Raw genomic sequence first — 88,174 nt, forward strand, 5'->3', positions numbered from 1 at the left:
GTTTGGAGATAATTTGAGAAAATAAACTTATGTTTGCCATGGGAAGAGGGTTAGTTTTTTTGTGCACCTCAAAGTTAATTGAGTTAAAAAACTTCTCTTCCTTTTTTAATCGTTTAGGACGCTATTGGTATTGAATAAATCATTGGGATTCCATAAGGTATTGATTCCCCAATTTATGCGCTGCCTCCCTAAGCGAAAAGTCCATTTTTTTTCTTTCCAATCCACATAAAACCGCTCCACATTGGTATGAAAAATTACATCAGGTTCATTAATCCAAGCCACTTGAAGGTTGAGGTTTTCGCTTGTATTTCTCAATCTACTAGCATAATTGGGAATGAGATGTAAGCTATTCCCTGTAAAAACTCTATTTCTTAACTCCAAGGAAAACTGGAGATTTTCCTTGGGTCTCCACTTAAATCGCAATCGATTATGAATCAATTGATTGGAATTGTTGGAATGGTTAATTGGGTCAAATTGTATGTTTTGTAGTGCTTTTATATAACCAGTGATACTCCAGTTTTTAGTGGTAGTAGTACTATCCTGGCCCAATAGAGGGGAAATAAAACATAAACAGAAAAAGACGCTAAGCCATTTCATGCAGGTAAAATTTGGCTGGCTGTATCCGAAACGATTCGCCCATCGACCAAGGTAATCACTCGCTTGGCTCTGTCAATCACACGTTGATCATGCGTAGAAAATAGGAAAGTCATATGTTCCTCTTGGTTTAATTTATACATGATATCCAATAAATTATTGGCTGATTGCGAATCTAAATTGGCTGTTGGTTCATCCGCTAAAATGAATTTAGGCTTAGAGGCCAAAGCCCTAGCGACCGCCACTCGTTGCTGCTGCCCACCCGATAGTTGCGAAGGCCTACTTTCCAGCTTATCAGATAATCCGATTTGATCAAACAAAACGTGTATTCTTTGTTCTCTTTTTCCCAGATCAATACCCTGCAGCTGCATGATGAATTCTACATTTTCTTTGGCTGTAAGCACCGGTATTAAATTGAATGATTGAAAGACAAAACCAATGTTTTTAAGTCGGAAATCAATTAATTCATTCGGACTCATCCGAGTAATGTCTTCGCCATTAATGGTGATGCTACCTTCATCAGGTAGGTCTAAACCCCCAATCAGGTTTAGTAAGGTTGTTTTCCCTGAACCCGATGGACCCACTAATGCGGTAAACTCCCCCTTTTCTACATGTAAATGCACGTTATTAACGGCATAAACGGGGATATTCTCCTTATTGTAAATTTTGGAGATATTATGTGCATCGATGACCGTATTATCCATATGTTTATTTTCTTAGTGCTTCTACAGGCTGTAATTGTAAGGCTTTTATGGCAGGGTAAAGACAGGAAATAAATGCTGTAATCAAGACGAATATAATAGTGCCTGCAATTTTATCTGTTGGAAACTCGGGGTAAATCGTCGTACTAAATCCAAAACTTCGCATCATTTCTTCCCCCATACTTTCCCAGTTTAATCCGTATTTGTGTAAGTAAGTGCTCAATAGCCAAGCGCTTGAGTATCCAATTGGGACACCTCCAATGGTCAGAAATGTTGTTTCTAATAATACCAAAGAAAACAATTGGAGCTTATTCATGCCCAAAGCCATCATCATTCCTATTTCTCGAGTACGTTCTAGAATGGCCATCAACATGGTGTTGATGATGCCAAATGCCAAGGCAAATAAAATAATGCCAATGATAATATAGGAGGTAATATCCACGGCACTAACCATTAAGTCTGTTTCTGGAGATAGTTCTTGCCACGTTTCTATTTCTAGCTTTTTAAATTGGTTTTGCAGTTTTTGTTGAGTAGTTAAGGTTAACTCATCTTGATGAAGTAGTATGACAATTTCATGTGATTCACCCGCTATGCCTAACATATCATTGAGGTCATCTTGTTGTACAAAGACATTTCTTTCATCCCACATGGAATTGGAAGATTGAAAAATCCCAGCAATCCTATAGGCCCCAGAAACCATGTTGCCTTCCTGATCAGTACAGGTAAGAACTATTTTATTACCAACTTCCAGTTTCATTTTTTTGGCTAATTTCTTGCCAATCAGGAGTTGATTTTTTTTCTGATTTTGAAAACCACTTCCTGCAATTAGTTTGTTTTTTAAGGCAGAGACCACGTTTTCCTGTTCTGGATTAATACCATTCATTTGAATTCCTGAACTTCCTGTTGTACTAGCCAACATTCCTTGGGCAATACTTCGCGTGGCAAATGCTTTTACCTGAGGAGTTTGCTTAATCTGTTGGATTAAAGATGGGAGTTGTTGAAGATATAAACTAGGTTCATACTCTTTTTTAAACTCGTTTTCATGAATTTGGAGATGTCCTACTTCGGTATAAATCAGGGATTTAATTCGATCGCGCATCATACCTTTGTATAATGCCTGTACCATGATACCTGCAAATAAACCTAAAGCAACGGATAAAATGATCACGAAGCTTCGTGATTTGTTGCGCCAAATGTTTCGCCAAGCCATGATTAGGATCATCATTTTTTCATGGATTCTACAGGGTTCAAACGAATAACTTTTATAACAGGGTACATGGATAAAATCAATCCAATCATTAGGACTACAATTCCTTGATTGATAAAGTGATGGTAATCCGTGGAAGTGGGGAATACTGCGTCAAAACCAAATCTTTCATAGGCTTTGGCTCCTTCTCCATAAATTCGAATGGGGAATTTATGTAAATAAAATACCAAAGGAATACTAGCCAAAATTCCTAAAATACATCCTACAATTACGGTGAATAGAGATTCAAAAAGTAATAGTATGGATAACTTACTTTTTTTCATTCCAATAGCCACTAACATGCCTAATTCATAGCGTCTTTCTGCCATCATGATGAGGAGTGTACCAAAGATGCCAAAGGAAATTAAGAGATAAAGAAAAGCTTGTACATATTTCATATTGGCGGAGTCCGTCTCAATATGCTGTTTGATATCTGGCATCATTTCTTCCCAAGTCATGACTTCGTAGGACTTACCTAAATTTTGCTGTAGTGAAGATTGAATAGCCATTAAATCATCCGTGTCTTGAAGCGATAAAACATAGGAAGTAATCATTTGAGGAGCGCTATATAAGTCTTGGGCCAATGCTAAAGGCATGACAATGGTTTTGTCGTTTAATTCTGGCGAACCCAATTTAATAACTCCTTGAATGGGGTATTTTCCTGCTGCGGTAGAGCCATGGTATCCTTGTCCAAACAGCACTAGCGTATCCCCTACATGGTTTTTTAAGCGTTTTAATAGTCCTTCCGATACAAGAATTCCACGGTCATTAGATCCTAAATAGCGCCCTTTCACTATTTTTTCCTGTAAATGGGTGATGCTTTGTTCTTGTACTGGGTTAATCCCAAGGACCAAACAGCCCTTGCTTAGTTCACCAGTAGAGGCTAAGGCAAAGGACTCTAAACGAGGAGAAATATCTTTTACTTGTGAATGACTTCGTATTTTACGCTGAATTTCAGGGTCTTCTTCAAAACAATTATCCAATAATTGTTCATCCCAATATCCAGCTTGATGTACTTGGATATAGCCCGAATAATAGCCAACCATATCTTTAATGAGGTTGTCGAAAATGCCCGTTTTTAGGCTACTCATTAAGATGGACAATAGCACAGCAAAAAATATAGCCGCCATGGTAATCATGGTGCGGTTGGCATTGCGCCATAAGTTTTTCCAGGCTAATTGTACAATCCACATGTTAATTGAACTGTTTCATTTTCTCAATGGAAAAGAAGTTGTCATCTATTTCCCGATTAAACTGTATGCTTTTGTAAAAAATCTCGGTCTTATGATTTTTCTTATTGGCAGGAATCATTTCGAGGTGGGTGGGGATTAATCTTCCATCCATCATTTTGATGTCATCCGCTTTCATTACATTAACCAATGAGCCTTCTTCATCATAAAACTCCGTATATAATTCGAGATAATCATTTTTGTCGATGGTAACATGTAGTTTCCCCCAAACTACAGCCGTGCTTGCTTTAGGGATGAGCTCGATTTTATAGCAAGGTCTACTTCCAATGGTCGTATCTTTTAGCAATCGGTGCTGATAATCATCGACTACGGAAGCTTCCTTAACTAAATCGTCGTTGGTAAAATCTGTTCCCATCCAACTATTCGTCATCATGGAAGGTGGAAGTTTGATGCTTCTTTCCAAAGCTGGCATCCAGTTCCAAACTTCTTTTTTGCGTTTTAAGAAAACGATACCTTTTTCTTTAGCCGGAGAAAGAACCAATATCATGGCTAATTGTGTGCCTTTAGACCAAGTTTTAACAGACATTTCTCTAGACCAAGTTGGCCTAGTGGTTTTGAACAACATTTCTGCTTGGGATGATTTCCCGCGCATTTTATCGTTTGCTTTTTTAATGATTTCACTGGCACTTTGTGCATCCAGAATCTGACAAGCGCTAAGAGCAAGGAATAGAAATAGATATTTCATACATGCCTATTTTTAAACAATTTACTGGATTATGTCTGTAAATGAGTCATTCCATAGAAATGTTGATGGAAATCATACGAATCTATCAGCTTTGCTGAATGATGCAAAGTGCTAAAGAAATAGATACACGCAAATCAAACTTATCAAGGCCGGTAAAGCCTGTTTGAAAAAGATAGCTCGACTATACAAGGCGCCAAAAAGTCCAGCCACCGACACGCAGCCTAAGAAAAATAGGGCCATGTTTTTCGACCAAATAGGGTCGGAGATACATAATGACCAAATTAATCCAGCCGCTAAAAAACCATTGTATAAACCTTGATTAGCGGCCAATCCCTTGGTAGGCTTAAACAATTCAGGGGCCAATGCCCCTTTGAATGTTTTTTTGCCCAATGTTTCCCAGGCAAACATCTCTAAATACAAGATGTACACATGCTCTAGGGCAACCAGCCCAATTAACACTTTGCTGATAATTTCCATTTTGGCTTATTTAAATATGCTTTTTCCTTTGGTCAATTTCTCTATTTCAGCTACAGTTCTTGGAGAACCTGCGGAAAGGTTGATAGGTGTATTTTGAGTCACCAAAATATCATCTTCAATTCTTACACCAATATCCCACCATTTTTTATCGCAATTGCTTCCTGCTGGAATATAAATACCTGGTTCTACTGTCAACACCACGCCTGCTTCCAAGACTCTAGGTCCCATATCATGCACATCCAATCCCAAATGATGGGAGGTATCATGAGGAAAATATTTTCTAGCCTCTTTTTCATTGGCAGCAATGCCCAACTTGATTAAGCCCGCATTAACCACGGCTCTTGAGGCCGCATCTACACCTGAAAATGGCAAGCCTGCTTTGCAAGCAGCAATACCTGCATCTTGAGCTTGAAGCACGATTTCATAGATGAGTTTTTGAGCCTCACTGAATTTACCATTGGCAGGAACCGTTCTGGTGACATCGGCACTATATCCGTGATACTCAGCCGCACAATCACTCAGTAATAATTCACCAGATTGGATTTCTTTTTGATTGGTGATATAATGTAGCACACAAGCATTGCCAGCGGCACCATTGATGCTGGGGTAGCCAGTATATTCAGAACCTTGGTTTTTAAAGTGGTATTCCATAATGGCCTGAGCTTGAAATTCTTTCATTCCTGGTTTAATGGCCCGCATGACATCATTATGACCTAGTACACTGATTTCGGCGGCTTTTTTAATTAAGGCAATTTCTTCTGCTTGTTTGATTCCTCTTAATTTACTCATGATTAGCATTGTGGACCGTTGGGATATCGGTTTGTGCTGAGCAACCACTAAGCTGTCGACTAGGTTAGCCATACGGGTTAAAGGCTCCTCTCTTCTTTCATATTTACCAAAAATCCCTTCATTTCGATATAGCGAATAGACGGAATCAATTTGGGCAAAAGGTAGGGTAGTGGCGTTTAGTTTATCGTTAGTGAAGACATTGTCCATCTTACTTTTTTCCTTGTATCCATCCACTCCTAAAATCTTACCTGTCCAAAGTTCTTTCAATGGATCACGATTTTGTAGGAAAATAAATTCTGTTCCTGTTTTTCCTAATAGGGTAACGGGTTTTTTAAACAGGAATAAAACAGCATTGGGTTCATCTAAACCTGTTAGGTAGTAGAAGTTTTTGCTTTGTGCATATTGATAGGTTATGTCATTATTGCGCACACGTACTTGAGAAGCAAAAAAGACAGCCATACCCTTGTCAGAAATTTTTTCTTTCAATGCAGCTCTTCTGCTAGCATGGAATTCCGGACTCAAATAATCATTGGGATATAGCTGGGGAGATTGTGCTAAAATTAAGCAAGGACTCACTAAGGCAAATACCAAGAAACAGAATTGGGAGGTCTTCATATTTTGTTGATAAGTGGATGTTCTATAAATAAAAGTATCAAGTTTCCTTCAATTTTTTGTTGCCTAATTCAAAATTTCCCAAATTCATTTACTTATAGATTTAACCTAAAGGTGAATTATTTATGAAGCTGGATTGCTTTTAGCTTTAAAGGAATTGATTAAGTGTTTTAGTCGAATATGTAAATTCTCTTCGTGGTTGATTGCTTCATTTTCAATGGATTTTGCCCAATTCATAAAATCAGAAGAATGCTGACTTTTTTTGCCTGTTTGTGTACTTATTGGGATTAATTTCGTTCGCATGATCGCTTTTAGATGACTTTGACTTTTATTCATCATGATGGTTTCTAAAAATAGAAGCTCAGAATCCGCGTAAAGCAGACTTGATTGAATGCAAACAACTTCATTGTATAAAGCGGGTTTGATATAAGCTATTTCATGTCCTCCCACAACCCAACCTAGGCCCTTGCTAAAGTATGAAGTCAAATCAACCTCGTAAAAGTCTCTTAAATGATCTTCACGAGCATTCATGAAATAATCAAGATATCTTGAATTATTTAAGTGCCCCAATAAATCACAATCATTAAATCGAATAATATAGGTACTGCTAGGTGTCTTAGTCATGTCATTGTTAGTTTATGTATTGGCCCCGATCATTTCAATTGTTTTTCCATCATGCCAGTATAAGATTGATCGATTTAGGCTTTTATATGTGGGTATTTTAAGCGTAAGTCTTCAAATGCCTTTTCGTAATGTGGAAGTTTCAGAGAATGTGATGTTGCTTCTCTTATTACATAGGTAAGAAGGGAGTCGATTTCTGATAGATTTCCTTTCGCCAAATCAAGTTGGAAAGAGGACTTGACTGTTGGGTTGAATTTCCCGAGTAGTTCAACATTGTTTTTGATGGTATTTTCATCCAAAGGAATATGTTTTGCTTGGGCTAATTGGATCAATTCAGTTGTAAGTTGAATGAATAGTTTTTGGTGACTTTCATTTTCAAGTATTTGAGAAAATGTCTGCTGAGTTAATGCAGAAACTATGGCTATTGGAGACACAAACAGGAATTTTTTCCACAGAATTTTCTGAATGTTTTGTGTGAATTTCGTGTCTATTCCAGCATCTTGAAGCAATTTTTCAAAATATTCCCCCTGTTTACTTGCCTGTTTATTCGTGCCAAAAAACAACTTAGTAGGTCCAGGTTTGTGTTCAATTATACCAGCTTGTTGGATGTTGGAAGCAATGAATATACATCCTTCCAATAAGGTAATTCCTTTAGGCAGTAAATCGGCTACAGTTGCTTGGCCATTGACCGTGTTTTGAGTTGTGATTATAACAGCATTAGGTCGTAGACACCTGGCATATTCTTTTAAGATCGAGGTGGTCGAATAGCTTTTGGTGCAGATAAGTAAGGCATCTATCTGACCAATGATAGCTGGGTCATGTGAATTAATGCTTGGGACACAAACATACGTTTGATCTCCAGAATGCAGGGTAAGTCCTTGTTGGTCAATAACCTTTTGGTTTTCTCCTCGTGAAATAAATAGGATTTCAATGTTTTCGCTATTTTGATAATGGTAGGCTAATTTCCCACCTATGTAACCACCAATACCACCTATTCCTGCTATGGCAATTCTTGTTTTTTGATTTGTATTCATGGGTTTTATGGTGTCTTGTGTAGTAATTGGCTTATTGCAGCTAAATGGTGGTCGTCATGATCTGCCACAAATAATAAATGATCTTGTAGGTTCATCGGTATTTTTAATCTAGGATGTAGAGCAGATTGCAACAGATTTTCAGGTTGTAGCGTTTGAAGCATTTGTATAGTTTCAAGTCGATATCTTTTAAAAGAGTCTACTAATTCATGGATGGAAGTTGCATTGTGATTGGCTGAATGTGTTTGAGAATTGTCTAAATCGGTATACCTCAATTGGGTCTGGCCGCTCAAGATGTCCTCAATTCTTCCTTGCCAGAGTGGTTCCAGATCAATCAAGTGTCCAATGTTTTCTTTGATACTCCAAGAGTTACCTTCCGACTGCGTAAGTATTTTTTCAGACGCTCCTATAAGTTTATCCGTTAAGCGAATCGAAGTTCCACTTAGTCGTTCTAGTATGGATGGGAAAATTTGCTGAGTATTTCCAAATTGAAAATGTCTCTCAAACCATTTTTCTTGTTGCATGGTCGTTTATTTTTTTAGCTCAAGTTCTAATAAGGCAACTTGTAAGTTGTGGTGTTGAATGGGCAATTCGGAACTATTAGAAGTGGTGTAATCTCCCATATGATTGAAACCGAATTTTTTGTAATAGTCGATTATGTTTGTATTGGCAGCCCAAGTGTCCATTCGGATGTAGCCCAACTGTTTTTCTTGTGCATTCTTTTGTGCCCAATTGATTACTTTTTCTACTTGCTTTTGACCTTTAAATGCAGGATTGACCACAATTCGATGTAAGTAAATAGCGTCTCCTTTTTCTCTTTCCCTCCATATTTGTTCATCTGCATAGCAGACACTAAAAATGCAAATGATAGTATCGTCTTGAATGATTTTATATTGGAGTTGATTTTCTATTTCCCATTGAATGAAGTTTTTGTCGTAGGTAGTCCAGCCTACATATTTGTTTTTATTTATGTAGTGAATAGCTTCTTCAAAAAACCAATAAATAAGCTCTAGGTCATCGATTGTTGTATTTTCTATTTGATAATTACTTGAAGGAGCCTGTTGGAGGTATTCTTCTGTAAAATGAATTCTACTCTTTTCAGTTGCGAATTTTTGGGTATTATACTGCCCTGAATTCCCTTTCGGAATGGATAAGGATTCCCATTGTTCATTGCGAAGCATTTTACCCATGAATACGATTTGGCCAATATGGTAAGGATAATGAGCTAGCTGGCGATTAATGGCTTCTGTAACCGTATGACCTTGGTTTCTAATATAAATGATTTTCGATAAGTCCTCATCAGTTAGCTTACTTAAGGTTGTCAATAGACAATCCCAACCCGCATTCCAGCTAGCCATGAGCTGCTCCTTATCTTGGATGGTGTGATTGAATTCATTATCTCTATTTCTTCCTTCCTTTTCTCCATCTGATAGTAAGAAGTCGGTCCAGCGGGAAAGCATATTCCCACTGAGGTGTTGAATAATGATAGCTATGCTATTGCTTTCCGTATTGTATTGCCAAAATAGATCAGGTTCATTGACTTGTTCTATGGTCTTTTCCGCGAGCATTTTGTAATATTCAAATTGCTTGATTACACTAGATAAATAGTTTGGGTCCATGTTCTTCTATAGTTAATGTGAGACAAAAGAAATGAGAATTAAAGAATGCCAGAATCTATTAGGTTGAGGTAATTGAACTCCGGAGTTTTAACACCCGCATCTAATCTGATTTGCTTGACTTCTGGTGAGTTGAAAAATGACTTGGCTTTTTCTACATCTTCCCAATGTGAAAAATGAACAACCTTGTTTGGCTCATGGTGGAATTGTAATACTTGAAACGAAATTTCCCCAGCTTCTTTTCGAATGCTTACTGCTTGGTCAAATTGCTTTTTCCATGTTGAGTAATCGGCTACTTCATGGATAATAAGGACATAGTTCATAAGATCATTTTTATACCGTTTGGTATATTTTTAATTAAATTTTTTACACTTTTAAGTTACGGATCAATTTTTCTAGGAAGTCCATCGATTCATACAAAGCATTGAGGTTACCAGTTACTTTAGTTTGCATAAAACTACCTTGGATCAAAGAGGTAAGCACTGATATAAATTCTTGAACTTGAAGATCAGCTTTGATTTCACCAGTTGATATTCCTTTATTAATCAAGAATTCTAATGATTTTCTCCAATAGGAAAAAGCAGCAGTGGCCTTACTTCTCAACTGAGGATGCGTGTCATCTGCCTCCGTTGAAGTATTCGTAATGGGACAACCTGCAGCTAGGAAAGGTAATTTTAGAAAGTTTCTATATGTTTGAGGGTAAACTAATAATTTGCCAATCATGGAGGGTTGAGTTTCCATTTGACTTTTTATGTAGAGATTAACCCGCATAAAATTGTAATCAAAAGCTGCCAAAGCTACTTCGTCTTTATTGTCAAAATTCCCATAAATACTCCCCTTCGTTAAACCTGTGGCAAATGTTAAATCATTGATAGACGTACCTGCATATCCCTTTGTATTGAATATGGGGGCTGTTTTTTCAATAATGAATTGTTTAGTTCTCGCTGCTTTCGACATGTTTTATTGGCTATCGGATGTAAATGTAATAAAATATACCAATTGGTATAAATATTATTTTGTTTTTTTCATCATGTATTTGACAGGAATATTCATTCTATTTTCAACATGATCTTTTTATTTAATGAATAAAATTCCTCCAACTAAATACAGCAGGTTTTTCATGAAGTAGTTTAGATCATTTGAGAGACTTTGTTCATTATTTTTCTCTATTTATTGCTTAGCTTCAACCCTGAATTTCTAAAAATCAATTTTTTGTGAGATGAAACTAAAAAAATACCTAATATTCTTTGGATTTTGCTTTTTAGTAAGCACGACCATTTTTGCTCAATCTTCCGAAAAATTAGTAGCAGGAATATCCTTGGAGCGTTTACAGCGCTATGACACCTTTTTGCAAAAAGAAATAGATAATCATTTGATCCCTGGAGCCGTTAGTTTCATTATGAAAGATGGCAAAGTAATCGAGCATCGTGCTTTGGGGTATAGTAATGCTGTAGATAAAGTCCCAATGAAGACAGACGATCTTTTTTATATGCAATCCATGACCAAGCCCATCATTACCGTGGCTTTTATGATGCTGTATGAAGAAGGACATTTTTTATTGACTGATCCTGTTTCCAAATACATCCCTGAATTTAAAAATATGCGGGTGGCTAAAGACGTGAACCAAGGGGCTAATGGAGAAACAGATAGTTTGACTAGTCAAATTACCATTGCCCAAATCCTAAGTCATACTTCTGGCATGACCCACGGATTGGCAACTACGGCCTTGGATAGAGATTTTAGAATGAAATATTATGGCTTGCCCTTTCCCAAGAACATTCAAGAGTTGGTCATCAAGGCTACAAAAGTTCCTTTGGTAGGTCAACCAGGAAAACAGTGGAATTACAGTGCCAGTCCTGATGTATTGTCGGCCTTAATCGAGAAGTTTTCTGGCATGAGCACTGCTGATTTTCTGCAAGAAAGACTGTTTAAACCTCTAGGTATGATGAATACGGGGTATAATTTAACGGCTGCTCAAGCTGCTAGAGTGGTGAAAGTACATCGTAATTTACCAGATGGTTCTTTGATTTTGACTACCAATCAGCCTAAAACATCAGGCAATGTCATTTGGTTTGGAACGCATAGCCTGTTTTCCACAGCCAAAGATTATATGGAGTTTTGCCAAATGTTATTGAATGAGGGCAAATGGAAAAGTAAACAATACCTAAGTAAAAAGACCTTGGAATTGATGGTATCTAACCACGTGGGTGATATGTATGAAAAACGCATTCCAGACCGTAAAGGAGAAGGTTTTGGTTTGGGATTTGCCATATTAGAAAGCGTATCGGGTAGTCAAGTCCTGGGAGATAAAGGATTGTATTTTTGGTCAGGAGCTAATAATACCCACTTTTTTATCAACCCTAAGGAGAAGTTAATCGCTATCATGTTAACCCAAAAGGACCCACATACCATTTATTACCATACCAAAATGCGCCAATTAATCCATCAAGCAATTGTGGATTAATCAGTCTTTCTAGGTAATTTAATCCTGAGTTAATTAAAATTAAATCCATATGCCAAAGCCCACAAGCCTTGGCATATTCATGTAAACCTATTCTATGAAACATCTCATTATCCTATTAATGCTAGGAGTCATTCCTGCATGGGCTCAAAATGCAAAAATCGTTCGAGGGCCCTACTTACAAAACTTCACGAGTACTTCAGGCGTGATCCGATGGAGGACAGATGTACCTACCGACAGTCGGGTGTATTATGGTAAAGCATTACCTAAAAATACCCAATCTGTTTATGACGCACATTTGACTACGGAACATGAAATAAAAATTACGAGATTAATTCCCAATCAGACTTATTTTTATTCCATTGCTAGCCCTCAAGTGTTAGCTCATCAATTTGTCAAGACTTTACCTAAACTGGGTAGCAATCAAGCCATACGAATTTGGGCCTTAGGGGATTTTGGTACGGGTTCTAAAAATCAGTTGTTGGTTCGAGATGCAGTCAAAAATTTTGTCAAACAAAAGCCCATCGATGCTTGGATTTGGTTAGGAGATAATGCCTACGGGAGTGGGAAAGATGTAGAATATCAGAAAAATGTGTTTGAGGTATATCAAGATGATTTTTTTTCGAATACCAAATTATGGCCTAATCCAGGCAATCATGATTATAAGGACAATCCTGATTCCAAGAAACTGGCGTATTATCAAAACTTCACCATGCCTATGAATGGAGAGGCAGGAGGGCTTAAGTCGGGGACAGAAGCCTATTATTCCTTTAACCTAGGTAATGTACACTTCGTTTCTGTTAATTCGGAGGAAACATCGGAAGATGGGACTAGTATAATTGATAGTACGGGTCAACAAGCGCAGTGGCTCAAACGGGATTTGGCAGCGAATAAATTACCTTGGACCATCGTCTATTTTCATGAACCTCCTTATTCAAAAGGGTCGCATGACACGGATACGGATGAGGAGATGACCAAGGTTCGTCAACAAATCGTGCCCATATTTGATCGGTATCGGGTGGATTTGGTACTGGCTGGACATAGTCATTCCTATGAAAGGACTAAGCCAATTCGAGGGCATTTGGGGCAGAATGACAGTTTTGAAGCACATAAACACGTGCTTGCTAAGGAAATTAAACCTAATCATTATGTAGTTGACAAATCCTCAGCCCAAGGGACAATTTATATCGTGGCAGGTTCGGGAGGACAATTGGGAAAGAGTCAAGCCAGCTTTCCTTTAAAATCCTCCGCATTTTCTACCGTGGCTCTAGGAGGATCACTCATCTTAGATGTTGAGGGTAAAAGATTAGTTGGACAATGGCTAGGATCTGATGGAAAAGTTCATGATGAATTCAGTATTCACAAGTAAAGCAGACTTTTTTTTGCAAAAAAATAGTTTTTTTTCTCGGTGAGAATATCAATTTAACACTGATTGGTTGATTTAGAGGAATTGCCCTAGGATGGATAATGATAGTTAGCTCAAAATGCTTTGGTATTTTGCCTGTACAAAACTGAATTATTCATGGTTAACCGTAAATATTTTTTTGCTTTACTTGCTCCATTTATGCTGAGCGGGAGTGTTCATGCCCAAGATGCATTGAAGGCAGAATTTAAAACTCCTCCGAATACGGCTAAACCTCGGGTTTGGTGGCATTGGATGAATGGAAACATCACCAAAGAAGGTATTCAGAAGGATTTGGAGTGGATGGAAAAAACGGGGATCGGTGGCTTTCAGAATTTTGATGCTAGCTTAATGACGCCAGTAGTGGTGAAGGATAAGCTAGGTTTTATGAATCCTGGCTGGAAGGAGGCTTTTAAATTTACAGCCGATTTAGCTAAGAAAAAGAATTTAGAAATGGCCATTGCGGGCTCTCCAGGGTGGAGTGTGACCGGGGGACCCTGGGTAAAACCTTCCGATGCCATGAAAAAATACGTGTGGTCGGAGACGCGCATCAGTGGAGGAAAGTTATTTTCCGCTAAGATTCCTGCTCCTTCAACCGTGACAGGACCGATGCAAAATACGCCCGTGGAGGCAGGCGGATTTGGCGGTCCAGCACCTGGTCCTGCTCCTGTGGTACCTGAGTATTATCAAGATTTTGCCCTAATAGCCTACCCTTTGTCTAAACAGGATAAAGCCATGGGAAGTATGAATGCTATCTTGACTAGCAGCGGAGGCATATTTACTATAGCTCAATTGACCGATGGTGATTTGCATAATTTTGGCATGTTACCTCCTAAAAATGTGGGTGATGACACGTGGATTCAATACGAGTTTCCAGAAGCTCAAGAAATTGCCGCTGTAACTCTTGCCAATGAAGGCTATGGAGAATTAGCCGTTTTTAGAGGAGGACCAGAAAATCGTTTCCTTCAATATAGTACAGATGGAATTACTTTTAAGCAAATTGTAGCTATTCCAGGCACTATTACTGCCCAAACCACTTTATCATTCAGTCCAGTAAAGGCGAAATTTGTTCGCTTAGTCTATAAAATATTGGCGCCAGCACCTAGTATGATGGCAATGTTTGGAGGCAGTCAAGACAATACACCTAAAGGAACTCAAGTTTCTGAGTTTGTGGTACACTTTAGTCCAAAAGTTCACTTGTTTGAAGGAAAGGCTGGTTTTCAGCCTTGGGTAGAGACACCTGAAATAATACGTTATAATCCTGCTGGACCTAGTACAAATCAAGTGATTGATTTAACTAGTCAAATGAAAGCAGATGGTACCTTAAACTGGAATGCCCCTTCGGGAGATTGGGTTATTTATCGTTTTGGATATTCTTTGACAGGTAAAAAGAATCACCCAGCATCTCCTGAAGCTACTGGTTTGGAGGTAGATAAAATAGACCGGGAAGCGGTAAGTCGTTATTTGAATAATTATTTAGATCAGTATAAAGACGCTACAGGAGCTGACTTAATGGGAAGGCAGGGCTTGACGCACATGGTATTGGATAGTTATGAAGCGGGTCATATGACTTGGACACCAGCCATGTTTGAGGTATTTAAAGCCAAGCGAGGATATGACATGAAGCCTTGGTTACCCGTTTTAGTGGGTCAAATTGTTCGAGATTTAAAGTCCAGTGAGAAGTTTTTATGGGATTTTAGAAAGACCATCGGGGAGATGATTGTCGAAAATCATTATGAGTTAATTGGTGAGATTTTGGCACAGCGGGGAATGAAGCGCTATACGGAATCGCATGAATCTGGGCGTATCTTTTTAGCTGATGGTATGGATGTGAAAAAGAAAGCAGATATACCTATGTCGGCTATGTGGCAGCCAGGAGCTCTTGTTCCAGGCGCGGATGAAGAGATTAGAAGTAGGGCTGATATTCGAGAGTCGGCATCGGTAGCCCATATTTATGGTCAAAATATCGTGGCAGCTGAGTCTATGACCACGGTAGGGAATCCTTTTAAACCACATCCTGGTACTTTGAAGAGAACGGCCGACGTAGAAATGGCATCAGGCTTGAATCGATTTGTTATCCATACTTCGGTACACCAACCACTGGATAATTTATTTCCTGGGTTCACATTAGGGCCATTTGGACAATGGTTCACTCGACAAGAGACTTGGGCAGATCAGGCTCGTGTTTGGGGGGATTATTTGGGAAGAAGCTCATATATGTTACAGCAAGGTAAGTTTGTTGCAGACATCTTGTATTACTATGGGGAGAATACCAACATTACGTCCAATTTCACTAAATCCTTACCCGATGTGCCTGCAGGCTACGAGTATGATTTTGTGAATGCCACCGCTTTGAAAAATGTTATTTCTTCCAGCAATAAGAAATTGACGAACCCCCATGGTGGTCAATATTCTATTTTAGTTTTAGATCCAACTGCCAAACAAATGACTTTGTCTGTGTTGAATAGGATATTACAATTAGCGATTGATGGTGTACCTGTAGCAGGTCAAGCGCCAGAATACACACCAAGCTTAGTAGATAATGAACAAGAGTTTATAGGTCAATTGTCCCAATTAAAAAAAATACCCAATGTGCATTTTGGGAAGAATGTGAAAGAGGTTTTGGCTCTATTAAAGGTTTCAGAAGACGTTCAGATATCGAATCAAAAAGCGGAGATTTTGTGTGTTCACCGTGCTTTGGCTGACAAGCAGATTTACTGGTTGAATAGTCGTTCCAATGAACCTAACTCTGCTCAAATTTCTTTCCGTGTCAGTGGTAAAGTTCCATCTATTTGGAATCCAGAAACAGGAGAGGTATCCAAAGTAGGTTATGAAATCAAAGGTGGTCGAACCATTTTGAACCTAGATTTTAGTCCTTGGGATGCGTATTTTGTGGTTTTTGAAGGAAAGGCTACCGCATTGAAGGTATCCTATAGCAAGCCGCAAGTGGTAAAAACTCAAAAGGTAGATGGGCCTTGGAAAGTTCAATTCCAAAAGGATAGAAGTGCTCCAGCGGAGATTACATTGAATTCCTTGATATCATTGAATAAGCATGAAAATGAAGGAGTTAAATATTTTTCTGGGGCGGCTACTTATAGCAATAAGTATGAATTGTTGAGCATCGCTAGAGGAGAAAGTATTCAGCTCGATTTAGGGGATGTGAAAAATTTAGCTGAAGTATATGTCAATGGAAACAAAGTGGCGACACTTTGGAAAAAGCCATTTGTGGTGGATATCACCTCACCATTAAAAATGGGTAAAAATACGATTGAAATAAAGGTAATTAACTCTTGGGTAAACCGCTTAGTAGGAGATGCACAGCCGGGGGCTAATAAGATTACATTTACTTCTTTCCCTTTGATTCGTCCCAATAGTCAAACCGAGGAATCGGGTCTATTAGGGCCTGTTAAAGTATTGATTTACAAATAAAATGATAAATGGTTGCTTAAAAATCCCCGGTCTTTCCGGGGATTTTTTTTGCTCTTTTCTTGAATTACAAGGCTATATTCAAAGACGTTGTTTTTTGACTTTGAACCACGATGGCACTAATTTGTTTTTCTACTGTCACTATGCCAGTGGCATTTTCAGAGACTACGATTAAATCATAGCTTCCTGCAGCCAAAAATGCTAAGGTATACGCTCCCGTAGAACTTACTTTGGTGCTTGAAATGGCATTCGCAAAACGAACATTTTCGCCCGTTGGTTCATTGCTTTCACTTGTGGTGTATTTATCTTTTTCATACGTATAAACCACATATTTTTTATCCGTAGCCAAATTGCTTACTAATCCTGAGATCGTCCCCGATTGATTATTTACAGCAATTTTAATTGTTGGATTTAAAATATAAGTGCTTCCAGATCCTGTTACGACAATGGATTTTCTCAAGTCGAAGTCGGCCGTAACTTCCACCACCCCATTGATGGGTACTGAAAAGTTTCCGTTCGCTTTATAACCTGATGACGCGCCACTAGGTACAAATAGAGGCATTTTTTCACCAGTGTTGAGTTCGACATAACATCCCGGATTGGCAGGATTGTTGGTCCCCTTGGTAGGAGCATCTAATTTAAATCGTAATCCCGTATAGTTTCCTGATTTTAAGGTATAGTTACCTAGTAGAGATGTTTTTCCATTTTGCAAATCTAGAATATTCACTACTTGTGGACTGGTAAAATCAGTAGCCGTTTCCCAAGAACCACCACTATTTTGGTATTCTAATCCGGTGAAGGTAACGTACACGGCTTTGACATTGTTGGCGTCAATCGGAGCATCCGTAACGCTAAGGGCAAGCTTTCCTGTGCCATTCGTGAGTTCGTCACTTTTGCACGAAACAAACAAGGTAGAAATGATTAAAAGTGCTGAGAGATGATTAGAGAGTTTCATTATTTTATATGGTTTTAAAATTTCAATGTTAACGTAATATTAGATGTTAAATTTCATTAAAAAATGCTATATTGTTCCAAATAACGCATTTTTGAAGCCACATTTGGGCTTTTTGTCATCCTAATTGTTTTAGTCAAAGTCATGATGAGTTCACTAGTCGTTTTGCTCCTATTTTTGGCAATAATCGCATTTCTTTATTCATCGGTCGGTCATGGTGGGGCAAGCGGATATTTGGCCGTCATGGCATTTATGGGGGTGGCTCCTGCCATCATGAAGCCTTCTGCCTTGGTAATGAATCTAGCCGTGTCGCTGTTTTCATTTATTGGATTCTATCGGGCGGGACATTTTAAGATTCAATTATTTTTGCCTTTTGCTTTGGCCTCTGTACCCATGGCTTATTTAGGTGGCATGATGACTCTTTCTGATTCGATTTATAAGAAGATTTTAGCATTGTGTATTTTAATATCCATTTTTCGATTAATCTTTCAATTTCGACAAGAAAAAGAAGAAATTAGGCCGATTTCCATGTCGGCAGGACTTGTTTCAGGAGGAGCCATTGGTTTACTTTCAGGAATGATCGGAATCGGAGGAGGTATTGTGTTGAGTCCATTGATGCTATTGATGCGTTGGGCCACCTTAAAGCAAACGGCAGCTGTTTCTGCCTTATTCATATTTGTCAATTCCTTATCAGGTTTATATGGCCAAATCCAAAAGGGAGGAATTCAAGTGACAGATAATTTTCAGTGGGCAGTAGCGGCGACCGTCCTAGGAGGACTATTGGGTTCTTATTATGGAAGCCAAAAGTTCAATGTACCCACTTTGCGCTATCTCTTAGCTATCGGTCTTGTTATAGCTAGTGCTAAATTAATATTTACGTAGTTTTGACCAATGATTGTCAAAATTAAATACCACCTGATTCCTTTATCTGGATCTTTCCATTTGTCATATTTCTACAATTTTGGAATGATTTCTCCGTTGAAAAGACGTATTTAGCTATTTCAACAAAAGTATAAACCTTATGGCCCATATTAAAATCACCCAAAGCGATGTTCTGTCTGATAATTGGTACGTTTTGAGAAAAATTACTTACGAGTTTACTAATGCTGATGGCACAGTACAAGTACATCAAAGGGAAGCCTATGATCGAGGGAATGGGGCAACCATTTTATTGTACAATAGGGAAGAAGGAACCGTTATTTTAACCAGACAATTTCGTTTACCTACTTATGTTAATGGAAACCCAGATGGCATGATGATTGAAGCTTGTGCGGGTTTATTAGATCAAGATAACCCAGAAGATTGTATTCGTCGTGAAACTGAGGAGGAGACAGGTTATAAGATTACAGAAATACAAAAGGCTTTTGAAGCCTATATGTCACCAGGCTCTGTCACTGAGATCTTGTATTTCTTTATTGCAGCTTATTCTAACTCCATGAAAGTGAGTGATGGGGGAGGAGTAGAGCATGAACAAGAAAATATTGAAGTATTGGAAATCCCCATCCAACAAGCCATGCAGATGATTGAGTCAGGAGAGATTAAAGATGCCAAAACCATCATGCTTTTGCAGTATATCAGGCTTCAAGGGATTTTATAATGGATAAATGGCTAAAAGAGAAAACGTAGCATTCAAATCCGCCACTTTATCTATTCCTCAAATAGAAAATGTATATTAGTATCTAGTTACAAGGTGTTTGGGCCTTAGGGCTATCGGTCTTATATGGTGAATTATCGCAATTTTTTATGTTTTCTTTGGGTTTTTGTTTCGCTGACGCTTGGGCTAAAGGCTCAAACGGAATACAACTGGTTAAGTAGACCTCATGCTGTAAAAAGTTTGGATAGTCTGCTGCATCAGGCTCCTAGAATCGCCTTGAAAACAGAATTTTATCCTCACGGTTTTTTAGATTCTTTGCTACAATCACCAACAAAATCGTGGCTACAGACTGATTCTTTGGTGATTGAAAAGAAAATACAAAATCTGGCTCAAGCCTTTTTTGAGGACCTTAGTTTTGGAAATCCCCGCCCGGCATTTAAATTTCAAGGTTATGTATTCGAATTGAGAAAGAATGAAGTCAGTATGTTGATTGATTCCTATTTGAAGAAACAATCAATTGTAAATTTAGTTAATCATCTAAATAATTCTTCTTCAGAAGTTAGATCCCTGCTCAGTATACTTCAATCAAGTCAAGATAGTCTTGTGCCCAACCCATCAAAAATAGCTCAATTGACCTTGTCGGCCAATCATTATCGCTGGTTACATCATATTAGGAAGAATGTATTATTGACCGTGGTTAATATCCCTGCGGCTCAGCTGAAAGTATATCAGGGAAATCAAGTAGCCTTGAAGATGAAAGTGGTTTTGGGTAGACCTGCCCGGCCTACTCGGGTATTAACAGCCCAAATTAAAAACCTGATTATCAATCCCAATTGGTATGTTCCTCGTAGTATCGCCACGGAGGAATTGTTGCCTGAGATACAAAAGAATATCCGATATTTTTATGCCAGTCATTTGGATTTATTAGATAAAAACAATCAGGTAGTCGATGCAAAAACGGTCGATTGGAAAGCCTTGAGCAAGAATTATTTTCCATATACATTCCGACAAAAGACGGGAGTTTGGAATACCTTGGGGATATTGAAAATCCCTTTTGATAATCCTTACCGATTATACTTACACGATACATCAGAGAAGAAATTATTTGCTTCATCCAATAGGTTTTATAGTCATGGATGTATTCGATTGGAAGATCCCATTCGATATGGCAAATTGCTTTTAGGGCCGAATTCTCGCGCCATGGATACTTTGAAGATAGAAGGTCCCTATTATAATATTCCTTCCAAATGGATCAAAGTCAGTAAAGTAGCCCCGCTGATTATTTGGTATAACCTGATTGATTTTGACGAGAAAGGTGAAGTGGTTTATTTGGAAAATATTTATAAATAGTTGTTAGTTATTAGAATGTAGAATTTTTCAATAGTAAATCTCGTAGGTCAGCTCCAGCGAATTTTACCTTTGCTGTACGACAAAAAAGAAGTTTTTTTAAAAAAAGATATGCCTTGTTAATTGAAAAGACAAAAATGGGGATTAAATGATGTTTTCCCTTGATTAAGAAATTGAAGGAACTAATTCTAACAAAAATCATTCTACTGGTTAAAAGCTCTCTTAGGATTTTCTTTTTTTATAAAAAAAGAAACAAAAAAAACAGAGGGAATACGGTTAATCCAAATACGAATTCCGCCTTGCGGAACCGATTGTCACTCCGCTTCGCTCAAGCTCCGTTCCAATCTTTCGTTGGGATTAACCTAATAATGAAGAATGAAGAATGTCTTGTCCTGAATGACGTTGACCGTTTTGTCTATTTTACGATTCTACATTCTTCATTCCAGAAACTAATTCCCAATAACGAACAACTATACTTTATAATACTGCTCCCAACCTTTTCTTGGGGCGGCACCTTTTAGTAAAGAATTAGCTAATGCATTGTTGGTAATCTGTTGGGTTTTTGGATCAAAAATCAATTTGGTATTTAATTTCTGTGCCATACAACCCAAAGAGAAAACTTGACTTAATGGTCCAGCAATGGCAAATGGAGAACGAGTTTCCTCTTGTCCCATGCAGGATTTTAGGAAATTGGCATAATGGTTAGAAGGACTTTTAGGTACTTCTGGTAATTTGGAAGCCATATCCTTGGCTTGTTCTGGTGGGATAATGGATAAAGTACTACCATGTGATCCTCCTTTGAAGGTCAAGTCTTTGGAGTAAATGATTTTCCCTGGATTCAGTTTAGCCGGTTGTATCTTTCCATTACTAGCTGGCGGGATATTGGGATCTAATTCTGTTACGCCATATCCCTGAGGTACAGGTGGGATATTGTTAACGCCATCGTACCAAGTAATATCTACCGGGGGCATATTGCCTCTTTCGGGAAACTTAAATAAAATCGTGGAAGATTGGGGATAGAAATAAGGATTATGTCCATCTGCTCTCAACATGTTGATTTCCGTGGGTAAGCCTAGGTCTAAAAATTGGTGAGCGGTATCAATAATATGTGCGCCCCAATCACCTAAGGCACCTAATCCATAATCAAACCAGCAACGCCATTGACCGTTGACAAAATCTTTGTTATAATCGTGGGGTTGGGTTACGCCCATCCAAATATCCCAGTCTAAGGTGCTTGGGATAGCTTCTGCAGAAGGGAAACTCTTGATTTGAGTATTCCATCCATGCCAGCGACGAGCGGAGTTCATATGAGCAGTAATGGCAGTAACATCCTTGATGATACCTGCATCTTTGTATGCTTTAAATTGAAAGTAATTGGCTTCCGAGTGACCTTGGTTACCCATTTGTGTCACCAATTTGGAATGCTTCTTAGCGGCTTTCATCATCAACTCAACCTCGTTGAATGTTCTGGCCATTGGTTTTTCTACATACACATGTTTTCCTAATCCTAGGGCCATCATGGTAATGGCAAAGTGGGCATGATCAGGTACACCAATGGCTACCGCATCAATTTGATTCCCCATTTTGTCGAACATCGTGCGGAAGTCCTGAAATCTCGGAACATCAGGGAATTTTTTTAGAACCTCTAGGGTTTGGGGAGCACCCATGTCCACATCACAAAAAGCCACAAAATTGGCTAAGCCAGTTTTATGAAATGACATGACATCAGAACCACCTTGGTTCCCTATTCCGATACAGGCTAAATTGACTTTATCTCCTGCTTTTTTTGTAGGGATAAAAGATGAATGCTTTTCTGAATTGGTCCAAATATAAGGGAATGCAGAGGCTGCGGCTATTAATCCTGTATTTTTCAGGAAGGTTCTACGGTCTTGATTTGCTTTCATAATGGCTTAGTTTGTCCAAATATATCATTTATTGATCAATACCCATGCGGTATTATCGGGATTGATTTGTATTTACCTTTTCAAGCAAATTAATGATTGAATCTACTCATTTTCAAATTTTAAATACCGAATTAGCCGAATATAGAGTTGAGGAAAAGGGTATTCATTTTAAAAATAGACTAATAGATTAGAAATTCTTCTTTGAATAATTTGAGGTTATTACGTATATATTATACCGTGTAATAAATCATAGGTGAAAATCAAGGTAAATAGTGAATTTTTATTGACCGAAAATTTGAACTTTTCGTTACACATTTAATGTGTATTTAATGATTATTTATAGGAATAATAGGATTTGTTTTATATAATTGACCATTAACTAATCCTAAAATAACCAGTAAAATGGTCAAACTATGCAAAAAAAAATACTCATGTCGTATCGACAATTGAGCATGAGAAGTGCGTTACCAATATTGGGTATAGCACTAACATGCTTCAGTATGTTGCCAGCGCAAGCGGCCCTAACAGAAAGAGTAGGAAGGCTAAGCGAAACTAAAAATGTCAGAGTAGCAGATATCACTGTTACTGGTAAAGTGACTGACGAGGCGAATTCGGGTATACCGGGAGTTAACGTCATTGTTAAAGGAACTACTAAAGGGGTAATGACGGATGTCAATGGTAACTACAAGATTGTGGTTGCTGATTCTAGAGCCGTTTTAGTGTTTTCAGCTATTGGGTACTCGCAGCAAGAAATTACCGTAGGGAATCAATCAGCGATTAATGTCAATCTTAAGCCAGATAACAAATATTTAGATGAGATTGTTGTCATTGGCTATGGTACTCAAAAGAAATCTGATTTAACGGGTTCAGTGAGTTCTATCAAAACGGACCAATTATTGGAACGCCCTGCTACTTCATTGAATCAGGCATTATCTGGTAGAATGGCCGGGGTTCAAGTAAGTACTAACTCTGGACGACCAGGCGGCCGTACTACGGTTCGTGTTCGTGGTTTTAGTTCGATTAACTCCTCCAATAACCCTTTATACGTAGTTGATGGAGTTATGTTACCTCAAGGTACCATGAATCAATTTAGTTCTGCTATTGATTATTTAAATCCGAATGACATTGTATCAGTAGAGGTTTTGAAAGATGCATCTTCAACGGCTATTTATGGAGCTAGGGGAGCGAATGGTGTTATTTTAGTAACAACGAAAAAAGGCAAGGCAGGAGAAGGAAGTGTGACATATAACGCTGATTTCAGTGTTAATGTCGCGGGTCCCAATAAGCCTCAAGTCTTGAATGCCAAACAATATATGGCAGTGGAAGATTTAGCTTGGGCAAATATGGCCAAATATGACCCTACGGGTTGGGCCGCAGGAAGATGGGCTTATTTAAATCCAAGATTGAGAAGAACAGATCCTCGTGTTTTTGATGCGAGCGGTAATGCTTTATTTAATACGGATTGGTTTGAAGAATCAACGCAAAATAAATTGTCTCAAAATCATCAATTAGGTTTTAGCGGAGGTAATGAACGAACTCAATATTCCTTCTCTTTAGGTTATCGTGATGACCAAGGCTTAATCAAAACGACTTATTTGAAGCGTTATTCTGGTCGTTTTACAATAGATGATCAAATTAAAAAATGGTTGAAAGTGGGAGGAACCTTAGCCTACAACAACCAGACTGAAAATTTATCTGACGTAAATGATGCCGTATCTCGTCAAATCGTGGAAGATTTTCCTTTTTTACCTGTGAAATATGCCGATGGAACCTATGCTAATAATAGGGACTTTCCATTTGCTGAAGGAACCATGAGTTCTGTTCACCGACTGATGGGCCGTAAATATATTTTAAATACTCAAACTACGACAGGAAGTATTTATTCTAATATTACCTTAATGAAAGGTTTGGAGATGAAAACGATTTTTGGAGCCAATATCATGACTCAAGAAAATAATCAATCTCAAACTAGAACATTGAATATTGGTGGTCAAGGTAATGCATCGGCAACCAATCAAACAGAGACATTCTGGTCATTAGAGAACTTCTTAACTTATACGAAGGATTTTAATGAAAATCACTCAATCAATGCCTTATTAGGTATTTCTTGGCAGCAAACAGATTTCTTTAATATTGGAGCTAGTGTGAATGGTTTTGCGACGGATTATTTTGGTTTCAATAACTTAGGTGCTGGAGCGGTTAATCCAACGGTTGGTTCAGGGGCATCTAAATTTGCCTTTAATTCTTATTTTGGTCGTGTTAACTATACGTTCAAAAATAAATATTTAGCGACTGTAACAGCCCGTGCGGACGGTTCATCTAAGTTTGGAGAGAATTATAAATTTGCGGTTTTCCCATCTGGTGCCTTGGCATGGAGAGTTTCAGAAGAAGATTTCTTGAAAGGTAATGCGACTATTTCCAATTTGAAAGTTAGAACTAGTTACGGTTTGACAGGTAACTCTGAAATTCCGGCGTATTCATCTCTTTCTTTATTGAGTTCTAACTATTCTGCTGTTTATAATGATGGTCGTGTATCTGGTACGGGTATTTCTAGACTTGCAAACCCTGATTTGAAATGGGAGAAAACAGCTCAAACGGATTTTGGTATAGAATTAGGTTTATGGGGTGGTCGAGTTAATATTGAGGCGGATTACTATTATCGTTTGACGACAGACATGTTGTTAGATGCTCCAGTTCCTCAAACATCAGGTTATGCTACGATAAGAAGAAATGTGGGATCTATGGAAAATAAGGGATTTGAATTTTCAATTAATTCTATGAATATCAAATCCAAGGATTTCCAATGGAATACCCAATTCAACATTTCCTTCAACCAAAATAAGGTCTTGACTTTGGCTACTCCTTCGGATATTTTCAACGTAGGTGGACCGAACTTTACTAACCCGACCAATATCATCCGAATTGGTGAGCCAGTAGGATCATTCTGGGGTTTAACTCGTCTTGGAGTTTGGGGAACCGCAGAGGCAGAGGAAGCTGCTAAATGGACTTCATATCGAAATGGTCTCAAGATTTTACCAGGTGATATCAAGTACAAGGACTTTAATGGTGATCGTGCTATTACTGATGCGGACCGTTCTATTATTGGTAATGGTAGTCCTGATTTCTGGGGAGCTATTTCTAACACATTCAAGTATAAAAGCTTTGATTTGACTTTGGAAATGCAGTTTAGTTATGGAAATGAAGTTATGTTAATGAACCTTCACCCAAGTGAAGATCGCCAAGCTTTAGCGAATAGTTATACTTCTGTGTTAAATGCTTGGACTCCAACCAATCAAAATACGATGATTGCCGAAATTCGTGATACACGAGCAGGTTATGTGACGAACGTGGATACTTGGTGGATCAAAGACGGTTCATTCTTACGTGGTAGAAACTTGATGTTGGGCTATAATGTACCTAGCAATGTGGTAAGTAAATTGAATTTGAGTCGTTTGAGAGTATACGCAACAGCTCAAAACTTCTTCCTTTTAGTAAAAGATCCGATTGTTGGCGATCCTGAAGTTACTCCAACCAACCAAGGTGGAGGAAACTCGGCATTCTCACAAGGTATGATTTGGCACAATTACCCTAAGCCTACGATATACATGTTAGGATTACAGGTAGCATTTTAATGAAGGAAAATTTAAAAATGAAACGTAATATGAAATTCAAAATAGATTCCAAAATAAAGAAAGTGGCCCTAGGTGGGGTGCTTTTATTGGGGCAGTTTGGTTGTTCTGATTTCTTGGTTGAAAAAGCACCATCGAATCTAACACCAGATGCTTTTTATCAAATTCCTGATCATGCAGAAGCTGCTTTAGCTTCAGTTTATGCTGATACTAGATTCATGGGAGGTGGAGCAGGTATATTTTCGTCCAACTGGCAGTTATTAGAAGCTTTAACTGGAACTTCGACAACAGAAACAGCACAAAATTCTGACCTAAACAACCTGTATGGTTTGGTACATGATCCAAACACCATTCATGTAGTTAACTACTGGAATGGTTTATATAAGGTGATAGCTCAGGCCAATCAAGTGTTAGAAAAAGTGCCACCAATCACTCCTATGGATGAAAATCAAAAGAAGAAAATCTTAGGAGAAGCTCGTTTTTTGAGATCATGGGCTTATTTTCAAGCCGTTCAATTATGGGGTGACATTCCTTTAATCACCAAACCTCAAACAGCGGGTTCTGATGATTTCTTGCCATCCAGAGCTCCTGTGGAAAGCGTATACAAATTGATTGTGGATGATTTATTAGAAGCAGAAAAAGCGGGTTTACCTTGGATGGATGTAAGTGGTCGAGTTTGCTTGGCTGCTGTAAAAGCACAATTAGGTAAAGTTTATTTAACCATGGCTGGCTTCCCATTAAATAAAGGTGCTGCCTATTATAAATTATCTGCGGATAAATCTTTGGAAGTAATTACGTACGCCAATGCCAACCCATCAGTAATTAATTTGTTCCCAACTTACAAAGATGTGCATACCGAAGGCTTAAAAAATCGTCTGGAGCATTTGTTTATGATTCAATGTAATACCTTGGTTGCAGGTAATTTTATGGGAAACTTTTTCCCCAACTTTAAACCTGTGACCTATTCAGGACCGGGTGGTACAGGAAGCTCCGTTCCAACGATTGCATTTTATAATTCGTATGAAAAGGGAGATTTAAGAGCGAAAAATCAGGATGGCTATTTTTATACGAGCTATTTTACTAATGGAAATGGTGCATCATTTGATTTAGGAGCACCTTATGTATTTAAACATTTTAATCAGAAAGCTAATGGTTCAGCTGGTTCTGCAGGGACTCGTTTAGATAATTTAAACGTTCCACAAATTCGCTATGCTGAAGTCCTCTTGAATTTTGCTGAAGCTCAAAATGAGGTTGGAGGCCCTTCTCAAGCGGCATATGATGCGTTCAAGCGAATTCGTGATCGGGCAACTTTGGAAACTCTAGGTTTAGGAAGCTATACAGCTGCCAGCTTTAGAGAAGCGGTTTGGGTAGAGCGTTGGCATGAATTGTGCTATGAGCAGATAACTTGGTTTGATATGGTTCGTCTGCGTAAAGTGTACAATGAAACCACGGGTAAATTTGACAGTTTTGTTGGTCATGTGAATTTAAGTTCCAATAGACCTTTACTAGAAAAGCATCTATTATTACCTCTAGGAAAACAAGAAATGTTAAATAATCCTAATTTGAAACCTCAAAATCCAGGATATCCTAATTAGTAAATTAGATTTGAGTGATGTTGAAAAGGAGGGCAAATTTTGCCCTCCTTTTTTTCAAAAAGAGAGTCAAGCGATAAAAAAATCGCTTAACATTTGATATGCTAAGCGATGAGGAGAATGATTCATATTGGTCTATTTACCAACCTTTTCTATATTTTCTTTGAATGTATTTATTTGCCTCAGGATAATTAGGGAACTTCAATTTTTTGGCATCCCAAACTAGTAGTTGATCAGGTACACGTATGGCTACCGTTCCTAATAAGACGGCTTCAGTCATAGGCCCAGATTGAGCAAAATGGGATTCTGTTTTTTCACCTCCCAGGCAAGCATCTGCAAAATGATGGTAATGGTTTCTATCTGGCTTAGTAGGTATATTTGCTCCTTTGAATTTGGTTTCAGGTAAAAGAACGGGCATTTTTTGATGAGGAATCAAAAGTGCACCCTCAGTTCCGATAATCATGGCTGATTCAGCGGGATAGTCCGTTTCGGAAAAAAGGGCTCTAATTTCTTTTGGAGGATAAAATTCACCATCAAACCACTCTACTGTAAGTTTGTCTGATGCTGTTTTTTCATTTCCAGGGAATATCCAAGTAATATGATTTCCTTGAGGCCATGTATCAGCTCTTCTTTCAGGAGATTCTTGCCAAGATTTTTGTACTTCTGCTATGACTGAAATAGGATTTTTTATGTCCAATCCTTTCCAGACTGCATCAAATATGTGACATCCAATATCTCCCGACCAACCTGTTCCAAAATCTTGCCAAGTTCGCCAAATTGCCTGATGATAGATATTGGGTACATAAGGTCTCATGGGGGCCGTACCTATCCAATTGTCCCAGTGTAGGTGATTAGGCGGAGTTTCTATTCCTTGTGTTGGCCTTGGGCCTACATGACGGTATTTTGCAACAGCTCCAGGTCTATTAGAACATAAATAGGCATGTTTTACTTTTCCGATTATTCCCGATTTCAATAATTCTACTCCCGTTCTATCACCCGAAGTAGAAGCAACTTGTGTTCCTAACTGTGTAACAACTCCTGCTTTGATGGCTTCTAAAGTTAGGATACGAACTTCAGCGACGTCATGACACATAGGTTTTTGGCAATACACATGTTTACGTCTTCGAATAGCTTCAATGGCTATGACAAAATGATTATGGTCAGGAACGGAGACATTGACCGAATCTATTTTATCACTTTCTTGTTTGAACATCTCACGCCAATCCGTATAAGTTCGCGCATGGGGTAATATTTCTGAAGCTCTTTTTAGATTATTTTCATCTACATCGCAAAGAGCAACAATGTCAACATGGGTATGCTTTTTGAACTGATTGAGGTCTCCCCAGCCCATTCCACCTACTCCAATGCATGCATGTTGTAAACGACCGCTTGCTGAGGCGGCTTTGACGGGATGTCCTAATAAAACGGGAGCTGCTAAAGCGGCCGTGGCAGCCTTCAGAAGAAAGTGTCTTCTTGAGTCTAATTGATTTTTGTTTTTCATTAGTTTAGAGATTTTAATTCCTTATTTATGGAAATTTTTATATCTCTAATAATAGAAAAAAAAGAGGAATAATTTATACTTTTCTGTGAGTATTTTGTGCCAAAAAACAAAAAAATAGGGATAAATCCAGCTAGAATCATTCCTGCGATTTATCCCTAATCTGTTTAATTTTTTCTGATCGAAAATTGATCATGAATTTCGCCATCACTACCTAACCATACTGCATCTAATTTGGTCTTGGTGATATCTAAAATCATCGATCCTCCAATTTTATTATTTGAATAAATAGCTGATTTTAAGGGGAATCCTTCTCTTTGACCACCTAATTGACCTCCAGATCCATTGACTATGTAAATAACGCCTTGGCCTTCTTTTCCTACTACATACTGATTAGGCGCTGTTGTTTTTTCTACAATATGTTTAGAGGCGTCAAAAGTAGCATTGATTCCATAATGTCCTTTCAAAGGGTGCGTACGTTCGTATACATGGCTATGTCCAGCCATCACAATATCCACCTTATATTTTTCAAATAAAGGGTTTACATGTTGTCTCATGTTAACCATGTCTTTCTCCGTATCAGAATCATGGGAACCTTTGGAATAAGGAGGTTTATGAAAATAGACGATGGTCCAAGGCAGTTTATTCGCTGCCAAATCCTTTTCTAACCACTCATATTGAGCCCCTTTGCCATCCATTACTTGAAGACCAGATGGCTCCATCAATTCTGAATCGATCGATACTAAATGGACCTGACCATAATTGACGGAATAGTAGGACTCATTACCTGAGGGCAGTCCACCCAATTCACCTTGTACAGGCATGCTGAATATCTTAAAATAAGGAGGCTCAGATGGATTATGCTTACCTGCATAATCATGGTTTCCTGGTGCAGGATATAAGTTTAAGTTTTGGAAAAACTCATCCTGATAAATTGGGAAAACCTTCTTTTGGTATTCCTCATCTAAACCCTTGCTATACGCATTATCTCCTAACCAAATCCAAGCATCTGGTCGGTGGTTTTTGGTATAATTCACCACGGCATTTTTAACCTCTAATTGGTTTTTAGAGCCAGAACCAAAATCCCCTAATGCCCAAATTCGAACCGCTTGAGTAGAACCCAATTTAGGAGCGGTCAGGATAAATCTTTTTTCTGAACCTGCTTCCATGGTTTTATGATCACCGATGGTATAGTAGTATTTTTTGTTGGGTTTTAAACCTGTGATGATGACTTCGTGGTCTACCACAGCCTGCTTACCTTCGATTACTTTAGTGAGCTTGTTGGGGTTTTCGCCATAGACAACCCGACTGTCAGTAGCCTGTTCTGTCCGCCAGCGAATGATTCCTTGGCTAGGACTAACACTTTGTAAATAGGGCCCTCGAACTATTTGAGCAAAAGCCGTAATATGAATTAAAAAGAAGCAAATAACGAATAAGAATGGTCTTTGTGTTTTCATGTTGTCAAATAGGTTTTTGAATGCGCAATATTACGGATTTATATCAAAGCCAAATGATGGGAATGTAAAATTTTCGAAATCGACTCATGTCTTTCTTGTAGGACATATTAACCCAATACAAATTTTTATTATATTAGTACAATATTCTAAACCTTTCAAACATGCAAGCTAATTTTTTATCAGCGGTATTACTTCCTTTGGCCCTGGCCATCATTATGATGGGATTAGGCCTTTCCTTACAAGTAGCAGATTTTAAACGGGTTGTCACTTTTCCCAAGGCAGTCGTGCTGGGTCTGTTTTGTCAGATGATTTTACTTCCAGTTATTTGTTATTTTATTGCCTTAGGCTTTGGACTTTCTCCCGAATTGGCTGTAGGATTAATGTTATTATCTGCTTCACCAGGTGGCCCAACGGCTAATTTATATTCTCATATTTCCAAGGGTGATGTAGCTTTGAATGTTACCTTGACCGCCTTAAATAGTTTGATTTCTGTATTTTCCATTACCATCATTGTGAATTTTGCCATGAAACAATTCATGCAGTCGGATCAATATGTCCCATTACAATTTTCTAAAGTAATGGAAGTGGTCATGATTGTGTTATTGCCTGTTTCCATTGGAATGATTGTTCGGTCAAAGTTTTCCAAATTGGCAGCGACTCTGGATAAACCTGTTAAAATAGCCTCGGCCATCTTTTTAACCTTGGTCATTGTGTTAACCATTATAAAAGAAAAGAATCATATTGTAGATGATTTCAAAGCGGTGGGATTAGCTACCTTGACGTTAAATGTAGCCAGCATGGCCATTGGTTATTTTGTTCCTTTGTTTTTTCAACTAGGCAAAAAGCAAGCCATCGCTATCGGGATGGAAATTGGCATTCATAATGGTACTTTAGCCATCTTCATTGCCTTGACTGTTATTGGAAATAGTACCATGAGCATTCCTCCAGTTATTTATAGTCTTTTGATGTTCTTTACGGCTGCCATTTTTGGATATTTGGTCAATATTGGCAGAAAAGAAGCTTAAGATTGTTTGTTTTTGCTAGAATAGTTTACTTTTTGGAAAGTTTAATTAACTTATTCTGTCATTTTATGCTATTATTTTGTGGTGTATTTAACCAATATACACTCCATGAAATTGATGCCCTCCTTTTTGCTTAAAAACACCTTACTAATTGTACTCATTAGTAGTGCGGTTTTGGCACAAAAACCAAAAATTACGCCGGAGACAGCATTGACTTCTTACATTCATAATGGAGATGCATCGTATCAATGGGAAGTGAGAGATTCTTCCAAAATTGGTTCGACTACGGCCTATCAGTTGATTTTGACCTCTCAAAAATGGAGAGAATATACATGGCGTCATCAATTGACCATTTTCGTTCCTAAGGAAATTAAATACCAAGATGCCATGTTGTTTATTTCAGGTGGCTCAAACAAAAACGAACGACCCAATTTCGTAGCCGATGAGCGTCTGTGGCCTATATTAGCCAATATTTCAGATAAAAATAAAGCGATTGTTTCTTTGATTCGTCAAGTTCCTAATCAACCATTGTATGGGGATAAAACAGAAGATGAATTGATTTCATATACCTTACATCAATTCAAAGAAACCAAAGATTATACCTGGCCTTTGCTTTTTCCTATGGTGAAATCAGCGGTTAGAGGGATGGATGCAGTGCAGGAGTTTAGTCAAAAGCGCATCAAAACGAAAGTGGGGGGATTTGTGATTTCTGGATTTTCAAAAAGAGGTTGGACCACTTGGTTAACGGGTGCTATCGACGATTCAAGAGTCAAGGCCATAGGTCCTATGGTGATTGATATGTTGAACATGCCAGCTACCTTAGATTATCAGTTTAAAACCTATGGAGAGTACAGTATTCAAATACAAGATTATGTGAGTTTGGGAATCCCTCAAGGGAAAGACACCCCAGATGGAAAAACATTAACCGCCTTAGTAGATCCTTTTTCTTATCGTGCCAAATTGAAGGTGCCTAAGACCTTATTCATTGGAACAAACGATGAATATTGGACAGTGGATGCCATCAAACATTATTACGATCAGATTCCTGGTAAAAACATGATTCATTATGTACCCAATGCGGGTCATGATTTAGCGGGAGGAAAACAAGCTTTTGAAGCTCTAAGTGGATTTTTTGCGAATACCATTCAAGGGAGAGAATATCCTGTTTGTACTTGGAATACAGCATCCACCCAAGTAGGTGCTGAGCTAAAGGTACAAGTAGCCACGCAAGATTTAGTGGAAGCTACTTTGTGGGAAACTACCTCTATGGACAGAGATTTTAGAAATAATTTATGGCTTAGTTCACGAGTGAAATTGGAGAATTTGCCTCAACTAAAATTGACCAAAGAATATCCTAAAAAAGGATATCAGGCCTTTTATTTGGATTTGAAATACAAAGATGCCTCTGGCGGAAATTATACCATTAGTACTCGTGTATTTGTGACAGATACTGAAAAGATTTTATAATAAACCTCTAACCTATGAAAACCGATCAGGGCAGATGTCGAAAGATGTTTGCCCTGATTTTTTTTTGCCTATTTGATGGTATGTAAAGAAAATAGAAATTCCGAACAGTTGACCAAGCAATGTACCAAAGCGGCATAGAAGACATTTTTAGTTTTAATGTAGGTATATCCATAAGCCCAACCAGCTACGCTAGCTAAGCCCACAAATATGACGGAACCCGCATGGAAATGTACTAGGCCAAAAAACATACTGGTGATAGCCAGTGAGGTATAGGTTCCGGTTTTAGCCACCTGGTTTTTCTCCAAGAAATAAGCACCAGCAAAAAGAGATATACTGATTAAACCTGGAAACCAGAATAAGTCTTTATACATGGCGTAACCTGTATAGAAACTCAGAATCGTGAAAATTAGGGCTCCCCATGTCCAAAAGACTTTCCAGTTGGCCATTAGGGCTATTTTTTTGGCCAAAATATTTTGAATTAAGCCTCTGAAAAACAGTTCCTCAAATAGGGCGGTACCAATATAAACCCGTATTAATTCTCGAATGGCGGCAGGAATCAAAATCCAGGCAAAAGCTTGGAAGGGTTGTGAGATATTGAAATTCCAAACAATACCGATGATATAGACAAATCCAAGAAAGGAGATCCAAGAACCTAAGGCAACGCTGACATGGGACCATTTCCAGCTAGGATAAAAGCCTACATCAGGTAATTTTCTTACTACGGTAAAAGCATAGGCGGCTCCTAAAATAAGTACGATTTTTTGGACAGAACTGAAGCCATCTGTTTCCCAAGGAATATCGCTATTACCCGGAAAATGGATGATGGTCGAAGGAATTAATATCAATAAAAGGATGATTAAATCAGACCATGAAGCTTCTTGCTTGGGAAAGGCTAGAAATGCTAAAGTTGGAAATAGGTACAGGAAGAAATAAAGACCAGAGCTTCCAATGAAAGGGTTGATGCCATGAAGTAAGTAATGGCTGGTGAGCAATGAAAATAAAAAGAGAGGAACCCATAAGGCCCTCTCTTTTTTTAGATGATAAAAATCTTGCAGCTTTTCTACTACTGCGGGCCTTCCTAAAGTGAAGATGAAGGCATATAAAACAAGAAAATAGCCACTTGAAATCAGAAGCTCTTGGCTGGAGACATCTTTATTTAAATAGAGGAATACCGCATAAAGCAATGCCGTCATGATACCCCCCTGTTGGATTGATTTCGAATAGCTGTTCATATTTATCCGATGAATTTTTGAATATGATGATAACTCTTCAAGATCAATTCTTCCTCTGTACTGTAGTTTTTACGCCAAATACAGGCAGCCGGAAGCAAAGGAGTGAAGGCCTCGACCACTAACCAACCTTTGTAATTCATTTTATCTAAACTTTCAAATACATTGACCCAATGTACTTGACCTTCTCCTAAGGTAGCGCGGGTGTTTTCTGACAACTGAAAATGACCTATTTCATCAGCAATGCGGATCATAGCCTCCCCGGTATTGAATTCTTCAATATGGGCATGGAAAGTATCAAACATGATTTTAACGCTCGGGTGATTGATGGCTTTCACTAGACTATACAGTTGATCAGCGGAGCTAACTACATAGTTTTCAAATCTGTTCAAATATTCTAAGCCTAGCATCACTTGCTTTTCTTGAGCGTGCTCCGCTAAGTCCAGCATACTTTCTTTGGACCAGTCTAATTCCTGTTGGGTAGGTGCTGCCCCTGAAAATACACCCAAGGCTGAATGGTAAGGCCCAGATAACCAAGTCGCACCTAAATAGGCAGTGACATCCACGGCTTTTTTAAGAAATTCTACTCCATTTTTTCGTACGGCTGGATCCGATGAAATGGTATTTCGATCAGCACCTAAAAATGTGACAGTAAAGACCTCTAAACCTAATCGGTCTATTTCCTCTTTCCAAGGTTTCCAATAAGCCAAATCTGTTTCAAAAATGGGAATTTCGACACCAGTATAACCTACTTCTTTGATGTAAGATAAATGAGGGATTAGTGATTCATTCATGTCGGGTCCGTAAACCAACATGTTCATTGCAACGGGATATTTCATATATAATGAGTGATTTATGTCAATATGTGATTACTTCATTCCTCGGTAAGGAATGTTGATGTCTAATTTTCCTGCCCAGTTTTTAGGGACTTTTTTGCCCAATTCCCAATGTATAGCATTCACAATTAAACGTTGGAACGATTCCACAGAAAAATCTTCGGGGTGTCCCATGGTGGTAAAGAAAACACGACCTTTATATGGATTTACCCAAGTCCAGGCAATCGGTTGATCCTCCGCTGATTTATCTGGGTTCACTGCTTTACCCATAATTAACCACTCGGTGCCTTTTGCTGGATAATCAGGTAACACACGGTATAGCCAAGAACGAACATGGAAGCTAGGGGTTACACCTGTTAAAATGGGATGTTTGCTAGCTGAAGGAATAATGGTGGCATCCGTACTAGCATTGTGGCCATAGTGAGTATGCTTTGATTTTCCACCCCAACCCGGAGGCGCTCCAAATGTAGATTCAGCCCAAGCATTATAAGATTCTAACGGGTCACCTTTGGGATAATTGAAAGAGTGTGTCGTGGTACGAAAGCCCATTACAGGTTTTCCAGATTTGACATAAGCATCAATCATGGCAACTTGATCAGCAGGTAATAACCTCCAACGAAGAAAAAATACGGCTAAATCAGCTTCAGCTAATGCCTCAAGTCCTGGAATATTTTTCTCTGCATTTTGGTCAGGATAAGACTTTAAAACTTTGGTGCGAAATCCATAATTCTTTTCTAAGATTTCAGCTAATAGAGGTAAAGTGCTTTCTCCACTGTATTCATGGTCACCGGCAACAAATACAATCAGGGGTTTTTTAGCTTTTGATTTTTCTTTTACATGGGGCGTAATTCCCCACGTACTGAATGAAAACAGGCATATTTGTAGGAGTACAATCAGCCCAAGGCGACGGTTAAATTTCATAGTTCCAATTTAGTAGGTGATTATATAAAGAATCACCTAGATAGGTTTGTGTATTCTTCAAAACTAAATGATTTTTAACAAAACAATGAATACTTTAGCTAAAATTTATCAAGGATTACATGGACTTTAGTGTTTTATCATCCATCACGTTATTACTTGTATTTTTAACCTGCACGGTGGTCATTTGGATTGCTGGGGTTAAAATTACCCGGGCTGTTGATGTCATTACTACTCATTTTAAATTGGGAGAGGCATTTGGGGGCATGGTGTTTTTAGCTATTGTTACCAATTTGCCTGAAATAGCCATCACTTCGGTGGCAGCATACCATCGAGATTATGACATTGCCGTGAGTAATTTACTGGGCGGGGTAGCTATTCAAACAGTAGTTTTGGTATTGATTGATGTTTTTGGGGTTGGTCGTTCAGCTCCATTGACCTTAAAAGGACACTCGCGCATCTTAATTTTAGAAGGAGTAGCTTTAATTATGATTTTAACCTTGGTCATGATGGCCAAGCAGTTTCCATCTCAATTGGTATTTTTCAGAACTACTCCGATAGAATGGCTCATCCTTTTCATTTGGCTAGGCTCTGTCTATTCCATTTCAAGGTTAGCTAAATCAGAAGAAACAATTGTTGAGCAGCGACATACTAGTTTATCCAAATTGCGTCATCCCAAATCACCTTTTCAAGGAGGCATTCAAGCGGCTATGCTTGTTTTAGCTGTTGGTGCTGTTTTAACCTTAGTAGCAGGCTGGGCTTTGGAGTATTCAGGGGAAATTTTATCCAAACGATGGCATATTAGTGGAGTACTTTTTGGAGGGACTATTTTGGCATTAGCTACTGCTTTGCCTGAAATATCCACAGGCATAGCTTCGGCCAAAATCAGGGATTACAATATGGCCGTGAGTGATATTTTTGGAGGTAATGCCTTTCTGCCTGTTTTGTTTTTAATGGCTTCCCTCATCAGTGGGGAAGCTGTCATCCCTACCTTGAGTAATTCGGATATGTATTTGACAGGCTTGGGAATTTTACTCACGTGCATTTATATGGTGGGCATGGTACTTCATTCTAGGCGACAAGTGTTTCAAATGGGCATAGATTCTTTATGCGTCCTTTTGACCTACCTCTTGGGCCTGATTGGATTGTGGGCCATTGCATAAAAAAAGAGGCACCTAAATGCCCCTTTTTATGGTTTATTTGTTTCCTAATGCCTGTATCCATGTAGCGATTTTCTCTAAATCTTTTTGAGGTACATGATTCATCGGCGCCATCGGAGTGGCAAAGTCGGGCCAGTTTTGAGGCTTGGGTTCCTTAATCAAAGAGACCAATTGAGCTACACTGTATTTTCTTTTAGCAATTTCCGTATAAGCAGGCCCTACGGCTCTTTCATTGACTTTGTGACAAGCCAAACAGGTATTTTTAGTCAAAAGCGCCATAGCTTCTTTGTCAGATACGATTTGCTTAGCAGCCGTTTTCTTTGGTCCTGCTTCTTTGGTTTGATTGTCAGGGGTATTTACTTTGTCGCCTGCGTCTATCACATCTTTGGACGGCTTACGCTTAGGTGTTACTAGAGGAATAGCTGCTTTTTCCCCAGCAGGAATTTGGTTTAAGGTATAGTATCCACTGCTATGCAGTAATGGGATGTTTTCTTGAGCTGATAACACACCATCTGGTTTAATGGCATGAACATATCCTTCACGCATACCATCAATGACCAATCGAACACGTAATCCATTTTCACTCAATTTGGCTCCTCGTACGGCATTGTCTTTACGATTTACCATAGGGCTTCCATATACAGGATGGTATTTATAGGTATAATTAAAGACCTCATAATTGTTCACATCCTCTGCCAATTTTTTGTTGGCAGGCTGGGTAAATTCAATTTCAAAACCATCGACCATAGCGCGAATAGCTTGCATCTCAAATGGAATTTTTCCAGTGTAGACCAAGCGCTCAAGTCCATAATCTTCTGAACCAACAGAACCCCAACCACGGTTGGTTCCACCAACTAACATTTGTTGATCTTTGCCCCAAGCCATACGTAAAACACCTGACCGGAAGCCAGAACGAAACTCAAAGCTTGCTCCTTGGTATTTGCCATTGATTTTTTCTAAAAATACACGGGCAATTTTGGACATACCTTGGTCTCCTACAAAAACTTGACCAGCAAAGGGGCCAAATTCACCTTTCGTTTCATCGGTAATGATTTCTGAGGTAGAAACACCCATGATGCCATGCGGCAACCAAACAGCAGGAGATTTAATACCCATGTTGGGATAAGTCTTTTTTCCTAATTCGTAAATGGTGGTCATCGCATTTTCTTTTACGTATTCGGGCTTCACAAAGGGATTGTCTTTAGGATCTACTTGAGCAAAGACCATTTCTTTTCTCATTTTAACGGGAGATTCAGGACGGTCTGCCCATTTCAGCGAAGCTGGGTGTCCTAAGAAATCTCCTTTTTCCACATGAGAAATGAAACCAGATCCCTGCCAATCTCCTTGGTTATCTCCGTAGAAAAATTCTCCATCCACCATACCGATTCCACAAGGGGAGCGCATACCAGCAGCAAATGGTTCCATTTTTCCATCGGCAGAAATTTTCATCGTCCAGCCTCTCCAGGGAACCAATGATTTTCCAGCCCACCAATCGCTATTACCAAATCCAACATTTCCTGTAACATAAAATGAACCATCCGGTCCAATTTTTGGTCCAAAGGAATATTCGTGGTAATGACCCGAGATAGGCCAAGAGTAAATGGTTTGGTATTTATCTACTTTACCATCTCCATTTAGATCAACCAATTTGGTTAATTCACCTCGTTGGGCACAATAGAGATAACCATCTTTATAGGCTAGACCTAATATTTCATGCAATCCACTGGCAAATTTGCGGTAGGTGGGTTTAGGGGATAAATAGTTTTCAATGATGTAAACATCTCCTCGACGAGTAGAAACGGCAACATCTCCATTGGGAAGACTAACTAAACCGCCTACTTCTAGGGTAATTCCTTCCGGAATTGCCATGCGAACTATTTTATAATAATCATTTTCGGTGGGAGCTTTTTGAGCTAAAACCGTTTGACAACAAAGTGCCCCAATGACGATGCTGGCTTTAATGGTATATGTGAATCGTTGTATGTTCATGACGTATATTCTGAATTTTTACCAAAGGATGGAATAAGTGATTTTTTCAGCAAGAGGTAGGACCAAAACCTGTCCTGTGGCTGTGGTACGAATACTCGCCTGAGTCGCTTGAATGTAATAACTTTGTCCATCAATGGCATATAAATCATTTCCCAAGGATTGGATCGACTTAGCTGAAACTACTTTAAGAGAAGCGTCGGCACTTGGTTTTTTGATGCTTAAAGTTCTTTGAAGGTATTTGTTTTCCATTACTCGAATTTCATCTCGAACCTGAGATCCAAAAATTTCATATTCAAAAGTGGGCAATTCTTGTTCATCCACTTCATATCCTCCAATTTTGAAACCAGCAGTTTCCGACATGCTATCGCTATCTTTTTCCAAATCAGCATTTTTCACCAACAATGGACTGGACCCCAGACTTAAAACAGGACCTCTCGGTCTAGATGAACCATCACCCCGGTTGTCCCACATCGGTGTGGTATCCAAAAAGTTGCCCTTCCAGATTTGAGCAATTGCTCCATTATCCAAATCATAGGTATAATGTAAATGAGCTGGATTACCAACATTGACGGAGTGAACAAGACGTTTACGAGCACCATTTTGTTGAATATCTACAAATGAACGTAAAAGGCTAGGTTTAGTAGCATCCAATAAAATGATATCAGATGGGCCATTGCCTAGGATAAGTGTGGAAGAAGGGTGTTGAAAATTGACCATTCGGAAATTCGGGCCCTCAATCCCGAAACCTAACATGGGACTCATGTCGGCATCTGCTTTATAGTAGGTGATTTTTACAGTCGAACTTCCAGTGGGTAATTCCACCTCCACATTTTTCTTTCTTCTGTTGGAATAAAGGGTATCAGATGCGATCATTTGACCGTTCACGTGCAAGGTGTAATTTCCAGCGCTGATTAGCTCCATGTTATGCTTTCCTGCTTTAGTAACGTTTAAATTAGCAGTGAAAATAGTGGCAAATTCATCATTACTTTTGCTAGCATTCCAAGCTAATTGAGTTTGGGTTCCAATCGCATTGGGCTTTTTATGGATAAAATCTTTAGGAGATTTAAATTTGCCATAAAATACTTGGTAATTAACAGGGCTAAGGCTAGCTATTTGACCATCAAAATCTTTAATTTTCAAGTTTTTAAAGGCTACAGCACCATGGTCTCCTTGAATCATGATAGGGCCACGTGCCACTTCTTTTTCAGAAATGGGGCCACCCGTGGGTCCACTTAATTCCACATTTTCATGTAATATGAAACCGTTTAATTTGATGAAAAGTACTTTGGCCGAACTGATTTTATTTCCTTGTGCATCAAATTTGGGAGCTTGAAAAGAGATTTCCATGTGTTGCCATAATCCGGGAGCTAGACAGGCATTTACCCGAGGGGCATGACCTTCATATAAATATTCTTGAGGGATGAATTTTCTTCTTTTGTATATACCTCCACAGTCACCTGTACTTGGGTTTTGAACACCCCAGCTGTCCATTAATTGAACTTCATAGCGACCTTGTAAATAAAAGCCTGAGTTTGAGTGACTGGCCATCATGAAGTCAAACTCCACATCCATATCACCATATTCTTTGCCAGAAATTAAATTAGCTCTGTTTTGAGGTTCTGGTAGATTAACCAAAATACCTTGTCCTGGCTGAGTGGACATGAATTCTTTTTTATTCAAATCAGCAGATACTTGGCCTGCAACTTGCCAATTGTTTTTACCATTAGCTTTCCAAAAGCCTAGATTTTGGAAAGATACGGGCTCTTTTTGGGCAAATAATCCAACATGGATGAATAAGCAGCCTAATCCCAAGAGCCTGGAAAAAAATGTTTTTTGTTTCATTTAGTTTTTGCTAAAAAATAGAATGTTAAAGGTAGGTAATTTGAAAGATTTCATAAAAAATCCTCTCGGACAGGATTAAAGACATCGATAAGCTCTCCGTCTTCCAGGCAGACTACACCATGGATTTCTTGACTTGGCACAAAATAGACATCTCCGGCTTGAAGTATTTTTTTAACACCAGATATGCTGACTTCAAATTTTCCTTTGGAAACATAGGATGCTTGCGTATGTGGATGATGATGTAAAGTACCAATAGCGCCTTGAGCAAAATTGACTTTGACCAGCATCATTTGATCATTATGAGCCATAATTTTTCGCTGAATTCCTGGTTCGATGTCTGTCCAAGAAATATCTTGATCTTGAATTAGAGATTGCATAAATTAAGTAATAAAGTGGAAACGTTTTTAGGGTAATTGTTGCATAGCGAAAGCATACCTTTTGCCTAATTCAGTTGCTGACTGACTGTCGAAATGGATGTTATCACTTTTGGCATTCAAATCTTGGGCAGAGATTAAAGCGGTATGTTTAGCGGGAGCATTCAGTGAGCTTAGAATTTGGTTGAAATCTTTATAGTTTTGATTGAAATAGCCTAATTCACCAATCACAAATGGCAAGTTCGCTTGTTTGGTTATGGTTCGAATTTGAGCTATTAAGGCATTTAATTTGTCTATATAGCCTACTCGTTTACTTGTTTCAGAGTCGCTTTCTCCCTGGTGCCAAAGTATCCCTTTGATGACACCCTGTTGTTGCGCTGCCAAAATTCTTTGAATAGCCTCATCTAAAGGATGTGTTTTAGTGGCTTCATCATAGCCATTTACCACCCAAGAATTGATGGAGGAACCTCCCACGGCACAGGGGACTAATCCAATTTTTACAGCAGAGGACTGCTTTGCCATTTCTATGCCAAAACTAAGTCCGGGACCTACACCTACTAAGGCTGGTTTATCAAAATGCATGGGATGTTTGGCCGTAACAAATTGATTTTGGGCAGTAAACATCCATACTTTTTCATGTTGTTGTGACGTATAAGGTTCAATCATTTCGCCGCGTCCGGCCATATTGGATTGACCCAGTAAGATGTAAATGTGGAAATTGGGGTCAGGACTAGATTGACTCCAGAGTGGGGAAAATATCAAGTTGAGTAATAAAAAGAAATAGTATTTCATGATTATTTATTTTTCCAATAGTTGGCTAAAGTGGATCCATTGATGTTCATTAAAGGGCCAAAAATGGCAGCAGGTAAACCCAGCGTGGCAACTTTCCCCATGGCCATAGCTAAACCAGAGGCTAGTCCTGCATTTTGTAAACCTACTTCTATAGCAATAGTTCGACAGTCTTTTTCAGGTAAGCCTGTGGCGCGACCTCCCCAATAACCCAAAATGAAACCAATGATATTATGAAGGAAACAAGCTAAAACTAAAAGAGGACCTACGGAAATTAATGAATTACGACCGTTTGCGGTAATGATAACGATGATAAAAGCTATGCTTAGCATGGAAATAAGAGGTAATTGTTTTTGAAACCAAGGCCATCTTTGTCCTATCAGTTTGTTATATATGACACCCAAAACGATAGGTATTAAGATGAGCTTGGATATTTCCCAAACCATATCCCAGAAATGTATTTCGATTAATTGACCTGCTAAGGTCTTCATGAGGAAGGGTGTAAGAATAGGAGCGAGAAAAGTAGCTATGGATGTTAAGGTCAATGAAAGAGCTACATTCGCTTTGGCTAAATAGGACATCACATTGGAGGCTAATCCACAAGGCATACAACCCACTAAGATGATTCCAGCGGCTATTTCAGTAGGGAAGTCAAATACTTTGGTTAAGCCCCAACCGACCAGAGGCATGATGCTAAATTGAAAGAAGACGCCAAGAAATACGGCTTTGGGAGATTTTAATATTTCTTGAAAATCATGCACTCCCATGGTGGAACCCATCCCAAACATGATGAGTTGCAAGAGTGGAATGATGAAAATTTTAAATTGGATTCCTCCAGCGCCAAGAAACGGGTTAGGGTAAATTAAAGTAATGATGACAGCTATGATGATCCAAAAGGAAAATGATATGCTGGTTAATAATTTTTTCATAGTAGGTGTAATTACCTTGGCAAATATACGATTTCCTAGAATGAATAAAAGGGGCTTTTTCCCCAACGCTGTCAAGGTTTAGAACCTTGACAGCGTTAGAACGATTGGGCATTTAATTTTATTTTAAGGGATTATCACCTTATCAATTTCCTGATATTTTTATGAGATTAATTTTCATGCAAAATCCTAAAAATGGACCAAAGACTTTTCATTTTAAAATGAAAAGCTATCTTTGCTTCCTTCCAACCAACCTATTCAATATGAAATCATTCCTATGGAGCCTTTGTGCCTATTTTCTTTGTTTTAGTTTACAAGCTCAAGAATCGTATCATTTAGTACCTAAGCCAGCTAAATTGACTCCCGTACAAGGGAAATTCATTTTTCAAAAAAGCACTGTCATTACATTGAGTACTCAAGATGAAAGTTTCAATGCTGTGGCGACTATGCTGAAAGATCAAATTAATGTATCTTCTGGGTTAAACCTGACGATAAAATCAGGGTCTCCTAGTTCGAAAGGCATTGTTTTCGTTCAAAATACAAGTTTAGGAGAAGAAGCTTATCGTTTGAATATTTCGACAAAAAAGATTGAAATTCAGGCTAAATCTGGGAAAGGTGCATTTTATGCCTTGCAGACCTTATTTCAATTGATGCCTGCGCAAATTTATTCTAATGTAACTTCCAATCAAGAACTGACAGCTTTGGCTTGTCAAATTGAAGACGCTCCTCGATTTTCTTATCGTGGTATGATGCTGGACGTTGGTCGTTATTATTTTCCTGTGAGCTTTATCAAACGATTTTTGGATTTGATGGCTGTTTACAAGTTAAATACATTTCATTGGCACCTCACAGAAGACCAAGGATGGAGAATTGAGATTAAAAAATATCCATTGTTGACGAGTGTAAGTTCCATCCGTAAGGAAACAATGGTGGGTCATTACCGAGATCAAAAATTTGATAATAAACCTTATGGAGGCTTTTATACCCAAGAGGAAATCAAGGATGTGATTGCATATGCTTCGAAAAAATTCATTACCATTATTCCAGAAATAGAAATGCCGGGGCATTCTCAAGCGGTTTTGGCTGCCTACCCGGAATTGGGTTGTAACCCAGACAAAATTTATCAAGTAGCTACCAAATGGGGTATTTCTGAAGATGTATTATGTCCAAGAGAGGAGACTTTTACCTTCATGGAAAATGTGTTGACTGAAGTAATGGCTTTATTTCCAGGTCAATACATCCATATTGGAGGAGATGAATGCCCTAAGAAACAATGGAAAGAGAGTCGCTTTTGTCAAGATTTAATCAAGAAATTAGGCTTGAAAGATGAGCATGAATTGCAAAGTTATTTTATTCGTCGGATCGACAAATTTGTTACTTCGAAAGGCAAGAAATTATTAGGTTGGGATGAAATATTAGAAGGTGGATTATCTCCTAATGCTATGGTGATGTCCTGGAGAGGAACCAAAGGTGGCATAGAGGCAGCCAAACAAAACCACGATGTGGTCATGTCTCCAAATAGTTTTTTCTATTTGGACTATTATCAAGCAGATCCTAAAACACAGCCTTTAGCTATTGGAGGAAATTTGCCTTTATCTAAATCGTATTCTTTTGAACCAGATCTTCCAGAATTGACTGCAGATGAAGCCAAACATATTGTAGGTATACAAGCGAACGTTTGGACGGAATACATCAGTACTCCTGCTTATGCTGAATACATGACCTTCCCAAGAGCATTGGCCTTATCTGAAATTTCATGGTCCCCTAAACAGCCCAAAGATTATGATGATTTCCTTTGTAGGGTAAAAGGAATTTTACCAGGTATGGATGCCTTAAAAATTAATTATTGCCCTGTGGGATTGAAATAAACGTAGAATTGTTAGTTTTTTCCTAAACGCTGTCAAGGTTCCAAACCTTGACAGCGTTGATTTTTACTAGGTATTGATTTTTCATTCAAAAAAACCAACGAATGAAATCCGACATTTATTTCTCAAAAATTGATAATCTCCCAACTCGGTATTTTCGCTGCACGGTGTTCGCGTTTTAGGATGGCATCTAGTTGTGGAATTAATTCTGGATGCAGGTCCGCTACATTTTTCTTCTCATATGGATCGTTGTCCAAATCATAAATCTCCCAAGGATCTTGTCTGTTTTTCTTTAAGTTGGATTTAACTCCTTTCCATTGCTGAATTCTAATGGCTACTTGACCTGTTTTTTCTGGAAATTCAAAATAGATGAAAGGGCGTTGTTTCTGCTCTCCTTTTTTTAGAATACTGGGTAAAAAAGAGATTCCATCGGTATCGGCAACGTGTTGACCTGTTAACTCAGCTAAAGTGGCCATCATATCATACTGAACCGAAGGTAAGTGATTTATTTGACCACCTGGGATTACTCCCGGCCAAGAAACGATTAATGGTTCTCTAATACCACCTTCATATACATCTTGTTTCCTTCCTCTTAATCCAGCAGTGCTTTGGAAGAACTCTGTATCTACTCCTCCCACATCAAAGGTGGCTCCATTATCAGAAGAAAAGAATACAATGGTCTGCTTGTCGATTTTATACTTTTTTAAGGCCTCTACGAGTCGCCCAACCTGCGTATCTAAATAGGAAATCATGCCCGCATAGGTAGCTCTGGGATGAGCAGTGGGAGTATATCCTTTTTTACCTAAATAAGCGCTATCTGGGAAAACCCCAACATAGGGCTTGATGGCTTCATCGGGTGCTTGCAAAGAAACGTGGGGCAGGGGCAATGGTAAGTAGAGGAAGAATGGCAGGTGTTTGTTTTTTTCAACAAAGCTCAGCGCCTTATCCATCATTTTATCAACCACATATTCTTTGCCTTGGAATTGCTTGAAATCGATGCCCACTGGTGCACCTTTACCTTGGAATTGATGAACGTTGATGTATTTATTATTCAAGGTATCCCACTTTCCATTTTCCCATAAATGGGTAGTATAGTAGTTGTGGGCTTGTTTTTGATCCAATAGTCCATAAAAATAATCAAATCCATGAGCATTGGGATTACCCGAACCATTGGCCATTCCCAATCCCCATTTTCCAATGGCAGCAGTCTGATATCCGGCATTTTTCATTAATGTACCTAAAGTAAACGTGTTTGCTTCCAGGGGCATTTGACCTCTTTCGGTTTCATCTGTAAAGCCACCTAATTCATGGTTTCCCCGAATTTGGGAATGCCCAGCATGCTTTCCCGTTAATAGCATGCAACGTGCAGGGGCGCATACTGGAGCAGAAGTATAGTGTTGAGTGAATTTAATTCCTTGCTTTGCCAAGGCATCTAGATAAGGTGTTTTGATGATTTTTTGACCATAAGCACCCAACTCCCCATATCCTAAATCATCGGCATAAATATAGACCACATTCGGTTTTTTTATACGGCCTATTTCCCGGTTTTCCTTTCCTTTTTTTTGTGTTAAATCATCCCCTAGTTCTTCTCGAGCTCGATCCGCTAATAGTAAGAGGTCCTTTACTTTATCTGGATATTTAGCTTGTACGTCATATCGCTCACCTGGATCTCTTCTTAAATCATAGAGCCCCTGAGGAACCGGAGCATTTTCATTGACTTGGCCAGCTAAACCATCATTGGCAGGTAAGAAACCTTCATAGGTCCTTCCTGGGTGAGGTAAAACTAATTTCCAATCTCCTTTTCTAACAGCTTCTAAGTTGTTTCTGCGGTAATAATACAGAAAATCTTTTCTCGGCTCAGCTTGGCTGTCTCCTTGTAAAATGGGCCAAATACTCACGCCATCAATCTTCTTTTTGGGTAGCTTGGCTTGGGTAGCCTGTGCAATAGTCGGTAGTACATCAATGGCCGCGGCTAGTTTATTGGAAATTTGACCTGCCTGTATTTTCCCCTTCCAATAGGCGATGAATGGAACTCTTTGTCCACCCTCAAATGAAGTGCCTTTCCCTTCTCTAAGGCCATTGGTTGAACCAGCGTGATTGCCATAATTTAACCAAGGGCCATTGTCGCTGGTGAAAATGACTAAAGTGTTCTCCTCTAAGTGGTTTTTCTTTAAGGTTTTGATGATTTCACCGATGGACCAATCCACTTCCAACATCATATCTCCGTAAAGTCCTTGTTTGCTTTTCCCTTGAAATGCTGGCGAAGCCGCAATGGGAACATGGGGCATGGAATGAGGTATATAAACAAAAAATGGCTTGTTTTTATTCTTCTCTATGAATTGTACCGAACGCTGGGTTAATACGCGAGTGATTTGTTCTTGGTCTTTTAAATTTCTCAAATAGATGCTTGGCTCATCTCCTTCATATATAGAAAGTACAGGTAAATCTTGCTTATATGCACCCAGTTTGGTGATAGGTTTACCTTCTAAATCCACTGGCCACATATCATTGGAATAGGGGATGCCTACATATTCATCGAATCCTTGTTGCTTGGGCAAAAACTCTTTTTTGTCTCCCAAATGCCATTTTCCAAACATGCCCGTTGCGTAGCCTTGATCTTTTAAGATTTCCGCAATAGTTTCTTCATCTGGACTTAATCCAACAGGGGAATTAGGGAATAAGGCTCCCGAAATACCGACCCGATTGGGGTAGCATCCTGTTAAAATCCCAGCCCTGGAAGCACTACAAACAGCTTGTGCCGACAAGAAATTGGTAAAACGAATTCCTTGGTTGGCCATTCGGTCGATGTTGGGCGTTTCATATTGCAGCGCACCATAGCAACTCAAATCTCCGTAACCTAAATCATCCATGAGGATTAAGATGACGTTCGGTTTCTTTGGTTTGGGTACTTTAGAAAAGCTAACAAATGCAGACAAAAGGGCGATTAATGTGAAAAGTGTATATTTTTTCATAAACAAGGTTTAATGCCCGAATTTAATCAATCTATTTGAAATTAATAGTATAGTTAAATAATAGATTATATATTCTTTTATTTTTTATCTTCAATCAAATATAAATGCCTAAGAATGAGATGTTTCCATTCTTAGGCATTGTAGGGGTGTTGTCATTGAAGTTTAGTTGTTCAAAGCGCCAGCATCTATCCAGGACTTAATCTGGCTAATTTCACAGCTAGAGATTTTTGTGCTAGCATTGGGCATAGGTACAAAACCTGCACTATGAGTCACTGATCCATACAGCTTACCATTACTAACTACTTTCAAAACATTGGCATGAGTGCTTAGATCAATACCTGCAGATGCCGCTGTTCCACTATGGCAACCTACGCAATTTGTTTTTAAGATCGTTTGTATTGTGCTAGTAAAGCTAATATTGGTGGTGACGCAAGCACTTCCACTGGGCTCACATGAATTATTGAGCGCACCTTGTTTAATCCAATTGAAAATAGCGGTTTTGGTATCAGTATTTAATGGGGCCATAGGTGGAACAGGCATACGTTCATCATCTGTTCGAATAATACTTTTATATAATTTACTATTAGTAGGATCTCCAGCCCTAACCGATTTCATGATGTTGCTGTAATCCGTCAATTGTACTCCTTCTTTTTTACTAATGGCATCATGGCAGCCACTCATGGCACAGTTAGAAATGATAATAGGAAGAATTTTTTGTTGAAAATACACCAAATTTGGATCACAAGTAACCGCTGGAGGATTCACAGGAGGTTCGGTAGGACTAGCTGTAACCACAGGGTTCACGGGGTTGGTGGGATTCAAATTGACTAGAATGCTTCCTGAAGGGTAGGAGCCCACAATCCATTTCTTTATAGTGCTTACATCACATTTGGATAAAGTGGTAGTGGCATTGGGCATGGCTGAATAGCCACTAGCATGGGTAAGGGAACCATACAGTTTCCCATTTTTAATATAGGGTACAATTTTGTCGTAAGTACTAAAATCTACCCCTCCAGATATAATGGCACCACTATGGCAAGAGGTGCAATTGTACTGGAGTATAGGCCAAACGGATTTGTCAAACGTGATGGTATTCGTATCACAAGTAGAGGTAGAATTGGGTAATTCTACCCCAGTATTGTTCCCCGTACCTGTTTGAGTAGCAGGGAGGGGACTGTTTTTATCACTTAGGCAAGCCACCATAAATAAGGTGACTAAGCTCATTACAAGGAACTGGTATTTCATTTATTTCTTTTGGGTAAACTGTATTTTACTTTTTACTTCAATCACTTCTGCAATTTTTGCAAATACAATTTTGGGTATGTCAATTTGATAATCTTGTAATCGAATGTCAAACTGGCTACTCAATTGTAATTGGTTCCCATCTGAAATGATGGTTCCTTTAATTTCAATGGGTTTAGTAACACCATGTATATTGGCAGTACCAGTGGCCGTTACGGGATATGTCCCTGCCTTTTTTAGATCTACCGCTTCTTTGATTTTTCCCTTAAATGAGGCCATGGGGAATTTTTCACTTTCTAAATAGTTCTCGTTAAAGTGTTCCTGCATGAGCTTATTAGGGAATACAAATGAGGTAATTCGCATTTGTACCGCAATTTCGTTGGTTGCTACATTGATGATGCTATTGACACTTTTAGACAAGGCATCAATATTTTCTAAAGGAGTTTTAGAAAAAAAGGAAATCTCACCACTTTGAGCTTGGTACAATTGAGCCTGGGCAGTATAGGATATCGCCACAGCGCACATGAGCAAAGTTGCTATGAATAAACGTTTCATATAGGGGTTATTTGTGTGTTTTTTTTGCTTCTGGATCAAAACTGAATGTCCTAGCGATATTGAATCCATAAAATATGTCTCCATTCGCCCATGTACCCGTTGTTTGACCTATAAAATGCTTTTCAATCATTCCTCGGGAATTAGAGAAGTGCAATTGAAATACGTGTCCTCCCGTTTCAATATCAAAGCCTAAGGCAAATGAATCATGATATGGGTATACTTCACCTGATTTAGCTAGGTAAGCATTTTGATCAACCAAGTTTTTGTAATATTCGGCTGATATACTCAAGCGATTACTCAATTTATACCTCCCTCCAAATCCAAGAGAAGCAATGTCATTGTTGTGATAAGTGGACTCACTTAGATTGTTATGTAAAATAGTGGGCATAACTTGTAAGGAAAGCTTTTCATTCATCTTCCGAGCGATTAATACTTGCCCTACATAGCTTTGTCTTTGTTGATTAGTATAAAAACGCATCAAGGTACCACTCGACATGGTATATCCGGTAGGCATGGAATTAATGACTAAACTTCCATAAGCCGCCACACTAACAGGCATTTGGTTAGATTGCCTCAGTATCTTGTATTTGGTATAAAAGTCATAGCTTTTTTCAATGGAGGAACGACCAGCTCCTAACAACCATTGATCGGTGATACCATATTCAAGCCCCAGTCGGATTCGAGCTTCATCCAAACCAAAAAAGTTTTCTAAAAATCCAGAATTGACAGCACCAAAACGGTGAGATATCCAAAAATTTAAATGCTTTTTGGCGATAGTCTCCATAGTTTGTCCGTTGATTAAACGAGAACCTTTGAAGGTAGCTTGGGTATACACTTTATCTTTGGATGCTTCTTTATCTAGCATGGCCATCAAATCATCTTGGGCCATAGAGGCATAACCCATACCACTTAAGAAGAGCAGTAGGAAGGATATTTTCTTCATAGGTATGTTATTTTATGAGAATACTCTCAGGTTAGTGCCTGTTAAGGCTGTTTTATAAGTAGTTAATCCTCGGGCCCCTTCTGCATTCAGGCCTTTTCCATTAATGTCATACATGGCGCCATGTACCGAACAATTGAAGCCACCATTGGCATAACTAATGGCCACATTTCCCTCGTGGGAACAAACTTGGGTCACCGCCGAAAAGGTAGTTGAGTTGACACGAACTACCACGATTTGATTGACAATGACAAAACCATCTGGACTATTCAATTTGGAATAATCGGTTTTGGTTAGGTCTAGTGTAAAGTCGACACCCGTAGCCGGAGTACCCGGTTTTACATTCGAAGAAGGCGTAACATTTTCTTCTTTTGAACAAGAACTTAGGCCGGAAGCAGCACAATAAACTGCCATGAGCGAGGCTCCTTTGAAGCCTAATGACTTCAAGAATTCATTTCTGTTAAGATTGGTTTTCATACTATTATAGAACATTAAGGGTTATTAAATGGCTAATGTTAAATAATCTTTTTGAAAATCAATGTTAATTTAGTAGAAATATAGAATTAGGAGTAAACTCTCAATGAATTTCCAGTTAATGTTGTTTTGTATGCAGTTAAGCCTCTGCTCCCATTGGCATTTAATCCTTTTCCACTAGTATCAAATGTAGCACCATGCTCAGGACAATAAAATCCACCACTACTGTAGATGACGGCGGATCGTCCTTCATGGGAACAAATTTGGGTAACTGCTGCAAATGCGGTGCTTGACACGCGAGCAACGACTACATTTTGGGTCACCACATATGAACCAACGTTATTGAGTTTTGAGTAGGCAGCCTGACTCAAATCTAAGGTGAAATCTGCAGAGGAGGAAGGGGTAATTCCTGTTTCATTTTTACATGAACTTACTGCAGAAGCACCGCAATACACCGCTACCAATGAGGCACCTTTCAATCCTAGGGATTTCAGGAATTCATGACGTTTTATTTTATCCGACATAGATGATTAAAGGGTTTAACTTTCTCAAAACTAATCAATCAAACGATTGTTTTATCTGATGATTATCATCTATTCATAGGATTTCGATAAATGGACAGAAGAAGACAAGGATTAGGCAAATTGTGCCGATTTGTCAATTAGACTACCAGATTAGTAGAACACGCCTTGTTTCATGGTAAATTAATTGGTATATATGTTTTGTTTCTGTTAATTTCCCTCATTATTAACCTGAATGATTCTATGAAATTAATTTTGAGGGGTACTTGGCGGAGAAATCTTTTTATGTTTTTGATCATGCTGAGCATGCCTTTTTATGTGTTGGCACAGCTTAGTCAGCGTCAAAAGGATTCATTAGCAGCTTGTCATGTACCATTACCTTCCAAGAGGGGATTTGTCAAGGCTAATTTGGTTCAAAAAAATCAGGCTAAAGCAGCGGTAGTGTTAGGAATGAAAAAAATCCCAGCGGGAGTATTCGATATGGGAGCACATGATGAAAAAGGACGGACAGATGAGTATCCCGTTCACCGAGTGGCAGTGAAGTCCTTTTGGATGGATGAAACAGAAGTGACCAATGCTCAATTTGCGGCTTTTGTTTCTGCAACGGCTTATGTAACTACAGCAGAAAAGGCAATTTCTTGGGAGGAATTGAAGAAACAAGTACCTGCAGGCACACCTCGTCCACCCGATTCTTTATTAGCCCCAAGTTCTTTGGTTTTTGTTCCTACAACGGGTCCAGTCAATTTAGTGGATTATAGTCAATGGTGGCAATTTGTACGAGGTGCTGACTGGCGCCATCCAGAGGGGCCACAATCATCTATTGTCGGTAAAGAAAATCATCCTGTGGTACAGGTCTCTTGGGATGATGCTCAGGCCTATGCTCGATGGGCGGGTAAACGATTACCTACAGAAGCTGAATGGGAATGGGCTGCTCGTGGTGGACTGAAGAATCTAGAGTTTCCATGGGGTTCTGAGCCCATTGAATCAGGTGTTTTTAAAGCCAATACTTGGCAAGGTAAATTCCCTTATAAGGATGAGGCTAAGGATGGATACCAACATACCACGGCTCCTGTAAAACAATTTGCAGCCAATGGTTTTGGATTATATGATGTAGCTGGCAATGTCTGGGAATGGTGTTTCGATAATTACCGTCATGATTATTATACTACGTTAAAAAAGAGGGGGGCTCTTGTGCAAAATCCGAAAGGACCAGTTAAGAGCCATGATCCTGATGAGCCTGGTATACCTAAAAAAGTGATGCGTGGGGGCTCCTTTCTCTGTAATGATTCCTATTGTGCTTCCTATCGCAGCTCAGCCCGCATGAAATCAAGCCCAGATTCTGGTCTCATGCATACGGGCTTTCGCTGCGTGAAAGATGTTAATTAGTGTTTTTTACTCGACCTTTTTCAGCATCCAACCCCGTACTTCTATCGCGAGCCTCTTTGATGCTGGAATTACCAAAACGATAACTAAAGTTTAAGCGAACGACCCGGGTCTCTCCTCTACTTTTAACAAATACATCTAAATCGGCATATTTAATGCTGGCATTGGGGATTTGGGTGTAAAGGATATCACTGGCATTCAAGCGGAGTGTACCCTTTTTATTCAAAATGGACTTCTGAATACCAAGATTGAGGGCTCCACCCGATTGGAAATTAAACGCTTGTTCTAGTCCACCCGTAAAGTATTGTCCACCTACTTCTATTTTTACATCATGTTTCAAACTAAAGGTATGATTTGAATTTACATACAGCATGTTTCCCATGGGATTTATGGAAGTTTGATCTAGTTTTCCAGTCAATTCAACATGATTTAAATAAATGTCGGTATTGCTTGTCCACCAAGATTTAATCGGAATGGGTAATGAAAAACCTAAACTATAAGTCACCCTTTGGGCTAAGTTATCTGTCGTTTGGTAGGTCACTCGCTTTTCTGTGTCTTGTTTAAGTAATTGGGTGATGACCTGATCCGTATGACTATATGCCAAGGAAGTGGTATAAGCCCCGGCATAAGTATGGGTGAATTCAAATGAATTGGTTAATTGTGGCAACAAATTTGGGTTACCAACTTCATAATTGTAATTATCTATGTAAAAGATAAATGGATTCATGGAGTTGTATTGAGGGCGGTCAATGCGGCGACTGTATTTAAGGCCTAAATTATGTTTTTTATTGGCCTCAAATTGGAGAAATGCACTGGGGAAAACTTGGAAATAGGAGCGATTGAAACTAGAATCAGGCACATCTGACATGTAGGAGATGGATTTTCCTTGAGCGATGGTCCATTCACCTCGTAATCCCAATTGGTAACTCCATTTGCCTAATTTTCTATCTTGATTGATGTAAGCCGCATGGATTTGTTCATTGTATTGAAATCGATTGCTTAATTGATGGAGGAATGTATAGGAAGGATTTTCTTTGATACGACTACTAAATTGTAAATCATTGTCTGTCTTGACCAAACTGGATTTAATGCCCATTCCCCATTTGGTGGTTTTATTTACAGGAAGGACAAAATCTGACTTGAAGGAATATTGGTCAATATTGGACAATGATTGTGTGCGAATGAGGGAATCACTTTTTATTGGAGTATTGTTTGACCCAAACCATTGAGTTAAATATGCATTGGAGCTTTGATCATGAAAACGAGCATAGTCTAAGTCAATTGTTAGTTCTTTCCCTGTGCTGTCATAACTATGTTTGTAATTGAAATTATTAGCTAGGTTAGTAAATGGATTGTCTAAGTCATTATAGGTGTCCAATTGACTTAACAGTTGATTGTTTAAATTTCTTTGTGTAGTACGGTTGATGCCCTTATACAAATTGGTTTGACTTCTACCTCCTGATATGAGAAGTCCCAGTGTTGTTTTTGGGGAATAGGTCCAGTCTACACCTGCTTTTAATTGGGTATTTTGGGCGATGAAATTGTAGAAGGAATTCGAATTCCAAACTTCCCCTTGCTTGGCGAATTGACGCGTAATATCAATGGTATTCATGTTGGGTTGATGAACATAGGATCCATTACTAAACCAATTCCAGTCATTTTTTCGGTAATTGAGATTAAAACCGGCTCTGCCTCGTGTATAAAATCCTTGACCTAAGGTAGCATTGACAGAGCCATTCATGCCCATTTGAGAATTTTTTTTGAGTTTGATATTTAGAATTCCAGCGGTGCCAGCAGCATCGTATTTGGAAGAAGGATTACTGATGATTTCCAATTGAGCAATTTGATCAGCTCCTAGATTTCGCAAATAATTGTTGAGATCATTCCCCGTCAAATAGGAAATTTTTCCATCAATCATCACTTTGGCTCCTTGCTTACCTCGAATACTGATATTTCCATCTTTATCTACCATAACACCTGGAGATTTTTCAATGACTTCCATAGCCGAATTTCCTGCGGCCATGACTGAGTTTTCTACATTGACCACCGTTTTATCAACTAAATTTTCGATAAAGGGTTTAATTGCTTTAATTTCTACATTGGCTAATTCGGTAGAGCTGGGTTCAAGTTGGATCGTACCTAGATCAATTTGGCTATTGGTTTTTATTTCATCCAATTTAATCACACGTGTCTGGTAGCCCGTTGATTGAATTTTAAGGGTAAAACGGCCAGTAGGTAAATTCTGAGCCTGTAAAATTCCATTTTCATCGGAGATAAAGCCCTTGATTAAACTGGAGTCAACATTTTTTCGAAGCAATAGGGATGCATAAGGGACAGCTTGTTTTTTTTCGTCTATAATTTTGGCCTTTAAACTCGATTGTCCAAACGTAGTCAGTTGTATTAAAATAAGGCATAGGGTTGTTAATAAGAGGTTTTTCATTAGATGGATTGTTTGATTGGTTTTAAAGTTTACACAGAAATGCTAGGGTAAAAATGACCCTGATGTAGTAAAAATTCAGTGGTGGAGAATAGTCAAAAGAATGATGTATTCGGCAAAAAATACCTAATCCAAATTCGTATTGAAATCTGGATACAAAAAAACAAGGGTGAATCTAGATTCGCCCTTGTTGGTGAGTTAAAAACTGTTAAGCTTTAACATCTTTTAAGAAATTGATTATTAGTCGCTTAGTATTTAAATGGGTTATTAATTGGCACTTTTTACGCGATCTTTTTCAGCATCCAAACCGGTATTTCTAACACGAGCACCTTTGACAGCTGTATTCCCAAATCGGTAAGTGAAATTGAATCGAACCACACGAGTATCATTTCTATTTTTCACGGTTATATCGATATCTCCGTATTTGATTGTTGCCATTGGGTTTTGGGTGTATAAAATATCGCTGGCATTTATACGAATGGTTCCTTTTTTGTTCAAGACTGTTTTTTGAATACCTAGGTTTAATGAACCACCAGGGCCAAAATTAAAGGCTTGTTCCAATCCTCCTGAGAAATATTGTCCGCCCAATTCTAATTTAATATCATTTTTTAAAGTAAAGGTATGGTTCGAGTTGATGTAGAACATATTTCCTGCGGAATTGATTTGTGCTTGATCCACTTTACCTGTTAATTCATTGCGATTCAGTTGGATATCTGTATTACTTGTCCACCATTTAGTCACTGGGATTGGCAAGGAGAAACTTAAGTTGTAAGAAGTTCTTTGAGCCAAGTTGGCGGAAGTCTGATAGGTTTTACGGGCTTCTGTATCTTGTCTCAATAATTGAGTGATCACATCATCGGTATGACTATATCCAAAAGTGGTATTAAATGCTCCCTTGAATGTATGAGTTAATTCAAATGAATTGGTTAACTGAGGCATCAACATCGGGTTACCCACTCGATAGGTATAGTTGTCTAGGAAGAAAACGAATGGGTTTAAGTCGGAATAACCTGGACGATTAATTCTACGGCTATAGTTTAAACCTAGGGTATGGTTTTTGTTTGCTTCATATTGAACAAAAGCACTTGGGAATAGTTGTTTGAAGTCGCGGTGGAAGGATGAATCCGAAGCAGCATTTCCATAAGCCATGGATTTTCCATCAGCAATGGTCCATTCTCCACGTAAGCCTATTTGATAGCTCCATTTGCCCAATTTACGTTCCGTATTTAAGTAAACAGCGTGAATTTGCTCTTCGTACATAAAGCGATTGCTTTGTTTGTTTAAGAAAGTATAATCCGCATCGCTGGCTGTTTTTCCTCTGAATTGAAGGTCATTATCTGTTTTTACATAGCTGGATTTTACTCCCATACCCCATTTGCTATTTTTGTTGATCGGTAATACATAATCCGATTTGAAGGAGTATTGGTCAATGTTGGATAATGCGCCAGTGCGTAAAAGAGAATCATTTTTGATTTTATTAAATTCAGAGCCATACCATTGTGTCAAATAATCATTTTGATTATTATCTACGTAGCGAGCATAATCTAAATCTATCGTCAATTCTTTTCCAGTGCTATCCAATGTATGTTTAAAGTTGATGTTATTGGCAAAGTTATGGAATGGATTGTCGATGGAATTATAAGTATCTAATTTACTCATGATGGCGTTGGTAGCCAGATTACGTTGCGTAGATTGATTCAAGCCATTGTTTAAGGTTGTTTGGTTTAAGCCTCCTGAGAATAAAATTCCTACGGTTGTATTTTTGTTGACTGACCAGTCTGCTCCTACTTTCATGGAAGTGTATGTGCCTTTGAAGGGAAAATCGGTGGTGGAATTCCAAACTTCATTTTGGGCACGGAAGTAACGAGTGATGTTATTGTGCTGTAAGTTATTCCGTCCAAAATAGGAGGCATTTCCAAAAATGTTCCAGCCATTATTGCGGTAGTTTAAGTTTAAACCTGCACTAGAACGAGTATATACTCCTTGGCCGATGGTACCATTTACGGACCCATTCATGCCCATATTCACATTCTTCTTCATTTTGATATTGATGATACCTGCAGTACCTGCTGCATCATATTTAGAAGAAGGGTTGGTCATGATTTCCAATTGAGAAATTTGATCGGCAGAAAGATTGCGTAAGAAGTTGCTCAAATCGTTACCAGATAAATAGGATATTTTACCATCAATCATGACTTTGACACCTTGTTTTCCTCTCAAGCTGATGTTGCCATCTTTGTCGACAATAACCCCTGGAGAACGCTCTAATACTTCCATGGCAGAGTTACCAGCTGCCATAACGGAATTTTCTACATTGACCACGGTCTTGTCTAATTGTCTTTCGATAAAAGGTTTGGTCGCTTTGACTATGACCTCATTTAGTTGAGTGGAAATGGGTTCAAGGGCAATAGTTCCTAAATCCAATTGGGTATTGGCATTGACTTCGCCTAGTTTTTTGGAATAAGCTTTATAACCAGTGAATTGAATTTTTAAGGTATAGTTTCCTTGGGGTAAAGCGGCGGCTTTTAATTCACCGTTTTCATCGGTGATAAATCCTTTTACTAGGGTGGAATCACTTGCTTTTCTTAATAATACAGAAGCAAAAGGAACAGGCTGATTTTTTTCATCTCGGATTTTAGCTGAAAGTCCGTTATCGGCAAATGCGAGGAGGGGGGCAATAATAGAAAATAGGGTAGATAAAATAAAAGTTTTCATTAGGCGGATTGAATTATTTTTTGGTTGTAAACAGAGAATGAGTCGTAGATGCAAACAAGAACCCAAAGGTTGCATGTCTCTCTTTTGACAATGCAAAGCTATACTAGGTACTTTGTTATACATAGTACTATATGATAAACAATAAAATGTTTTGGATGAGTGGTAAATAGCAAGGGCAAAATGTAAAATGCCTGCCTTGGTTATGGAAAATTGGATATCAATAAATTGGACTATAGATATGAATTCTCATTCGTTTGGCATGTAAAAAAACAACGCTGGCAAGGTTCTAAACCTTGCCAGCGTTGTTTCAAACAATCCTAAAATGTTGCTTTATTGTGGTCTTAAACGGAAAACCATGCCAGGATTTTCAACTCCTACATACAAATAACCATCTACACCCATTTTTACATTACGCATACGGCCCAAATTAACTAGTAGCTTTTCTTGCGAAACGACTTTGTTATTCTTAACCACGACCCGATTCATGTAATTAAAGCGTAAAGAACCGATCATTAAATTTCCTTTCCAAGCTGGGTATTTATCACTATTTACAAATGCCAAACCAGAAGGTGCAATGGATGGAAGGTAATAGGTGATGGGTTGTTCCATGCCTTCTTTCTTAGAAATATTCGTGATGGGTTTACCATCATAATTAATTCCATAAGAAATGGTAGGCCAGCCATAATTCTTACCAGCTTGGATGATATTGATTTCATCTCCTCCACGTGGGCCATGTTCGGTTTCCCAAATAGCGCCTGTAGACGGATTCAAAGTTAAGCCTTGGGGATTTCTTTGTCCATACGAATATATACTGTGATGAAATTTAGCTTTATCTTTTCCAACAAAGGGATTATCTTTTGGAATACTTCCATCATCATTCAATCGATGAATTTTACCATTATCATTATCTGTCTCTTGTGGGAATACTTTTTCCATTCCTCGTTCACCTACACTAAAGAATAAATATCCTTGTTTGTCAAAGGCTATCCGTGAACCAAAATGGTGAAAGGTCTTGGTATAAGGTAGTGATTCAAAAATTTCTTGAGATTCTACCCATTCATTGTTTTTGATTTTTCCTCTCACAATACCTGTCGCTGTGACTGTTTGACCACCCTCTGTTTTAAATTTGGAATAGGACATATAAACCCATCCGTTGGAAGCATAGTTGGGATGTAAAACCACATCCAATAATCCGCCTTGACCTCTAGCCATCACTGCGGGAGTTCCTTTGATGGGGGTTTTATGTTGGTTTTGGTCAACTAGATACAAGGTGCCCGCACGGTCAGTGATTAAATAATCCTTATTGGGTAATTGAGCAAATCCCCATGGGCTTTCTAATCCTGTGACAATCGTGTCCAACACCACGGTCATTCCCTCGGATTTAAATACATTGGAAGAAGGCTTATTGGCAAATTTATATTGATCTACACTGGCTAATTTTTCGGTAATTAGATCAGCTAATTTTTCGATGTCCTTTGCACTTAAAGCTGCTTTCCAAGAAGGCATCCCAAAATCTGCGTAACCATTAGTAATGGAAGCAATCAACTCTGGTTTACTTTTCCCATGTTTCCAAGTACGATCCACAAAGGCATCTACTTTTTCTCCATGGCAACTAGAACAATATTGTGTATACGTTTTTTCTGTGGATTCGTCCACTAAGGCTTCTTTCGGTGCATTGGTTAATGACATGATGCTGATGGATGCCACCGCAATTCCGCCTAAAATACTGAGTCGTTTATACATTTTTGTAGGATTAAAGAGTCAAATTTACTAGTAAATTTAGCCCTAATCTAAAAAGAATTTGTCGAAATTTTATCTAGGTCTATCTGCTTAAAAAAGAGGAACATTTCTATATTTTTTTTACATTAGACTTTCAAACCTATTAAACCATGAAAAAAATTCTCTTGATTTGCCTTGGGCTAATCTCTTGGAGTGTGTCTGCGCAGGATTCCCCCAATTCTTGGAACATCCTCACATCTCAACAAGCTGCACAAAAAAGACATGAAAGTTCCATGGTGGAATGCGATGGAAAATTTTATGCTTTAGGTGGTAGGGGAAAAAGACCTATAGAAGAGTTTGATCCTAAAACATCCAATTGGACAGTTCTAGCTGATGCACCCATGGAATTTCATCATTTTCAGGCCATTTCATTTCAGCATGAAATTTATGTGGTTGGTGCTTTAACAGGTAATTATCCACATGAAAAACCAATTCCTCAATTTTTGATATTTAATCCCAAAACTAAAACCTGGAGAGAAGGTGCTAGCATTCCTGCCGATCGTTTGAGAGGGTCTGTTGGCGTATTTACTCGGGGTAATAAAATCTATTTAGTGGCTGGAATCATGGATGGCCATTATGATGGACATGTCAAGTGGTTTGATGAATACGATACCAAAACCAATACTTGGAAAATACTTCCAGATGCACCTAGAGCTCGAGATCATTTCCAAGCCGTGATGGTCGGTAAAGACAAAGCCTATGTGGCAGGAGGGCGTACTTCGCATGCCAAAATTGGCAAAGTACTAGATCTGTGTATCAAGGAAGTGGATGTATTTGATTTCAAAAGCAATCAATGGTCAACTTTGGCCGAAGGTCTTCCTACTTTACGGGCCGGTACGTCATCCATCGTTAATGGTCCTTACTTGGTAGTGATGAATGGAGAAAGTGTCAAACAAGTTCCTGCCCATTCTGAAGTAGAAGTATTAGATACTCGAACAGGTACTTGGTCCAGTCTACCTAATTTACGGCAAGGCAGACATGGAACAGGGGTAGTTTATTGGAAAGGTAAAATTTATGTAGTAGCAGGAAGTGCCAATCGAGGGGGAGGTCCAGAACTCAATGAAATGGAATGTTTATCATGGAAATAATACATTAAATCATGATAGCCATGCGCGTTAAATCAATTCGATTCATCCTTATTCTAGCAGCTTTCAGTATCCTAGCTTATACGAGCTGGAGATGCACGAGCTCTCGGGCAGATGATGCCCGTATCCCCGATGTAGTGGATTTTAACTATCACATTAGACCCATACTATCAGACCGCTGTTTTAAATGCCATGGGCCTGATGCCAATAAACGGGAAGCTAATTTACGTTTAGATACCCCAGAGGGGGCTTATGCTGCATTTAAAGATAATGCCAAAGCTCATGCTATTGTTCCAGGTAATCCTGAAGCATCGGAATTAATGGCTAGAATTACCGCCAAAGATACCTCCCAGCGGATGCCACCCATGAAATCCAATTTGACATTAAGTCCTCATGAAATTGAGCTATTAGAAAAGTGGATTGAGCAAGGAGCCAAATACAAGCCCCATTGGGCATTTATAGCCCCTAAAACACCTGAAATTCCTGAGGCTGATGCGTCCTGGGTGCATAACCCCATCGATCATTTTACGTATGCCAAAATGAAAGAGAAGGGACTTAGTCCTAGTGATGAAGCCGACAAAGAGCGCCTATTAAAGCGAGTATGCTTTGATTTAACTGGGCTACCTCCAAGCTTGGAAATGCAAGATCGCTTTTTGAAAGATAGTAGTCCAAAAGCGTATGAAAAAATTGTAGATGAACTTTTGGCTAACAAGCACTATGGAGAAAAAATGGCCACCTATTGGCTGGATGTGGCTCGATACGCGGATTCACATGGATATCAAGACGATGGATTAAGGACTATGTGGCCTTGGCGCGATTGGGTCATTCATGCCTTTAATTCCAATTATTCGTATTCTAAATTTCTGACCTGGCAGTTGGCTGGCGACTTGATTCCTCATGCTACCAAAGAAATGGTTTTGGCCACGGGCTTTAATCGAAACCATAAAATCACCCAAGAAGGTGGGGTAATAGATGAAGAGTACCGTGTAGAATATGTGAATGATCGGACAAGTACATTTGGGAAAGCATTTTTAGCTCTCACTTTTGAGTGCTCTAAATGCCACGACCATAAATACGATCCCATTTCACAAAAGGATTATTATAGCACCTATGCCTTTTTCAATCAAGTACCTGAAAAAGGTCTTTTTGGAACCATTGATGCCTCTTTTGCCGATCCTCCTAATATCAAAATTACGAGCCAAGAAGTGGCTTCTATTTTGAAATTCATCAATAAGCGAGATACAGCCGCCGTAGAAGTGATGGTGATGAAGGATTCCAGTAATTGGCGGCCAACCTATGTACTAAACCGGGGAAATTACGATGCCCACGGTGAACCGGTAGGGGTAGGTATCCCCAAAAGTATTTTACCTTTTTCACCTCAAAAATATGCAAAGAACCGCTTAGGGCTTGCCAAATGGTTAGTAGATGATCAAAACCCACTGACCTCACGGGTATTTGTAAACCGAATTTGGTTTCAGTTTTTTGGGAGAGGGATCGTTAAGACGCTTGGTGACTTTGGTATGCAGGGAGAATTACCAACTCACCCTGAACTTTTGGATTGGCTGGCCGTTGATTTTAAGTCGCACCACTGGAATATCAAGCGTTTGGTGAAGCAAATAGTAAGCTCAGCTACCTACCGACAGTCCTCTATGATAAAATCGGAGCATTTGAAGGTAGATCCTGATAACATGTACTTATCCCATGCTCCGCGATTACGTATTCCAGCGGAAAATGTGCGCGACCACGTATTAGCTAGTGCTGATATTTTAAATCCTGAAATAGGTGGCCCAAGCATCAAACCTTATCAACCTAAGGGGATTTGGGAAGTAGCCTCTTCGGGTCGTGGATCTTTGATGACTTACATTCAAGATCACCAGCAAGATTTGTATCGACGAGGGATGTATGTGTTCATCAAACGTACGGTGCCGCCACCTTCCATGTTGATTTTTGATGCGAGTAATCGGGATCAATGTGAAGTACAAAGAGGTAGAACCAATACACCCTTGCAGGCATTGGTCATGATGAATGACCCACATGTATCTGAAAGTTCCCGCGTATTGGCAGAAAATATGGCCAAGCTGAAACTTCCTGTAGATGAAGTATTGAGTCGAGTATTTCGGAAAATAGTGTGCCGAACACCACAAGCCAAGGAACTGGCCATTTTGAAGAAATACTTGGAGGCAGAACAATTGGAATTTCAGCAAAAGCCTACCAAAATCAAGTCATTGATGAAGGTAGGGGAATATCAAAAAAACCAAGCCTTGGCTAATCCATTTACTGCGGCTTTGATGCAAACGATTCAGATGATTTACAATATGGAAGAAACTTTAATGCGGGTGTAAACCTTTTCATCTATGGAAAATGAGTTTTTAAAAAATAGACTGAATATCACCAGAAGGCATTTCTTTGGAAAAGCCGTTGCTGGAATTGGTGGCCTAGCATTAGGGTCTTTGTTGATTCCCAAAATTTGGAAGGGAGACGGAACAGATGTACCCTCTAGCCCTTTGGGATTAGCCCAATATGCCCCTAAGGCTAAGAGAATTATTTATTTATGTCAAAATGGAGCACCTTCTCAATATGAAACTTTTGATTATAAACCCTTATTGACCAAAATGATGGGTCAGGATTTACCTGAGTCTATTCGAGGTGGTCAGCGCCTAACGGGCATGACGGCCAGTCAAACCAAGTTTCCATTGATGGGTTCTTATTATAACTTTCGTCAGCATGGACAATCGGGAGCGTATATCAGTGATTTATTACCCAATATTGCCAAAATAGCGGATGATATTTGTATCGTTCGTACTATGAATACGGATGCGATCAATCATGACCCTGCTTTGACTTTTCTACAAACGGGCGCTCAAGTGGGGAATCGACCTAGCATGGGTGCTTGGATGAGCTATGGCTTAGGAAGTGAGAATAAAAATTTACCTGCTTTCTGTGTGCTCTTATCGCGAGGAAGAGGAAATGGTCAAGGGGTTTATTCCAAGCTCTGGACAAACGGTTTTTTGGATTCTACCCACCAAGGTGTGGTATTTAGTTCCAGTGAAGATCCCATTTTATATCTAAATGATGCCGAAGGAATTGATAAACAAGATCGTCGGCGGATGTTGGATCATTTAGCTGAATTGAACCAATTGGGATTTGATGAAAGTGGTGATCCTGAAATTCAAGCTAAAGTCCAACAATATGAAATGGCGTATCGCATGCAAACAGCGGTACCTGAATTGACCGATTTATCCAAAGAGCCTGATCACATCATTAAAATGTATGGCCCTGATTGCCTTGTACCAGGCACTTATGCTGCCAATGCTTTGTTGGCTAGAAAATTGTCGGAATCCGGTGTACGCTTTGTTCAATTATATCATCAAGGTTGGGATTCCCACGGAAATTTACCGAACGAGATGGGCATGCAGGCACAGGATGTAGACCGTGCCTCGGCAGCATTAATCACCGATTTGAAGCAAAGGGGGCTTTTGGATGAAACCTTGGTAATTTGGGGAGGGGAATTTGGTAGGACAAATTATTGTCAAGGTAATTTTACACCCGATAATTACGGTCGAGATCATCACCCAAGAGCTTACAGTATATTTATGGCAGGAGGAGGCACCAAGCCGGGTACAGTGTATGGCGAAACAGATGAATTTGGATATAATGTGGCCAAAGACCCCGTGAATATTCATGATTTTCATGCTACGGTTTTGCACTTGATGGGAATTAACCATGAACAATTGACCTATAAACATTTGGGAAGGAGATATCGATTAACCGACGTTTCGGGCAATGTAATCCCAGGACTTTTGGCATAAATGGGATGAATAAAGAACAATTATCTTCTTGGTACAGCATCTTGTTGAGTGGTTTAATCTTTCTACATGCCTTATTGCTTTTTTTACTTTTTTGGCAAGATCAGGTAAATTTGCCTTGGGCATTTCAATTGCTTGGTCGGTTTCATCCATTGATTTTACACTTGCCGATTGGCTTGGGAGTATTGCTTCCTTTCGTACATCTTTTGCGGAGGCCTTTAGGGGAACATACTTTTTATCTTTCTTTTCGCTTTGTGCTCTATTTAACGGCCATTTTTGCAGCTATTGCTGCCTTATTGGGTTTCTTTTTATCGCAGGAATCTGGATTTGAACCTGAGTTAATCATGTTTCATCAGTGGGCTGGCTTAGCTGTGGCTTGGTTGTATTTGTTACTATTAATCCTGTTTGATCGTTTATTAGTCACTCCATCTCAGGCATTCGTCGGGTCATTAGTAGGAGTGTTACTCTTAAGTTTGGCAGGTCATGGTGGAGCCAATATTACCCATGGAGAAAATTATCTGACGGAATTATGGCAGCCAGAAAGTGAGCGAAAAGCCCCTACGGGAGAATCTGCTTTATTTGAAGGAGCTATTCAGCCCATGTTGGAGAAAAAATGTGTTTCTTGTCACAATGATCAAAAAACGAAGGGGCAGCTCAATATGAGCTCCATAGCCAAGATGCTCCAAGGTGGTAAGCATGGCGATCTTTGGAAAACTGGAGATGTGTCAAAGAGTTTATTTTTACAACGCGCGCATTTGCCTTTGGAACATAAAGAACATATGCCACCTAAAGGGAAAAGCCAATTGACTCCTGATGAGATTTTACTTCTAGAAGCTTGGGTGAAAGAGGGAGCATCACTAGATAAAAAGATTAAAGCTTACGCACCAGCCTTACAAGTAAGCAAACTCGTTGCTAGCTTATTTGCTACACCAGCTAGCATTGAAATACCCAAAAGAGAATATCCTTTTTCAGCTGCCAGTGAATCTGATTTGAAAGCAGTGAATAGTCCCTTTTGTTCCGTGTATCCCTTATCCAGTGATGCGCCAGCCTTGCAAGCCGATTTTTATGTAGCCAAACGATTTGACATTAAGACCTTAGAGAAATTAAGTAAAGTGGCAGATCAGGTTGTTGGAATCAATGTAGCCAAAATGCCCATCAAGGATGAAAATCTGCCTCTTTTGGCTCAATTTCCTAATCTGGAAAAGTTGAATTTGAATTTTACGGAAATTACGGGAGCTAATTTGAAAGCATTGATATCTAATAAGAAATTAGTGTCTTTGTCGCTTTCGGGAACAAAAATTTCAGCCAATCAATTGCAGCCACTCATAACACAATTACCTCTTTTAAAGGAAGTGTTCATTTGGAATACGGGCATAGCATCAGAACAAATTGCTAGTTGGAAAAAGACTTTCCCTAAAATTCGTTGGGAGGAGGGATTTGTTCCAACGGATGAAAAATTGATGATAAATCCGCCCATTTTGGTGAATGAGAATTTCTTTTTAGGACCCCAGGAAAAAGTAGTTTATAAGCATACCATTCAAGGAACCACCATTCATTATACCTTGGACAAAGAACTGGAACCTGATTCCTTGGGAACTTTAGTAACAGCTGGACCTATTGATATTCCTTTCTTTACTGTAGTTAAGGCTTTGGCCACTAAACCCGGCTGGTTAGCCAGTAAAGTAGTGAAAAATACGTTTTATAAATATCGCTTTGTGCCAGATTCTGTCTACTTAACGACGCAAGCGGAGGCTAAATGGCAGGCTAAGGGAGCGTCCACGCTCAAAGATTTGATACAAGGGAAGCGAGATACCCGAGGATTGGCGAATGATACTTGGATTGGATTTCAGCAACAAGATGTGGATGCCTTATTTGAGTTTAAACAGGCTAAGACCGTGAAAGGTGTGACGGTGAGTTATTTGAGGAAGCAGGATTCCAATATTTTTCCGCCTTTGGAAATAGAAATTTGGGCAGGTAATTCAGCCAAAGCCTTGAAGAAATTAACCTCAGTGAAACCGGAACAGCCTGATGAGAATGGAGGATATTCCCCGCAAGCCATTAATATTCCTTTGCCACAAGGGAATTTTACTCATTACCGTATGTTGGCCAAACGCATTAAGCGTTTCCCAGCCTATGTCAAAGACAAAACTAATCCTGCGATTATTAAGCTAGATGAGGTGTTGTTTTATTAAATTGCTTTAAAACCTAAACCTATGACTAACCGAAGAAAATTTGTACAATCCTTAGGCCTGATGAGTAGTGCCTTTTCTGCTTCTAGTTTATTCCAACAAAACCATGCAGCTGATTTTAAGCGCATTTTGGAAGCTAAGCAGCATGTCTCTCCTGCACAGCTAGCGGAAGACGAAGATTTTTGGGCTTTTGTACAGCAGGGCTATACCACCAGTCCGAACATCATCAATTTAAATAATGGAGGAGTGAGTCCTAGTCCAAGGATTGTACAAGAGGCCGTAGAACGCTACAATAAATTATCCAATGAAGGCCCATCCTATTTCATGTGGCGGGTTTTAGATCAAGGCAGAGAACCTTTGCGGGAGAAATTAGCCGAATTGGCGGGTTGCGATAAGGAAGAAATTGCCATCAACCGTAATGCCACCGAAGCCTTAAATACCGTTATTTTTGGATTGGATTTTAAAGCGGGAGATGAGATTATCGGGACCAAACAAGATTACCCAAATATGATTAATGCCTGGCGACAAAGGGCGCAGCGTGATGGGATTGTGTATACTCAATTGAGCTTTGATTTTCCTATTGAAAATGATGCCCAGATTGTGGATGCATTTGAAAAAGCTATCACCCCTAAAACCAAGATGTTGCACATTACTCATATCATCAATTGGGTGGGTCAAATCATGCCTGTTGCCAAAATCTGTGCTATGGCGAAAAAACATGGTTTAGAAGTAATCGTGGATGGTGCCCATACCTTTGGTTTATTGGATTTTAAAATTCCTGATTTAGGATGTGATTATTTTGGAACCTCATTGCATAAGTTTTTATCAGCGCCCATTGGTTCGGGTATGCTTTGGATTAAAAAGGGTAACATTGAAAAAGTTTGGCCTTTGGTATGTAATGATAAACCCCGAGGAACGGATATCCGTAAGTTTGAAACCTTGGGAACCAGAAGTTTCCCCATTGAACAAGGAATAGGAGAGGCCATCAATTTTCATAATGCCATAGGTTCTAAAAGGAAAGAAGAGCGTATTCGTTATTTGAAAAACTATTGGACCACGCAGGTAAAAGATGTGCCTGGGGTAAAGATTCATACCTCTTTTAAGTCAGCCTATTCTTGTGCCATTGCTGGAGTGAGTATTGATGGAATGACCATAGCTGAACTGGATAGTGCTTTATTTACCAAATACAAAATCCATACGGTGGGTATTGTTTGGGAAAACATTTCTTGTGTCCGAGTAACCCCTCACGTCTATACTCGATTGAAGGATTTGGATAAAATGGTACATGCCATCAAGGAATTAGCTGCACAGGCAAAAGCGAAAAAATCGTAATTAAATTGGCCTAAATAGGCCATCAATAGGCTTAATGTAGCCATTTTATATAACTTTGTGAAAATTCTAAACCTATCATATGTCTACCTTACCTAATTTAGATCAAAGCAGCTTAAGCTCCAATCGCCTATATTCATTAGATGCCTTACGGGGTTTCGATATGTTTTGGATCATGGGAGCTGACGAAGTATTTCACACCATGTTCAAGGCTACTGATTCGCCTATTTGGGGTTTCTTTGCGCATCAATTCTCTCATCCAGAATGGCATGGCTTCCGATTTTATGATTTAATTTTCCCTCTTTTCCTATTCATGGCTGGTGTGGCTACTCCTTTCTCCTTAGGAAAAGAAATAGAAAAAGGTAAAAATCGGGAACAATTATTGCTCAAGGTGATTAAACGTGGTTTGGTTTTGGCATTATTGGGTGTGGTGTATAATAATGGATTGGAAATTAAACCCATCGAAGAAATTCGCTTTGGAAGTGTGTTGGCTCGGATTGGTTTGGGTTATATGTTTGCTAACATCATTTATTTATATACCAAAAGACCCATGGTTCAAGCAATCTGGTTTGGAGGGATTTTGATGTTTTACTATTTGTTATTGAAGTTTAATGCTGCGCCAGGTTTTCCAGCAGGAGATTTAAGTCAAGAAGGGAATTTCGCCTCCTACATGGATCGATTAATCATGCCAGGTCGTTTGTATAAGGGAAATCATGATCCTGAAGGGTTTACTTCGACCATTCCTGCGATTTCCACAGGCTTGCTGGGTATTTTGACAGGTAATTATTTAAAAAATGATTCTAGCACTGGTGTTCAAAAGACGAAACGTATGGCCATGTTTGGTGTTTTATTTATCGTGATGGCTTTGATTTGGAATATCGACTTCCCTATTAATAAAAATCTTTGGTCCAGTTCATTTGTCTTGATGGTGGGTGGGATTAGCTTGTTGCTATTGTCTTTATTTTATTACATCATCGATGTGAAGGGTTATCAAAAGTGGTCTTTTTTCTTCCGTATCATCGGAATGAATTCCATCTTGATTTATATGTCGGGTGTATTTATTAATTGGGAATACAGTACAGACAGTCTTTTCCATTGGTTAGGTCAATTGCTGGGAGATCCATTTAATGCTGTTGCTATGGCCATCTGTTATACGGGTATCAAGTGGTATTTCTTGTATTTTATGTACCAGAAAAAAGTATTCCTTCGGGTGTAAGGATGTATATACGTATAGTTGCAGGTAGGAATTTTAATTGATTTCTGTAAATTGAAAAATATTGAAACAATGTATCATTTACCCTCTAAGATTAAAATGAAAAACTTTAAAACAAGTATGAGCCAATTTGTATTGGCAACCTTAGCCCTTGGCATATTAATGTCGAACAAACCCGCAGTCAAAATGCCTGTGGAGGAGTCGGCTATTAAGGTTCCGGCAGGATTTAGTACTAAGATTGTAGCCTCAGGTTTAGGAGCTACACGTCATTTAACGGTCGCCAATAATGGCGATATTTATGCCAAATTATCCAAATTTAAGGATGGCAAAGGAATCGTTCATTTGAGAGATACGAACAAGGATGGTGTGGCTGATGAAACGAATTACTTCGGAGATTTTGTGGGTACTGGTATACAAATTCAAAATGGATTTCTTTATGCGTCCTCCAATACTGGAGTCAATCGTTTTAAGATGAACGATAAATGGGAAGTAGATAAGGCGCATTATGAAAACATTGTGAGTGGATTGATTGATAAAGGCCGAGATAATGCCAAGCCTTTTGTGTTTGATAGACAATCCAATATGTACGTAACCATTGGGTCCTGGAACGATGCTTGTCGAGTACCAGGTACAGGTCAAGGAATGGTGCCATGTACTGTTTTGGACTCGGCTGGAGGTATCTGGAAGTTTAAAGCGGATCAATTAGGCCAAAAATTTCAAGATGGTAAGCGCTACATCACGGGTTTAAAAAATGCGGTGGGGATTACTTGGAATACGAAAACCAATACACTTTTTGCTACATCTCATGGGCGTGGATTCTTCCATGATTTTTATCCACAATACTATACCTCCAAGCAAAGTGCGGAAATTCCAGCAGAGTGTTTATATGAGATTCATGAAGGTGATGATGCTGGCTGGCCAATCATTTATTATGATCAATTTCAAAATAAGAAAATCTTAGCTCCAGAATATGGTGGAGATGGCAAGAAGACGGCTGGAGAAAAAGCAATTAATCCTAAAGTGGCTTTTCCAGCTCACTTGGGACCCAACGACGTATTGTTTTATACGGGAAACCAGTTTCCTGCCAAGTATAAAAATGGAGCATTTGTGGCTTTTCATGGTCAAAATTCAGAATTGAAAAAGGGTTATTTTGTAGCATTTGTACCCTTTGTGAATAATAAACCATCGGGTAAATGGGAGGTTTTTGCAGATAATTTTTCAGGGATAGATTTGGCGAAACCAACAGGCCCAGTTCAACACCGTCCTTGTGGTCTAGCTCAAGGTCCAGATGGTTCATTGTATGTAGCTGATGATTTAGGAGGAACTATTTTCAAAATCAGTTATAAGAAATAACGAAATCATGATCTAATTTGACAATGAAATGAGATGGGCAGGCAATGGTTCATCTCATTTTTTTTAACCTAAAACCCATGAAAACCATTCGATTTATACTGCTTTTGATGATGAGCTTCACGCTAGGCTTTTCCTTGGTTGCACAAAACAATACTAAGCGCTATCTCTATGTGGCTACGCCAGGTATTAGGGACTACTTAGGATATGGTGGTCATGGAATATTGGTTTTTGACATCAATAATAAGCATCGATTTGTTAAACGAATTAAAACCCAGGGATTCCATCCCTCAGGTAAACCTTCCAACGTGAAAGGAATTGCGGTAAGTATTCCTTTAAACAGTATTTATGTAAGTACCTTGGAGTCCTTGCAGCGTATTGACTTGGGTACGGAAAAAGTAATTTGGGAGATCCCCTTTGCTGGGGGATGCGACCGTATGTCGATATCTCCTGATGGTAAAACCATGTATTTGCCTTCTTTAGAAAAGGATTTTTGGAATGTAGTCAATTGCGAAACAGGAGCTATCATTCAGATCTTGAAAGGCTTTAAAAGAGCTCATAATACCTTATATGGCTTGTCGGGTCAATACGTTTATTTAGCGGATATCGGCAATCCTTGGTTATATCAAGTTGATGCACAAAAGCATACTTTAGTACAAAAAATAGGTCCATTTAGTAATTTTGTACGGCCATTTACTGTCAATGGAAAGGAAAATATCGGTTTAGTTACTGTAGATAGCCTTTTAGGCTTTGAAGTGGGGGACTTAAAAACAGGCAAGAAATTAGCTAGTAAAGTAGTAGAAGGATGGAACAAAGGCCCCGTTCGTCGACATGGGAATCCTAGTCACGGCATAGCATTCAGTCCAGACGAAAAAGAAATTTGGCTCTGCGATGGCTTTAATATGCGTCTGCATGTATTTCAGGGAAAGCCGCCCTACCAACAATTGACTAGCATAGCATTGAAAGATATGCCTGGTTGGATAAGCTTCTCTTTAGATGGTAAATACGCATATCCTTCCAGCGGGGAAGTGATAGATGCTGTTACGAGGAAAATAGTGTATCATCTGGAAGATGAGCAGCACAATTACGTTTCCAGTGAAAAGTTAGTTGAAATTGACTTTCAAGGGAAAAAAGCCATACGCACTAGCGATCAATTTGGCAATGGAAAAGCTCGTTAGTTTTGACGAGCCTTTTCCATCAATTCTTGGGCTTTTTTATCAGCCTCTTCCAATAAGGCATCTGCTTTACGATCTGCCTCTTTTTTGAGTCTTTCAGCTATCTTTTGTGCGGCTATTTTAGCAAAAGGATTTTTAGCCTCTTCTACTAATCGGTCGGCATTGGCGTAAGCTTCTTGTCGCAATTTTTGGGATATCACTTCTGCTTCTTTTTTCATGGCTTCAGCCTTGATTTTAGCATCATCCAATTGCTTATTAATCTGTTGCTTCGCTTCTTGCTTTACCAATTCCTTGGCTTGTGTTGCTACCGAGGTATTTCCATTCGTGGCCTGTGAATTGATCACATTGACCTTAAATTGGGGTTTTTGTGCCGTTCCACGAATAGTAATTTGCATTTTTAAGGCTTGTTGGATTTTCTCCAAATTGATGTTGGGGTTTAATTTGGCTAATTGTTGGTTCAAACTGGCAGCTACTCCAGATTGCAATGTTTTAGCAGGGATATCGGTTAAGATAGTGTATTCCAAACTTTGGTCTAAACCATTGGAACCATTGACATGAAATTTGGTCAAATTCGTTTGAACTTCAAAGGGTTTGAATTGAAGCCTGCCTTGCTTTATTTGGAAATTTAGGTGGGTGGGTTTTAATTCTAGATTTTTTAATTGATTCCATTGGGTTAAACTGACTAACTGATTAAAGCTGGCGGAATTTTTTAAATTGAAATCTACCAAATCCATATTTCCAACCACAGTAGTACTCATTAAATCGGGAGATAAATCAGCTTCTAAGCTTCCAGAATAGCTGAAGTCTACATGAACTTTACCTTGAGCGGTAGCGGCAATGGGAGCAAATTTTTGAACTAAACTAAAGTACTTATGTGCTTCTTGAATGTTCAAATCCTGGATGTTAAATGCAAATTGCACTGTAGGATGTTGATTTTCTTTTAAACTGATGGAACCCGTTGATTTCCAAGAGGCATTGGCCAATTGAAAGGACAAATTATCCATGGATAGCACCTGATCTGCTAGACGAATTTCTCCTTTTGCTTGGCTGATGACCAAATCTTTGAATAAGATTTTATCGATGCTGGATTGAAGGGTGAAATCAATGTTTTTGGGGATTTGCAGAGCCGCAGAAGAAGCAGAAGAAGCCGTAGAAGCCGTAGAAGCCGTAGTAGTACTACGGCTGTCATTCTGTTGAGCCGCATTCCCACTACGGCTGTTCTGTTGAGTCGTAGTATTACTACGGCTGTCATTCTGAGCCGTAGTACTACTACGGCTTCTTCTACGGCTATTCAAATCCACCAAGGGCGATTTCAATGTTATATTCCCTGTGATTTTATCATTTTTTAAGAAGTACAGGACATAGTTTTGCAAACTACCGCTAGCTGTAAATGGGGTGTTCGCTACATTTCCTTCTAAAGTACTGATGACCAATGATTTAGGATTTATGCTAGCTACAGCATTCTGGATACTTATTTTTTGTTTTGTTTCGCTATTGTCATACTGTATTTGATGCGCTTTAAAATAGCCACTCGCTTTTCCTTTGGCTTGTTTAAAATCCTGTACATAACCATCCAATTGTACATCACTTTGAATGCTGCCACTCATTTGGGTGTTTTTCTGAGGAATTATTTTAGCTATTTCTCCTAAATTCAGTACGCCTTTCAGACTCGCCTTAAGGTAGGGGTTTGAGATGGGATTTTTTAGGAACAAATTTGCTTGAATTGGCTGATTGTTCATGGACAGTTGGAATTTTTTCAAATCCACCACGGTATGATCAACGATTCCATCGGAATTATCAATCTGAAGATTCATTTCCATATGTTTCACTCCTACAGGCACTTGAGTATAACTAAATGCACCTTTGGAAATACGTAATTCCATACCAAAACCAGGCATAGAGCGACCATTCATTTTGCCTTTGGCATAGCCTGATAAGGCAAACTCGCCAGATGCTTGAAGATCCTTGAATGAGTTTTGGTATAAAAGAGGGATTAGGGAAAGAAAATCTTTCAAGGGTGATTGTAAGGCGTGAAATTTGATATCCAGATCAATGGAGGTATCTGGCATGGCCACCCAGGCATCGAAATGTATGGGTAAATCATTTAAAAATAAGTCATTGTTTTTAAAAGCAAATTCCATTTTGGAGAAATTCATTTCAATGGGTGCCTCCAATTTGCTTTTCACTTCAGACAAATAGGTTTTCCCCAAGAATTCCAGACTTAATTTTTCAACTTTGGTACTTGTTTTTAGCGTAAAGATATCCTGTGAAAAATCACCCGATCCCTCATGATTCAATTGGATGAGTTGGGTTGCAAAACCCCTCATGTTGTCATTATAATGTATGTCTGAGTCAATGAATTGATAATGGTCTAAGGAAATCTTCATGGCCTGATCTGATTTTTCAGAAGGGGCTACTTGAGGCCCAGGCTGATAAATATCCCAATTCATTTTTCCGTTTGGGAGAATGATCAAGTTCAATTGAGCCCTTTCAAGGATCACTTCTTGAATCTCAATGTTATTATCCAATAAGTAGGCCAAGGGAGCTATTTGAATCGTTAGCTTAGGTATCTGAGAAAGGGTATCATTTTTAAACTCATTTTTACCAATGATGCTGCTGTTTTCTACTTCAATGCTTAAGCTAGGGAAATGGCGCAAAAGGCTGATGGAGGCATCTTCAAATTGGAAGTTGGCGCGGAGCTTTTCATTAGCTGTCCTCGTTATCAGATTCTTGATTTCATTTTTATATATGAAGGAAACCCCCATCGCAGCGAGGATGGAAAACAGGATGATTCCCACTATGGAAAATAAGACTTTTTTTAACATGGGCTAAATGATTGCGGCGGTCAAATCTATTTTAATCGAATTTGGGATAGCTGATGAATTAATTGGGTAAATCAGCAAGCATAACTTAAATTTACAAATAATTTCTGTGTGAAAACCATCTCAATTGTCTGATTTATATGAAACGTTCTATTCAAGTATACGGTATAAGTAGCCTAGTGATTCTTTTAGGTTCATTGTTTATTATTTCATGTGCCCAAAATGCCCTGACAGGGAAAAGTCAATTATCCTTAGTTTCGGAGCAAGAAATTCAAGCTCTTTCCTTGACCCAATACCAAGATTTTTTAAAAACCAGTACGGTTATTGCTCCTGCCAAAGATGCTAGGGCACAAATGGTTCAGCGAGTAGGAAAGAAAATTACGGCTTCTGTGGAAGCGTATTTTGCAGAAAAAAACAACAAAGATTTTTTGAAGGGTTATCAATGGGAATACAATTTGGTAAAAAACGATACCACCATCAATGCTTGGTGTATGCCTGGCGGAAAAATTGTCGTTTATACAGGTATTTTGCCCGTCACTAAAAATGAGACAGCTTTAGCCTTTGTGATGGGACATGAAGTGTCACATGCATTATTGCAACATGGAAATAAGCGCATGAGTGAGTCCATGATTCAGGAACTAGGGGGTTCTGTTTTATCAGCGGCTATTTCTAGTAAGCCAAAAGAAACTCAGGATTTATTTATGCGAGCTTATGGAATTGGTACTACAGTAGGCATTATGTTGCCTTTTTCTCGGGAACAAGAATTAGAAGCAGATAAATTCGGTTTATTATGGGCTGCCAAATCGGGTTATGATCCTACAGAAGCCATGGCATTTTGGGAGCGTATGCAAAAATCAAAATCAGGAGAGGCTCCTCCCGAGTTTTTAAGTACTCACCCTTCGGATGCCACTCGAATTCAAAAGATTAAAGAATATCTACCAGAAGCATTGAAATTTTACAAAAAGTAAAAATTATACGAAGGGCTTTCTGCAGAATCCAAGGATTTATCTTTAATTTATTACATGAAAAATAAGGCCTATTGCCTTAATTTAGTTTGCTAACAATCAACCGACATGAAAAAAATTATCTGTGTTTTATTATTGCTTCCCACGCTGTTATTCGCCCAAAAATCTTCAAAGAATATCATCAAGGTAAACTTGAGTTCACTATTATTGAGGAACTATAATTTCACCTATGAACGGAGTTTAAGCAAGCATATGTCTTTTTCTTTAGGATTCAGAACTATGCCATATGGCAATGTGCCCATGGAAGGCACTATTTCGGAACAAATTGATGATAAATCGGTGAATTTATCCCGATTGAAGTTAGGGAATATCGCTATTACTCCTGAAATCCGATACTATTTTAGCAGCAAAGGGAATCAGGGCTTTTATGCGGCTCCATATGCGCGTTATTTAGTGTATGAGCTTACAGCTCCTATCACAGTAGAGGATAAATCTAGTGGCCAACTGATGCAAGTGGATCGTGATTTTAAAGGGAAAATCACCTCCATGAATGGAGGTTTGATGTTTGGTATTCAATATCCTATATGGAAGAATCGGATGGTTTTTGACTTTTGGATTATTGGTGCGCACTTTGGCACAAGCACGGGTATTTTAACAGCGGAATTTAAGCCAGCATTAACCGCTGATGAACAAGCAGTTTTACAAAGAGAAGTGGATAATTTGGATACTTCACCTTTTAAATCAGTGGGTAAAGTGACGGCCAATTCTGCTCAAATTAATACGGAGGGCCCTTGGTTAGGTGTTAGAGGATTGGGGATAAATTTGGGCTTTAAGTTTTAGAAATAATCAGAGCTTCATTTTTTCTTAATCTTGGGGATATTCATTTTTGCTGATTTTACCATACATTTAAATATTAACCTATTTAATCAACATGAAACTTCCAAATTTGGGGGCAGGCCTCTTTGTCTGCTTGTTCTTTATTTCCAGTTCCCTTGTTGCCCAAGTTCCTGGTGTTATCATTGCACATAATCCTGCTTCCAGCGGTCAGTATATAGGTTCTCCAAGTATATGTATTTTATCTAATGGGGATTATTTGGCCTCACATGATTTTTTTGGGCCAAAATCCACGGAACATAGCTCAGCGGTCTCTCAGGTGTATTTATCGAAAAACAAAGGAAAATCCTGGGCTAAGATTAGTCAGATTCAAGGGCAATTTTGGTCCAAGTTATTTGAGTTTAGAGGCAAGCTTTACATCATGGGGACCAATAAACACCATGGGAATACCATTATCCGGAATTCTAGTGATGGGGGCTATACTTGGTCGGAACCAGTGGATGCTCAGCATGGACTATTATTAGAAGGGGAGTACCATTGTGCTCCCATGCCTTTCTTAGAACATGATGGGCGCTTGTGGAGAGCCATGGAGGATGCCATGGGAACGATTAAAAAATGGGGAAAAAGGTATGGGACCTTCATGATGTCCATGCCACTAGATGCTGATCCCATGTTGGCGGTCAGTTGGACCAAAACGAATGTTCTTCGATATGATTCTACCTATTTAGACAATCATTTTGGAGCATGGATTGAAGGGAATGCTGTATTGGATCCACAGGGACAAGTTTGGAATATCTTGAGAGTAGATAATAAATCAACCATGGATGAATACGCGGCCATGGTAAAGATCAGTATCGACGGAATCGAATCTAGTTTTGACAGCCAAAGTGGTTTTATTCGTTTTCCTGGAGGTGCTAAAAAGTTTACGATTCGCTTTGATCCCCAATCTGAAAAATATTGGACCCTTTCCAATGTGATACCTGACTCCATTAAGGTCAAACATCAAGGAAAAAACCCCGCTTCATTTAGAAATACATTGGCCTTATGTTTCTCCAGAGACTTAAAAAACTGGGAAGTCAAAAAGGTGATTTTTCAACATCCTGATGAAATCAAGCATGGTTTTCAATATGTCGACTGGCAATTTCAAGGTAAGCATATAGTGTTGGCTTGTCGGACTGCGTATGATGATGCCGAAGGAGGAGCGCATAATAATCATGATGCCAATTATTTGACTTTTTATCGAATCAAACGTTTTAGAAAATAAATCTATTTAATGAATCCATTATGAGACAAATAGTATTAGTAGTATTGGTGTTGTTAAGCCACATGGAGCATAGTTTAGCTCAGAAAGCAGAAGATAATCGGGTGATTGTTATTACCACGGACGGTTTACGTTGGCAGGATGTATTTAAAGGAATGGATAGTACTTTGGCCAAGAAAAAGGTATATCATCATGGCGACAGCTTAGCTATTTTTACCAAGTTTTGGGATAATGATTTGGCCCTACGTAGAAAGAAATTAATGCCCTTTTTATGGGGTGAGTTAGCTCAGAAAGGTCAAATTCATGGAAATAGAACACTAGGAAACCGAGTAGATGTGGCCAATCCACATTGGTTTTCTTACCCAGGATACAGTGAGCTGTTGACAGGACAGGTGGACACAGCTGTGAATTCCAACGAGTATAAACCCAATCCTAATACCAATTTTTTTGAGTATTTGAATCAATTGCCTGCTTATAGAAACCAAGTAGTGGCTTTTGGTGCTTGGGATGCGTTTGATCGTATTTTAAATGAAAAGAGAGCCGGTTTTCCTGTCATTAATGGATATGATGTTTATCCAGAATTACATAAGGACCCTCAAATGAAATTGATTTCAGCCATGTTGAATCAATCGTTTCGAGTATTTGGAGATGTGGAAAGTCAAGATGTTTTCATCCATTTTCAAGCGATGCAATATTTAAAGACTAAAAAGCCCAAAGCCATGTATATCTCCTATGGAGAAACGGATGAGTTTGCACATGAAGGGGCCTATCAGCATTATTTGCAAGCAGTGCATCATTTTGATACTTGGTTAAAGGAAATATGGGACTTTGTGGAATCAGATCCTTTATACAAGGGGAAAACGACTCTATTAATTACGACGGATCACGGTAGGGGAGATATCATTAAGGATCAATGGAAGTCGCACGGCAAAAAGGTGCAAGATTCTCACGAAATATGGTTTGCTATGTTAGGTGCTCGTGTGGCATCTGTGGGAGAGGTGAAGCAAGCAGCTCAAATTTACCAAAAGGACTTAATTCATTTATTAGCGGAGAAGCTTCAGTTAAAGTTTAAAAGTGAACGCAAAGAATAAGGAAAATAGATACCGTTGAAGGAAATTGAAAAACAGCTCTGGGTTTAAATGCAGAGCTGTTTCATTTTACGGTTTACCCCTTTTATTATGAATACTTTTTACTTGTATTTACTATTATTGGTCTGATATTCAATATAGCTATTTTGTAGAATTTAAGTCCAAAAGAAATCTATTGAAGACTGGTAAAGGATTTTCTAAGAGTTTAATTCAGGTGTAAAAAAGCTCAGGGTTTAAACCCTGAGCTTTTCCGTTTTAAAGAATTATTAAGAGGTTACATCAGTTGTAAAAAAAGCTCTAGGTTAAATAAACCCAGAGCTTTTTTATGTTAGTTGATCAAGTATTTCTATTATTTTACTGCTGTATCGCTAGCTGGAGCAACTACTTCTTTTTTGAAGAAGGAGAATCTCAAGGCGATTTCGTGTGTTTGTGTACTTACTTTACTGATATTCGAGATAGGTAATTCATAAACATAGCCTAAATAGATTTTTTTAGAGGCTTGCATACCTAGACGTAAGCCATAGCTATCTTGATGACGGTAGCTTAAACCAATGTCTAATTTCTCTTTAATTTGAGCGTTTAAATTGATATCCCAGCTTAAAGGCACATCTGCTGCAGCTCTTAATAAAGTACTTGGGTATAAATTGATGTTATTCCCCATTTTGATTTTGGTACCCACCATGGAGTAGAAATAATCCACATCTTTATAGGCTCCACTGGCTGCACCAAAATCGTATTTAAATACACGTGGTTGAGAGATGCTAATGAACAATCCATCCCCTTTACTGAAACGTAGTCCCCAACCTGTATTGAATTTTAGTCCTGTTGAAATATCTTGTGCAAAAAGCGCATCATTTGGGTTAACTAAGCGAATAGAAGACCAGTTTAATGACAAGTTCGAAAATCCTCCACGTATACCGCCAGACATTTTCCATTTATCATTTAAAGAAACGTGGTAAGCAAAATCAGCACCGATATTGGTGGTTTTAACTGGACCAGCTTGATCCACCATGGCTAAAACACCTAATCCCTTTTTTTCTCCCCACTTGATGTTCGCTGTAGCAGCAATTGTCTTAGGGGCTCCTTCTACACCAATCCATTGTTGTCTGTTGATGAAAACAACTTCTGAATTCTCAGTTGAACCTGAATGAGCTGGAGTGATGATTTGTGGATTAAATCGGTACAAATTGTACATGCTCTCAATTTGAGCATGCGAGGAATAACTCCATGAAAGTAAGAAACCCAAAAGGAGGTAAGCTAGGGCCAGGCGGCCCCAGCTTTGCCTTTTTTGATCTACTCTCAGTTTAAAATATATATAATTATAGAACATTGTATTACTTTACTTTACTGCTAATCTGTTGATAAGTACGTATGTCGATATGTTTTCCTTTTGTCCATAAAAATCTATTACATAATAATAGATACCATCTGGAAGGAGTTTGCCATCGCTTGTTGATTCTGAAGTGAGATACTCTCCACCCCAATCATTGGTATAGTTTTCTTTTTCAAAAACTAAATTTCCCCAGCGATTAAAAATGCTTAGTTTATTCTTAAGCCCTAAGATTCCGTCAATGACTAATTTATCATTCTTACCATCTCCATTGGGGGTGATTCCTTGAGGAATAATACCTACTATGGATTCCATGTTTTCAGTGCGAAACTTGTTTTTGTCCCGAGTAGGAATAACAAATTGGCCTTTGAGGCTAGAATCTGCTGGCATACTGGTGCCTACTGTAGAAATGCTTTGTGAAATACGCTCATTAGCAAGAACCTCCGTCGTCATCATGCCAAATCCCGTAAGCATCAAAAACGAACACGCTTTTGTTATCGGTGAAGTTGGATGTAAAATTGACTTGGGGTTGAATATTGAATTCATTTAATCTTAATTAGAACACGTTTTAAAATTTCAAAAGCTGGTTTCTTCAATAGAAGTTCCACAATCGCATCATGGTGATGTGTTGTCAGAAGGATTGTTTTAAATTTTGTTTAAAACAAGCAAGCCAGATTTTAGTGGAATTAAAGTTTTCTGTAGTTTTAGTACAGAGTAGCCGAACCGTGAGTTAAGCTGAGAGATAGATTTTTTCATATTTAATTTAGAACATGTAGAACACCAAACCAGAGCGAAGGCCTATACCTCTATTCTGTTTTGCTTTACAAATGTACTCCAAAGCATTAATTTAAAAAATAGAACATCGCTAATATTTGTTCTTAATTTTAAATTGAAAACAAAGTTGTTGCCCTGTATTACTCAGGACCCTTTTGTTGATTTTTCGATGGAGAGGAAAGCGTAAAAACTGAATGCTGTATCGAAATCTTTACAACGTCTTTTCCTTGTTTATTTGATTAAAATTTAAGCTTTTCTTTACAAATTTTCTGTCAAAGGCCTTATTTTACCCCTATATAGGCTTTTAGTAGGCTGAAATTCATGCAAATTCTGGCTAAATCCGATGGGTTAGATGTGTAAAGTTAATTTTAAATTATTGTTTCTCTTATTTTATATGACAAGAAATATGTGTCATATTTTAAATGAAGAATAGTTTACATGCCTATCATTTCAGATAGTTTTCTTTTTTGGACAGAAAAAAACTAGGGTAAAATTAAATTTCCTGTTTAGTAGGTATAAAAAAAGCTAGATCAAAAATTAATCTAGCTTTCCACTTTTCGTTCTCTAATCTACTGTCTTTAAGTTTATTTAGTTTCCAAGGTGCTTTTCTTGTTAAATGTAAATCTTAATGCAATTTCATGTGTTTGTGTAGTCACTTTACTAATGGCTGAAATAGGTAACTCAAATACGTAACCTGCATACAGGTTTTTAGTCGCTTGGAATCCTAAACGGATACCATAACTATCTCCTTTGCGGTAACTAAAGCCTAAATCAAACTTCTCACGAATGTGGCTGTTGAGGTTCACGTCATAACTTAAAGGGACGTCAGTGGCTATGCGTACCATCATACTCGGATAGAGTGTAATTTGTGAGCCTAGGCGGAGCTTAGTGCCTATCATGGTATATAGGTAGTCTACATCTTTATATCCTCCTGAGGCCGCACCAAAATCATATTTCAATACCCTAGGTTGTGAAAAACTTAAAAATAGTCCATCTCCTTTGGAGAAGCGTAGTCCCCATCCTGTATTGAATTTTAGGCCACTAGAAATGTCTTCTTGAAAGTTATCATCTCCACCATGGGTTAAGCGGATAGCTGACCATTGGATGGTTAAATTGGAGAAACCTCCACGAATACCTCCTGACATAGTCCACTTATCATTTAAAGGAAGATGGTAGGCAAAATCGGCACTGATGGTGGTGGTTTTGATAGGCCCTGCTTGGTCCATTAATGCTACTACACCCAATCCCTTGTTCTCTCCCCACTTTTGGTTAAGGCTTGCTGCGAATGTAAGGGGTGAGCCTTCGAAGCCTGTCCACTGACGACGGTTAATGATGGTGATGTCAGAAACATCGGAGGATCCAACATGAGCAGGAGTGACGATTTGAGGGTTAAAGCGATATAAACTGTACATCGTTTCAATTTGACCTTTCGATTCGTATGAACAAATACCGACTAACATTGCCACTAGGATTGCCACCAACATGCCTTGGATAGGCATGTTGGTGGGCTTAGCGATGTTGGAATTATTATGTTGATTCGTATTCATTTTTCTTTCTGTTTTCAGTGGTGTAGATTACTTGATTTTCAGTCTATTAATGAAAATGAATGTTGATATGTTTGGTTTAACACCATAGAAATCAACGATATAGTAGTAAACTCCATCAGGAAGTAAGCCATCTTTTAAAATGAACACGTTGGAACTTTCACCACCCCAGTCATTTTTATAGTCTTTCGTTTCGTACACGATTTCACCCCAACGGTTGAAAATGATTAATGTATTCTTGTATCCTAAGATTCCAGGAATAATCAAATTATCATTTTTACCATCACCATTTGGAGAGATACCTTGAGGAATGAATGAAGGACAAACATCTGGGTCTAAACGATTGGGGATACCATCATTATCACAGTCAGCTAATCCGCCGTAATCAATGTTATCTTCCATGATATCAGGGATACTATCGTTATCATCATCCATATCTTGGAAATCAGGTTTTCCGTCTTTGTCAGTATCTACAGGAGTAGAAGGGTTTGTGCCAGCATCCACTTTATCCAATACACCGTCATTGTCGGCATCTAAATCTCTGAAATCTGGAGTTCCATCATTATCTGAATCTACCGGAACATTGGGATTCGGACCCGCTTCTACTTTGTCGAGAATACCGTCGTTATCAGTATCCAAGTCTTGGAAATCTGGGTTACCATCAGAATCCGTATCAACTGGGTTGTTCGGGTTATTTCCAGCTTCTATTTTATCTGGGATGCTATCGTTATCCGAATCTAATTCCCGGAAATCAGGAATACCATCTTTATCTGTATCTGTAGGATTCGTTGGGTTTTTACCAGCTTCTACTTTATCAGGAATACCATCATTATCTGAATCTAAGTCGCGGAAATCAGGCGTACCATCTTTATCGGTATCTACTGGATTGATTGGATCCTTACCTGCTTCAATACTATCAGGGATACTATCGTTATCTGAATCAACATCGCGGTAATCAGGCGTACCATCTTTATCTGTATCCAATGGGTTATTAGGATCTACACCCGCTTCAAATAAATCTGGGATGCTATCGTTATCCGAATCGGTATCGCGGAAATCTGGTGTGCCATCTTTATCTGTATCAATTGGGTTGTTTGGATCTGCGCCCGCTTCAATTTTATCAGGAATACCATCATTATCGGAATCTAAATCACGGAAGTCAGGCGTGCCGTCTTTATCGGTATCTACTGGATTGCTTGGATCTGCACCCGCTTCAATTTTATCAGGGATACCATCATTATCGGAATCTAGATCACGGAAGTCAGGCGTGCCATCTTGATCGGTATCTACTGGATTGTTTGGATCTGCACCTGCTTCGATTTTATCAGGAATACCATCATTATCGGAATCTAAATCACGGAAGTCTGGTGTGCCGTCTTTATCTGTATCTACTGGATTGTTTGGATCTGCACCCGCTTCAATTTTATCAGGGATACCATCATTATCGGAATCTAGATCACGGAAGTCAGGCGTGCCGTCTTTATCGGTATCTACTGGATTGTTTGGATCTGCACCCGCTTCAATTTTATCCGGAATACCATCATTATCGGAATCTAAATCACGGAAGTCTGGTGTACCATCTTGATCGGTATCTACTGGATTGTTAGAATCAGCACCTGCTTCTATTTTGTCAGGGATACCATCGTTATCCGAATCTACATCTTCGAAATCCTTAGCGCCATCTTTATCTGTATCTACTGGTGAGTTACAAGTAACAGCTTCTAAAGCATCTAAGATGCCATCATTATCTGAATCAGCATCACGGAAATTAGGTTTGTCATCTCCGTCAATATCTCCACCTAATTCTACACGGTCAGGGATGCAGTCGTTATCAGAATCTAAATCTAAGAAATCAGGCGTACCATCTTTATCGGTATCAATCACAGGAACATATTGTCCACGATCATCCCATCCATCACCATTGCCATCTCCATTGTTGGTACAAGTAGCACATTTGTTCTTGCCTTCCCATGCATCGGGAATGGTATCACCATCAGAATCTAGGTCTAGGTAATTTGGGATACTGTCACCGTCATTGTCACTATCTCTTTCATCGCTATCACCTAACCAATCTCCATCGGAATCTTTATCACGGTAATTGGGAAGACCATCTCCATCAGGATCGGCAGTTAATTCCTTGCTATCTAAAAGTGAATCACCATCAGAATCTAAATCTAAGAAATCAGCGGAACCATCTTTATCTGTATCTGGGATTGGAGCAGGGTTAGCTTCTAAGAAATCAGCTAAACCATTTCTATTGCTATCAATGAAAGCACCATTTTGGTCAACACGTCCATCGTAATTTGGATCAATAACCCCACGTCTAGAATCCGTTGCTTCCCATGCATCTAAGATGGAATCTCCATCAGAATCAAGGTCTAAGTAGTTTGGAGTTCCATCACTATCACGATCGCTAGAACCTTCTGTTCTGTCTAGGATACCATCGTTATCCGAATCTAAATCCAAATAGTTAGGGATACCATCACCATCTGAATCAATATTTTTCTCGATACTATCTGGGATACCATCATTATCTGAATCAGGATCTTGGAAGTTAGGAATGCCATCTCCATCGTAATCTTGGCAATTTGGACCACCAGAAGCACATTCTACACTGTTTGGAATACCATCGTTATCACAATCATTGGTGCCGAAAATAGCAAAGCTAGAAGTGCCAATGGTAGGAGGGTTTCCACCTGCACCACCTACACAATAGTTTAGTGGTTGTGGATCTGTACCATTGTTGGTTCCGTCACCATCGCAGTCTGTGTTTTTCCAAGTCAAGGTAGTGTTAGCCAATATTTGACTAGAAGGATTGTACGAACATCCATCATTTGGATTGGTTCCGTCAATGGCCTCTTGCGCATCAGAAACACCATCGCCATCCGTATCAGTTGGTAAACCTGAATTTACCGTAATACGAACTATAGCCGTGGTACTGCCTGTACCATTGGTGGCTGTTACCGTATAATCTGTTGCCAGGCTAGTTACTGTGGGAGTTCCGCTAATTACCCCGGTTGTGGTATTGAATGACAAACCAGTAGGTAGTGAAGTCGAAATACTATAGCTAGTAACGGTCCCTGTAACCGATGGTGATAAATTAGTAATGGTTGATCCAACGGTATACACATTTGGAGTTGTATAGCTTAGTGCGCTAGGAGCAGCATTATTAACTGTAATACGTACAACAGCTGTAGTACTACCAGTACCATTGGTGGCCGTAACTGTATAATCTGTTGCCGGGCTAGTGACTGAAGGAGTTCCACTAATTACCCCGGTGGTTGTATTGAATGATAAACCCGTTGGTAGAGGAGTTGAAATACTATAGCTAGTAACTGTACCTGTTACCGTTGGTGATAAACTAGTAATAGTTGATCCAACGGTATACACATTTGGAGTTGTATAGCTTAGTGCGCTAGGAGCAGCATTATTAACTGTAATACGTACAACAGCTGTAGTACTACCTGTACCATTGGTGGCAGTAACTGTATAATCTGTTGCCGGGCTAGTGACTGAAGGAGTTCCACTAATGACCCCGGTTGTGGTATTGAAAGATAAACCCGTAGGTAGTGGAGTCGAAATGCTATAACTAGTGACCGTACCCGTTACGGTAGGGTTCAAATTGGTAATAGTTGATCCAACGGTGTAAACGTTGGGTGTAGTATAACTTAATCCAGTTGGTGCAGCATTATTAACCGTAATACGTACAACAGCAGTCGTACTACCAGTACCATTGGTGGCCGTAACGGTATAATCTGTAGTAGCACTGGTTACAGAAGGAGTGCCACTAATCACCCCCGTTGTGGTATTGAATGACAAACCTGTTGGTAGTGGAGTCGATATACTATAGCTAGTAACAGTCCCTGTAACCGTTGGTGATAAACTAGTAATAGTTGATCCAACGGTATACACATTTGGAGTTGTATAGCTTAGTGCGCTAGGAGCAGCATTATTAACTGTAATACGTACAACAGCTGTAGTACTACCTGTACCATTGGTGGCCGTAACTGTATAATCTGTTGCCGGGCTAGTGACTGAAGGAGTTCCACTAATGACCCCGGTTGTGGTATTGAAAGATAAACCCGTAGGTAGTGGAGTCGAAATGCTATAACTAGTGACCGTACCCGTTACGGTAGGGTTCAAATTGGTAATAGTTGATCCAACGGTGTAAACGTTGGGAGTCGTATAGCTCAGAGCACTAGGAGCCGCTATATTGACCGTTATTCTGACCACGGCAGTCGTACTACCAGTACCATTGGTGGCAGTAACCGTATAATCTGTTGCAGGGCTAGTGACTGAAGGAGTTCCACTAATGACCCCGGTTGTGGTATTGAAAGATAAACCCGTAGGTAGTGGAGTCGAAATGCTATAACTTGTTACTGTACCTGTTACAGTTGGGGTCAAATTGGTAATAGTTGATCCAACGGTGTAAACGTTAGGTGTAGTATAACTTAATCCAGTTGGTGCAGCTGCATTGACCGTTATATTAATTTGGTTCGATGTGGTGCTGCCAAAACCATTGGTCGCTGTTACCGTATAATTGTTAGCTGCACTTGTCGCCGTAGGAGTTCCACTAATTACACCTGTTGTCGTGTTAATACTTAAACCAGCTGGTAGAGTTGGTGCAATTGAATAGGAATTAACACTTCCAGTCACAGTCGGATTTAAAGCTGTTATGGCTGATCCTACCGTATAAATATGAGGGGTAGTATAGCTTAACCCAGAAGGGGCTGAAGCATTAACTGTGATATTTACCAATGAGTTGGTACTACCAGTTCCGTTTGTTGCAGTGACGATGTAATCCGTAGCTGGACTAGTTACGGTAGGTGTACCACTGATCACCCCTGTAGTGGTATTGAATGTCAAGCCAGTAGGTAATGGAGTCGAAATGCTATAACTAGTGACCGTACCCGTTACAGTAGGTGTCAAATTTATAATGAGTGAATTAACCGTATAAACATTAGGAGTCGTATAGCTTAAAGCACTAGGAGCCGCTGCATTAACTGTAATTCTCACCACGGCTGTTGTACTACCTGTGACATTGGTAGCAGTAACGGTATAATCTGTAGCCAGGCTAGTTACGGTAGGTG

General features: G+C 39.0%; 64 protein-coding genes. 25 read left to right on the forward strand and 39 right to left on the reverse strand.

What is annotated here, in order from left to right:
• Positions 1-105: 105 nt before the first annotated feature.
• From EWU23_RS08725 to EWU23_RS08785, 13 genes are all read right to left on the reverse strand, one after another.
• Positions 106-597 carry a hypothetical protein gene (locus EWU23_RS08725; protein ID WP_166230996.1) on the reverse strand — a complete coding sequence of 164 codons (492 nt, stop codon included), beginning with the start codon at positions 595-597 and terminating at the stop codon, positions 106-108.
• Positions 594-1,298, reverse strand: a complete 705-nt coding sequence (locus EWU23_RS08730; RefSeq protein ID WP_166230999.1) for an ABC transporter ATP-binding protein — start codon at positions 1,296-1,298, stop codon at positions 594-596. The genes EWU23_RS08725 and EWU23_RS08730 overlap by 4 nt, the downstream gene beginning before the upstream one ends.
• A gap of 4 nt (positions 1,299-1,302) precedes the next feature.
• Entirely contained in the window at positions 1,303-2,463 is a 1,161-nt protein-coding gene (locus EWU23_RS08735) for an FtsX-like permease family protein (protein WP_317164312.1), read from the reverse strand.
• A 53-nt stretch (positions 2,464-2,516) separates the two neighbouring features.
• Positions 2,517-3,734, reverse strand: a complete 1,218-nt coding sequence (locus tag EWU23_RS08740; RefSeq protein WP_166231002.1) for an ABC transporter permease — start codon at positions 3,732-3,734, stop codon at positions 2,517-2,519.
• 1 nt (position 3,735) lies between these two features.
• Positions 3,736-4,476: an outer membrane lipoprotein-sorting protein gene (locus tag EWU23_RS08745; RefSeq protein WP_166231005.1), complete on the reverse strand. Its 741-nt coding sequence runs from the start codon at positions 4,474-4,476 to the stop codon at positions 3,736-3,738.
• Between the two features lie 111 nt (positions 4,477-4,587).
• Positions 4,588-4,953, reverse strand: coding sequence for a DUF1304 domain-containing protein (locus EWU23_RS08750; RefSeq protein ID WP_166231037.1), 366 nt, complete (start codon positions 4,951-4,953; stop codon positions 4,588-4,590).
• A 6-nt stretch (positions 4,954-4,959) separates the two neighbouring features.
• Complete coding sequence (locus EWU23_RS08755) at positions 4,960-6,357, reverse strand: aminopeptidase P family protein (RefSeq protein WP_166231040.1); 1,398 nt, start codon at positions 6,355-6,357, stop codon at positions 4,960-4,962.
• A gap of 120 nt (positions 6,358-6,477) precedes the next feature.
• Positions 6,478-6,978, reverse strand: coding sequence for an acyl-CoA thioesterase (locus EWU23_RS08760; RefSeq protein ID WP_166231043.1), 501 nt, complete (start codon positions 6,976-6,978; stop codon positions 6,478-6,480).
• Positions 6,979-7,052: 74 nt separating this feature from the next.
• A complete protein-coding gene (locus EWU23_RS08765; protein WP_166231046.1) occupies positions 7,053-8,009 on the reverse strand; it encodes a ketopantoate reductase family protein in 957 nt (318 codons plus the stop codon).
• A 5-nt stretch (positions 8,010-8,014) separates the two neighbouring features.
• A complete protein-coding gene (locus EWU23_RS08770; RefSeq protein WP_166231049.1) occupies positions 8,015-8,530 on the reverse strand; it encodes a DinB family protein in 516 nt (171 codons plus the stop codon).
• 6 nt (positions 8,531-8,536) lie between these two features.
• A complete protein-coding gene (locus EWU23_RS14250) occupies positions 8,537-9,625 on the reverse strand; it encodes a GNAT family N-acetyltransferase (RefSeq protein WP_317164313.1) in 1,089 nt (362 codons plus the stop codon).
• 38 nt (positions 9,626-9,663) lie between these two features.
• Positions 9,664-9,945: an antibiotic biosynthesis monooxygenase gene (locus EWU23_RS08780; RefSeq protein WP_166231052.1), complete on the reverse strand. Its 282-nt coding sequence runs from the start codon at positions 9,943-9,945 to the stop codon at positions 9,664-9,666.
• 43 nt (positions 9,946-9,988) lie between these two features.
• The gene (locus tag EWU23_RS08785; protein ID WP_166231055.1) at positions 9,989-10,579 is read right to left on the reverse strand and encodes a TetR/AcrR family transcriptional regulator; all 591 of its coding nucleotides are present in this window, start codon (positions 10,577-10,579) and stop codon (positions 9,989-9,991) included.
• 262 nt (positions 10,580-10,841) lie between these two features.
• On the opposite strand from EWU23_RS08785, the gene EWU23_RS08790 reads away from it, so the two are divergent.
• From EWU23_RS08790 to EWU23_RS08800, 3 genes are all read left to right on the forward strand, one after another.
• A complete protein-coding gene (locus tag EWU23_RS08790) occupies positions 10,842-12,086 on the forward strand; it encodes a serine hydrolase domain-containing protein (protein WP_166231058.1) in 1,245 nt (414 codons plus the stop codon).
• Between the two features lie 94 nt (positions 12,087-12,180).
• On the forward strand, positions 12,181-13,452 hold the full coding sequence (locus EWU23_RS08795) for a metallophosphoesterase (protein ID WP_166231061.1): 1,272 nt from the start codon (positions 12,181-12,183) through the stop codon (positions 13,450-13,452).
• 153 nt (positions 13,453-13,605) lie between these two features.
• Positions 13,606-16,914: a glycosyl hydrolase gene (locus tag EWU23_RS08800; protein ID WP_166231064.1), complete on the forward strand. Its 3,309-nt coding sequence runs from the start codon at positions 13,606-13,608 to the stop codon at positions 16,912-16,914.
• A gap of 64 nt (positions 16,915-16,978) precedes the next feature.
• Here the strand turns inward: EWU23_RS08800 and EWU23_RS08805 are convergent, their stop codons facing one another.
• On the reverse strand, positions 16,979-17,866 hold the full coding sequence (locus tag EWU23_RS08805) for a DUF4382 domain-containing protein (protein ID WP_166231067.1): 888 nt from the start codon (positions 17,864-17,866) through the stop codon (positions 16,979-16,981).
• 141 nt (positions 17,867-18,007) lie between these two features.
• Between EWU23_RS08805 and EWU23_RS08810 the strand changes: the two genes are divergently transcribed.
• The 3 genes from EWU23_RS08810 (at position 18,008) to EWU23_RS08820 (ending at position 20,807) form a co-directional block, all read left to right on the forward strand.
• A complete protein-coding gene (locus EWU23_RS08810) occupies positions 18,008-18,745 on the forward strand; it encodes a sulfite exporter TauE/SafE family protein (protein ID WP_166231070.1) in 738 nt (245 codons plus the stop codon).
• Positions 18,746-18,884: 139 nt separating this feature from the next.
• Positions 18,885-19,460: a GDP-mannose pyrophosphatase NudK gene (gene nudK, locus EWU23_RS08815; RefSeq protein WP_166231073.1), complete on the forward strand. Its 576-nt coding sequence runs from the start codon at positions 18,885-18,887 to the stop codon at positions 19,458-19,460.
• Positions 19,461-19,583: 123 nt separating this feature from the next.
• The gene (locus EWU23_RS08820) at positions 19,584-20,807 is read left to right on the forward strand and encodes a L,D-transpeptidase family protein (RefSeq protein WP_166231076.1); all 1,224 of its coding nucleotides are present in this window, start codon (positions 19,584-19,586) and stop codon (positions 20,805-20,807) included.
• Positions 20,808-21,274: 467 nt separating this feature from the next.
• On the opposite strand, the gene EWU23_RS08825 is transcribed toward EWU23_RS08820, so the two are convergent.
• Positions 21,275-22,708, reverse strand: a complete 1,434-nt coding sequence (locus tag EWU23_RS08825; RefSeq protein WP_166231079.1) for a Gfo/Idh/MocA family oxidoreductase — start codon at positions 22,706-22,708, stop codon at positions 21,275-21,277.
• A 500-nt stretch (positions 22,709-23,208) separates the two neighbouring features.
• Here EWU23_RS08825 and EWU23_RS08830 point away from each other — a divergent pair, with 500 nt between their 5' ends.
• The gene (locus tag EWU23_RS08830) at positions 23,209-26,340 is read left to right on the forward strand and encodes a SusC/RagA family TonB-linked outer membrane protein (protein WP_235942187.1); all 3,132 of its coding nucleotides are present in this window, start codon (positions 23,209-23,211) and stop codon (positions 26,338-26,340) included.
• Between the two features lie 29 nt (positions 26,341-26,369).
• On the forward strand, positions 26,370-27,932 hold the full coding sequence (locus EWU23_RS08835; protein ID WP_166231084.1) for a RagB/SusD family nutrient uptake outer membrane protein: 1,563 nt from the start codon (positions 26,370-26,372) through the stop codon (positions 27,930-27,932).
• 136 nt (positions 27,933-28,068) lie between these two features.
• Here EWU23_RS08835 and EWU23_RS08840 read toward each other — a convergent pair whose 3' ends face one another.
• Together EWU23_RS08840 and EWU23_RS08845 are read right to left on the reverse strand one after the other, a co-directional pair.
• Positions 28,069-29,430 carry a Gfo/Idh/MocA family protein gene (locus EWU23_RS08840; protein WP_166231088.1) on the reverse strand — a complete coding sequence of 454 codons (1,362 nt, stop codon included), beginning with the start codon at positions 29,428-29,430 and terminating at the stop codon, positions 28,069-28,071.
• Between the two features lie 164 nt (positions 29,431-29,594).
• Positions 29,595-30,884, reverse strand: coding sequence for a purple acid phosphatase family protein (locus EWU23_RS08845; protein WP_166231091.1), 1,290 nt, complete (start codon positions 30,882-30,884; stop codon positions 29,595-29,597).
• Positions 30,885-31,045: 161 nt separating this feature from the next.
• Here EWU23_RS08845 and EWU23_RS08850 point away from each other — a divergent pair, with 161 nt between their 5' ends.
• Together EWU23_RS08850 and EWU23_RS08855 are read left to right on the forward strand one after the other, a co-directional pair.
• Positions 31,046-31,909, forward strand: a complete 864-nt coding sequence (locus EWU23_RS08850) for a bile acid:sodium symporter family protein (RefSeq protein ID WP_166231094.1) — start codon at positions 31,046-31,048, stop codon at positions 31,907-31,909.
• Positions 31,910-32,014: 105 nt separating this feature from the next.
• Entirely contained in the window at positions 32,015-33,373 is a 1,359-nt protein-coding gene (locus EWU23_RS08855) for a PhoPQ-activated pathogenicity-related family protein (protein WP_317164314.1), read from the forward strand.
• Between the two features lie 68 nt (positions 33,374-33,441).
• On the opposite strand, the gene EWU23_RS08860 is transcribed toward EWU23_RS08855, so the two are convergent.
• The 3 genes from EWU23_RS08860 to EWU23_RS08870 are packed head-to-tail and all read right to left on the reverse strand — an operon-like array spanning position 33,442 to position 36,359.
• Positions 33,442-34,605, reverse strand: a complete 1,164-nt coding sequence (locus EWU23_RS08860) for a CPBP family intramembrane glutamic endopeptidase (RefSeq protein WP_166231097.1) — start codon at positions 34,603-34,605, stop codon at positions 33,442-33,444.
• A 2-nt stretch (positions 34,606-34,607) separates the two neighbouring features.
• The gene (locus tag EWU23_RS08865) at positions 34,608-35,441 is read right to left on the reverse strand and encodes a sugar phosphate isomerase/epimerase family protein (RefSeq protein ID WP_235942188.1); all 834 of its coding nucleotides are present in this window, start codon (positions 35,439-35,441) and stop codon (positions 34,608-34,610) included.
• A 30-nt stretch (positions 35,442-35,471) separates the two neighbouring features.
• Entirely contained in the window at positions 35,472-36,359 is an 888-nt protein-coding gene (locus EWU23_RS08870) for a ThuA domain-containing protein (protein WP_205753130.1), read from the reverse strand.
• A gap of 119 nt (positions 36,360-36,478) precedes the next feature.
• Between EWU23_RS08870 and EWU23_RS08875 the strand changes: the two genes are divergently transcribed.
• The gene (locus EWU23_RS08875; RefSeq protein ID WP_166231100.1) at positions 36,479-37,519 is read left to right on the forward strand and encodes a sodium:calcium antiporter; all 1,041 of its coding nucleotides are present in this window, start codon (positions 36,479-36,481) and stop codon (positions 37,517-37,519) included.
• Positions 37,520-37,552: 33 nt separating this feature from the next.
• Here EWU23_RS08875 and EWU23_RS08880 read toward each other — a convergent pair whose 3' ends face one another.
• From EWU23_RS08880 to EWU23_RS08900, 5 genes are read right to left on the reverse strand one after another with little or no spacing between them, the layout of a single operon-like run.
• Positions 37,553-39,505: a c-type cytochrome gene (locus EWU23_RS08880; protein ID WP_205753131.1), complete on the reverse strand. Its 1,953-nt coding sequence runs from the start codon at positions 39,503-39,505 to the stop codon at positions 37,553-37,555.
• 18 nt (positions 39,506-39,523) lie between these two features.
• The gene (locus EWU23_RS08885) at positions 39,524-41,347 is read right to left on the reverse strand and encodes a 3-keto-disaccharide hydrolase (RefSeq protein ID WP_166231103.1); all 1,824 of its coding nucleotides are present in this window, start codon (positions 41,345-41,347) and stop codon (positions 39,524-39,526) included.
• 50 nt (positions 41,348-41,397) lie between these two features.
• On the reverse strand, positions 41,398-41,724 hold the full coding sequence (locus EWU23_RS08890) for a cupin domain-containing protein (RefSeq protein ID WP_166231106.1): 327 nt from the start codon (positions 41,722-41,724) through the stop codon (positions 41,398-41,400).
• A 27-nt stretch (positions 41,725-41,751) separates the two neighbouring features.
• On the reverse strand, positions 41,752-42,513 hold the full coding sequence (locus EWU23_RS08895) for a sialate O-acetylesterase (protein WP_166231109.1): 762 nt from the start codon (positions 42,511-42,513) through the stop codon (positions 41,752-41,754).
• 2 nt (positions 42,514-42,515) lie between these two features.
• Entirely contained in the window at positions 42,516-43,439 is a 924-nt protein-coding gene (locus EWU23_RS08900) for a bile acid:sodium symporter family protein (protein ID WP_166231111.1), read from the reverse strand.
• Between the two features lie 260 nt (positions 43,440-43,699).
• Here EWU23_RS08900 and EWU23_RS08905 point away from each other — a divergent pair, with 260 nt between their 5' ends.
• Complete coding sequence (locus EWU23_RS08905) at positions 43,700-45,304, forward strand: beta-N-acetylhexosaminidase (protein ID WP_166231114.1); 1,605 nt, start codon at positions 43,700-43,702, stop codon at positions 45,302-45,304.
• Between the two features lie 122 nt (positions 45,305-45,426).
• Here the strand turns inward: EWU23_RS08905 and EWU23_RS14255 are convergent, their stop codons facing one another.
• The 6 genes from EWU23_RS14255 to EWU23_RS08935 all read right to left on the reverse strand — a co-directional run bounded on the left by EWU23_RS14255 (position 45,427) and on the right by EWU23_RS08935 (position 52,008).
• Complete coding sequence (locus EWU23_RS14255; protein WP_166231117.1) at positions 45,427-48,273, reverse strand: sulfatase-like hydrolase/transferase; 2,847 nt, start codon at positions 48,271-48,273, stop codon at positions 45,427-45,429.
• A gap of 162 nt (positions 48,274-48,435) precedes the next feature.
• Positions 48,436-49,497, reverse strand: coding sequence for a c-type cytochrome domain-containing protein (locus EWU23_RS08915; protein ID WP_205753132.1), 1,062 nt, complete (start codon positions 49,495-49,497; stop codon positions 48,436-48,438).
• A gap of 21 nt (positions 49,498-49,518) precedes the next feature.
• Positions 49,519-50,070 (reverse strand): YceI family protein, encoded by a 552-nt coding sequence (locus EWU23_RS08920; protein WP_166231123.1) that lies wholly within the window; start codon positions 50,068-50,070, stop codon positions 49,519-49,521.
• A gap of 7 nt (positions 50,071-50,077) precedes the next feature.
• A complete protein-coding gene (locus EWU23_RS08925; protein ID WP_205753133.1) occupies positions 50,078-51,013 on the reverse strand; it encodes a DUF5777 family beta-barrel protein in 936 nt (311 codons plus the stop codon).
• Positions 51,014-51,025: 12 nt separating this feature from the next.
• Positions 51,026-51,487 carry a QcrA and Rieske domain-containing protein gene (locus EWU23_RS08930; protein WP_166231126.1) on the reverse strand — a complete coding sequence of 154 codons (462 nt, stop codon included), beginning with the start codon at positions 51,485-51,487 and terminating at the stop codon, positions 51,026-51,028.
• Between the two features lie 86 nt (positions 51,488-51,573).
• Complete coding sequence (locus tag EWU23_RS08935) at positions 51,574-52,008, reverse strand: QcrA and Rieske domain-containing protein (RefSeq protein WP_166231129.1); 435 nt, start codon at positions 52,006-52,008, stop codon at positions 51,574-51,576.
• A 240-nt stretch (positions 52,009-52,248) separates the two neighbouring features.
• Between EWU23_RS08935 and EWU23_RS08940 the strand changes: the two genes are divergently transcribed.
• Positions 52,249-53,391: a formylglycine-generating enzyme family protein gene (locus EWU23_RS08940; protein WP_235942189.1), complete on the forward strand. Its 1,143-nt coding sequence runs from the start codon at positions 52,249-52,251 to the stop codon at positions 53,389-53,391.
• Here the strand turns inward: EWU23_RS08940 and EWU23_RS08945 are convergent.
• The 3 genes from EWU23_RS08945 to EWU23_RS08955 all read right to left on the reverse strand — a co-directional run bounded on the left by EWU23_RS08945 (position 53,384) and on the right by EWU23_RS08955 (position 60,283).
• On the reverse strand, positions 53,384-55,828 hold the full coding sequence (locus EWU23_RS08945; protein ID WP_166231132.1) for an outer membrane beta-barrel family protein: 2,445 nt from the start codon (positions 55,826-55,828) through the stop codon (positions 53,384-53,386). The two genes, EWU23_RS08940 and EWU23_RS08945, sit on opposite strands and share 8 nt — an antisense overlap.
• A 264-nt stretch (positions 55,829-56,092) precedes the next feature.
• Positions 56,093-58,540 (reverse strand): outer membrane beta-barrel family protein, encoded by a 2,448-nt coding sequence (locus EWU23_RS08950; protein WP_166231135.1) that lies wholly within the window; start codon positions 58,538-58,540, stop codon positions 56,093-56,095.
• A 330-nt stretch (positions 58,541-58,870) separates the two neighbouring features.
• Positions 58,871-60,283 carry a PQQ-dependent sugar dehydrogenase gene (locus tag EWU23_RS08955; protein ID WP_166231138.1) on the reverse strand — a complete coding sequence of 471 codons (1,413 nt, stop codon included), beginning with the start codon at positions 60,281-60,283 and terminating at the stop codon, positions 58,871-58,873.
• A 146-nt stretch (positions 60,284-60,429) separates the two neighbouring features.
• Between EWU23_RS08955 and EWU23_RS08960 the strand changes: the two genes are divergently transcribed.
• The 8 genes from EWU23_RS08960 to EWU23_RS08995 all read left to right on the forward strand — a co-directional run bounded on the left by EWU23_RS08960 (position 60,430) and on the right by EWU23_RS08995 (position 72,469).
• Positions 60,430-61,407 (forward strand): Kelch repeat-containing protein, encoded by a 978-nt coding sequence (locus EWU23_RS08960; RefSeq protein WP_166231142.1) that lies wholly within the window; start codon positions 60,430-60,432, stop codon positions 61,405-61,407.
• Positions 61,408-61,427: 20 nt separating this feature from the next.
• Positions 61,428-63,746 carry a PSD1 and planctomycete cytochrome C domain-containing protein gene (locus tag EWU23_RS08965; RefSeq protein ID WP_394367308.1) on the forward strand — a complete coding sequence of 773 codons (2,319 nt, stop codon included), beginning with the start codon at positions 61,428-61,430 and terminating at the stop codon, positions 63,744-63,746.
• Between the two features lie 12 nt (positions 63,747-63,758).
• Positions 63,759-65,213 (forward strand): DUF1501 domain-containing protein, encoded by a 1,455-nt coding sequence (locus tag EWU23_RS08970; RefSeq protein WP_166231149.1) that lies wholly within the window; start codon positions 63,759-63,761, stop codon positions 65,211-65,213.
• Positions 65,214-65,218: 5 nt separating this feature from the next.
• Entirely contained in the window at positions 65,219-67,402 is a 2,184-nt protein-coding gene (locus tag EWU23_RS08975; protein WP_166231152.1) for a c-type cytochrome domain-containing protein, read from the forward strand.
• A 21-nt stretch (positions 67,403-67,423) separates the two neighbouring features.
• Positions 67,424-68,731 (forward strand): aminotransferase class V-fold PLP-dependent enzyme, encoded by a 1,308-nt coding sequence (locus tag EWU23_RS08980; protein ID WP_166231155.1) that lies wholly within the window; start codon positions 67,424-67,426, stop codon positions 68,729-68,731.
• 79 nt (positions 68,732-68,810) lie between these two features.
• The gene (locus EWU23_RS08985; protein WP_166231158.1) at positions 68,811-69,944 is read left to right on the forward strand and encodes an acyltransferase family protein; all 1,134 of its coding nucleotides are present in this window, start codon (positions 68,811-68,813) and stop codon (positions 69,942-69,944) included.
• Between the two features lie 159 nt (positions 69,945-70,103).
• Positions 70,104-71,294: a PQQ-dependent sugar dehydrogenase gene (locus EWU23_RS08990; protein ID WP_394367310.1), complete on the forward strand. Its 1,191-nt coding sequence runs from the start codon at positions 70,104-70,106 to the stop codon at positions 71,292-71,294.
• A gap of 77 nt (positions 71,295-71,371) precedes the next feature.
• Entirely contained in the window at positions 71,372-72,469 is a 1,098-nt protein-coding gene (locus tag EWU23_RS08995) for a YncE family protein (protein ID WP_166231161.1), read from the forward strand.
• Here EWU23_RS08995 and EWU23_RS09000 read toward each other — a convergent pair.
• On the reverse strand, positions 72,466-75,291 hold the full coding sequence (locus EWU23_RS09000; RefSeq protein ID WP_166231165.1) for an AsmA family protein: 2,826 nt from the start codon (positions 75,289-75,291) through the stop codon (positions 72,466-72,468). The genes EWU23_RS08995 and EWU23_RS09000 overlap by 4 nt on opposite strands.
• A gap of 137 nt (positions 75,292-75,428) precedes the next feature.
• Here EWU23_RS09000 and EWU23_RS09005 point away from each other — a divergent pair, with 137 nt between their 5' ends.
• From EWU23_RS09005 to EWU23_RS09020, 4 genes are all read left to right on the forward strand, one after another.
• Complete coding sequence (locus EWU23_RS09005) at positions 75,429-76,256, forward strand: M48 family metallopeptidase (protein WP_166231169.1); 828 nt, start codon at positions 75,429-75,431, stop codon at positions 76,254-76,256.
• A 105-nt stretch (positions 76,257-76,361) separates the two neighbouring features.
• The gene (locus EWU23_RS09010; RefSeq protein WP_166231172.1) at positions 76,362-77,093 is read left to right on the forward strand and encodes a DUF3575 domain-containing protein; all 732 of its coding nucleotides are present in this window, start codon (positions 76,362-76,364) and stop codon (positions 77,091-77,093) included.
• Between the two features lie 91 nt (positions 77,094-77,184).
• Entirely contained in the window at positions 77,185-78,351 is a 1,167-nt protein-coding gene (locus EWU23_RS09015) for a sialidase family protein (RefSeq protein WP_235942190.1), read from the forward strand.
• A gap of 20 nt (positions 78,352-78,371) precedes the next feature.
• Positions 78,372-79,439, forward strand: a complete 1,068-nt coding sequence (locus EWU23_RS09020) for an alkaline phosphatase family protein (protein WP_166231175.1) — start codon at positions 78,372-78,374, stop codon at positions 79,437-79,439.
• A 346-nt stretch (positions 79,440-79,785) separates the two neighbouring features.
• Here the strand turns inward: EWU23_RS09020 and EWU23_RS09025 are convergent, their stop codons facing one another.
• The 4 genes from EWU23_RS09025 to EWU23_RS09040 form a co-directional block, all read right to left on the reverse strand.
• Positions 79,786-80,766: a PorP/SprF family type IX secretion system membrane protein gene (locus tag EWU23_RS09025; RefSeq protein WP_166231178.1), complete on the reverse strand. Its 981-nt coding sequence runs from the start codon at positions 80,764-80,766 to the stop codon at positions 79,786-79,788.
• A 9-nt stretch (positions 80,767-80,775) separates the two neighbouring features.
• On the reverse strand, positions 80,776-81,312 hold the full coding sequence (locus EWU23_RS09030; protein WP_166231181.1) for a gliding motility-associated C-terminal domain-containing protein: 537 nt from the start codon (positions 81,310-81,312) through the stop codon (positions 80,776-80,778).
• Between the two features lie 812 nt (positions 81,313-82,124).
• Complete coding sequence (locus EWU23_RS09035; protein ID WP_166231184.1) at positions 82,125-83,087, reverse strand: PorP/SprF family type IX secretion system membrane protein; 963 nt, start codon at positions 83,085-83,087, stop codon at positions 82,125-82,127.
• 27 nt (positions 83,088-83,114) lie between these two features.
• The coding region (locus tag EWU23_RS09040; RefSeq protein ID WP_205753134.1) for a putative Ig domain-containing protein at positions 83,115-88,174 on the reverse strand (5,060 nt) is incomplete at its 5' end.

The sequence above is a fragment of the Aquirufa beregesia genome (genome assembly GCF_011090385.1).
GTDB classification, from domain to species: domain Bacteria; phylum Bacteroidota; class Bacteroidia; order Cytophagales; family Spirosomataceae; genus Aquirufa; species Aquirufa beregesia.

Coding starts and splice junctions, on each gene's coding strand:
- EWU23_RS08725 (WP_166230996.1), bottom strand. CDS start 597: ATGAAATGGCTTAGCGTCTTTTTCTGTTTATGTTTTATTTCCCCTCTA.
- EWU23_RS08730 (WP_166230999.1), bottom strand. CDS start 1,298: ATGGATAATACGGTCATCGATGCACATAATATCTCCAAAATTTACAAT.
- EWU23_RS08740 (WP_166231002.1), bottom strand. CDS start 3,734: ATGTGGATTGTACAATTAGCCTGGAAAAACTTATGGCGCAATGCCAAC.
- EWU23_RS08745 (WP_166231005.1), bottom strand. CDS start 4,476: ATGAAATATCTATTTCTATTCCTTGCTCTTAGCGCTTGTCAGATTCTG.
- EWU23_RS08750 (WP_166231037.1), bottom strand. CDS start 4,953: ATGGAAATTATCAGCAAAGTGTTAATTGGGCTGGTTGCCCTAGAGCAT.
- EWU23_RS08755 (WP_166231040.1), bottom strand. CDS start 6,357: ATGAAGACCTCCCAATTCTGTTTCTTGGTATTTGCCTTAGTGAGTCCT.
- EWU23_RS08760 (WP_166231043.1), bottom strand. CDS start 6,978: ATGACTAAGACACCTAGCAGTACCTATATTATTCGATTTAATGATTGT.
- EWU23_RS08765 (WP_166231046.1), bottom strand. CDS start 8,009: ATGAATACAAATCAAAAAACAAGAATTGCCATAGCAGGAATAGGTGGT.
- EWU23_RS08770 (WP_166231049.1), bottom strand. CDS start 8,530: ATGCAACAAGAAAAATGGTTTGAGAGACATTTTCAATTTGGAAATACT.
- EWU23_RS14250 (WP_317164313.1), bottom strand. CDS start 9,625: ATGGACCCAAACTATTTATCTAGTGTAATCAAGCAATTTGAATATTAC.
- EWU23_RS08780 (WP_166231052.1), bottom strand. CDS start 9,945: ATGAACTATGTCCTTATTATCCATGAAGTAGCCGATTACTCAACATGG.
- EWU23_RS08785 (WP_166231055.1), bottom strand. CDS start 10,579: ATGTCGAAAGCAGCGAGAACTAAACAATTCATTATTGAAAAAACAGCC.
- EWU23_RS08790 (WP_166231058.1), top strand. CDS start 10,842: ATGAAACTAAAAAAATACCTAATATTCTTTGGATTTTGCTTTTTAGTA.
- EWU23_RS08795 (WP_166231061.1), top strand. CDS start 12,181: ATGAAACATCTCATTATCCTATTAATGCTAGGAGTCATTCCTGCATGG.
- EWU23_RS08800 (WP_166231064.1), top strand. CDS start 13,606: ATGGTTAACCGTAAATATTTTTTTGCTTTACTTGCTCCATTTATGCTG.
- EWU23_RS08805 (WP_166231067.1), bottom strand. CDS start 17,866: ATGAAACTCTCTAATCATCTCTCAGCACTTTTAATCATTTCTACCTTG.
- EWU23_RS08810 (WP_166231070.1), top strand. CDS start 18,008: ATGATGAGTTCACTAGTCGTTTTGCTCCTATTTTTGGCAATAATCGCA.
- nudK (WP_166231073.1), top strand. CDS start 18,885: ATGGCCCATATTAAAATCACCCAAAGCGATGTTCTGTCTGATAATTGG.
- EWU23_RS08820 (WP_166231076.1), top strand. CDS start 19,584: ATGGTGAATTATCGCAATTTTTTATGTTTTCTTTGGGTTTTTGTTTCG.
- EWU23_RS08825 (WP_166231079.1), bottom strand. CDS start 22,708: ATGAAAGCAAATCAAGACCGTAGAACCTTCCTGAAAAATACAGGATTA.
- EWU23_RS08830 (WP_235942187.1), top strand. CDS start 23,209: ATGTTGCCAGCGCAAGCGGCCCTAACAGAAAGAGTAGGAAGGCTAAGC.
- EWU23_RS08835 (WP_166231084.1), top strand. CDS start 26,370: ATGAAATTCAAAATAGATTCCAAAATAAAGAAAGTGGCCCTAGGTGGG.
- EWU23_RS08840 (WP_166231088.1), bottom strand. CDS start 29,430: ATGAAAAACAAAAATCAATTAGACTCAAGAAGACACTTTCTTCTGAAG.
- EWU23_RS08845 (WP_166231091.1), bottom strand. CDS start 30,884: ATGAAAACACAAAGACCATTCTTATTCGTTATTTGCTTCTTTTTAATT.
- EWU23_RS08850 (WP_166231094.1), top strand. CDS start 31,046: ATGCAAGCTAATTTTTTATCAGCGGTATTACTTCCTTTGGCCCTGGCC.
- EWU23_RS08855 (WP_317164314.1), top strand. CDS start 32,015: ATGAAATTGATGCCCTCCTTTTTGCTTAAAAACACCTTACTAATTGTA.
- EWU23_RS08860 (WP_166231097.1), bottom strand. CDS start 34,605: ATGAACAGCTATTCGAAATCAATCCAACAGGGGGGTATCATGACGGCA.
- EWU23_RS08865 (WP_235942188.1), bottom strand. CDS start 35,441: ATGAAATATCCCGTTGCAATGAACATGTTGGTTTACGGACCCGACATG.
- EWU23_RS08870 (WP_205753130.1), bottom strand. CDS start 36,359: ATGAAATTTAACCGTCGCCTTGGGCTGATTGTACTCCTACAAATATGC.
- EWU23_RS08875 (WP_166231100.1), top strand. CDS start 36,479: ATGGACTTTAGTGTTTTATCATCCATCACGTTATTACTTGTATTTTTA.
- EWU23_RS08880 (WP_205753131.1), bottom strand. CDS start 39,505: ATGAACATACAACGATTCACATATACCATTAAAGCCAGCATCGTCATT.
- EWU23_RS08885 (WP_166231103.1), bottom strand. CDS start 41,347: ATGAAACAAAAAACATTTTTTTCCAGGCTCTTGGGATTAGGCTGCTTA.
- EWU23_RS08890 (WP_166231106.1), bottom strand. CDS start 41,724: ATGCAATCTCTAATTCAAGATCAAGATATTTCTTGGACAGACATCGAA.
- EWU23_RS08895 (WP_166231109.1), bottom strand. CDS start 42,513: ATGAAATACTATTTCTTTTTATTACTCAACTTGATATTTTCCCCACTC.
- EWU23_RS08900 (WP_166231111.1), bottom strand. CDS start 43,439: ATGAAAAAATTATTAACCAGCATATCATTTTCCTTTTGGATCATCATA.
- EWU23_RS08905 (WP_166231114.1), top strand. CDS start 43,700: ATGAAATCATTCCTATGGAGCCTTTGTGCCTATTTTCTTTGTTTTAGT.
- EWU23_RS14255 (WP_166231117.1), bottom strand. CDS start 48,273: ATGAAAAAATATACACTTTTCACATTAATCGCCCTTTTGTCTGCATTT.
- EWU23_RS08915 (WP_205753132.1), bottom strand. CDS start 49,497: ATGAGCTTAGTCACCTTATTTATGGTGGCTTGCCTAAGTGATAAAAAC.
- EWU23_RS08920 (WP_166231123.1), bottom strand. CDS start 50,070: ATGAAACGTTTATTCATAGCAACTTTGCTCATGTGCGCTGTGGCGATA.
- EWU23_RS08925 (WP_205753133.1), bottom strand. CDS start 51,013: ATGAAGAAAATATCCTTCCTACTGCTCTTCTTAAGTGGTATGGGTTAT.
- EWU23_RS08930 (WP_166231126.1), bottom strand. CDS start 51,487: ATGAAAACCAATCTTAACAGAAATGAATTCTTGAAGTCATTAGGCTTC.
- EWU23_RS08935 (WP_166231129.1), bottom strand. CDS start 52,008: ATGTCGGATAAAATAAAACGTCATGAATTCCTGAAATCCCTAGGATTG.
- EWU23_RS08940 (WP_235942189.1), top strand. CDS start 52,249: ATGAAATTAATTTTGAGGGGTACTTGGCGGAGAAATCTTTTTATGTTT.
- EWU23_RS08945 (WP_166231132.1), bottom strand. CDS start 55,828: ATGAAAAACCTCTTATTAACAACCCTATGCCTTATTTTAATACAACTG.
- EWU23_RS08950 (WP_166231135.1), bottom strand. CDS start 58,540: ATGAAAACTTTTATTTTATCTACCCTATTTTCTATTATTGCCCCCCTC.
- EWU23_RS08955 (WP_166231138.1), bottom strand. CDS start 60,283: ATGTATAAACGACTCAGTATTTTAGGCGGAATTGCGGTGGCATCCATC.
- EWU23_RS08960 (WP_166231142.1), top strand. CDS start 60,430: ATGAAAAAAATTCTCTTGATTTGCCTTGGGCTAATCTCTTGGAGTGTG.
- EWU23_RS08965 (WP_394367308.1), top strand. CDS start 61,428: ATGCGCGTTAAATCAATTCGATTCATCCTTATTCTAGCAGCTTTCAGT.
- EWU23_RS08970 (WP_166231149.1), top strand. CDS start 63,759: ATGGAAAATGAGTTTTTAAAAAATAGACTGAATATCACCAGAAGGCAT.
- EWU23_RS08975 (WP_166231152.1), top strand. CDS start 65,219: ATGAATAAAGAACAATTATCTTCTTGGTACAGCATCTTGTTGAGTGGT.
- EWU23_RS08980 (WP_166231155.1), top strand. CDS start 67,424: ATGACTAACCGAAGAAAATTTGTACAATCCTTAGGCCTGATGAGTAGT.
- EWU23_RS08985 (WP_166231158.1), top strand. CDS start 68,811: ATGTCTACCTTACCTAATTTAGATCAAAGCAGCTTAAGCTCCAATCGC.
- EWU23_RS08990 (WP_394367310.1), top strand. CDS start 70,104: ATGTCGAACAAACCCGCAGTCAAAATGCCTGTGGAGGAGTCGGCTATT.
- EWU23_RS08995 (WP_166231161.1), top strand. CDS start 71,372: ATGAAAACCATTCGATTTATACTGCTTTTGATGATGAGCTTCACGCTA.
- EWU23_RS09000 (WP_166231165.1), bottom strand. CDS start 75,291: ATGTTAAAAAAAGTCTTATTTTCCATAGTGGGAATCATCCTGTTTTCC.
- EWU23_RS09005 (WP_166231169.1), top strand. CDS start 75,429: ATGAAACGTTCTATTCAAGTATACGGTATAAGTAGCCTAGTGATTCTT.
- EWU23_RS09010 (WP_166231172.1), top strand. CDS start 76,362: ATGAAAAAAATTATCTGTGTTTTATTATTGCTTCCCACGCTGTTATTC.
- EWU23_RS09015 (WP_235942190.1), top strand. CDS start 77,185: ATGAAACTTCCAAATTTGGGGGCAGGCCTCTTTGTCTGCTTGTTCTTT.
- EWU23_RS09020 (WP_166231175.1), top strand. CDS start 78,372: ATGAGACAAATAGTATTAGTAGTATTGGTGTTGTTAAGCCACATGGAG.
- EWU23_RS09025 (WP_166231178.1), bottom strand. CDS start 80,766: ATGTTCTATAATTATATATATTTTAAACTGAGAGTAGATCAAAAAAGG.
- EWU23_RS09030 (WP_166231181.1), bottom strand. CDS start 81,312: ATGAATTCAATATTCAACCCCAAGTCAATTTTACATCCAACTTCACCG.
- EWU23_RS09035 (WP_166231184.1), bottom strand. CDS start 83,087: ATGAATACGAATCAACATAATAATTCCAACATCGCTAAGCCCACCAAC.